Origin of the sequence: Ideonella margarita (assembly GCF_038066635.1) — a bacterium.
Lineage (GTDB): Bacteria > Pseudomonadota > Gammaproteobacteria > Burkholderiales > Burkholderiaceae_C > Ideonella > Ideonella margarita.
Genome location: NZ_JBBUTI010000010.1, coordinates 1 through 112,924, shown reverse-complemented (window position 1 = coordinate 112,924; position 112,924 = coordinate 1). Strand labels below are relative to the sequence as shown.

Sequence of the window (112,924 nt, the reverse complement as noted above, 5' to 3'; positions counted from 1 at the left end):
GGCGTATTTCACGTTGCAGCCGAAGTAGCTGGTACCCACGAACACCACGCTGCGGGTCTTTTGATGGAAGCGCGAGGTGGTGGCGAGATCCGTGCAGGCGGCCGCCAGGCGGCTCTGCTGCTCCAGCGCCGCCACGCGGGCGGTGAGTGCAGCCAGGCCGGCGGCGTCGGTTTCCTCTTCCGGGTTCACCTGGGTTTGCAGGCCCACCACGGCGTCCACCAGGCTTTCGATCGCCTGGCTCATCTGGCCGCCAAAGGCCTCCACCGCGTCCAGACGCTCGGAGAGCAGCGTCAGGTCGGTGGCGGTGTCCAGCACGGGAGCATCTTGGAGGTTCATGGCGGCGTCGGGCGCTGTGGGTACAGCAGGGCTTTTTTGCGTCTTGTCATGGTCGCAAAGCCGCCGCACACCCAAGCCCTGAAAAGCAGCCGGGCGGCCCGTCTGTTCGCACTGTCAGGCGCTGGGCGGCCCTGCTGACGCCCGGCAGATCGGCGCTGACACCGGCTTGCCTGACACGCCGTGTAGGAATTTGTCTGACACGGCTCACAGAAAACAAGGGACTCAAGCTTGAGAAGTAAACCGATGTTGCTGCCCAGTTCAGATCCTTAAAGTTCATCTCACGCCAACACCGAATCACACCCCAGGAGAAGCACCATGGAAACCACCCAAATCCTCGCCGAGATCCGCGAAGCCAACCTCTCCTACCTGATGCTGGCCCAGAGCCTCATCCGCGTTGACCGCGAACAAGCCCTGTTCCGCCTGGGCGTCTCGGAAGAGACCGCGAACCTGCTGAACACGCTGACCCCGGCGCAGATGATGAAGATCGCCACGGGCAACACCCTGCTCTGCCGCTTCCGCATGGACGACGACCTGGTCTGGGGCCTGCTGACCAGCCACGGCAAGTCCTCGGCCAACGACAGCGTCTCGCGACTGCACGCTTCCATCCTGATGGCCGGCCGCCATCAAGAAGCCGCCTGACCCCCGGTCAGACCGCTTCAGACACCAGCCAACACACATAGAAACAGGACGGAGAGAACACCATGGCCCGCACCAAGAGCATCCTGACCGAAGCCCGCCAGATCGAACGCGCCGTGACGCTGATTCAGCTGGGCGCCCGCTTGCAAGTGCTGGAATCGGAGACCGATCTGTCGTATGAGCGCCTGCTGCGCCTGTACAAGGAAGTCTCCGGCCGCAGCCCCTCCAAAGGCCAGCTGCCGTTCTCTACCGACTGGTTCATGACCTGGCAGCCGAACATCCATGCCAGCCTGTTCCTGAACATCCACGAGTACCTGAACAAGACGTCGGAGCTCGAGGAAATCGACACCGTCATCAAGGCCTACCAGCTCTACCTGGAGCAGACCGCTGCCCAGGGCCTGGAGCCGATGTTGTCGGTGACCCGCGCCTGGCGTCTGGTGAAGTTCGTGGACAACGGCATGCTGACCATGACCAAGTGCACCAAGTGCAGCGGCCACTACGTGACCCACCCGCATGAAATGGCCCGCCACTTCGTGTGCGGCCTGTGCAACCCGCCGGCACGTGCCGGCAAGGGCCGCCAGGCTGGTGCCCTGCAACTGCCGAATGCGGCTGAACGCCTGGTGGGCACCACCGGCCTGGCCGAAGCCCTGTGATTTTTTTGGCGGACCGTTGAACTTTGAGGTTTGGAGGGCATCTACCCTCTCAAGCCGGGGTTGAACGGGCCGACAACCTGTTGAGATCTCCGGATCCAGAGTTTTTGTTCATGCTTGTCTCCTCCTAGCACACCCCTGTGCTTTCAGGCGGGCTCTTGCGAGAGTCCGCCTTTTTTCTTTCTGGCGCTGCACTCCGCAGTCGCCGCCGTCCAGCAACGGCAAACCGGTGAGCGCCCCGCTTTTCCGGCGACCAAACCACTCAAGACCGCGTCAAAGTGCACCGATATGCCCAACAAGGGCTCGTGCAGTTCGGTTTTGCTTGTGCCGCACCCCAACCGTTAGCTGGAACTCCTCACCATGTTTGTCATCATCGGCTGGCTGCTTGCCATCGGTTGCATCTTCGGCGTGTACATCGCCCACGGCGGCAACATCGGCGTGATCCTGCACGCCTTGCCGTTCGAAATGCTCACCATCTTCGGTGGCGCCATCGGCGCCATGGTGGCCAACAACCAGCCCAAGGTGCTGAAGGCCACGATGAAGGGCCTGGGCGCCTGCTTCAAGGGCAGCAAGTACTCCAAGGCCCGCGCCATGGACCTGCTGGCCCTGCTGTATGAAATCCTGCAGAAGGCGCGCAAGGAAGGCCTGATGTCGATTGAAAAGGACGTCGAGGACCCGCACAGCTCGCCGCTGTTCCAGAAATTCCCGGTGGTGGGCAACGACCACCACGTCACCGAATTCGTCACCGACTACCTGCGCATGATGGTCTCGGGCAACCTGAATGCCCACGAGATCGAATCGCTGATGGACACCGAACTCGAAACCCACCACCACGAGGCCCACGGCGCCGCCGCCGCCATTGCCCGACTGGCCGGCGCCCTGCCCGCCTTCGGCATCGTGGCCGCCGTGCTGGGTGTGGTGAACACCATGGGCTCGGTGGGCCAGCCCCCGGCCGTGCTGGGCGGCATGATCGGCTCGGCCCTGGTGGGTACCTTCCTGGGCATTCTGCTGGCCTACGGCTTTGCGGAACCGCTGGCCGGCCTGCTGGAGCAGAAGATCGACGAGGACGGCAAGGAGCTGCAATGCATCAAGACCACGCTGCTGGCGTCGATGCAGGGCTATGCCCCGCAGGTCGCCATTGAGTTCGGCCGCAAGGTGCTTTATTCCACCGAGCGCCCGACCTTCGCCGAGCTCGAAGCCCACGTGAAGAAGAAGTAAGCAGGAGCGCAGACGTGGCTGGCGACGCAAAAAAGCTCCAACCGATCATCGTCAAGAAGGTCAAGAAGGGCGGCCATGGTGCCCATGGCGGCGCCTGGAAGATCGCGTATGCCGACTTCGTGACCGCCATGATGGCCTTCTTCCTGCTGATGTGGCTGCTGGGCTCGACGACCGAGGGCGACAAGAAGGGCATTGCCGACTATTTCGGCTCGCCGCTGAAGATCGCCATGCAGGGCGGCTCCGGTGCCGGTGATGCCTCCTCGGTCATCAAGGGCGGTGGTGAAGACCTCACCCGCAGCGGTGGCCAGGTCAAGCACGGCGATGTGGAGGCCCCGCCCCGCACCCTGAACCTCGCGGCCCTGAAGGCCGAGCAGCGACGAGCCGAGGCCTCGCGGCTGCAGGAGCTGAAAGGCTCGATCGAGGAGAAGCTCGGTGCGTCGGAAAAGCTCAAGGCGATGAGCTCGCAGCTGCGGCTCGACATGACCCGCGATGGCCTGCGCATCCAGATCGTCGATGACAAGAACCGACCGATGTTCGACTCGGGCAGCGCGGTGGTGAAACCCTACATGCGCGACCTGCTGCAGGCCATCGGCGAGGTGCTGGCCGAGGTGCCCAACCTGCTCACGCTGGAGGGCCACACCGACGCACAACCGTTTCCGGGGGGCGACCGCGGCTACAGCAACTGGGAGCTCTCGGCCGACCGGGCGAATGCCTCCAGGCGCGAGCTGATGCTGGGCGGCCTGGCCGAGAACCGCATGCTGCGGGTGCAGGGCCTGGCCTTCAGCCAGCCCTTCAACAAGGAAGACCCGACCCACCCCAGCAACCGGCGCATCAGCATCATCGTGATGAACCGTGAAGCCGAAGACCGTGTATTTCGCACGGCACCCGACACGATCGAGGACGTGACCGACACCCCGTCCCCCTCAACTTCCCCCACCAGCGTCCGATAACGCCTCAAGACCTTCCGAGGACAGCCATGAGCAACCCTAGTGACCTGAAATTTCTTGTCGTTGACGACTTCTCCACCATGCGACGCATCGTGCGTGGCCTGCTCAAGGAGATGGGCTGCAACAACTGCGAGGAGGCCGAAGACGGCCAAGTCGCGCTGAACATGTTGAAGGGCGCGAAGTTCGACTTCGTCGTCAGCGACATCAACATGCCCAACATGAACGGCTTCGATCTGCTCAAGGCCATCAAGGCCGACGACACGCTCAAGCACCTGCCGGTGCTGATGGTGACGGCCGAGGCCCGCAAGGAAGACATCGTGCTGGCCGCCCAGAGCGGTGCTGCCGGCTACATCGTCAAGCCGTTCACCAAGGCCACCCTGGAAGAAAAAGTCCAGAAGATTATGCAAAAGCTGTCCGCCACGGCGTGACGCGAACCAGGGAGCAATGGCCATGAAAATGGAAGACCTGTCGACCCTGACGCCGTCAGAACCGCTGATGGTGGCACCGGAAGTGTTCCAGCAACTGGGCAGCATCACGCGCCTGTTGCACGACACCATGCAGCAGCTCGGCGTGATGCCCAAGCTGCAGAACGCTGCCGACGGCCTGCCCGACGCACGCAGCCGCCTGAACTACATCGCCACCAAGACGGCCGACGCCGCCAACAAGGTGCTGAACTCTGTGGACTCGGCCAAGGCCGACCACCAGCACATCAGCAACGCCACCCGTGAGCTGGCCGCAGCCCTGGTGGCCGACCCGGTGCGCGCCGTGGCATCGGGCAAGGTGATGAACTTCGTGCAGGACGTGGAGCAGACCACCGCCCGCATCGACAACCACCTGACCGACATCATGATGGCCCAGGACTTCCACGACCTCACCGGCCAGGTGGTGGCCAAGGTGGTGACCCTGGCGAATGATCTGGAAGACAGCCTGGTGAAGCTGCTGGTGCAGGTGATTCCGCCGGAGCAGCGCGACAAGGTCGAGGCTTCCGTGCTGCAAGGCCCGGTGGTGAATGCCGAAGGTCGCACCGACGTGGTCAGCAACCAGGGCGAGGTCGACGACTTGTTGGCCAGCCTGGGTTTCTGAGGACCCCAAGGACACTGTCGCCATGCCGGTTGCAACAGACACCAACGCGGAGCTGGACTCCAGCCTGCAATGGCTGCTGCCCAACCAGCACGGTGACCCGGTGACCTGCCTGCAACGCATCCGCATGATCTGCCTGGGCAACCCCGACCTGTTCAGCACCCTGCTGACGGTGGTGGCCACCCACCAGGGCGTGCCCCGGGAGCGACTCGCTGCCGCGGTGCAACAGTTCAGGCCGGACTTGCGCAGCTTCAGTCAGGAGGACGTGGTCAGTTTGTTCAACGGTTTGTGGAATGGCGGCCGCTCAGGCTTCGATTCGGTACTGCGCACCCGCAAGAGCGGCGAACGCAAGGCCTCCGCCATGCCCTTCCTCCGTCCGGACTGACCCCGCCTTCAATGCCTTCAACCCGATCGAACCCACAGGCCCAGCATGTTTGCCGATCCGGAACCCTCCACCATTGAAGCCAAGGCTTTGCCCAGCAGTTGGGTGAAACCTGAGCTGCGTCATGTCGTGCGCGAAATGCCCGATGCCTGCGAACGGCTCGAGTACGTCGGCAAGATGACCGAAAAGGCAGCCAACCGTGTGCTGGCCCTGATCGACGATGCCAAGCCCGCCTGCGACGAAGTGCGCAGCCGTGGCCAGGAGATCGCCGAAGCCATGACGCGGCTGGCCGACTCCCCCGACTTCGACGCTGCCCGCGCCCGTGTGCTGATGCGCATGTGCGCCGAGTTCGCGACGCGCGCCGCCACCTTCGCCGACAAGCAGAACAGCGTGTTGACCGAAGTGATGATGGCCCAGGACTTCCAGGACTTGTCGGGCCAGGTCATCAACAAGGTGATGGCCATCCTGTGGCGCGCCGAGGAAGAGCTGCGTCACGTGCTGGATGACGGCGCCTTGCCCGAAGTCGCACCGGCCCAGGCCACCGGCCAGACCGAAGAGCTCAAGGGCGTGCAAGTGCCTGACCGCGCCATGCAGCAGGACGACGTCGACGACCTGCTGGCGTCGATGGGGTTCTAGCGCCGCGGTTGCGACTGCCGTCGCCAAAACCGGCAATCCGGCGTTCAGTCCGGCATCTGCCACGCTTATCAAGGCCCGCCGCGTGCGGGCCTTGTCACAATCTGCGCCATGACTTTGTTCTGGCCTCTCCCTGCCTTGCTCACCTGGGCCACCTCTTGGCTCGCCTTTCTGCTCTTGCTGGGCCTGGGGCTGCCGGGCTGGCTAGCGTTCGTGGCGGCACTGAGTTGTGCGGCCGCCGTGGCCCTGCGCGCCCGAAGCCGCGGCCAGAGCCGCTGGCGCAGCGGCGTGATCCTGGCGGGGTTTCCGCTGAGCGTGCTGCTGCTGGGCACCGCCCTGCCCGCCTGGGTGTGGCTGCTGCCACTGGCCGCGCTGCTGGCCCTGTACCCGCTGGGCAGCTGGCGCGACGCACCGCTGTTTCCCACCCCCTCCCGGGCGCTGCTGGGCCTGGCCAAGACCACGGGCCTGCCAGCAACAGCCCGCATCGCCGATGCCGGCTGCGGCCTGGGTGCCGGGCTGGTGGAATTGCATGGCGAGTTCCCCGACGGGCAACTCACGGGCTGGGAATGGAGCTGGCCCCTGACGCTGGCCTGCCGGCTGCGCTGCCGGTTTGCCCGGGTGCGGCGGGCCGACATCTGGGCGGCCGACTGGTCGACACAGGATCTGGTGTATCTGTTCCAGCGGCCGGAGAGCATGCCGCGCGCCGTGGCCAAGGCCGCCGTTGAACTTCCGCCCGGGGCCTGGCTGGTCAGTCTGGAATTTGAAGCGCCGGAGCTGCTGCCTCAGGCCACCTTGAACAACGTGGAAGGCAAGCCGGTGTGGTTGTACCGGGCACCTTTTTCGAGGCGGTGATTCAGGCAGTGATGCTGGACATCAAGCCCGCCCTGCAGCGCCTCACTCGCCCACCAGTCCGCTGCGGATGGCGTAGACGGTGAGCTCGGAGTTGTTGGCCAGGCTGAGCTTTTCCAGCACGCGGGCGCGGTAGACGCTCACCGTCTTCGGCGACAGCGTCAGCTCGGTGGCGATGTCCGACAGGCGCTTGCCCGACGCGATCATCACCAGCGTCTGCAACTCGCGGTCGGAGAGCTTCTCGTGCGGGTTCTCCACCTCGGGCGTGGTCAGGCTTTCGACCAGCATCTGCGCAATCTCGGGCGTGACGTACTTGCGGCCCTGGGCCACCGTGCGCACCGCCTGCACCAGCAGCTGCGGGTCACCGCCCTTGTTCACATAACCGAAGGCGCCGGCCCGCAAGGCGCGGATGGCGTACTGGTCTTCCGGGTACATGCTGACGACCAGCACCTTCACCGGCGAGCCTTCGTCCTTCAGCACATGCAGCACGTCCAGGCCACTGCGGCCGGGCATGTTGATGTCGAGCACCAGCACATCGGGCACCTGGGCGCGCAGCAGCGTGCGCAGCTCGCCGTAATCGGCAGCCTCGCCGATCACCTCGATGTCGGCGGCGTCGGACAGCGTGTCGCGGATGCCCCGACGGATCAGGGCGTGGTCGTCACAGATGATGACCCGAGTCATAGATTTCCCCAAGCAGAAGGATCGTGCGGCGCGTCGGCGTCATCGTCCATCGACAGGCCGGCAGCAGGATCCAAGGGAATGGAGAGTATCAGGGTCGTGCCGGTGGGCGCGCTGGAAAGGTCAACCCAGCCGCCCACGGTGGACGCGCGCTCATGCAGGCCGCGGATGCCGAAGCTGCGCGCCTTGGCCAGATCGGCATCACACAGGCCCACGCCGTTGTCACTCACCTCCAGCGAGAGCACCCCTTGCGCCAGCGAAAGATCAATGCCCACCCGCGTGGCCTGGGCGTGCTTGCTGATGTTGGTCAGCGCCTCCTGCGCGGCCCGGTAGGCCACCAGCGGCACACCGGCCGGCAGCTGCGGGCTGTCGTGGCTGGTGCGGAAGGAGCAGGCGATGCCGGTGCGGCGCTCGAAGCGGTTGGTCATCCACTGCAGCGCGGCCACCAGGCCTTGATCGAGGATGGCCGGGCGCAGGTTGTGCATGATGCGCTGGCTGGCTTCCAGGGCATGCGTCACGGTTTCGGCGGCACTTTCAATGCGCAAGCGCAGCTCGGGCGAGATGCCGGGCTGGCGGCCCATCCAGGCCAGGTCGAACTTGACGGCCGACAAGGAGCCGCCGACGTCGTCGTGAATTTCGCGGGCGATCGCCGTGCGCTCCATCTCGACGCTGGTCTGCAAGTGCTGGGCAAGCTCTGACAAGCGCTGGCGCGAGGCCGCCAGCTCGCGGTCGGCCTGTTGCCGGGCGCGCAGGCTGTCGTGGGCCTCGATGGCGTGCTGCACCGCCGGTGCCAGGCGCGCCAGGTTGCCCTTGAGCAGGTAGTCGCTGGCGCCGTCCCGCATGGCCTGCACGGCCACGTCTTCGCCAATTTCACCTGACACCAGCACGAAGGGCAGCTGCAGGCCGCCACCGCGCACGATGTCGAGGGCGCGCAGGCCAGAGAAGCCCGGCACATTGAAATCGGACACGATCAGGTCCCAGTCTTCGTCCAGCGCGGCGCGGAATTCACCTTCCGTGTCCACGCGCCGGGTGTCAATCTGCATGCCGCTGCGGCGCAGATGGGCCATCGCGAGCTCATGGTCCAGCTCCGAATCTTCAAGGTGGAGCACGCGCAGCACGCGATCGGCAGACAGGGCTTTCATGCGTTTGAGTATCGCCGAGCCGGATCCAGCCTCACAGCCCCCCTGAAACAGGAAATAGGCCCGAAATCCCGCCATGATCGGGTCAACTAAGGGCGCCTTCGTGCCGAAAAATCCCTGACAACTTCCCGCGGATCGTCCGCGATGGGTCGTATCAGGGCTGGCAGCAGTTCTGGTCGGGCCTCGGGAAGGGACAAACACTTGTGCCTTGGAGCAACGATGCCCACTACCGACGCGAATGTGCCGGACCCTGGCGGCCAGCTGCCACTGCTGATGGCGGCTGATCTGCAAGATCACCTCATGGTGGCCGGCCACGATCTGGAACGCCTCCAGCGTCTTCTGGATGACGCCAGCGAAACGCTGTCCGGCCACTTCTATGGTGCCAGCCACCAGCTCAACGAGGTGCTGAGGACAGCTGCCAGCGTGGCCGCCGCCGATGACGGCGCCATGCATGACGCCATGCAGAAACTCGCCGGGGCCATCACGGCCCTGCAGTTCCATGACATGGCGACCCAGCTGATCACCCACACCCAGAAGCGCCTTCGCAACTGCGTGGATCGCATCGCCCGTGACGCCATGGGTGACGAGGACGACGACGGCAGCGCCATCGTCGAGGAAGGCCCCGGCCGTCCGAACCCCGTTACCCAGGACGAAATGGACGCAGGGTCCATCGACCTGTTCTAAGTCCCGCCCAGTCTCAAACACCCCGCCCCCCAGATTTCCGGAGCAAAGCAATGCACTCGATCCTCGCCGTTGACGATTCGCCCTCGATGCGCCAAATGGTCGCCTTCACCCTCAAGAACGCCGGCTTCAACGTGGTTGAAGCCGTCGACGGGCAAGACGCCTGGGAGAAGGCCAACCAGCGCGACTTCAACCTGGTGCTGACCGACCAGAACATGCCCCGCATGGACGGCATCAGCCTGACCAAGAAGCTGCGCGAGAACCCCAAGTTCAAGGCCACGCCGATCCTGATCCTGACCACCGAGTCCAGCGACCAGATGAAGCAGGCCGGCCGCGCCGCAGGTGCCACCGGCTGGCTCGTCAAGCCGTTCGACCCGGCCAAGCTGATCGAAGTGATCGGCAAGGTCATCCGCTGATCCCGCTGGCGCACCGACTTTTCCGGCACCGACCGCAACGAATCAGGAGTTCACAGACATGGGCGAAACGACGCAAAACAACAGCAACGTCGGTGACGGCATCGATCTGAGCCAGTTCTACCAGGTCTTCTTTGAAGAAGCCGGCGAGAACCTTGAGCAGATGGAGCAGAAGCTCCTCGAGCTGGACATCGAAGCTGCCGACGACGAAGAGCTGAACGCCATCTTCCGTTGCGCGCACTCGGTCAAGGGCGGTGCTGCCACCTTCGGTTTCTCCGATGTGGCCGAGCTGACGCACCAGATGGAAACGCTGCTCGACAAGCTGCGCCGCCACGAACTGCAGCCCACCTCCGCGATGGTGGATGTGCTGCTGAGCGCCGGCGATGCACTGAAGAGCCTGCTGGCCCGCCACCAGGGCTCCGGCGGTGCGGCCCTCGACACCTCCGAGCTGGTGGCGCACATCCGTGCCCTGGCCGAAGGTGCACCGCCGCCCGTGCCTGCTGCGCCTGCCAGCGCCGCCGCGCCTGTGGCCAAGGCAGCTGCGCCCGCCCCGGCTCCGGCCGCGGCGCCGGCCCTGCCCGCCGGCACCCGCCTGCTGGAGCTGACGGTGGGCCCGCTGGAGCGCCCGGAGCAGGCCGACAGCCTGGCCGAGCTGTTCCAGGAAATCACCAACCTCGGCACGATCGAACCGCTGGACGCGGGCAAGTCGGCCGACGGCATGCGCCGCTTCAAGATCGTGACGGCGTCGAGCGACAACGACCTGCTCGATCTGTTCACCTTCCACGTGGCGCGCGAACAGATGAAGCTGGCGCCGCTCGGCCCGGGCTACGGCTTCCACAAGGATGCACCGGGTGCCCCGGTCGAATCAGTGGCCGAAGCCAAGGACCTGGGTTACGGCTTCTTTGAAGACGCCCCCGGCCTGCCGACCGAAGGCACCGCAGTGGCACCGGTCGTGATCGATGCGGCTCCCGAACCGGTGGCCGTCGTGGCTGCACCGGTGGCTCCGAAGGCCGCACCGAAGGTCGAGAAGGCTGCCACCCAGGGTCTGGATTCCAGCACCTTGCGCGTGTCGGTGGAAAAGGTCGACCAGCTGATCAACCTGGTCGGTGAGCTTGTCATTACCCAAGCCATGCTGGCGCAGAACAGCCGCAGCGTGGACGCCCAGATCAACCAGCAACTGCTGTCTGGCCTGGCCGATCTGGAACGCAACACCCGTGACCTGCAGGAAGCGGTCATGTCGATCCGGATGATTCCGATGTCGATGGTGTTCAACCGCTTCCCGCGGATGCTGCGCGACCTGGCTGCCAAGCTGGGCAAGCGCGTCGAGCTGGTGACCCAGGGCGAAGCGACCGAGCTGGACAAGGGCCTGGTGGAAAAGATCACCGACCCGCTGACCCACCTGGTGCGCAACTCCTGCGACCACGGCATCGAGCAGCCGTCCGATCGTCTGGCCAAGGGCAAGCCGGAACACGGCACTGTCACGCTGGTCGCATCGCACCAGGGCGGCTCCATCGTGATCGAGGTGCGTGACGACGGCCGCGGCCTGAACCGCGGCAAGCTGCTGTCGAAGGCCCGCGAACGCGGCATCGACGCGCCCGACACCATGACCGACCAGGAGGTCTACGGCCTGATCTTCGCGCCGGGCTTCTCCACCGCTGACGCCGTGACCGACGTGTCGGGCCGAGGCGTGGGCATGGACGTGGTGAAGAAGAACATCACGTCGCTGGGTGGCACGGTTGAAATCGATTCGGCCGAGGGTTACGGCATGAGCGTGCGGGTGCGCCTGCCGCTGACGCTGGCCATCATGGACGGCATGAGCATCGGCGTGGGCGACGAGGTCTACATCCTCCCGCTGTCGTCGGTGGTCGAGTCCTTCCAGATCTCGCCGGAGATGGTCAAGACCATCGGCGGCTCGGGCCGCGTGGTGGAAGTGCGCGACGAATTCATGCCGGTGATCGACCTGGAAAAGGTCTTCCAGGTGCCGCGATTCGACTTCGAGAAGTCCTCCAACATCATGGTGGTGGTCGAGGCCGAAGGTGGCCGCGTCGCCCTGCTGGTGGACGAGCTGCTCGGCCAGCAACAGGTGGTGGTGAAGAACCTCGAAGCCAACTACCGAAAGGTCAACGACGTGTCGGGCGCCACCATCATGGGCGACGGCCGCGTGGCCCTGATTCTCGACATCGGCACGCTGGTGCGCCGGTCGCGCCATTGATGCGCGCCCTCTCCCGCACGCATCGACCCACCTTTTCCTGAAGCAGTACTCCCCATGGCATTCAAAGACATTCCTGTAGGCAAGCGACTCGCCATCGGCTTCGGCTCCGTGCTGGGGCTGATGGGCCTGATGAGCGTGGCCGCCTTCATCCGGTTGCATGAGGTGGACAGCCTGAATGCAGAGGTGCAGGCGAGCGAGCATCAAGCCACGCTCGCCGACCAATGGAACGGACAGACCCAGGTCAATCTGGCCCGCGCACTGGCCATTGCCAAGTCGGGTGGCAATGCCGACCTGCAGGCCCATGTGGATCCGCTGATCAAGGAAACCAGCGCCCGCATTTCGGCCCTGCAGAAGGAGCTGGAAGCCACCCGCCTGAACGACAACGAGCGTGAACAACTGGCGGTCATCGCCACGGCTCGCAAGACTTACGTCGACATCCGCACGGTGATCTTCAAGGGCATCAAGGAACAGGACGCTACCGTGGCCGCCCGTGTGGACGCCGAGATGCTGCCTGCAGCCCAGGCCTATCTGAGCGCCATGGACAAGCTGTCAACGATCCTGGACGAGGAAGCCGCCACGCTGGCCGCCAAGGGACACGCCATGCTGGAGCTGACGCGCAAGCTGCTGGTGGCCAGTGCTGCCCTGGCCATCGCGCTGGGTGCCTTCATCGCCTGGTCACTGACCCGCTCGATCACGGTGCCGATGCGCCGCGTGATCGACACCGCCCAGCACATCGCCGAAGGTGATTTGTCGACCGAGGTGCGGGTGAGCCGCGATGACGAAATCGGCCAGCTGCAGCGCGCCATGCTGAAGATGCGCGACAACCTGCACGGCATGGTGTCGGGCATCCGCTCATCAACTGACGGCATCACCACCGCCAGCAGCGAGATCGCGATCGGCTCGCAGGACCTGAGCGCACGCACCGAACAGACCGCATCGAACCTGCAGGAGGCTGCCTCGTCGATGGAGCAGCTCACCGGCACGGTGCGCCAGACCGCCGACTCGGCCCGCACCGCCAACCAGCTCGCTGCCACCGCTGCCGAGGCTGCCCGCAAGGGTGGCGACGTGGTGGGTGAGGTGGTGAGCAACATGGAAGGCATCGCCACCGCCAGCCGCAAGATCGCCGACATCATCGGCGTGATCGACGGCATCGCCTTCCAGACGAACATCCTGGCGCTGAACGCCGCGGTGGAAGCCGCCCGCGCCGGCGAACAAGGTCGCGGCTTTGCCGTGGTGGCCGCCGAAGTGCGCAGCCTGGCCCAGCGCAGCGCCTCGGCTGCCCGTGAAATCAAGACCCTGATCGGCGCCAGCGTCGAGCAGGTGGAGTCGGGCTCGCGCCTGGTGGAAACAGCCGGTCAGTCGATGACCGACATCGTGGGCAGCGTGCAGCGCGTCTCCGACATCATCGGCGAGATCTCGGCCGCAGCCGCCGAGCAGAGCGACGGCATCGCGCAGGTGAATGGCGCTGTCACGCAGCTCGACCAGATGACGCAGCAGAACGCCGCGCTGGTGGAAGAAAGTGCAGCCGCCGCAGAAAGCCTGAAGGACCAGGCCCAGCGCCTGGCGCAGGTGGTGAGCCGCTTCGAGCTGGGCAGCGGCCCGGCCGGCAGCCCGGTCAGCCCATCGCCTGCACGGAGCACTCACACGCCCGGCAAGGTGTCGGCCCCCGCCTTGGCCAAGCCCGCAACGCCCAAGCCTGCCGCCAGCCCGCGCCCGGTTGCCGCCGCCAGGCCGGCCCCTGCCCCGGCACCTCGTCCGGCCGTGGCGGAAACCGCCGGCAGCGATGCCGACTGGGAAACCTTCTGATTCCAACAAGGGCGGACCCACCGTCACGCCGCAGGGAGCACCTTTCATGAGCTTCACGATGAAGTCGATGCGTCAATTCTCGATCAGGCTGCGCATGCAGGGCGCCATCCTGATGGTGCTCGGTCTGTTCGGCCTGGTGGGCCTGACCGCCGTATTCGGCGGCCGGCACATGCAGGAGCTGAACGAGAACTTCATGTCGCACTCGATCAAGGAGATCCACAACGTCGGGGCCATCCGTGAAGGTCTGGGCGAGGTACGACGCCACGAGAAGGACATGGTCATCAACTACGAGGACGGCGTGGCCGTGCTCAAGCACCGCGAAAGCTGGAACGCCGCGATCGGACGCACCGAGGCGGCGCTGAGCGGCCTGCTCGAAGGCGAGGAAGACGAAGACAACCCGATCGCCCGCGACTCGCTCAAGGCCCTGGCTGCCTACAAGACCGACACCGAGAAGGTGCTGGTCAGCATCCAGGACGGCGCCTATGACAACGCCCGCGGCGCCGACAAGATGCTGCAGCGCGCCAAGGAGCATGTGCACACGGTGGAAGCCAATGTCGGCAAGATCGCCGAGATCGTGGACAACGAAGCCGCCGAAACCCAGGCCGCGTTCAACGCCCAGATGAGGCAGACCGGCTTTGCCTTCGTGGCTGTGCTGGGTCTGGTGATGATGGTGGTGATTCCGCTGACGCTGCTGAACTCGCGCTCCATCACCGCGCCGATCGAGCAGGCCCGTGCCGTGGCCCTGGCGATCGCCGAGGGCGACCTGACCCACAAGATCACCGTCGAAGGCAAGGACGAAACCGCCGAGCTGCTCAATGCGCTGGCCAGCATGCAAGGCTCACTGGCTGGCCTGGTGGGCGAAGTGCGCCGCGCCTCCGAAAGCATCCATGTGGCCTCGAACGAAGTGGCCTCGGGCAACCAGGACCTGAGCAGCCGCACTGAGCAGGCCGCCAGCAGCCTGGAAGAAACCGCCAGCTCGATGGAAGAGTTGACCGGCACGGTGCGCGAAAGCGCCCATTCGGCCCAGCAGGCCTCAGGCCTGGCCACGTCCGCCTCCGATGTCGCTCGCCGTGGTGGCGAGGTGGTGGCGCAGGTGGTCACCACGATGGACCAGATCAACCATGCCTCGCGCAAGATCGGCGACATCATCAGCGTGATCGACGGCATCGCCTTCCAGACCAACATCCTGGCGCTGAACGCTGCCGTTGAAGCCGCCCGCGCCGGTGAGCAAGGCCGCGGCTTTGCCGTGGTGGCCGGCGAGGTGCGCAGCCTGGCAGGCCGGTCAGCCGAAGCTGCCCGCGAAATCAAGACCCTGATCAATGCCTCGGTCGAGCGCGTCGACAACGGCACGCGCCTGGTGCAGGACGCCGGCCAGACGATGAACGAGATCGTGGACTCGGTGCAGCGTGTGACCGACATCGTCGGCGCCATCACCGTGTCGGCCTCGGAGCAGAGCACCGGCATCGGCCAGGTCAACAGCGCCGTGAACCACCTCGACCAGATGACGCAGCAGAACGCCGCGCTGGTGGAGCAGAGCGCCGCTGCGGCAGAAAGCCTGAAGGACCAGGCACAGCGCCTGAACGCGCTGGTGGCTCGCTTCCGTCTGGATGACCGTGCACCGGTGGCCAGCGCCGCCCCCGCACACACCCCGGCAGCGGCAGGTTTTGCATCGACCGCGCCAGCAAGCAAGGCGCCCGCAACGGCGCCCGCGCCCGCCAAGACCGCCCCCTTGGCCTCTGCCAGCCCGAAGGCACCAGCGGCCTCCCCGGCTCCGCGCCCACCCGCCTCCGTGCCCACCCTGACCAACGTGGCCAGCGCCAAACCGGCGGTGGCTGCCCACAGTGACGACGACTGGGAAACCTTCTGATCGTCTGCCTGCCTCTGTTGACCGTCGACACCCCCTTTTCGACCAGGAGTTCCCCATGCGCTCAATGATCCGACTGACCCTCCTGACCAGCTGCCTGCTGGCCGCCAGCCCTGCCCTGATGGCTGCCGCCGGTGGTGCCACCGAAGCGGACGCCACGGGCATGGTGAAAAAGGGCGTGGCCTTCATCAAGGCCAATGGCAAGGACAAGGGCTACGCCGAAATCACCAGCAAGACGGGCCAGTTCCGCCACGAAGACCTGTACCTCGTGGTGTACGGCCTGGACGGCGTGGTGCATGCCCACGGTGCCAACGAGAAGATGGTGGGCAAGAACCTGATCGACCTGAAGGACGTGGACGGCAAGGCCTTCGTGCGCGAGCGCGTGGACATGGCCAAGACCAAGGCCTCGTTCTGGCAAGACTACAAGTTCACCAACCCGGAGAACAAGAAGGTCGAGCCCAAGGCCATGTACTGCGAGAAGCTGGACGACACGGTCGTCTGCGGCGGCATCTACAAGTAAGCCCCGCCGCACCGCGCACACCCACCAGATCTCCAGGAGTTCTCGATGAAGCTCTCGACCAAGTTGCTGCTGCCACCGGTGGCCATTGCCTTGGTGGCCCTCAGCGGCGGGGGCATCAACATGGCCTTCATGGACCGCGAAGCCAGCCAGACGGCGGAGACGCACGGTGCTGACATCGACCAGCTGCGCACCATCACCAGCGTGCAGGCCCAGATGGGCCAGATGCATGCCTTCGTCTACCGCACCATCACGCTGGTGGGCTCGATGGATGATGCGGCGATCAAGGCCGCTCGCGCCGACCTGGCCAAGCAAGGCGAAGGCATCCAGCGCGTGGTGGCGGGTGTCATCGACGGCGGTGAGCACGGCGATGCGATGAAGCAGAAGGCCGGCGAGCTCGGCCAGCACCTGAAGACCTACATCAAGAACGCGGACGAGGCGCTGGACCTGTCCTCGGTCGACCCGAATACCGGCGTGGCGGCCATGCAGGGCGCCAACGCCGCCTTCAACACCGCCGGCCTGACGCTGAACGGCCTGGTGGACAACATCGAGACGGCCTCGCGCGCCTCCAGCGCCGAGTCGGCCCGCCGCAATCACCAGACCGGCATCGTGCTGGGCCTGGTGAGCCTGCTGATGACCGCCGTGGCCGTGGCCGTGGCGGCCATGCTGCAGCGCAAGATGATGACCGACCTGCGAGCCGCCACCGATGTGGCCGCCGAAGTGGCGAAGGGCAATCTGGCGGTGACGGTGCAGCAGGACCGCGACGACGAGATCGGCGCGCTGCAACGCTCCATCGCCCACATGGTGACGCAGCTGGGCGACTCGCTCGGCACCGTGCGCCAGGTGGCCCGCACCATCGGTGACGCCGGCAATGAAATCGCCAGCGGCAACCAGGACCTGAGCAGCCGCACCGAGCAGGCCGCCAGCAGCCTGCAGCAAACCGCCAGCTCGATGGAAGAGCTGACCGCCACCGTGCGCCTCAGCGCCCAAGCCGCCACCGAAGCCAACACCCTGGCCCGCACGGCCTCGGAAGTGGCCCAGCGCGGCGGTGCCGCGGTCGGCCAGGTGGTGACGACGATGGACGAGATCAACCTCGCCTCGCGCCGCATCAGCGACATCATCAGCGTGATTGATGGCATCGCTTTCCAGACCAACATCCTCGCCCTGAACGCCGCGGTGGAAGCCGCGCGTGCGGGTGAGCAGGGCCGCGGTTTCGCCGTGGTGGCCGGTGAAGTGCGCAGCCTGGCAGGCCGCTCGGCCGCCGCTGCCCGCGAGATCAAGACCCTCATCAACGTGTCGGTTGAAAAGGTCGACAACGGCGCCCGCCAGGTGAGCGAAGCCGGCGCCACGATGAACGAGATCGTCAGCTCGGTCGAGCGTGTGACCCACATCATCAACGAGATCACCGTCTCGGCGAACGAGCAGAGCCAGGGCATCGGCCAGGTCAACAGCGCCGTCGGGCACCTCGACCAGATGACGCAGCAGAACGCCGCGCTGGTGGAACAGAGTGCCGCCGCAGCTGAAAGCCTGAAGGACCAGGCCCAGCGCCTGGGCGAGGTGGTAAGCCGTTTCCGTTTTGGCGATGACGCTGCCCCGGCCCCTTCGGCCAGCCCGCGCAAGGCGGCATCGGCTGCGGCCCACCGGCCGGTGTCATCCGCATCTGCGTCATCGTCCGGCAGCAGCGCACCGGTTGCACCGCCCAGGCCCGTGGCACTGCGCCAGCTCGCCAGCCAGCAATCTGCCAAGGCCGCGAGTGCACCCGCGTCCAGGCCCACCCCTTCACCCGCCCCCTCTCCCGTGACCTCTGCGGCCGCTGACGCCGACTGGGAAACGTTCTGATCGGCCCTTCTCAAAGCAGTATTCAGGCCTCACACCATGAACTCTTTCCTGCGCAATTTCAGTATCCGGCAGCGCCTGCTGGGCAGCATGCTGGTACTCAGCATCCTGGTCATCGCGCTCGGCGTGTGGGCGGCTGTCGCCTTCAAATCGAGCCAGGCCCGCAGTGAAGCCTTGCTGGCCAAGCAGACCGCCCTGTCGGCCGAAAGCAGCGAGCTGAGCAGCGCGCTGGAGCGCGTGCAGCGGCTGGAGCAGTCAGTGCTGCTGACCGCCAACAACGCGGTGGAAGCCGGCGACCACCTAACCGCCTGGACCAAGGAAACCACCAAGCTGCGCGCCCTGCTGCAAGCCAACCTGAGCGAAGAAGTGCGTCAGGGCGTGATGGCCGAAGGCATGGCCGGCTTCGACACCTACGCCAAGGAAGTGGCCCCCGTGCTGCAACAGGTGGTGGACGCCAAGATGGACGCCAGCGCCGGCTTTGCCTATGCCAGCCGCAACTGGCCCGAGATTGAGAAGACCCGTGCCGGCTTCGCCACCTGGCTGGGCAACACCCGCGAGACCATGGCCGCCGAGCAGGCCGAGGCCAAGAGCCAGGAAGCCGCCCAGTCGCTGTTCCGGCTGATCGCGGTGTCGACCATGCTGATCGCCTTTTCCGCGCTGAACTGGGCCATCGTCAAATCGATCGCCCGGCCGCTGGACGATGCCAGCGCCGCTGCCGGCCGCATCGCCAAGGGTGATCTGTCAGAAGCCGTGCCGAACACCGGGCGTGACGAGGTGTCGCGCTTCGTCGACCGGCTGAATGACATGCAGAACGCGCTGCGGGAAGTGGTGAGCCAGGTGCGCAACAGCGCCGACAGCATCCGCACCGCCAGCGACGAGGTGGCCACCGGCAACCTCGACCTGAGCCAGCGCACCGAACACACGGCCAGCAACCTGCAGCAAACCGCCGCCTCGATGGAAGAGCTGACGGGCACCGTGCGCCACAGCGCCGACTCGGCTGCCCAGGCCAGCCAGATGGCCGCCTCGGCCACGGCCGTGGCCCAGCGTGGTGGGCAGGCGGTGACGCAGGTGGTGCAGACGATGGACGCCATCAATTCCGCCTCACGCAAGATTGCCGACATCACCGGCGTGATTGACGGCATTGCCTTCCAGACCAACATCCTGGCCCTGAACGCCGCCGTTGAAGCCGCCCGCGCCGGCGAGCAAGGCCGCGGCTTTGCCGTGGTGGCCGGCGAGGTGCGCACCCTGGCGCAACGCTCGGCCGAAGCCGCCCGCGAAATCAAGAGCCTGATCGGCGCCAGCGTCGAGCAGGTGGAGAGCGGCACCCGGCAGGTGGCCGAAGCCGGCACCACGATGAGCGACATCGTCAGCTCGGTGCGCCGGGTGGACGACATCATCCAGGAAATCTCCACCGCCACCACCGAGCAGAGCAAGGGCATCAACGAAGTGGGCGTGGCCGTGAGCCAGCTCGACCAGATGACGCAGCAGAACGCCGCGCTGGTGGAGGAGTCCGCCGCGGCTGCCGAGAGCCTGAAGCTGCAGGCGCGCCAGCTGGCGGAGGTGGTGGCCACCTTCCGGCTGTCAGCCCATGACGCTCCGCTGCTGACCCACTGACGCGCCGACCCTGGCTGGCACTCGCCCCCCTGAAACCACGAAGACTGCACTGCAGCCGGAGACACACCCCATGAACCTCAGACTCGCCGGTCGGCTCTGGACGCCGACCCTGATCCTGATCACGATGATGGCCGTGATGGCCGGCGCTGCCGCCGTGCGCACCAAGGGCCTGATCGAGGTGGCCGGAGCTGCGCAGCGTGACCAGCAAACCCGCCTGGCCGTGGCCTACCAGTGGCAAGGCCAGCTGGAAGCCCAGGCTCTGCGCCTGGCCGCCAACCCGGACCATCCGGAGCTGGCCCAGGGCGCCGCCGGCATGAAGGAGCTGCATGAGCGCATGGGCAAGCTGGTGGATTCCAGCGAAGAGCGCCAGCTGCTGGCCCAGCTGGCCGATCCGCTGAAGACCGCCGCCGCCGTGGCCGCACAGCGCACCGCCGTGACCGCGCTGGTGAAGAATGAAGAAGCCAAGGCCGCCCAGCTGCATGAAAAGACCAGCGCCGAGCGCATGCGCACGGTGTGGGGCGTGTCGGGCGTGATGGGCATCGTGGCCATCGTGCTGGCCATCATCGCCTCGTTCCAGGTGCGCACCATCTGCCGCCCGCTGGGTGAATTGGCCGAAGCGGCGCGCCGTGTGGGCGAAGGCGACTTGACCGTGGCACTGGACACCAACCGCCCCGACGAGATCGGCGACGTGATGCGCTCGGTGGTCACCATGCGCGACGGCCTGCGACAGATCGTTGGCCAGGTGCAGGAATCGGTGGATTCGATCCATGTGGCCAGCCGTGAAGTCTCGGCCGGCAACCTCGACCTGAGCCAGCGCACCGAACGTGCCGCCAGCAATCTGCAGCGGACGGCTTCGGGCATGCAGGAGCTGTCGGGCACGATGCACCACAGCGCCAGCTCGGCCGTGCAGGCTGATCAGCTCGCCAGCAGCGCCTCCAGCGTGGCACAGCGCGGCGGTGATGCGATGTCGCAGGTGATGTCGACGATGGACGCCATCAACGCCAGCTCCCGAAAGATCAGCGACATCATCGGCGTCATCGACGGCATTGCTTTCCAGACCAACATCCTGGCCCTGAACGCCGCCGTGGAAGCGGCCCGCGCCGGTGAGCAAGGCCGCGGCTTTGCCGTGGTGGCGGGTGAGGTGCGCACGCTGGCCGGCCGCTCGGCCGAGGCCGCGCGCGAGATCAAGACCCTGATCAATGCCTCCGTCGAGAAGGTGGACAGCGGTGCCCGCCAGGTGGCGGATGCCAGCACCACGATGACGGAAATCGTGCAATCGGTGCAGCGCGTGTCGCAGATGATCCGCGAGATCACGGCCGACACGGCCAGCCAGAGCCAGGGCATCGGCGACCTGCATGACGCAGTGAACGAGCTCGACCAGATGACGCAGCAGAACGCCGCGCTGGTGGAGCAGAGCGCCGCCGCCGCCGAGAGCCTGAATGACCAGGCCGCGCGACTGAATGGCGTGGTGAGCACCTTCCGCTTGCACAGCAGCCATCGACAAACTGAAACCGACCGCTCAAGCCCCCTGGCTTTGAGCCGATAACCCGTTCAACCCGGCACGATATTGCCCACCTTCACCCTCAGGAAACCGCCATGGACATGATGACCGAAGCCAGCCAAGTGGCCCGCCACGAAGCCGAACGCGCCATGCAGGGCGCCAAGAAGCGCGCCGCTGCCGCTGCCACCAGCCACGGTGAATTTCTGACCTTCCGCCTCGGCGGCGAGGAATACGGCATCGACATCCTGCGCGTGCAGGAAATCCGCTCCTACGAGCAGCCGACCCGCATCGCAAATTCGCCCGACTTTCTCAAGGGCGTGGTGAATCTGCGCGGCGTGATCGTGCCGATCATCGACCTGCGGGTGAAGCTGAACTGCGACACCGCCGAATTCAACGACTTCACCGTCGTCATCGTGCTGAACATCAAGGGCCGGGTGGTGGGCGCCGTGGTGGACGCGGTGTCGGACGTGCTGGAGCTGAACAGCGACACCGTCAAGCCGGCCCCGGCGATGAACGCCCAGGTCGACATGTCGTTCATCACCGGCATTGCCAACGTGGGTGAGCGCATGCTGATCCTGATGGACATCCAGGCCCTGATGAGCGCCTCCGACATGGGCCTGATCGACAGCGCCCAAAGCTGATACCAGTCGCCCCCAAACAAAAAGCCGCAGGCGTGATGCCTGCGGCTTTTTGCTTTTGGGGTGTTGCCCCGGGCTGTCCGGCTTACTGCGACGCCTGCCGCAGCGTCACCATCACCGGGCGGCGCAGCACGTCACGCAGGCTCCACCAGCCCGCCCCCAGCGCCAGCAATGCGCCGGCCAGCGTGCCCGCCACGGGCACCCACCAGGCGGCGGTCCAGCTGAACTCAAACACGAAGCGCGCCAGCGCCCAGCCCACGGCCATCGCCGCGCTGGTGGCCAGAAAGCCGGCCAGTGCGCCCACGCCCAGCAACTCGGCCTGCTGCACGCGTGAGAGCAGGCGGCTGCCTGCACCGCAGGCGCGCATCACGGCGTAGTCACGCGCCCGGGTGTCGCGGGTGGCGCTGACGGCCGCAAACAGCACCGCCAGGCCCGCCGCCACCGTGAAGGCGAACAGCGTTTCAACCGCCTTCACCACCTGGTCGAGGATGCCCTGCACCTGCGCCAGCGAGGCCGACACATCCACGTTCGTGATGTTCGGGAATTTCGCGGTGAGCCGGTTGTCGAAGCCCGCATCACCCACCGGTGCGCGGTAGGCCGCGAGGAAGGTGGCGGGCAGCGTGGGCATCTCAGCCACCGGGTACAGCACGAAGAAGTTGGCCCGCATCGAGCCCCAGTCCACCTTGCGGATGCTGGTGATGCGCGTGGTGTGGATCTGCCCGCCGATGTCAAACGCCAGCTCGTCTCCCAGCGCCACGCCGAGGTTCGTGGCCAGGCCCTGCTCGATGCTCAGGCCCTGCGCATCACCGCTGCCCCACTCGCCCGCCACCAGCCTGTTGTGGGCCGGCATCTCGGCGCTGTGGCTGAGGTTGAGTTCGCGGTCGATGCTGCGGCGCGCGCCTTCGTTGTCGGCATAACGCGGCCCCACGGCCTCGCCGTTGATGGTGATGAGCCGGCCGCGGATCATCGGGAACCAGTCGTAGCCATCGGCCACCCCGGCCGATGCCAGCGTGGCGCGGAAGTCTGCTGCCTGGTCGGGCTGCACATTGATGACAAAGCGGTTCGGTGCGTCCGGCGGTGTGGCCTGGCGCCAGCTGCTGATGAGGTCGGTACGCAGCAGCACCAGCAGCGCGAGCGCCATCAGGCCCACCGCCAGCGACGACACCTGCAGCACCGCAAACGCCGGGCGGGCCGCCACCTGCCGCGTGGCCAGCACCAGCCAGTTCGGCACCCGGCTCTCGGGCATCCAGCGACCCAGGCCCATCACCACCAGCGCGGCCAGCGCGGCAAAAACGGCAATGGCCGCAGCAAAACCGCCGACCGAGATCAAGCCCATCGTCAGGTCTTGCGCCACCGTCAGCAGCAGCGCCGCGAAGGCCACGCCACCCATCAGCCACACGCCCAAGGAAGCCGCGCGCACCTGGCCCAAGTCACGGCGAATGACGCGCAGCGGTGGCACGCGGGCCAGCTGCAACACCGGCGGCAGGCCAAAGCCCAGCAGCAGCGTCAGGCCGGTGGCCAGGCCGTACAGCGCAGGCTTCAAGCCGGGGGCCGGCAGCGAGGCGGGCACAAACGCGCCCAGCAGCTCGATGAACACGGTGTGCAGCGCCAGGCCGCCCAGCACGCCGCCCACGCTGGCCAGCAGCCCGAGCAGCAGGAATTCCAGCAGGAAGACCGTGGCGATGCGGCGCTGTGACAGGCCCAGCACCCGCAACATGGCGCAGTCGTCCAGGTGGCGCTGGGCGAAATCGCGCGCGGCAATCGCCACGGCCACAGCCGCCAGCAAGGCCGCCAGCAGCGCCACCAGGTTCAGGAATTTCTGCGCGCGGTCCAGCGTCTGGCGCATTTCGGGGCGGCCGGCTTCCAGCGATTCCACGCGCATGCCGCGGTGGTCATCGGTGCGGATGGCGGCGCGGGCCCACTCGGTCAGCGGCTTGACGCCAGCCTCACGGCCGATCGGCGCGGCCACGGCCAGGCGGTAACTCACGCGGCTGGCCGGTTGCACCAGGCCGGTGGCGGCGAGGTCGGCCTCGTTCAGCATCACGCGGGGGGCGAAGCTGAGAAAGCCGGCGCCGCGGTCGGGCTCGATCACGATGAGGCGGGCCACGCGCAGGCGGGCATCGCCCAGCAGCAGCTCGTCGCCCATGCGCAGGCTCAGGGCGTCCAGCAGCGCCACGTCAACAAACACCTCGCCACGCGCCGGGCGCAGCGCCACGGCTTCGTCGGGGCCGGTGGGGGCCGAGCGCAGCGTCAGCTGCCCGCGCAAGGGGTAACTGGCACCCACTGATTTCACGGCCACCAGCTTGGCGGCGCCGCCGCGCTCATCGGGCGCCCGCGCCATGCTGGGGAAGGACGCCGTCAGGCTGGTCTGCATGCCGGCCGTCTGGGCCTGCTGGATGAACACCTCGGGCACCGGGTGGTCGCTCTGCACCACCAGGTCACCACCCAGCAGCTGGGCCGCGTCGCGCGTCAAGCCGCCTTGCAGCCGGTCGGCAAAAAAGCCCACCGCGGTCAGTGCGGTGACGGCCAGCACGATGGCCACCAGCACCAGGCGCAATTCGCCGGCCCGGAAATCGAGCCAGGTCTGGGAGGCCGCCAGCCGCCAAACCGACCAGGGTTGCAGGGGGGCGGCGGCAGGAACTGGGGGATGTGAAGCAGAAGCCATGTCTGCAACGCTACACGCTTTCGGATACACGGCGCAGACGGCGGTGAATGCTGCATGCAAGACATCCGAACGCCGCCGCCCTGCCCCGCTGCTGAAATACAGGTCATGAACACGCACCACACCGCTTTTCCACCGCTCTATGTCTCTCACGGCTCGCCCATGACGGCGCTGGAGCCGGGGGCAGCGGGCGCCTTCTGGCAACGCCTCGGCCCGGCCCTGCAGGCCCGCTTCGGCACGCCCAAGGCCATCCTGGCCGTCTCGGCCCACTCGCTCACCCGTGAGCCAGTGCTGCTGGGCGCCGCCCGCCACGAAGCCGTGTATGACTTCGGCGGCTTCCCGGACGCGCTCTACCAGCTGCGCTACGACGTGGACGGCGCCCCGGCGCTGGCCCAGCGCGTGGCCGGCCTGCTGCGCGACGCCGGCCTGCCCATCCACCTGAGCCCCGAAGGCGGCCTGGACCACGGCATCTGGACGCCGCTGCGCTCGATGTTCCCGGGCGCCAACGTGCCCGTGCTGCCTCTGGCCTGGCCGCCGGGCTGGGCGCCTGAGCGCCTGCAGGCGCTGGGCGCGGCCCTGGCGCCGCTGGCGGCTGAAGGCGTGCTGATTCTGGGCTCGGGCTCGATCACCCACAACCTGCGGCTGTTTGCCGCGGGCCGGGGCGAGATCGACCAGCCCGAATACCCGGAAAGCGCCGCCTTCCGCCAGTGGTTCCAGCAACACACCGAGGCGGGCGACCATGCCCAGCTCGCCACCTGGCGCACCCAGGCCCCGCACGCCGTGCACATGCACCCGACCGACGAGCACCTGCTGCCCTTCTTCGTGGCGGCCGGCGCCGGCGGGTTGAGCCACCCGGGCCTGCGCCTGCATGAGAGCGTGACCTACGGCCACCTCGGCATGGATGCGTATGCCTTCGGCCCTGGTGCTGCCGAGCTGCAGGCGGCATTGGCCTGACAGGCCCTGCGGCACCGGGCGGTTTTGGTAGGCTCAGCGCATGGACCTGAGCCCCGCCCGCAAGACCCTGCACACCCCGCACCTGCTGCTGCAGGCCGGCCATGACGGCCTCGCGGGCGCGCTGCTTGATTTCCAGCAACGCAACCAGGCGCACTTCGCCCGCTGGGACCCGCCCACCCCGCCCGGCTTCTACACGGAAGCCGTGCAGGCTGAGCGCCTGCGCACCGCGCTGAAAGCCTTTGGCGAAGGCCAGGGCTTTCGCTGGTGGATCAGCCCGGTGGAGGCCCCCGACCAGATCATCGGCACGGTGAACTTCAGTCAGGTCGCGCGAGGTGCCTTCCACAGCGCGGTGCTGGGCTACGCCATCGACCGCGACTGGCAGGGCCGGGGCCTGATGCACGAGGCCCTCGTGGCCGCCCTCGCTGAGGCCTTCAGCCCGCGCGTCAACCTGCACCGCGTTCAGGCCGCCTTCCGGCCGGAAAACCTGCGCAGCGGCGCCTTGCTGCAACGCCTGGGCTTTCGCCCCATCGGCCTCTCGCCTGACTACCTCTTCATCGACGGCGCCTGGCGTGACCACCAGCTCTGCGCGCTGCTGAACCCGGCGTTCCACACGCCGTCAGGCTGGTAAGCACCCCGGGCAAAACCCGCACGTCAGCACCGCCGCAACCCCGGCGGCACCGTTCTTGCTGAGCACTTTGGATGACCGCGCACCTGCTGGAAACCCGAGGTCGCCCTGCACCGGGACAGGGCGTTTTCGGACGTACGATGCGCGGCATTGCCGCACCCTGGCACCCGAACTCGACGGCACAACTGTCCTGGAGGAACCCGATGACTGCATCCTGGCCCAAAGCCACTCACCGCTCTGCACTGGCCCTGGCCGCCCTCGCCCTGTGCGCAGGCGCTGCCGGCGCAAAGACCCTCGTGTATTGCTCCGAGGGCTCACCCGAGAACTTCACCCCGGCCCTCAACACCACAGGCACCAGCTTCGATGCCGCCCGCCCGGTGTATGACCGCCTGACGCACTTCACCCGCGGCAGCACCCAGGTCGAACCCGGCCTGGCCGAGAGCTGGAGCATGTCGCCTGACGGCAAGGTCTACACCTTAAAGCTGCGCAAGGGCGTGAAGTTCCACACCATCAAAGACTTCACCCCGACGCGCGACTTCAACGCCGACGACGTGGTGTTCAGCTTCGAGCGCCAGTGGAAGGCCGATCACCCCTACGCCAAGGTCTCGGGCGGCAAGTACGACTATTTCGCCGACATGGGCCTGAAGGACGACCTCGAAGCCGTCGAGAAGGTCGACCCCTACACCGTGCGCATCGTGCTGAAGAAGCCGAACGTGACCATGCTGCCGAACCTGGCCATGGACTTCGCCGCCATCCACTCGGCTGAATACGCCGACGCACTGACCAAGGCCGGCAAGCAGGGCCAGTTCGACCAGGCCCCGGTGGGCACCGGCCCGTTCAGCTTTGTCACCTACCAGAAGGACGCCGTCATCCGCTACAAGGCCAACAAGGCCTACTGGGGTGAAAAGGCGATGGTGGATGACCTGGTCTTCGCCATCACGCCGGACGCCACCGCGCGTTACGCCAAGCTCAAGGCCGGCGAATGCCACCTGACCGGCTACCCGCGCCCGGCCGATCTGCCCGAGATGCAGAAGGACAAGTCGCTGCGCGTGACCAGCCTGCCCGGCCTGAACATCGCCTACTGGGCCTTCAACACCCAGAAGGCCCCGATGGACAAGAAGGAAGTCCGCCAGGCCTTCACCATGGCCATCGACAAGGCGGCCATCCTGAAGGACGTGTACCTGGGCGCCGGCACCGCCGCCAAGAACCTGATTCCGCCGACCCTGTGGGGCTACAACGACAAGGTCGCCGAGTGGCCGCATGACCCGGAAAAGGCCAAGGCCCTGCTGGTCAAGGCCGGCGTGAAGACGCCGATCGAGGTGGACCTCTGGTACATGCCGGTGCAGCGTCCGTACAACCCGAATGCCAAGCGCATCGCCGAGATGATGCAGGCCGACCTGGCCAAGATCGGCGTCACCGCCAAGCTGGTCACCTTCGAGTGGGGCGAGTACCGCAAGCGCCTGCAGCAAGGTGAACACCAGACCGGCATGCTGGGCTGGAACGGCGACAACGGCGACCCCGACAACTTCTTCTTCCTGCACGGCTGCGACGCGGCCCGTGCCGGTGGCCAGAACCTCTCGAAGTGGTGCAACAAGCCCTATGACGAGAAGCTCGAGAAGGCCCGCACGCTCACCGACAACAAGGCCCGCGCCAAGTTGTACGAGGAGATGCAGCTGATCGAACGTGACGAAGCGCCGGACTTCAAGATCGCCCACTCGGTGGTTTACGAAGTGATGCGCCAGGAAGTCACCGGCTACAAGCAAAGCCCCTTCAACTCGCACCAGTTCAACGGCGTGTCCTTGAAGTGATCGCGAGCGGCCGGCCCACCCGGGCTGGCCGGTGCCCGCCGCTGCGGCTTGCTGCCGCCGGCGGCGCTGTTCCTTTTCTCCACCTCACCTGCAGTTCCCCATGATCCACCCTTTGCGCTCTCTGGTGCGCTGCTGCCTGCTTGGCGGCGTTGCGCTGTTGTCTGCCTGCCAGCCGTCGGTGCCTGAAGTCATCAAGATCGGTGTGGCGCAGCCGCTGTCCGGTCCGCTGAAGGCGCTGGGGCAGGACATGCTGGACGGCGCGCAGATGGCGGTCAACGACATCAATCGCGAGGGCCTGCGGATCGACGGCAAGACGGTCAAGTTCGAGATCGTGGCGGAAGACGACAAGGCCGATGCCGAAGCCGGCAAGGCCGCGGCCCAGAAGCTGTTGGATGCCGGCGTGGTGGCGGTCATCGGCCACCTGAACTCGGGCGTCAGCATGGCGGCCGCACCGATCTACGCCAGCAAGATGATTCCGCAGCTGGCCATCTCCACCAAGCCCGAATACACCCGCCTGGGCCTGCCCACCACCTTCCGCCTGGTGGCCAGCGATGCGCTGCAATCGAAGGCCGTGGGCTCGTTCGCCGCGCAGCTGCCGGGCGAGCAGGTGTATGCCGTGGTCGACGACAACACGCCTTACGGCAAGGGCCTGGCTGAATCGGCTGCCGAGCAGCTCAAGGCCAAGGGCCGCAGCGTGAAGCTGCGCGCTTCGCTCGATGACAAGACCACCCAGTTCGCCAAGCTCGTGGCCGACATGAAGGCCGCGCAGGCCACCGTGCTCGTCACCACGCTGGCTGACTTCCAGGTGATTGCCCTGACCGACCAGCTGCTGGCCGCCGGTGTGCACAACCTCAGCATCGTGGGTGGCGACACCATCAAGACCGAAGGCCTGCTGAAGATCAACCCGGCCATCGGCCAGATCTACGCCACTTCGCCCATCGTGGCGGCCAGCGAATTCAACGGCGGCAAGAACTTCCTCGGCGCTTTCCGCACCGCCCACAAGCATGAGCCGATCTACGCGGCCCACTATGCCTACGACGCGGTCTATGTGCTGGCTGCGGCAGTGCGCCAGGCCCGCAGCGTGGAAGGTGCCAAGCTGGTGACGGCGCTCAAGTCGGTTGACCCGCTGGCGCCGGTGACGAGCAGCATGCGCTTTGCCGACGACGGCGAGCAGCGCTACGGCGTGGTCAGCGTCTACCAGGTCACCAAGGGTGAATGGTTCCTGCTCAACCGCAGCGACGTCTGGTAATCACACGGACCACTTGCCATGTTCCTGTTCCTGTTGCGCCGGCTGGCGCTGACCATTCCCACCTTCATCGCCCTGATGTTCGTCACCTTCGTGGCGATCCGCATGGTGCCGGGCGACCCGGTGGAGGTGCGCGTCGGTGAGCGCGGCATTTCGCCCGAACGGCTGGCGCAGTTCCGCCACGAGCTGGGCCTGGACCAGCCTGTGTGGAAGCAGTTCCTCGACTACGCGGGCCAGCTGGTGCAGGGCGATTTCGGCACCTCGCTGGCCACCAACCAGAAGGTGCTGACCGAGTTCGCGACGCTCTTCCCGGCCACGCTGGAGCTGAGCTTCTTCGCGATGCTGTTTGCTGCCCTGGTGGGCCTCCCCGCAGGTGCGATTGCAGCCGCCCGGCGCGGCACGCTGTTCGACCAGACGCTGATGGGCCTGAGCGTGACCGGCTACTCCATGCCGATCTTCTGGTGGGGCCTGCTGCTCATCATGTTCGTCGGTGAGCGCTGGGGGCTGACGCCGGTGTCTGGCCGCATCGACCTGATCAATTTCTACTTCGAGCCGGTCACCGGTTTCATGGTGATCGACGCGTGGCTGAGTGAGCAGCCCGGCGCCGTGCTCGACGCGCTGCACCACCTGGTGCTGCCGGCCGTGGTGCTGGGCACCGTGCCGCTGGCGGTGATTGCCCGCATGACGCGCTCGGCGATGCTCGAAGTGCTGAGCGAAGACTATGTGCGCACCGCCCGCGCCAAGGGCCTGTCGACCTGGCGGGTGGTGGGCCTGCATGCGCTGCGCAACGCCATGATTCCGGTGGCCACCGTCATCGGCCTGCAGGTGGGCGCCCTGATGGCGGGCGCCGTGCTGACCGAAACCATCTTCTCCTGGCCGGGCATCGGCAAGTGGCTGATCGAATCCATCTCCCGCCGTGATTACCCCGCCCTGCAAGGCGGCGTGATGCTGGTGTCGCTGGTGGTGATGTTCGTGAACCTGCTGGTCGATGTCACCTACGGCCTGATCAACCCGCGGATCCGTCATGGGTGAAATGCATCCCCTGCGCGCCTTCTGGGCCGCCTTCAAGGAAAACAAGGGTGCCGTCGCAGGCTTGGCCCTGCTGGTGATCGTTGCCTTGCTGGCGATCTTCGCCGACGTGGTCGCGCCGTATTCGCCGAACGAGCAGTTCCGTGACGCCGTGCGTGCCGCGCCGGCCTGGGCCGAAGGTGGCTCCAGCCGCTTCCTGCTCGGCACCGACAGCCTGGGCCGCGACATGCTTTCGCGCCTGATCCACGGCGCCCGCATCTCGCTGTTCATCGGCACCGCCGTGATGAGCGTGTCGTTTGTCATCGGCGTGGCGCTGGGCCTGGCCTGTGCCTCGCTCGGCACCGCCGTTGACGTGGCCATCACCCGCGTGATGGATCTGATCATGGCCGTGCCCAGCCTGGTGCTGGCCATCCTGGTGGTGGCGGTGCTTGGCCCGAGCCTGGCCAACACCATCATCGCGGTGACCATCGTGTACCTGCCGCGTTACGTGCGGCTGCTGCGGGCCTCGGCCCTGACCGAGCTGCAGAAGGACTATGTGACGGCCGCGCGCGTGGCCGGTGTCGGCAAGTTCCGCCTGATGATGTTCACCGTGCTGCCGAACTGCCTGGCCCCGCTGATCGTGCAAGCCGCGCTAGGTGTGTCAGACGCCATTCTGGAAGCCGCCGCGCTGGGCTTCCTCGGCCTGGGCGCGCAGCCGCCCACCGCCGAGTGGGGCACGATGCTGGCCGACGCCCGCGAATTCATCCGCTCCGACCCCTGGCTGGTGACGATGCCCGGCCTGGCGATCCTGATCACCGTGGTGGCCATCAACCTGGCGGGTGACGGCCTGCGTGATGCCCTTGACCCGAAGATGCGGAGGTCCTGAGCATGAGCACGACTCCCTTGCTTGACATCGAAGGCCTGTGCGTGAGCTTCGCCACCCGGGGTGGCAGCTTCAAGGCCGTGGACGGCGTGAACCTGAAGGTCGCGCCGAATGAAGTGCTGGCCATCGTCGGCGAATCGGGCTCCGGCAAATCGGTGGCCATGCTGGCCATCATGGGCCTGCTGCCCTGGACGGCCACCATCACTGCCAAGCGCATGATGTTCGACGGCCAGGACCTGCTGACCATGCCGGCCAAGCAACGCCGCACGCTCATCGGCAAAGACGTGGCGATGGTGTTCCAGGAGCCGATGAGCTCACTGAACCCCTGCTTCACCGTGGGCTGGCAGATCAACGAGGCGCTGGCCGCCCACACCACGCTCGACCGCGCGCAGCGCAAGGCGCGCGTGGTCGAGTTGCTGGAGCTGGTCGGCATTCCAGACCCGGTGCGGCGCGTCTCGGCCTTCCCGCACCAGCTTTCCGGCGGCATGAGCCAGCGCGTGATGATCGCGATGGCGCTGGCCTGCAAGCCGCGCCTGCTGATTGCCGACGAGCCCACCACTGCGCTGGATGTGACCATCCAGGCGCAGATCATGGACCTGCTGCAGACGCTGCGCCGCGACACCGGCATGGCCCTGGTGCTCATCACCCATGACCTGGGTGTGGTGGCCGAATGCGCTGACCGCGTGGTGGTGCAATACGCCGGCCGCGCGGTGGAACAGCAAGCCGCGGCAACGCTGTTCAGTCAGCCGCATCACCCTTACACCGCCTCGCTGCTGTCGGCCCTGCCAGAGCGCGCCGTGGGCGGCCGCCTGACGGCCATCGACGGTCTGGTGCCCGGCCAGTTTGACCGCCCCGCCGGCTGCCTGTTTGCACCGCGCTGCCACCTGGCCACGGCCAGGTGCCACAACGAGGTGCCGGTGGCTGCCGGCCCCGCGCTGGGCGAGGCCCTGTGCCACACGCCGATCATCAACGCGGCCCCCTTGATGGAGATGCCGGCATGAGCGCCGTGGTGACCGACCCCAACACCCACCCGATCACGCCCGATGCCGGCGAGCCCGTGCTGCGGGCCGTGAACCTGCAGCGGCGCTACGCCGTGGCGCGCAGCCTGTTCAAGGCCGGCGCCACCGTGAAGGCGCTCGACGGCGTGTCGTTCAACGTGTCCGCCGGCCGCACGCTGGCGGTGGTGGGTGAATCCGGCTGTGGCAAGTCCACGCTGGCGCGCCTGCTCACGATGATCGAGACGCCCAGCGACGGCCAGTTGCTGATCGACGGCGTCGACGTGGCCACGGCCGATGAAGCCGCCCGCCGCACGCTGCGCCGGCAGATCCAGATCGTCTTCCAGAACCCGTATGGCTCGCTGAACCCGCGGCAGACCGTGGGCAAGGCCTTGATGGAGCCGCTGCTGGTGAATGGCATCGGCGCTGACCACGCGGAGCGCGAGGCCATGGCCCGCGCCATGCTGGCCCGCGTCGGCCTGCGGCCGGAGCACTTCGAGCGTTACCCGCACATGTTTTCGGGCGGGCAGCGCCAGCGCATCGCCATCGCACGGGCCTTGATGCTCAAGCCGCGCGTGCTGGTGCTCGACGAGCCGGTGTCAGCGCTGGATGTGTCGATCCGCGCACAGGTGCTGAACCTGCTGGCGGATCTGCAGGCCGAGCTGAACGTGGCCTATGTGTTCATCTCGCACGACCTCGGCGTGGTGCGCCATGTGGCCGACGACGTGATGGTGATGTACCTGGGCCGTTGCGTGGAACAGGGCCCGCGTGACGCGGTGTTCGACCAGCCGCGCCACCCCTACACGCAGGCGCTGCTCTCGGCCACGCCGACGGTGGACCCGGCCCTGCGCCGCCCGCGCATCCTGCTGAAGGGTGAGCTGCCCTCGCCCATCAACCGGCCGACCGGCTGCGCCTTCCGCACCCGTTGCCCGCAGGCCATGCCGGCATGTGCAGAGCAGTCGCCCGAGCTGGTGCAGCGCGGGCCGCAGGCGGTGGCCTGCATCGCGGTGACCAGCTGAACGACAGCGCCCGGCGCTTCAGCCGCCGGCGCGCTTGATCGTCCAGCCGCGACCGGCGAGTTTCTGCAGCAGCAGGGCGACGTGATCGCCTTGCACCTCGATCACGCCGTCTTTCACGGTACCGCCGCTGCCGCAGGCGGTTTTCAGCTCTTTGGCCAGGGCGGCCAGGGCGGCGTCGTCCAGCGGCAAGCCGCGCACCACGCTCACGGCCTTGCCGCCGCGGCCCTTGGTCTCGCGTGATACGCGCACCACGCCGTCACCGGCCGCGCGTGCGGCGGCGGCCTGCAGCGCCTTGCATTGGCAATCGGCAATCGGCGCCCGGCAATCGGGGCAGGTGCGGCCAATGTCGGTGGAATAAACCAGGCTTGAGAGGCCCGCCAGGCCGGACAAACCAGTGTTTCGTTGTGAGGGCATGTTCAAGTGTGCCGGGACTGCGGCTAAGCTTGCGGCCCATGATTGCCGCTCTCTGGATTGTCACTGCGATTGCCCTGCTGCTCTGGTCTGCCCTGGCAGCGGGTTTGTGGGCCCTGCTCAGCGTCGACCCCGCCTGGGTGGCCGAACTGCACACCCGCATGGCCGACACCAGGCTGGGCGATTTGCTGGACGTGTGGCTGGGCGGCTGGGACGAGTGGCTGGCCTGGGCGATCGAGCTGTCGCAGGGGCTGCTGCGCAGCCTGCAGGGCTGGCTGGTGTGGATCCTCGGCGCGGTGTGGGGCCTGGGCACGCTGGTGGTGCTGGGCATCACCGGCCTGCTGCACCTGGCCATCCGCGAGAGCCAGCCCAAGCCTTTGTCATCATGATCGGGCATCGGCCTTGCTAGCCTTGGCCGCATGCAATCTGATTCCACCTCCCATTCACGGCGCCGCCCCTCGCGCGCCCCGGCCCCGTCGCGCTGGCCGGGTTATGTGACGGCCGCCTTGATCGCTGCCAGTGCGGTGCTGGTGCTGGCTGCCGCCCCTGCGGAAGCGGGCAGCGCCGCAAAGGCCAACACCAACACTGCCGCCACGACCGTCAACAAGCGCTGCCTCAGCGAATGCACGCCCCGCATCGGCATCGTCTCGGCCTTCGGCGCCGAGGCCGACCTGCTGCTGGCCCGGCTGAAGCAGCGCAAGGACTGGCGCATTCAAGGCAAGCTCGTCAGCACCGGCGTGCTGGAAGGCCACCGCGTGGCGGTGACGCTCTCCGGCGTGAGCATGGTGAACGCCACGCTGGCCACGCAGCAGCTGCTTGACCACTTCCACATCCGCCGCCTCGTGATGAGCGGCATTGCCGGTGGCGTGAACCCCGCGCACCACGTGGGCGACGTGACCGTGCCCGATCGCTGGGCCATGCCGATGGAGGTGTACTGGAGCCACGACAACCAGCTGCCCGCGCCCTGCGGCAAGCCGGGCGACGGCAGCTGCCTGGGCCTGCACTTCGCCAAGCCCGACGGCCGCGACGTGCCCGCCTTCAGCCTGAAGGGCGACGCCGGCAGCAGCGTGCCCACGGGCCTGTTCATGCGTGAGAACCATGTGCTGAACGCCGCCAATGCACCGGCCGGTGAATTCCGCTTCGACTACCCGGTGGACGCCGCCATGCTGGCCACCGCCCGCACCCTGCAGCCCACCTTGCAGCGCTGCGGCCCGAAGGCCCGCCAGACGGACGGCACGCTGGACGAGCGCCAGTGCGTGCGCCAGACGCCCAAGCTGCATGTGGGCGGCCGCGGCGTTTCGGCCACGGTGTTTCTGGCCAATCCGCAGTACCGCCAGTACCTGTTCGAGCACCTGCAGGCGCAGACCTTCGAGATGGAAACCGCGGCGCTCGCCCATGTGGCCTATGCCAACCAGGTGCCCTACATCGCCTTCCGCAGCTTGAGCGACCTGGCCGGCGCCGAAGCCTTTGATGCCGACGTGGGCGCGCTGTTCACCAGCGGCCTGGCCGAGCACAACGAAGCCGAGGTATGCCTGAGCTTTCTGCGCGCCTGGCGCGACACGGCCACGGCGGTGCGGCGCTGATGCGGTGCCGACACGTAGCCGAGCCAAGCCCATCAGCCCGTTGCGCCCTGCCCCCACCTTCCTCCATCTCGTTCATGCCCAACCCAACAACCCCCACCACCCACCGCACCGCCCTGGCCCTGGCCACCTGCCTGCTGGCCGCTGGCACTGCCCATGCGGCCACTGAAGCGCCCCGCCCTGTCAAGGTGCTGATCGTCAGCATGTTCGGCCCCGAAGCCGAACCGTGGATCAAGCCCTTCGCGCTGAACGAAAACATCACCGTGCCCGGCCTGTCGCCCGACTACCCGGCCCTGCGCTGCAACACCGACGACGTGTGCCTGCTGACCACCGGCATGGGCCACGCCAATGCGGCGGCCAGCACGCTGGCCACGCTGCTGGATGCGCGCTTCGACTTCCGCCAGAGCTATGTGCTGATCGCCGGCATTGCCGGCATCGACCCCCAACGCGGCACGCTGGGCAGCGCCACCTGGGCCCGCTGGCTGGTGGACAGCGGCATTGCCCACGAGCTGGACGCCCGCGAAATGCCCGCCGGCTGGCGCACCGGCTACTACGGCATCCTCACCAAAGGCCCGGGTGAAAAGCCCAAGCTGGAATACCGCACCGAAGTGGCTCGGGTGGACGAAGCCCTGCTGCAGAAGGCACTGGCCGTCACGCGCGGCGTCAGCCTGAACGACAGCCCCGAAGCCAAGGCCTACCGCGCCCGCTACAAGGAAGCCGCTGCCCGCGCTGCGCCCAGCGTGACGCAGTGCGACACCCTCGGCGGCGACACCTGGTGGCACGGCCACAAGCTGGGCCAGCACGCCCGCGACTGGACCCGCCTGATGACCGACAACCAGGGCACCTACTGCACCACCCAGCAAGAAGACAACGCCACGCGCAATGCGCTGGAGCGTGCCGCCGCGGCCGGCAAGGCCGACCTGAAGCGCCTGGCCGTGCTGCGCACCGCGTCGAACTTCGACCGACCGTATCCGGGGCAGACGGCGCATGCGTCATTGACGGCTTCCACCACCGGCGCCACCGGCGGCTTCATGCCCGCCACGCAGAACCTCGCGCTCGTTGGTGGTGCACTGGTGCGTGACATCGTTGCCAACTGGGGGCAGTGGCGCAACGGCGTGCCCGCTCCCTGAGCATGAAACGCACCGCAGCGCGGCGATAGCCGGGCATGCGGGTTGCACTGTCAGTGCATTCATTCACTGACAGGGAAGACCCACATGTCTCGACCACTTCGCCGCGCCCAGCGCGACCTCGCTCACCCCATCGTCCGCGCTCTGCCACTCGCCGTGGCACTGGCCTGGGTGCCGGCACTCAGCCAGGCCCAGGAAGCAGCACCGGCTGAAGCCGGCAAGCTCAGCACCGTGACGGTGACCGCCGAGCGCCGCACTGAAAACATCAAGGACGTGCCCATCAGCGTGTCCAGCCTGAAGGGCGAAGCACTGGACGTGCTGAACGCCAGCGGCGAAGACCTGCGCATGCTGGCCGGCCGCGTGCCGAGCCTGAACATCGAATCGTCGTTCGGCCGCGCCTTTCCGCGCTTCTACATCCGCGGCTACGGCAACACCGACTTCCACCTGAACGCCTCGCAGCCCGTCTCGCTCATCCTCGACGACGTGGTGCAGGAGAACCCCGTCCTCAAGGGCTTCCCGATCTTCGACACGGCCGCCGTGGAAGTGCTGGCCGGCCCGCAAGGCACGCTGTTCGGCCGCAACACGCCGGCAGGCCTGGTGAAGTTTGAATCGGTGAAGCCGGGCAAGACCTTCGGCGGCTACGCCAGCGTCAGCGCCGGCACCTACGGCACCATCAACCTGGAAGGCGCCGTCAACCTGCCGATCAACACCGACTGGCAAGCCCGCGTGTCGGCCCAGGCCCAGCACCGCGACAACTGGGTGACCAATGCATCACCCGCCGGCCTGCAGACCAAGTTCCTTGAAGGCTATGACGACAACGCCGTGCGCGCCCAGCTGCTGTATGGCGCCGGCACCGCCTTCAGCGCGCTGTTCAATGTGCATGCCCGTGACCTGGACGGCAGCGCCCGCCTGTTCCGCGCCAACATCCTGAAAGCCGGCACGAACGACTTCATCGACGGCTTCGACCCGAAGGTGGTGCAGTTCGATGGCAAGAACGAACAGCAGATCCGCACCAAGGGCGCCAACGCGCACCTGACCTGGAAGTTCGACGGCGTGACGCTGCACAGCATCACCGGTCTGGAAACCGTGCGCTCCTTCAGCCGCGGTGACGTGGACGGCGGTTACGGCGCGGCCTTCCTGCCCACCGGCGGCGGCCCGGGCCTGATCCCCTTCCCGTCTGAAACCGCTGACGGCATGAGCGGCCACAGCCAGTGGACGCAAGAGCTGCGCGCGGAGTCGGCCATCACCGGCCCGCTGAGCTGGCAAGCCGGCGTCTACCTGTTCCGCGAGAAGTACACCATCGACAGCAGCAGCTATGACTCGCTCGGTGGTGGTGCCCTGACCGGCGTGACCCACACCCACCAGCGCAACAACGCCTGGGCCGTGTTCGGCTCGGTGAACTACGCGCTGCGCCCGGACCTGACCCTGCGCGGCGGCCTGCGCTACACCCACGACGCCAAGCGCCTGAGTACCGACCCCGATGCCTCGCTCAACACCACCAACGGCTTGAGCGCCGACACCAGCGACGGCAAGGTGACCGGCGACGTGGCCGCCACCTGGAAGCTCGACAAGGACGTGAACCTGTATGCCCGCGTGGCCACCGGTGTGCGCGGCTCCAGCATCCAGCCGGCCTCGGCCTTCGGCCCGCAATCGAGCGCCGGCCCGGAAACCAGCACCTCGTACGAAGTGGGCGTGAAGGCCGATCTGTTCGAGCGCCGCGCGCGCATGACGGCCAACCTCTTCCACTACGACGTGAAGAACCAGCAGCTGTCGGCCGTGGGTGGCAACAGCAACGTCACCACCCTGGTCAGCGCCAAGAAGGCCAGCGGTGAAGGCGCCGAGTTCACGCTCGAGGCCTACCTGACGCCCAACCTGTTGCTGGGCCTGAACGGCAGCCTGAACTTCACGAAGATCAAGGACCCCGACCTGACTGTCTTCGGCTGCGCGCAGTGCACCGTGACCGACCCGGCCGGCACCACCGCAGGCACCTTCCACATCGACGGCAACAGCCTGCCGCAGGCGCCGCGCCAGGTGGCCAACGTGAACCTGCGCTACGGCATGCCCACGGCCGACGGCGAGCTGTACGTCTACACGGACTGGACCTACCGCAGCAAGATCAACTTCTTCCTGTATGACTCGGTGGAATTCACCGGCAAGTCGCTCACCACGGGCGGCCTGCGCGTCGGCTACATCTGGGGCAATGGCAAGTACGAAGTGGCTGCCTATGGCCGCAACATCACCAACCAGGTTCGTGCCACGGGTGGCATCGACTTCAACAATCTGACCGCCTTCATCAACGAACCGCGCATGTGGGGCGCGCAGTTCAAGGCGACGTTCTGAGGTTGAAACGGCGGGCGGCCTTCACAGGCAGCCCGCCGCATTTTGCTGGTTGAACCCGCTCAGGCCGTGATGGCCTGCGCAAAGGCCTGGTCGAGCGATGCCGTCCAGGCCTTTTTCATGGCGTCATCCACGAAGCTGGCTTCGAAGCTGTTGGCGGCCAGGGTGTAGGCCTCGGCAGCGCCCAGTTGCGGCAGTGCATTGAAGGTGGCCAGGAAGTTGGCGTTCATGTAGCCGCCGAAGTAGGCCGGGTCGTCGGAGTTGACCGTGGCGCACAGGCCGGCAGCCAACAGCGCGGGCAGCTGGTGCTCGGCCATGTCGCCGTACACGCACAGCTTCACGTTCGACAGCGGGCACACGGTGAGCGGCATGCGGCTGGCGGCCAGGCGATGCATCAGCTCGGCGCTTTCAATGCTGCGCACGCCGTGGTCAATGCGTTGCACGTGCAGCACGTCGAGCGCGCTTTCGATGTAGGCCGGCGGGCCTTCTTCGCCGGCATGGGCCACCAGCTTCAGGCCCAGCTCGCGGCACTTGGCAAACACGCGGGCGAACTTCTCGGGCGGGTGGCCGCGCTCGGAGCTGTCCAGACCCACGCCGATGAAGTGTTCACGGAAGGGCAAGGCGGCTTCGAGGGTGTCAAAGGCTTCGGCTTCGCTCAGGTGGCGCAGGAAGCACAGGATGAGCGCGCTGCTCACGCCCAGCTTGGCTTGTGCATCGGCACAGGCCCGTGCAAGGCCGTGGATGACGGTGGCCATCGGCACGTTGCGCGCGGTGTGGGTTTGCGGATCGAAGAACAGCTCGGCGTGCACCACGTTGTCGGCCTTGGCGCGCTCGAAGTAGGCCCAGGCCATGTCGTAGAAATCCTGCTCGTGCAGCAGCACGCTGGCGCCCGCGTAGTAGATGTCGAGGAAGCTCTGCAGGTCAGTGAAGGCGTAGGCCGCGCGCAGCGCCTCGACACTGGCGTAGGGCAGCGCCACGCCATTGCGCTGGGCCAGCGCGAAGATCAACTCAGGCTCCAGCGAGCCTTCGATGTGGATGTGCAGCTCGGCCTTGGGCATGGCGCACAGCAGGGCCGGCAGCGCGGCGCGCGGAATGCGGCTGAAATCAGGGGTGTGGGCAGAGGTGGTCATCAGCAGGTTCCGAATTGAAGAGAGATCAGGCGCAGGTAACGCCGGTAGGCGGCCGAGCTGCGGTCGGCCGACGAGTGCACTTCGCGTGCCACGGTGTCTGTCAAAGGCAGGCGGCGGGGTTGTTGAGACTCCAGCACCGGCTGGTCTTGCGTGAAGATGGTGTGCTGGAAGGCCCGCAGCTCGTCGTCAGCCGCCGCACCGGGCGGCACGGCGAGGCGGAACCACACGCGCGAGCGCTCTTCATCGACCGGGCAGATGAACAAGGCGATGGACTCGCGCCAGTCTTGCTGGCCCTGCGGCTGCTTCGAAAGCACCGCCGCACCGGGCGCAGGCACTGCGTAGTCATAAGCCACCCAGGCGCCGCCGCTGGCCGCGACATTGCTTTGCGGCTGCCAGGCCTGGCAGCCCGTGGCGTGCACGCCGTGCTGGGCGCTCACCTGCACGTCATAGGCGGGCACCTCGGTGTGCTGCGCATCCCCCAGCCAGCCTTCGTGCACGAAGCTGAAGTGGGCCATGTCGAGGAAGTTCTCGATGATGCGCGGCGCGCTGGTGGCCACGTCATAGGCCACGGTGTTGAGCTTGTGCAGGCGGTGGTCAGCCTCGGCCGGAAAGGCCGGCAGGTGCGGCTCACCACCATCGGGCCGCAGCCACAGCAGGCCGTGGGCAGGCGTGAGCGCCACCGTGTTCAGGCCATGCGTGGCCGGGGGCACAAAGCCGGGCACGGCCGGCACCTGGGTGCAGCGGCCGTCCGCCGCAAAACGCCAGCCGTGGTACGGGCACTGCAGCTCACCCTGGCACACGCGGCCGAGCGACAGGCGCGTGCCGCGGTGCGGGCAGCGGTCAGGTGCTGCGTGCGGGGTGCCGTGGGCATCTCGCCAGAGCACCCAGTCTTCGCTCAGCAGGCGCACGGCCAGAGGCTGCTCACGCAGGTCTTCCACGGCAGCCACGGGGTGGCTGAAAGAGGCGGCAACGGCGCAGGCAGGCATGGCCGTATTTTGCCTGCTGCGGGGCGCAAGGCTGTGTTGTGGCGCCTGTGTTGCGGTGCGGGCGGTTTACTTCGACCAGCCCCGGCATTTGTCAGTGGCCAGGGCGATGGGGATGGTGAAGATCGCGATCAACGAGCCCCCCGCGGCCATGCAGCCCGGCTTGACGGCCTGGGCGACACCCGCCTCCAGCTTTTCGCGCTCGGTGACGGGCGCATCGCCCGCGTAGGCGCCGCTGGCCTCGGCCATCTGCTGGAAGCGGCTCTTGCTGGCCTGGTTGGCGGCGCGGATCACGCTGGCATCTAGCCGCAGTGCTGGCGCGCTGGCGGATGAGGCGGCCGGCATGGCGGCGGCTGTGGTGATGGGGGCGGTGTTGGCACCGGGCGTTTGAGGCCCATCGGGCACGGGGGCTGCGGTGATGGCTTGCGGTGCTGTGGGCGTGGTGCTGCTTGCACGCTTTGGTTTGGCGCTGGCAGGTGCGGCCGCGGCTGTTGGCGGTGCCGGCGCGGGCTTGTTGTCAGCGTCAGCTGGCGAAGTAGGCGCCACAGGCAAAGCCGCTGCCAATTGCAGCCACACCATCACGGCGGGTTCTGCTTCACCCACCAGCACCACCTGCGTCAGCGTGCCCAGCCAGAACGGCGACAGCAGCAGCAAGGTCACCAACACAGCAGCAAGACGCGCCAGCCAGCGGGTGGTGTGGGTGCTGGCGTTTGCAGCGGGCCAGGCAGGGCGAGGTGCGGCAGCCACCTGTGGCATCAAAGGCATGGGCAAATGCGCACGGTGCGCCGAAGCGGAGACTGTGCGTGGAGCCCCCAAGGCCGATGAAGGTTCCCACCGACAGCGCCCAGCAAGGGCATCACCTTAGGGGCAAGGCGCTTCAGGCGCTGCTTGAGGGCCAGCGGTGGCCCAGCACGGTACTCAGCGGGTAGGCCCACTCGCGCACGGTGCCTTGCTGGTTGCCGCCCAGCAGCCAGACGTGTTCATCGTCATGGCGCACATAAAAGCCCACATGGCCTTGCCAGCTGTTCGGGTCTTCACGCCACAGCACCGTGATGCAGCCGGGCCGTGGCGCCTCCAGCGGCTCACCCCAGGCCAGCCATGAACGGGCCAGCGCACTGGCCGTGCCCTGCACGCCGGCCTGGCCCAGACACCAGTGCACGAAGGTGGAGCACCAGTTGCACTTGTCGTCATAGCCGTGGATGGAGGTGCCGTGGTGGTACGCGGTGATGCGCGGGTTGCAGCTGCCCGGCCCGTGGGGCACCACCCCCAGCTCAGCCCGCGCCGCATGCAGCCAGGGCGTGTGGCGATCAGCCGGGTGCAGCACGCCGTCGTTGGTGGGCACATCACCCAGCTCGAACGGGTTCACGCCCTCCAGGCAGCCCACGTTGTAGCCATATTGCTGCGGGTTGGAGCGGCGCTGGTGGTGGGTGTAGATGCCGCACACGCCGCAGAAAAAGTGACGCGCCGTGTGGGTGTTGAAGCGGTACTCACGCAGCACGTCAGCGCCCTGCTCCACCGTGATGCCGTCAAGCGGCACCGAGGCCACGATGGCCCCACGGCGGCGGCACATCGAGCAATCGCAGCGCCGCGCATCCTGAATGCCCTCAGGCAAGCTCAAGCGCAGCACCACCGCGCCGCAATGGCAGCTCAGGCGGTGGCTGGGATGAATGGGCGTGGCGCCCACCAGGCGCACTGAACGTGGCGCATGTACGTTGCTCATCAAGCCTCCGGTGAATCGGTGTCGATCCGGCCCAGAACCAACTCTGAGCGGGCAGCAGCCGCCAGGGCGGCGTAGCGGGCGCGGAAAGCGTCCAGTGCGTCCTGCTCCATCTCTTCCAGGTCCATCAGCGCGTTGTGCGCGCCGTGGGTGGCGCGAATGAGCTCATCGAGCTTCACCTGAATGGCTTCGGTGTCGCGGTTCTGGGTGTTCTGGATCAGGAACACCATCAGGAACGTGACGATGGTGGTGCCGGTGTTGATGACCAGCTGCCAGGTATCACTGAAGTGGAACAACGGGCCGGTGATGAGCCACAACGCGATGACCGCCACCGCCAAGGTGAAGGCCGGTGGGCGACCGCACAACTGCGCCGTGACCTTGGCGAAGCGGGAGTAGGCATTGGAGGGGCGCATGGGGTGGCCACGCGCGCGGGCGGCGGGGCTGGGGTGGTGGGCAGGATGTGAGTGTGCACCGGGAGTGCAGCAGCTGACTGACCCGCCGGAGCTCACCCGTGGGGTGGCGCGCTGCAACTTCACCCCTCGCGCTGCACCACATGCCGGAAATGGGGCAACGGCTGCAGCAGCGAGGTGCGCAGGAACGATGGGCGCACGTCCAGGTTGGCGAGGCTGGCGTCGAGCGGAAACCACTTGAACTCAAGCGCGCGGGCTCCCTCCACACCGGCGTGGGTGCGGGCAGTGTCGAGCATGGGCGAATCCTCAAGGAAGCTGGCCTGGAAGTAGAAGCCAATCTCGTGATGCGGCTGGCCGCGCGCGGTGAAGAAGTTCTCTACGACGTAGGTGAGCGGCCCGCACACCACCTCTTGCCCAAGCTCCTCGCGCATCTCGCGCACCACCGTGGTGGCGGCGTCTTCGCCGGGCTCAACACGACCGCCCGGCAAAGACCAGAAGTCATCGCCTTCGAGGCGGTGCAGCAGCACGGCGCCTTGGGAGATAAAGATGGCTGCGGCCCGGACTTGGAAGAAGTGGGTGCCGAGTTGGGTAGCGATCATGGGTCAGCGATGGGTGATGGGTGCGAGGGCTCTACCTGGCCAGCTGGATCAATCAGCTCACGCTGCGACTTCGACGAACCAAGCGACAGCGAATCGCCCGGGCAACCGATCTGAGCGCCAAACTCCTCTATGGCATATGCATGCGACTGAATCACCACCACTTGCTCGGCATGAACAAGCCAATGATGTACAGGCCCCAAAAGGCGTACTTGGTGCGTGTATTGAACAGTTCATATACCCGCTCATTGTCTCGACGGTCGTAATGGTCAAGTATGTGCGCTACCAAGTTGGCAACACCAACCAGAATGGCGACGACCAGAACCCACGCGCCAGGGCCTTGAATGTGGGAACCACCCCCGCGTTTCGCTGGAATGTAGACCTGCCCAGCGTACACGCCATAGGCCGCGTCCGCGATGCCAAAAACAATGAAGACGAGGTACCCAATTCGTTCATTTAGAGGAACTTCATTCGGCGCGAATGGTTTTGGCGGATCCTGGTATACAGGCACCCAGGAGCTGCCGGCACCGAAGTCCGCTTTGCAACTCGGACAAAGCTTCGCTTTTTCAGCCAGCTGAAAATCACAATTCGGGCAGACAAACATCTCAGGCGCCAGATAGAAATTTGATGAGTCGGAAAATAGTCGCCATGCCCGCGAGGCTTGAAACTTTGGCGTTGAGGCGCGGCATTTGACTCAAACAACACGTTGCGGTCAACGTCCAGCTCAAACTGGGTCGCACATATCCCCCGCACACCCGAGCAATAAAAAAAGCCACCGCGCCCTTACGGCCGGTGGCTTTTTCGCATATCAGCCTATTCAGCTGATATCAGCACCCATCACTTGTCGCCAGGCACCTTGCCTTCAACGCCCTTGACGTAGAACTTCACGCCGCCCAGGAAGGCGTCGTCAGCAACCACGTCCTTGGCCAGCACTTCCTTGCCGGCGTTGTCGACGATCGGGCCCTTCCAGATGGAGAAGCTGCCGTCCTTCAGGCCGGCCTTGATGGCTTCAACCTTGGCCTTGGTTTCTGCGGGCACGTCGTCGGCCATCGAAACCAGGTCGATGGCGCCTTCCTTCACGCCCCACCAGCTTTGGCCGGTGGCCCACTTGCCTTCCAGGGCGTCCTTGGTGGCCTTGATGTAGTACGGGCCCCAGTTGATGACGGCGGAAGCCAGGTGGGCCTTCGGGCCGTAGGCGGTCATGTCGCTGTCCCAGCCGAAGGCGCGCTTGCCCTTTTCCTGGGCGGTCTTCAGCACGGCCGGCGAGTCGGTGTTCTGCATCAGCACGTCAGCGCCGCCGTTGATCAGGGCGGTAGCGGCTTCGGTTTCCTTGGGCGGGTTGAACCATTCGTTGACCCAGACCACCTTGGTCTTGATCTTCGGGTTCACGCTTTGCGCGCCCAGGGTGAAGCTGTTGATGTTGCGGATGACTTCAGGAATTGGGATCGAGCCGACCACGCCCAGCGTGTTGGACTTGGTCATTGCGCCTGCGATCACGCCAGCCATGTAGGCACCTTCGTAGGTGCGGCTGTCGTAGGTGCGCATGTTCTCGGCCGTCTTGTAGCCGGTGGCATGTTCGAACTTGATGTCCTTGGAGTCAGCGGCCACCTTCAGCATCGGCTCCATGTAGCCGAACGTGGTGCCGAAGATCAGCTTGTTGCCCTGGCCGATCATGTCGCGGAACACGCGCTCGGCGTCAGCGGCTTCAGGCACCTTCTCCACGAAGGTGGTGACGATCTTGTCGCCGAATTCCTTTTCCAGCGCCTTGCGGGCGTTGTCGTGCGCGAAGGTCCAGCCGCCGTCGCCCACCGGGCCGACGTAGGCAAAAGCGATCTTCAGCGGCTCGGTCTTGGCCACGGCAGCAGATGCGGGCTCGGAGGCAGCGGCCGGGGCGGCAGCAGCTTCTTCCTTCTTGCCGCAGCCCACCAGGGCGGCGGTGGCGGCCAGGGTGGTCCAGCCGGCCAGTTTCAGCAGGCGACGTTTTTGGAACAGCGATTTGTCGTTCATGAGCTCTCCGGTGGGTAAAAAGGGGGAAGGTCAGTCATTGAGGCGGGGCACCCCAGCGCGCACGATTATGGTGCGAACACGGCACCCCTGGGGAGACGGGAATCAACTGCCGGGGAAGAAGGGCTTGCCCAACGACGCCGGCATATTGACGCGGATCCAGGTGGGGTTGCGTGAAATCAGCACCAGCACCACGATGGTGGCCACGTACGGCAACATCGTCAGCCACTGGCTTGCAATTTCCACGCCCTCACCTTGCAGGTGGAACTGGAGCATCGTCACGCCCCCGAACAGGTAAGCACCCAGCAATACACGTGCCGGGCGCCAGGTGGCAAACGTGGTGAGCGCCAAGGCGATCCAGCCCTTGCCGGCCACCATGCCCTCCACCCACAGCGGCGTGTACACCACAGACAGGTAGGCGCCCGCCACGCCGCACAGCGCGCCGCCCGCCACCACGGCAGCCAGGCGAATGCGCCGCACCGGGTAGCCCAGCGCATGGGCCGATTCGGGCGATTCGCCCACCGCGCGCAGCACCAGGCCCGCACGTGAGCGGTACAGGAACCAGGCCAGCGCCAGCGCCATCAGCATCGCGCCGTAAACCAGCGGGTGCTGCTTGAACAGCGCCGGGCCGACGAGCGGAATGTCCGCCAGGCCGGGGATCTCGAACTTCATGCGGTCGCCCAGGCGCTCTTGCGTGTAGCGAATACCGACGAAGGCCGAGAAGCCGGTGCCGAACAAGCTCAGCGCCAGGCCGGTGGCGTACTGGTTGGTGTTCAGCCAGATCACCAGCACGCCGAACACGGCAGCCAGCGCGGCGCCAGCGGCAGCGCCCGCGGCAAAGGCCAGCACGTCGCTGCCCGTGCCCACGGCGGTGGCAAAGCCGGCGATCGCGGCCACCAGCATCAGGCCCTCGGCACCGAGGTTGATGATGCCGGCGCGTTCGTTGATGAGCAGCCCCAGGCCCGCAATGGCCAGCACGGTGCCGGCGTTCAGGGTGGCTGCCAGCAGCAAGGCAAGTTGGTCCATCAGCGGGCTCCCTTCGCGCTGCCCGAGCTCAGGCGGATTCGGTAGTGGATGAGGGTGTCGCAGGCCAGCAGCGCAAACAGCAGCAGGCCCTGGAACACGCCGGTCAAGGCCTTGGGCAGGCCGAGGCGCGATTGCGCCAGTTCACCGCCGATGTAGAACATGCTCATCAGCACCGCCGAGAACACGATGCCCACAGGATGCAGGCGGCCCACGAACGCCACGATGATGGCCGCGAAGCCATAGCCCACCGGCACATACGGCGTGAGCTGGCCCAGCGGACCGGCAGCTTCCAGCGCACCAGCCAGGCCGGCCATGCCACCCGACACCAGCAGCGCCGTCCACAGCGAAGCGCGCGACGAGAAGCCCGCATAGCGCGCAGCCGCCGGGGCCAGCCCGCCCACCTGCAGTGCAAAGCCCTTGTAGGTGCGGAACATGAAGGCCCACAGGCCCGCCACACCCAGCAGCGCCACGAACACGCCGGCATTCATGCGCAGGCCATCAATCAGGCGCGGAATCTTCGTCACCGCATCGAACGTGATGGTCTGCGGAAAGTTGTAGCCCTTCGGGTCTTTCCAGGGGCCGTAAACCAGATAGCCCAGCAACTGATCAGCCACGTAAACCATCATCAGGCTGACCAGAATTTCGCTGGCACTGAAGCGGTCTCGCAGCAGCGCCACGATGCCCGCCCACACCATGCCGCCCAGCACACCGGCCACCAGCACGGCCAGCACAATCCAGCGGCCGGTGCCCGGCCCGGCCTGCATGGCCACCCAGCCTGCCGCCAGCGCGCCGACCACGAACTGGCCTTCGGCCCCGATGTTCCACACGTTCGAGCGGAAGCACACCGCCAGGCCCAGCGCAATCAGCACCAGCGGCACGGCCTTCACGCTCAGCTCAGACAGCGCGTAGGCGTTCTTCACCGGCTCATAGAAGAACACCTGCAGGCCCTTGACGGGGTCTTTGCCCAGCGCCACGAACAGCACCACGCCAATCAGCACGGTGATCAACAAGGCCAGCAGCGGCGAGGCGATGGACATCACCTGCGAGGGCTGCGGACGGGTTTCAAGCTTCAGCACGCGGGGCTCCCTCGGTGACAGCATTCGGGGTCGGCACGGAGGTGGCCGGCGTTTCCCACAGGCCCGACATCCACGCGCCGATCTTCTCGACGGTGGCCTCGGCCGTGGGCAGGCTCGGCGAGAGCCGGCCCTGGGCAATCACGAGCAGGCGGTCGCTCAGCTCGAACAGCTCATCCAGCTCTTCGCTGACCACCAGCACCGCGCAGCCCGCGTCGCGCAGCTTCAGCAGCTCGCCACGGATTTGCGCCGCAGCGCCCACGTCCACACCCCAGGTGGGCTGGGAAATGATGAGCAGCTTCGGTTTGGCGTCGATCTCGCGGCCGACGATGAACTTCTGCAGATTGCCGCCCGACAGGCTGCGCGCAGCCGCATCCGGCCCGCCCGCCTTGACCTTGAAGCGGTCAATCAGATCAGCCGCCAGCGCACGCGTGCCGGCCAGGTTCAGCCAGCCGCCCGCGCCCACATTGCCGGTACGGGTGAGCAAGGTGTTCTGCGCCAGTGACAAGGTGGGCACGGCACCGCGGCCCAGGCGTTCTTCAGGCACGAAGTGCAGGCCCAGGGCGCGGCGCTTGCGCGGGCTGGCCTGGGCGATGTCAGAGCCGAACAGCGTGACGCTGCCGGCCTTGGCGCGCGGGTCTTCGCCCGACAGCGCCGCCATCAGCTCTTGCTGACCGTTGCCCGACACACCAGCCACGCCAACAATCTCACCGGCGCGCACCTGCAGGCTCATGCCCTTCAGCGTCACGCCGAACGGGTCTTGCTGGGGCAGATCAAGCTGCTTCACGTCCAGCACCACGGCACCGGTGGTGGCGGCGCGCTGCGCCAGGGCCGGCGGCTCGGCGCCGATCATCAGGCGAGACAGGCTCGCGTTGCTTTCCTTGGACGGATCCACCTCGCCCGTCACCTTGCCGCCGCGCAACACGGTGCAGTGGTGGCACAGCGCCCGGATCTCGTCGAGCTTGTGGCTGATGTAGAGGATGGCGCAGCCTTCGGCGCTGAGCTGGCGCAGCGTGACAAACAGCTTGTCGACGGCCTGCGGCGTGAGCACCGAGGTGGGCTCATCCAGGATGAGCAGCTGCGGCTTGGTCAGCAGCGCGCGAACAATTTCCACCCGCTGGCGCTCACCCACGCTCAGCGTGTGCACCGGGCGGAGCGGGTCCACCGGCAGGCCGTAGCCTTCGGCCACTTCGGTGATGCGGCGCGTCACCTCGGCCAGCGGCAATGATTTGTCCAGGCCCAGCCACACGTTCTCAGCGGCGGTGAGCGTGTCGAACAGCGAGAAGTGCTGGTAGACCATGCTGATGCCCAGCTGGCGCGCCTGCGCCGGGCTGGCCACCTGCACCCGTTCGCCGTTCCAGAGCATCTCGCCGGCGTCAGGCTTGGTGGCGCCGTAGATGATCTTCATCAGCGTGGATTTGCCGGCGCCGTTTTCGCCCAGCACGGCATGGATCTGCCCCGGCGCCACGGTGAGGTTCACGGCGTCGTTGGCGCGCACGGCCGGGTACTGCTTGGTGATGCCGGTCAGGGCCAGGCGAGGCGGTGCGGTCATGGCGTGTGGGCGGGTTGGTGTTCTCAGGCTGTGAAAGGGGTGGCAGGTCGCTGGTAACGCAGCTCGCCAGCCACCACGGTGGCCACCACATGGCGCTCGTCGCCCAGCGTGAGCCACGCGAAGATCGCATCATGCAAGTCGCGGGCCACGGCCTGGCGACGTTGCTGCACGGGGTCGGCGGCCAAGTCCCAAATCACGAGGTCGGCGAGTGTACCGGCGTTGAAGCTGCCAATTTCGTGAGCCAACCCCAGTGCGTTGGCGCCGCCGAGCGTGGCAGCATGCAGCAAGGCCCACGCGGTGATGCGGCGCCCGGCCATGGCCTGCACCTTGTAGCCGTCGGCCAGGGTGCGCAGCATCGACAGGCTGGTGCCGCCGCCCACGTCGCAACCCATGCTCACGGCGGTGCCGGCCGCCTGCGCCGCCGGCCAGTCAAACAGGCCGCTGCCGAGGAACAGGTTCGACGATGGGCAGTGCGACAGGGCCGCGCCGCTGTCAGCCAGCAGCTGGCGGTCGGCATCATCGAGCCAGATGCCGTGGGCCAGCATGGCGCGTGGCCCCAGCAGGCCGAAGTGGCGGTACACATCCAGGTAGCTGCGGGCCTGCGGGAAGAGCTGCGCCACCCAGGCCACCTCGTCGGTGTTCTCGGCCACGTGGGTCTGCATGTAGAGGCCCTCGTGGCGGGCCATCAGCTCACCGGCCATGGCCAGCTGGGCGTCCGTCGAGGTGGGTGCAAAGCGCGGCGTCACGGCATAGGCCAGCCGGCCCCGGCCGTGCCACTGGGCGATCAGCGCTTCGCAGTCGGCGCGGGCGCCGGTCACGTCGTCGCGCAGGTAATCGGGCGCGTGGCGGTCCATCAGCACCTTGCCGGTGATCAGCCGCATGCCGCGCGCCTGGGCGGCCGTGAACAGCGCGTCCACCGACACCTTGTGCACCGTCGGGAACACCATCGCCGTGGTGGTGCCGCTGGCCAGCAGGCCGTCGAGGAACAGGTTGGAGATCATGGCCGCATGCGCGGCATCAGCCATGCGCGATTCAGCCGGGAAGGTGTGGGTTTCCAGCCAATCGAGCAGCGCCGTGCCCCAGGCGCCCAGTACGTCAATCTGGGCGCTGTGCACGTGGGTATCCACAAAGCCGGGCAGGATGAGCCGGCCGGGGTGGCGCTGCTTCTGCCAGTCGTCACCGGGCTCATCGGCTTGCACAGCCACCACGCGGCCGTCGCGGGCCAGCAGCCAGTGATCAGGGCGCCAGCGCACGGCGGCGTCGGCCGGGTCACCCAGGGCGGGCAGCCCGGTGAAATCAAGGAAGTTGCCGTAGATGGCGATCTGGCTCATGCGGACACCTCGGGGCCGTCCACCAGTTCACGGGCGGTGCTGCGCACCTGCTCGCGCAGCCAGCGCTGGGCGGGCGAATCATGGGCGCGGTCGTGCCAGAGCTGGTAGTAGGCCATCGCAGGGAAGCTGACCGGGCAGCGCACGATGCGCACCGGCAGCTTGCCCACCTGCCGCAGGCAGAACTGGCGGCCGGTGGTGAGCACCAGCCGGCTGCCCGCCACCATCATCGGCGCCAGGCTGAAGTGGGCGGTGCGCACGGCGATGCGGCGCTTCAGGCCCTGCAGCGCCAGGAAATCATCGATCACGCCCTGCGCGCCTGGGTGCAGCGGCGTGGGGGCGAGGTGGTCGCTGTCGAGGTAGCGCTCGGCCGTCCAGCTGCGCGGGCGCAGCACGGCGGGGTGGTCTTCGGCCACCAGGCACACCACGTCGTCGGTGATGAGCCGCCCGAGGTGCAGCTCTTCCGGCGGTTGCAGCCAGTTGCCGATGACGAGGTCGAGCTCGCCCTGGGCCAGCTTGGCGCGGTAATCGGAATCAGCGCTGAGCGGGTGCAGCGACACCTTCACGCGCGGCGCCAGGCGCTGCAGGCGCGACACCAGTGCAGGCAGGAACAGCGGGTCGAGGTAATCGCTGGCGGCCAGGTTCAGGGTGAGGCTGGCGGTGGCGGCATCAAACCCGCGGCCACTGCGGGCGGCGCCAAACAGCACGTCGGCTTCACGCATCAGCCGCTCGGCCGGGGCCAGCAGGGCCAGCGCGGCGTCGGTGGGTGCCATGCCGGCGCCGGCGCGCACCAGCAGCGCATCGCCCGTCAAGCCACGCAGGCGCTTGAGCTGGGCGCTCACCAGCGGCTGGGTGCTGCCCAGCTTCAGGGCGGCGCGGGACACACTGCGTTCAGCAATCACGGTATGCAGGACCTTCACGAGATGGAGGTCGATGTTCGCGAAATCCGGGGCCCGCGTCATACGGCATGGAATATGCTGGTCATTGCCTATATCGTATACACAATTTCACGCCACGGAGTACCGTTGCGCCCATGCACGAAGACCTGCCCACGCGCCCGGTGCGCTTCATCTTCCGCGGACAAACCACGGCGGTGGCCACGCCTGACCCCACCCGCAGCGTGCTGCAGTGGCTGCGCGAAGACGCCCGCGCCTGCGGCACCAAAGAGGGTTGTGCCGAGGGCGATTGCGGTGCGTGCACCGTCATCGTGGCCGAGCTGGCTGACACCCTGCCCGAAGGCCACAGCGCGGTGGTGAGAGACGGCGTGGCTCTGCGGCCGGTGAACAGCTGCATCCGCTTCCTGCCCACGCTGCACGGCAAGGCGCTGCTGACCGTGGAAGACCTGGCCCAGCCCGATGGCACGCTGCACCCGGCACAGCAGGCGCTGGTGAACTGCCACGGCTCGCAGTGCGGCTTCTGCACCCCCGGTTTCGTGATGAGCCTGGCCGTGAGCCATGAGCGCCAGCAGGTGCAGGGCCGCTGCGCCAGCCGCACCGAGCTGGCCGATGACCTGGCCGGCAACCTGTGCCGCTGCACCGGCTACCGCCCGATTCTGGATGCCGCCGAACAGATGCACACCCTGCCCGGCCCGGGCTTGCCACTGACGGGCCTGCGTGAGCAGTTGCTGGCCTTGCGGGCATCGATGCTCGCAGGAGCAACCGCCACCACATCGGCCCCCGTTCATCGCTATCACGCCCCCACCCAGCTCGCAGAGCTCGCGCAACTGCGACAAGCCTTGCCCGACGCCCGCCTGCTGGCTGGCGGCACCGACATCGGCCTGTGGGTGACCAAACAGTTCCGTGACCTGGGTACCGTGATCTGGCTGGGCGACGTGGCCGAGCTGCGGCGCATCACCCACACGCCTGACCGGCGCCTGCACATCGGCGCAGCGGTGACGCTGGAAGATGCCTGGCAAGTGCTGGTGCGCCACTGGCCCACCTTGAGCGAAATGGCCCGCCGCTTTGCCGGCCCGCCCGTGCGCCACGCCGGCACGCTGGTGGGCAACCTGGCCAATGGCTCACCGATCGGCGACAGCGCCCCGGTGCTGATGGCCCTGGGCGCCACGCTGCACCTGCAATGCGGCAGCACCGAGCGCAGCTTGCCGCTAGAGAGTTTCTACCTCGGCTACATGAAAAACGCGCTGCAGCCGGGCGAGTTCGTCAGCGGTGTCAGCGTGGCCCTGCCCGCCCATGCGCAGCAGCAAGGCTGGGTGCACCGCGCCTGGAAGATCAGCAAGCGCTTTGACTGCGACATCTCCGCCCTCAGCGCGGGCTTGGGCCTGAAACTCGACGGCGAGACCATCGTGGACGCGCGTCTGGCCTTCGGCGGCATGGACGCCGTCGTGCGCCGCGCCGCCGGTGCCGAAGCCGCCCTGCGTGGCCAACCCTGGCACGAGGCCACGATGCGCGCCGCCAGCCAGGCGCTGCTGACCGACTTCACGCCCTTGAGCGATCTGCGCGCCACCGCCGCCTACCGCCAGCGCGCCGCCGCCGGCCTGCTGCACCGGCTGTGGCTGGAAACCCGGCTGCACGATCCCCTGCCCGCCAGCGCCACCCGCGCCGCGCCGGTGCTTTGACGAGGCCCGCCATGTTCTCCTCCGCAACAGCCTCCACAACCCCGTCGGCCCCCACCGTCGGCGCCTCGCTGCCGCATGAATCCGCCCTGCTGCATGTGGCCGGCCGCGCCCACTACACCGACGACATCCCCGAGCCCGTGGGCACGCTGCATGCCGCACTCGGCCTGTCGCCCGTGGCCCATGGCCGCCTGACCGGCATCGACCTCGACTTGCTGCGCGCCCAACCCGGCGTGGTGGCGGTGTTCACCGCGGCCGACATCCCGGGCCCCAACGACTGCGGCCCGATCATTCACGACGACCCCATCCTGGCGGACGGCGTGCTGCGCTACCTGGGCCAGCCGGTGTTCGTGGTGGTGGCGCGTGAGCGTGAGCAGGCCCGCCGCGCTGCGGCCCTGGCCAAGTCGGCCATTCAATTTGAAGCCTTGAAGCCCGTGCTTTGCCTGCGCGACGCGCACAAGGCCGGCGACTGGGTGCTGCCGCCCATGCACCTGGCGCGCAGCCAGCAGCCCGGTGATGCCGCCTTGGGCGTAGCGCAAGCCATGGCCACGGCACCGCACCGGCTGCAAGGCAGCTTCAGCGTGGGCGGGCAGGAGCAGTTCTATTTGGAAGGCCAGATCTCGTTCGCGCTGCCGCAAGACGACGGCGGCCTGCACATCCATTGCTCCACCCAGCACCCGAGCGAAATGCAGGCCCTGGTGGCACATGCCCTGAAGCTGGCCAACCACCAGGTGCAGGTGAGCTGCCGGCGCATGGGCGGCGGCTTTGGCGGCAAGGAATCGCAATCGGCCCTGTTTGCCTGCGCGGCGGCATTGGCCGCCCGGCGCCTGGGTGTGCCGGTGAAGCTGCGCCTGGACCGCGACGACGACTTCCTCATCACCGGTCGGCGCCACGGCTTCGAGTTCGACTGGGCCGTGGGATTTGACGACGCCGGCCACCTGCTGGCGCTTGAGGTAAGCCTGCTGGGCGACGCCGGCCACAGCGCTGATTTGTCCGCGCCCGTGCTGACCCGCGCCATCTGCCACGTCGACAACGCCTACTGGCTGCCCGAGGTGTCGATGCACGGCTACCTGCCGCGCACCAACCGCCAGAGCAACACCGCCTTCCGCGGCTTCGGCGGCCCGCAAGGCGCGCTGATCACCGAGATCGTGATCGACCACGTCGCCCGCGCGCTGCAACTCGACACTCTCGCGGTTCGCCGCGCCAACTGGTACGGCACCCAAAGCCACAACACCACGCCCTATGGCCAGGTGGTGACCGACAACGTCATCGAGCCCCTGACGTATGAGCTGGCCAGCAGCAGCGACTACGCCCGGCGCCGCAGCGCCATCGCGCAGTTCAATGCCACCAGCCCGGTGCTGAAGAAGGGCCTGGCGCTGACGCCGGTGAAGTTCGGCATCTCGTTCAACGTGAACCACTTCAACCAGGCCGGCGCACTGGTGCATGTGTACCTCGACGGCTCGGTGCTGGTGAACCACGGCGGCACCGAAATGGGCCAGGGCCTGAACACCAAGGTGGCGCAGGTGGTGGCCCACGAGCTGGGTTTGCCCATGGCCCGGGTGCGCTGCAGCGCCACCGACACCAGCAAGGTGGCCAACACCTCGGCCACCGCCGCCTCCACCGGGGCCGACCTGAACGGCAAGGCCGCGCAGAACGCCGCCCGGCAGATCAAGGACCGGCTGGCGGCGCACCTGGCGGCGCAGTGGCAAGTGCCCGCGCAAGACCTGCGTTTTGAAGGCGGCCAGGTAGTGGCCCCAGACGGCCGGCAGATCGGCTTTGAGGCGTTGGTGTCGCAGGCCTATGTGGCCCGGGTGCAGCTGTGGAGCGACGGCTTTTACGCCACGCCCGGCCTGCACTGGGACCGCCAGACCCTCACCGGCCGGCCGTTTTATTACTTCGCCTACGGCGCGGCCTGCGCCGAGGTGTTGCTCGACACCCTGACCGGCGAATGGCAGCTGGCCCGGGCAGATTTGCTGCACGACGTGGGCCGGTCGCTCAACCCGGCCATCGACATCGGACAGATCGAAGGCGGCTTCGTGCAGGGCATGGGCTGGCTGACCACCGAAGAGCTGGTGTGGCACCCAACCAGCGGCAAGCTGCTGAGCCACGCGCCATCAACCTACAAGATCCCGACAGCGAACGACGTGCCGGCAGCCCTGCACACCCGGCTGTTCAACAACGCCAATGTGGAAGACAGCATCCACCGCAGCAAGGCCGTGGGCGAGCCCCCGCTGCTGCTGGGCTTTGCCGTGCTGCTGGCCCTGCGCGATGCGGTGGCCGCCTGCGGCCCGGCCGGCGCCCAGCCACCATTGAGCGCCCCCGCCACGCCCGAAGCGCTGCTGCGCGCCGTGGACGCCGTGCGCGCACCGTGATGCACAGCCTCATCGGCCATCGCAACGCCGACCGGGCCGGGCACCTGCAGGCGGCTGAGGCCACGCTGGCCGTGGCCCGCCACTGGGTGGCCACCGGTGAGCCGGCGATGCTGGTGCGGGTCGGCCAGACCAAGGGCTCGGTGCCGCGCGAAACCGGCACCTGCATGCTGGTGAGTGCGCAGCATGTGGCCGGCACCATCGGCGGTGGCCACCTGGAGCAGCAGGCCATCGCCCGTGCCCGAGAGCAGCTGGCGCGCGGGCACGACACCCACCCTTCCGCCTGGCCCGTGGCGCTCGGCCCGTCGCTGGGCCAGTGCTGTGGTGGCGCCCTGACACTGCACTTCGAGCCGCTGGACGACACCCGCCTGCGCAGCTGGACGGCACCGGCCCCGCGCTTCACGCTGCAGCTGCACGGTGCTGGCCATGTGGGCCGCGCGGTGGTGCAACTGCTCGGCCAGGTGCCCTGCCAGGTGGAATGGATCGATGAGCGCGAGAGCGAATTCCCCGCCGGCCCGCTGCCCGAACACATCCGTCGGGTGTGCGTGGAACCGGTTGAGGCCGAGGTGCCGCTGGCAGCGCCGGGCACCTTCTATCTGGTGCTGACCCACAACCACGACCTCGACCTGCGCCTGGCCCACGCCATCCTCAAGCGCCAGGACGCGGGTTGGTTCGGCCTGATCGGCTCAGCCACCAAGCGCGCCCGGTTTGAACACCGCCTGCAGGAGCGCGGCATCCCGGCCGATGCCCTGGCGCGCATGCATTGCCCGATCGGTTTGCCGGGCATCGACGGGAAGGAGCCGGGGGTGATCGCGGTGTCCGTCGTCGCCCAAATGCTGCAAGCGCATAAGTTAAGTCAAAAAATGTTTTAGGGGTGCAAATAGCGGGTCGCTTATGCGATTCTCGTTGCAGCGACAATGTTTCAGCCGCCCACTTCGGGCGGTTTTTGCTGTTTCCCCGGGAGTTACCTGATGCAGATGGATGGCCTGACCGCCCTCGCCGGCTTGATCGTCGGCGTGTTGGTGGGTGTGACCGGCGTTGGCGGTGGCTCCCTGATGACCCCGATCCTGGTGCTGATGTTCGGCTGGGCCCCCCAAACCGCGGTGGGCACCGACTTGCTGTATGCGGCCATCACCAAGGTGTTCGGCACCGCCGTGCACCACAACCACGGCACCGTGGACTGGCAAGTGGTGCGCCGGCTGGCGCTGGGCAGCCTGCCCGCCGCGGCCTTGACGCTGGCGTGGATGCACTACTCGGAAGCCGCCCGCGTGAAGGACGGTTTCATCATCAGCGCCGTGGGCGTGATGCTGCTGATCACCGCGCTGGGCATCTTCCTGAAGGACTGGCTGCACGGCCTGGGCAAGCACCTGCGCGTCACCAACACCGAGAAGTTCAAGCACCTGCAACCCCCGCTGACGGTGGTGACCGGCATGGTGTTGGGCGTGCTGGTCACGCTCACCTCCATCGGCGCCGGCGCCCTGGGCACCGTGCTGCTGCTGTACCTCTACCCGCTGCGGCTGAATGCCAGCAAGCTGGTCGGCACCGACCTGGCCCACGCCATTCCGCTGACGCTGATCGCAGGCCTGGGCCACCTGACGCTGGGCAACGTGAACTTCACGCTGCTGCTCAACCTGCTGATCGGCTCGGTGCCGGGCGTGTTGGTGGGCGCCGTCATCAGCACCCGCGCGCCGCTGGCCCTGATCCGCTACGCCATCGGCGCCGTGCTGGCGGCCGTGGCGCTGAAGATGCTCACCCTGTGAAGGCCTGAGGATTCAACCGTTCGCCAGGCGTTCCAGCGCCGGCACGTCCAGCACGTGCACGGTGTAGCCCGCCACCTGGATCACGCCCTGGCTGGTGAAGCTGCGCATCAGACGTGACAGCGTTTCCGGCGTGATCGCCAGCTGCGACGCGATGTCGCGCTTGCGCAGCGGCAACTGCACCATGGCCTGCGCCGCGCTGGGGCCGTCGGGCACACAGTGTTCACGCAGCCAGGCGGCCAGCCGGGCTGGTGCGTCCTTGTGCATCAGATCCTGGGTGCTGCCCGCCAGCAGGCGCACCTCGCGGGCCAGCGTCAGAATCAAGCGCCGGGCCAGGCCGTGCTGGCGCTCCAGCAGCACCTGCAGCACGTCACGCGGCAACTCCAGCACCGTGGCCGTACTCAGTGCGCGCGCATCCTGCGGCGGCGCTTCGCCCAGCCAGGCAGCAGCCACATCCAGCCAGGCCGGGCCGTGCAGGTGGCGCTCGGTTCTGAACGTACCCACGGATTGCCGAACGCCCAGCGCCACGTCGCCTTCGAGCACCGCCACCAGCGCGGTGGCGCGCTCACTGCGGCTGAACAAGGCGGTGCCGGGGCTGACGCGGCGGGCGCGGGCCAGCTCGTTCAGCGTGGCGCATTCGGCCGCCGTCACGGCGGGGCCGCCAAACAGGCCGCCCCAGCCCACGGCATCGGGCAGCAGCGGCGCCATCACCGCGTCGCCGGGCAGCGCGGTGATCAGCACCGCCCGCGACGATGCACGCAAGCGCGTCAGCGGGGCGCGTTCGGGCGGGGTTCCGGTGGCGGTGTGGAGGTGGGCAACTGGGTCCATGGTCGGCGGTCGGTCTCGTTGTGGGGGCACTGTTGCCCAGCACCGGCGCCGGTGTGTTGCGCCAGATCAAGACCGGCCGCAGGCTGGGCACCCGGCAGCGCCACAATCAGACATGGCTCAACTTCCGCTCCCTCGCAGCGCCTCGGCCCCAGCGCTGCACGCCGGCCCCGCCGCGGGCACCGAGGCCCCGTTCGAGTTGCTGGCCGCCTGCCACGAGCGCCTGCAGCGCAGCCTGGGGCTGCTGCAGCGGCTGCTCAACCATGTCGCCCAACTGCCGGGGCAGATGCCTGATGAGCAAGCCACCCGCGCCGCGGTGGATGTGATGCGCTACTTCGACGTGGCTGCGCCGCTGCACCATGAAGACGAAGAGCGCCACATCATTCCGGCCCTGCAGGCCAGCGATGACCCACAGCTGATGGCAGCGGCGCAGCAGATGCTGGCCGATCACGCGCAGTTCCGGGCGGTGTGGCTCACGCTGCGAGCCGGGCTGGCCGACTTGGCTGCGAGCCGTTCACCGGCCGGGATGGCGGCATTGATGGCAACGAGCGACGCGTTCATCACGCTGCACCACAGCCACCTGGGCCTGGAAGACGGGCTGGTGTTTCCAGCCGCTCAAACCCGGCTGACGGCCGCAGAGCTGGCGGTGATGAGCACCGACATGGGCCGGCGCCGCGGCCTGGGCTGAGCACCGGCCGTCAGCGCGGCCTCAAGCCTCTCCGTCAGCGCCGCCGTTGTTCAGGCCGTGCTTGCGGATCTTGTCGTTCAGCGTGGTCTTGGGAATGCGCAGGGCCTGGGCGCTGCGGGCGATGTTGCCGCCCTGACGCCGCAACTCTTCGCGGATCAGGCTGCGCTCGAAGTCGTCCACCGTTTCGGCCAATGACAAGCCAGCCGGCGCGGGGGCTGCGGCCACCGCATCACCCAGCACATCGTTGCGCACGCCCAGCACCAGGCAGTCGGCCACGTTGCGCAGCTCGCGCACATTGCCGGGCCAGTGGTGGGTCATCAAGGCGCGCAGCTGCATGGTGGACACGGTGGGTTGCGGCAGGCCGTAGCGGCTGGCGGCCAGCAGCAGGAAGTGCTCGAGCAGCATCGGAATGTCTTCGCGGCGCTCACGCAGCGGCGGCAAGTCAATCGTCACCACGTTGAGGCGGTAATACAGGTCGCTGCGGAAGGTGTTCTGGTGTGCGCGCTGCAGCAGGTCGTCCTTGGTGGCGGCCACCACGCGGCAATCCACCGGCACACGCTGGTTCGAGCCCAGGCGCTCGATGACCCGGTCCTGCAGCACCCGCAGCAGCTTCACCTGCACGCCCATCGGCATGCTTTCCACTTCATCCAGGAACAGCGTGCCACCGTGGGCGTGTTCAATCTTGCCGATGCGGCGCTTCTGCGCGCCGGTGAAGGCGCCGGCCTCGTGGCCGAAAAGTTCGCTGTCGAGCAGGTTGTCGGGCAGGCCGCCGCAGTTCAGCGCCACCAGCGGCGCCTGGCGCCGGCCCGACAGCTCATGCAGCGCCTGCGCCACCACTTCCTTGCCAGTGCCGGTTTCACCGCGAATCAACACGTCGACCGACGACGACGCCACCCGGCTCACCAGCTGCCGCACCGCTTCCATCTGCGGCGAGCGCCCGACCAGCTTGCCGGCCACGCCTTCCTTCAGCGCCAGGGCCTGGCGCAGGCTGGCCACTTCCAGCGTCAGGCCGCGCTTTTCCATGGCCCGGCGCACCACTTCCACCAGCACCTCTGGCGAAAACGGCTTGGGGATGAAGTCATAGGCGCCGCTGCGCATGGCTTCCACGGCCAGCGTCACGTCGCCGTGGCCGGTGATCATGATGACCGGCAGGTCGGGGTCGAGCTCCTGGCAGCGGCGCACCAGCGACAGGCCGTCCGCCTTGGGCAGGCGCATGTCGGTCACCACCACACCGGCAAAGCCCGGCGTGATGAGCTTCAGGGCGGCCTCGGCCGATTCAACGGCATCCACCCGCAGGCCAGACAGCTGCAGCGCCTGCACGCAACCCAGCTGCATGTGCAGGTCGTCTTCCACCAGCAGCACGGACAACTCGAGACTCATGATGGGGTGTGTTCCTGTGGGTCTTGCGATCGAGGCGCGGCGGGCAGGCGCAGCACGAAGCAGGCGCCGCCTTCCGGTGCATTGCGGGCGTCCAGCTCACCGCCGGCTTCGCGGGCGATGTCGCGTGAAATGGCCAGGCCCAGGCCCAGGCCAACACCCGCTTCCTTGGTGCTGAAGAAGGGCTCGAACAAGCGCTCGAGCACGTCGGTGGCGAGGCCGGGGCCGGTGTCGCGCACGGTGATCACCACGCGCGGGGCAGCGGTTTCATCGGCGGTTTCATCGCCGGGTTCGGGCAGGTCGGGTCCGGCGTTCAAATGCAGCTCGCGCGGATGGCCTTCAGGCAGGGCGGCCATGGCATCGGCGGCATTGCCAATGAGGTTGATCAACACCTGCTCCAACCGGTTCGGGTCACACCAGGCCAGCGTCTGGCCGGGCTGCAGGTGGTTGTGCACCTGCACGCCGCCCTTGCGCAGGCGCTGGTCATACAGGAACAGCGCATTGCCCATGGCCACGGCGGTGTCGGTGCTGGCCGGTTGCGCGGCCGACTTGCGGGCGAAACCCTTGAGCGGCTGGATGATGCCGCCCATCTGGTCAGCCAGCCGGGTCAGGATGTTCAGGTTGCCCTGCACGGCGTTCATGTCGCCGCGGCGCATGAACTCCAGCGCATTGCCCGAGAGCGTGCGGATGGCGCCCAGCGGCTGCGTCAACTCATGCGTGATGCCGGTGGCCAGCTGGCCCAGCGCGGCCATCTTGCCGGCATGCACCAGCTCGTCCTGCGCGCGGCGCAGCGTGAGCTCGGCCTGCTCGCGCTCGGCCACTTCCTTGCGCAGCCGGTTGTTGGCTTCGCTCAGGGCACCGGTGCGCCGGGTCACCTTGTTTTCAAGTTCGGTATTAGCCTGCTCCAGCCAGCGCTTGGCCTGCAGCTTCTGGCTGAGGATGCGGCGCCGCTGGTTCACGAAGAGCGCCAGCAGCAGCAGGAAGCCGGTGGTCACGGCCGCCAGCAGGCTGTGCAGCACCGCCTGCTGACGCACGCGCTGCAGGTCGGTGAACATCATCAATCGCCAGTCCATGCCGTTCAGCGTGCGGCCCAGCACCAGCATGCCGCGGCTGGCCGGTCGTGGCCGCGCGCTGTTGGCATTCAAGCCATTGGGCAAGACGCCCTCGACGATCTGGCTGTCTTCATCGATGCGCAAATCCACCTGCAGCGGAAAGCGCCCCAGCCGCTGCTGGTTGTACATGCGGGTCAGCTGCAAATCGACGCGGCGCTCCAGCGGCAAATCGGCCAGCGTGGTGTAGCGCCATTCGGGCTGCGAAGACAGGATGACCACCTGGTTCGAATCGGCCAGCAGCGCCGGTGCGCCCAGCATGGCCCAAGCCTGGTTGATGGGCTCCAGGCTGATCTTGATGGTGGCCACGCCCGCCACCCGCGCGCCATCATGGATGGGGTGCGAGACGTAATAACCGGGCTGGCTGTCTTGCGTGCCGATGGCGAAATGCCGCCCTACCCGGCCCGACAACGCTTCAAGAAAAAACGGCCGGTAGGCCAGGTCTTCACCGACCATCGACGCGTCACTGGCCGCCAACACCGTGCCGCGCTCGTTCATCACGAACACCGACAGGCTGCCCAGGTGGGCATTCAGACGCCGCAGGTACAGGCTGGCGGCAGCCACGCGCTCGGCCTGCCCCGGCTGGCGCAGCAGGGCCACCACGTCCTGGTTGAGCTGCACCGTGGCCGGCACATGCTCCAGGCGCTTGATCATGCCCTCGACGGCCGAGGCAAACAGGTCCAGCTGGTGGTTGGATTCCGCCCGCAGCGCGTCGGTGCCCTGGCGCTCGCTGGCGCCGAAGCCGGCCCAGCCCGCGGCGAGCACCAAAGACAAAGCGGCCGCAGCCAGAAGCAGCGGCCGCAGCATCAGCCGCCATGGCCTTCGAGGCCATGACATGCTGGGCGGGTCTTGCGGTCCGAACAACGGCAGGTTCAGTGCTGCAGGATCTTCGAGAGGAATTCCTTGGCGCGCGGTGCACGGGCATCCGGGTTGCCGAAGAATTCGTCCTTCTTGCAGTCTTCAACGATCTTGCCGGCGTCCATGAAGATCACGCGGTTGCTGACCTTCTTGGCGAAGCCCATTTCGTGCGTCACGCACATCATGGTCATGCCTTCGTTGGCCAGCTGCACCATCACGTCCAGCACTTCGCCCACCATTTCGGGGTCGAGGGCCGAGGTGGGTTCGTCGAACAGCATCACGATGGGGTCCATCGACAGCGCACGGGCGATCGCCACGCGCTGCTGCTGACCACCGGAGAGCTGGCCGGGGAACTTGTCCTTGTGCGCGCTCAGGCCGACGCGGTCCAGCATCTTCAGGCCGCGGGTCTTGGCTTCGTCGGCATTGCGGCCGAGCACCTTGATCTGGGCCAGCGTCAGGTTCTCGGTCACCGACAGGTGCGGGAACAGCTCGAAATGCTGGAACACCATGCCCACGCGGCTGCGCAGCTTGGGCAGGTCCGTCTTGGGGTCGGAGATGCTGATGCCGTCGACCACGATGTCGCCCTTCTGGAAGGGCTCGAGCGCGTTGACGGTCTTGATCAGGGTCGACTTGCCCGAGCCCGACGGGCCGCACACCACCACCACTTCACCCTTCTGGATGTTGGTGGTGCAGTCGGTCAGCACCTGGAAATTGCCGTACCACTTGGAAACGTTCTTGATGTCGATCATGGCGTTTTTGTCCTGCTGCTCTCAGCGGATGATGGCGATTTTCTTCTGCAGACGACGCACCAGCATCGACAGCGAGAAGCAGATGATGAAGTACACCACAGCGGCGACCAGGGTGGTCTCGACCGGGCGGTTGAAGTTCTTGCCTGCGACCTCGAAGCCCTTGAGCAGGTCATAGGCGCCGATGGCGTAGACCAGCGAGGTGTCCTGGAACAGGATGATGGTCTGGGTCAGCAGCACCGGCAGCATGTTGCGGAAGGCCTGCGGCAGCACGATCAGCTGCATGGTCTGGCCGTAGGTCATGCCCACGGCGTAACCGGCATGCACCTGGCCACGCGGCACGCTCTGGATGCCGGCCCGCATGATCTCCGAGTAGTAGGCCGCCTCGAACACCGTGAAGGTGATCATGGCCGACAGCTCGGCGCCCATCGGACGGCCGATGAGCAACGGGATCAGCAGGAAGAACCACAGGATCACCATCACCAGCGGGATGGAGCGCAGCGTGTTCACGTACGCCGAGGCCGGCAGCACCAGCCACTTCTTGCCCGACAGACGCATCAGCGCCAGCACGGTGCCCAGCGCGATGCCGCCCACCATGGCCACCAGCGTCAGCTGGATCGAGAAGAGAAAGCCCTTGACGACGAAGCTGGAGATGACACCCCAGTTCAGGAAGGAAAAATCGAGTTCCATCAGCGTGCTCCCCCGATCATGCCGGGCACCTGCACGCGCTGCTCGATGAACAGGGCGATGCGGTTGATGGCAAAGGCGGAGATGAAGTAGAGGCCGGTCACGGCCAGGTACACCTCGATGCCGCGCGAGGTTTCTTCCTGTGCCTGCATGGCGAACATGGTCAGCTCGGCGATGCTCACGGCGAAGGCGACCGACGAGTTCTTGATGATGTTCATGCTCTCGCTGGTCAGCGGCGGGATCACCATCCGGAAGGCCATCGGCAGCAGCACGTAGCGGTAGGTCTGCGGCAGGGTCAGGCCCATCGCCAGGCCGGCATAACGCTGGCCCTTGGGCAGGCTCTGGATGCCGGCACGCACCTGCTCAGCCACCCGCGCAGAGGTGAAGAAGCCCAGGCCGAACACCACCAGCACGAAGCTGGGAATGGCGCGCAGCGACGGGAAGATCGAGGGCAGCACGTGGTACCAGAGGAAGATCTGCACCAGCAGCGGGATGTTGCGGAACAACTCCACCCACGCATTGCCGATGCCCACCAGCCACTTGTTCGGCGTGGTGCGGAAGATGCCCATCAGCGAGCCCACGCTCAGCGCCACGACCAGCGCCAGCAGCGCCACGCTCAATGTCCAGCCCCAGGCGGACAACATCCAGTCGAGGTAGGTGATGTCACCGCCGCTGCCAAAACAGCGCGGCACCACTTCACCGTCGATGGTGTTCTTGCAAAAAACTTCCCAGTCCCAGCTCGCCACGCGCGCCTCCCGAGTTCTCGAATCTCATGTGTGGCTGACGTGTTGCCACGCCAGCCCCCGAGCGGCAGCAGCCGGCAGGCCACCGCCGCATCGGCGTCTTACTTCTTGGCGTAGTCTTCCATCGGCTTGTCGTTGGGGTTGGCCCACGCAGCCTTGGTGTTGTCGTTCGGGGGCATGCCCACCTTCACGTTCGCCGGCGGGATCGGCTGCTGGAACCACTTGTCCCACAGCTTGGCGATTTCGCCCGACTTCATCATGCCCTTGATGGAATCGTCCACAGCCTTCTTGAAGGCCGGGTCGTCCTTGCGCATCATGATGGCGATCGGCTCGACCGACAGCACTTCGCCGACGATCTTGAATTCAGCCGGGTTCTTGGCCTTGGCGATGTTGCCGGCCAGGATGGCGCCGTCCATCACGAACGCGTCAGCGCGGCCGCTTTCCAGCAGCAGGAAGCTGTCGGCGTGGTCCTTGCCGAAGACTTCCTTGAAGTCGACGCTGGCAGCGCGCTCATGCTTGCGCAGGGTCTGCACCGAGGTCGTGCCCGTGGTGGTGGCCACGTTCTTGCCATTCAGCTGGTTGATCGAGGTGATGCCGGAGTTGGCCTTCACGGCGATGCGCACTTCTTCCACGAAGGTGGTGACGGCGAAGGCCACGTCCTTCTGGCGGGTGGCGTTGTTGGTGGTCGAGCCGCACTCGATGTCCACGGTGCCGTTGGTCACCAGCGGGATGCGGTTCTGCGAGGTCACCGGCTGGTACTTCACCGACATGCTGGACAGGCCCAGCTGCTTGCGCACGTCGCTCAGCACGCGTTCGCAGATCTCAACGTGGTAGCCGACGTACTTGCCGTCGCCCAGGGTGTACGACAGCGAGCCCGAGGACTCACGCACGCCCATGGTGACGCTGCCGCTTTCCTTGATCTTGGACAGGGTGTCGGCCTGGGCCACACCGGTGGCCAGCAGGGCAGCCAGAGCCAGCGCAGCGCGCGGCGACGGGGAGAAACGGGTCTTGGACATCAGAGCTCCTGGAAGGTCAAGAAATGCCGCTGTTGATTCGCGGCGGTGGAAAACGTGGTGATCATCAACTGCCTTCATGGCAATGGCTGGTCACCCGGGTGACGGTACAACGAGAGCAGAGCCTCCGAAGGGGCCCAGTTGAGATTCAGGCCCCGCGGCGGGATCGGACGCTGAAACCAGCGGCTGTAGATCTTCATCGCTTCGCCCGAAGTGAGCAATCGGGTCAGGCACCGGTCAACCAGTGCCTTCAGCGCCGGCTCGTTGCGGCGCATCATGCAACCGTAGGCCTCGGACGACATCGGCGTGCCGGTGACGATCCAGTCGTCCGGGTTGCGGGCCTTGGCGCGCTCGCCGTAAAGCAGCGCGTCATCAAGCATCATCGCGTCGACCTTGCCGTCTTCGAGCAGCACGAAGGCCTCGCCGTGGTCGCGAGCGGTGACCACCTGGATCTTGCCGCCGCGGCTCTCGTTGTAGGTGCGCAGCAGGCGCTCGGAGGTGGTGCTGGCCGTGACCACCACGCGGCGGCCGCCCAGATCCGGGAAGTCCTTGATGCCGGCGTCGCGGCGCACCAGCATGCGGGTGCTGACCACGAAGAACGAGGTCGAGAACGACACCTGGCGTGCACGCTCGGTGGTGTTCGAGGTGGAGCCGCACTCGATGTCGACGGTGCCGTTCTGCACCAGCGGGATGCGGTTCTGCGAGGTGACAGGCACCAGACGCAGCGTCAGCGCAGGCAGCTTGAGCTCGGCCTTGACGGCATCGGCCACCTTCAGCATCAGCTCGTGCGAGTAGCCCACCACCTGGCGGCGCTGGTCGTAAAACGAGAACGGCACCGACGATTCGCGGTGGCCGAGGTTGATGGTGCCGGTTTCGGCGATGCGCCGCAGGGTGTCACTGCCCAGGTCGGGCTGCGATGCGGGCACGGCGGGCGGCGCGGCCACGGCCGCTTGTGGCGCCACCAGGCACAGGCACAGGCTCATGCCCAACACCGAAGCGGTGGTGCGGAGGATGGCGGCTGGAACGCGGTGCATGCCCTGAGCAATGCAGACAACGTGCCAGATCGGGTTATCCCTGATCAAGTGGCCCCAAGTGCTTGATTCAGGGCCTCGGCGCGACGGAATACCGGACGGATTTCCGACGCACCCACCGGGCAGGTGTCGGAAATCCGTTCACGCCATGTTTCACCCGGAGGCGGGTGAAGACGACGCTCAGTCCGGCTTGATCTGCGCGCGGGCGATCACCGGCTGCCAGCGCTTCTGCTCGGCAGCGATGAACTTGGCGAACTCGGCCGGCGTGCTGCCCACGGCAATCGCGGCGTCCTTCGCCAGCATCTCCAGCGCGGCAGGCTCACGCATGGCGCGGGCGGCTGCGGCGGCCAGCTTGTCGGCGGCCGGCTGCGGCAAGCTGGCCGGGGCCATCAGGCCATACCACTGGGTCATCTCGAAACCGGGGTAGCCCTGCTCGGCCACGGTGGGCACGTCCGGCAGTTGCGCCAGGCGCTGCGGCGAGCCGGTGGCGATGCAACGCAGCTTGCCCGCCTTGATGAACTGCATCACCGCCGGTGCGCCCACGCAGGCGGCGTCAAGGCGCCCGGCCAGCAGGTCAGTCAGTTGCGGGCCGGTGCCGCGGTAAGGCACGTGCAGGATGAAGGTCTCGGTGGCCATCTTCAGCACTTCCATGCCGAGGTGGCCGGCGCTGCCGTTGCCCGCCGAGCCGTAATTCAGCTTGCCCGGCTTCGACTTGGCCAGCGCCACGAATTCCTTCAGGTTCTTCACCGGCAACTCAGCCGGCACCACATACAGGCTGGGCACCTTGGCCAGCAGGCTGATGGGGCGGAAATCCTTGTTCGGCTGGTAGGGCAGCTTGTCGAAGATGTAGGGGTTCACGGCCAGCGTGCCGATGTGGCCCAGCACCAGCGTGTGCTGGTCTTCGGCCCGCGCCACTTCGGCCATCGCCACATTGCCGGCGCCGCCCGGCTTGTTGTCGACGAACACGCTCTGGCCCAGCAGCTTGCCCAGTTCCACCGCGGTGGCGCGGGCGACGATCTCGGAGCTGCCACCCGGCGCAAACGGCACCACGAAGCGCACCGCCTTGCTCGGCCAGGTGGCCTGCGCACGGCTGGTGCCATGCAGCATCGGCGTGAGGCCGGCCGCCGCCAGGGCGAGGGTTTGACGACGGGTGAGGGGTGCGTTCATCGGTGTTGTCTCCGGAGGCCGGTTGTAGGTGTGCTGGCATGATGCCCGGCTGCCCTGTCCATCACCTGTCATGTCCCTGCACAACGCCCCCGTTCCGACTCAGGAAGAACCCTCGCATTCGCCGAACACGGCCTGGCGCCGCGGCCTGGTGGCCATCTTCGCCGCCACCTTCTTCGAGCTCACGGGGCTGTTCCTGTTCAACCCGCTGCTGCTGTTCACGCTCAAGGGCGCGGGATGGTCAGACGCCGCGGTGGGGCTGGTGGCGGCGTCGAGCTGGCTGGGCCTGGCCCTGGCCACCCCCTTCACCGCAGGCTGGGTGGCGCGGCTGGGCTTGCGCGGCGCGCTGATTGCCAGCGGCATCGTGCCCTTCTTTGCCCTGCTGCTGATGGCCCTGACGCCGTGGCCGCTGGGCTGGGCCGCGCTGTCGATGGCGGCTGGTGCGGCAGGTGCGCTGCGCTGGATCGTGGCCGAGGCCACCGTGGCCGAGTTGGCCCCTGATCACCGGCGCGGCCGCATCGTCGGCCTGTTCGAAACCATGGTGGGCGTGACCTTCATCGCCGGCCCGGCCCTGCTGGCCTGGCTGGGCACCGACGGCACGGCCGCCAACACCGCGCGCTGGCTGGCGGTGGGCCTGAGCGGCACCGGCTTGCTGCTGAGCCTGGCCGTGCCGCACCTGAGCAGCCACCATCCAACCGATGGCACCGCCCCGCGCCTGGGCCTGCGCGGCATTGCCGATGCGATGCGCGCGCAGCCGGTGCTGATGGTGGCGGGCGCGGTGGGCGGCTTCTTCGAGGCCGGCACCTCGGGCGTGCTGCCTTTGTACGGCCTGTCGGTGGGCTTTGCTGCGGCCGCGGCGGCGCTGCTGGTGTCGGCCAGCGGGCTGGGCAGCGCGCTGGCGATGGTGCCGATCGGCGAGCTGAGTGACCGCTGGTCGCACCGCAAGGTGTTTCTCGCCTGCGCCAGCCTGAACCTGCTGGCCACGCTGGCCCTGCCGCTGGTGCCGCTCTGGTCGCCGGCCGCAGCACTGATTGCCTTTGTCTGGGGCGGTGCCGGTGGCGCGCTCTACACGCTGGCCATGATCGACATCGGCCACCGGCAGCAAGGCGTTCAACTGGTGACCACCACCGCCGTGCTGGTGCTCAGCTACACGGTGGGCGGCATGTGCGCGCCGGTGCTGGGTGGCCTGGCACTGACATGGGCGCCGGGTTGGGGCCTGCCCCTGCTGATGAGCACCACCGCGGCAGCCGGGCTGCTGACGCTGCACCACCATCTCAGGCGGGCGGCATCTCTGCACTGATGTGCTGCAACAGGCGCTGCAGCGCTTGCTGCAGCTGCGCCTGACCGGCAGCCAGTGCCTCAGCATCGGGGTGGGCCACCTCCAGCACCTGCTCCAGGCTCTCTGCCGCGGCATGCACCTCCATCGCGCCGATGGCCGAGGCCGCACCGCGCAGCGAATGCAGCGCCAGATCCAGCCGATCGGCCTGAGGGTCACACAGGCTCAGCCAGGCGTCACCACCTTCGCGGTAGTGCTCGGCAAACCGGGCCAGCACGCGGCCGTACAAGCTGGCCTCGCCGTGCAGGCGGGCGATGCCGGTGTCGCGGTCGAGCACGGCAGCCACTTGACGGCGCTGCGCCAGATCCGGCTCAGCCGCCGCTGGCGCAGCGTGGTCGGCTGGCTGGGCAGATGCGCCGCCCAGCCAGCGCAGCAAGGTGGCGTACAGCACGTCCGGCTCCACCGGCTTGGCAATGTGGTCGTTCATGCCGGCAGCCAGGCACACCTCGCGCACATCGCTGAAGGCATTGGCGGTCATCGCCAGGATGGGCACGTCGCGGCGGTCAGGCAACTGGCGAATGGCCTGCGCGGCTGACACGCCGTCGAGCCGCGGCATCTGCATGTCGAGCAGGATCAGGTCGTAGTCACGCGTGGCGGCCATGGCCACCGCTTGCTCGCCATCTACGGCCAGCTCGGGCTCCAGGCCCACCAGCTGCAACAGCTCCAGCGCCACTTCCTGGTTGATCGGATTGTCTTCAGCCACCAGCACATGCCGGCCACGGTGCTGGCGAATCAGCTCGGCCTGGGCGTCAACCTGCAGCAGCGGCATGCTGCCGGGCGCCGGGTTCACGGCCAGCACGCGCAGCATGGCGTCGAGCAGCGACGACGGCGTGACCGGCTTCGGCAGCGTGCCCTCGAAGCCGGCTTGCCGCGCCTGGTTGGCGAGATCACCAACATCGCCTGGCAACAGCGCGATCGCGGGCACCGGCAGGCAGCGGGCCGACTGGCGCACGGCCGACAGGGTCTGGGCGCCGCTCAGGCCGGGCATGTCCACATCCAGCAGCAGCAGGTCGGGGCATTCATCGGGCGCGCCATCGGCACCCAGCCAGTCAACCACGGCTTCACCACTGGCCAGCGCCGTGACACGCGCACCGAGCTGGCCGAGCATGCCTTGCAGCGCCTGGCGCACCTCAGGCCGGTCATCGGCCAGCAGCACATGGCGCCCACGCACCAGCGACACCCGCTCCTGCGTCAGGCGCTCAGCGCGTTGCAGGCGGGCAGTGAACCAGAAGCGGCTGCCCTGCCCCGGCGTGCTGTGCACACCCACCTCGCCGCCCATCAGTTCGGCCAGGCGGCGGGTGATGGCCAAGCCCAGGCCGGTGCCGCCGAAGCGGCGGGTGGTCGAGCTGTCGGCCTGCTCGAAGGCCTGGAACAGGCGGGCCTGTTGATCCAGCGGAATGCCGATGCCGGTGTCCTGCACCTCGAAGCGGGCCAGCAAGCCTTGCTCATCACGCTGCAGCATCTCGCAGCGCAGCACGATGACGCCGCGCTCGGTGAACTTCACCGCGTTGTTCAGCAGGTTGAGCACCGCCTGCGCCAGCCGGGTGGCGTCACCACGCAGGAAGTTGGGCAGGTGGTCGGTGTCGATCACCAGTTCCACGCCCTTGGCCCGCACCCGGTCACTGACCATCGCCACGATGCGCGACAACACGGCGTCGAGCGAAAAATCAACCTGCTCCAGCCCCAGCTTGCCGGCCTCGATCTTGGACAGATCTAGCACGTCGTTCAGGATGGCCAGCAGGTGGTCGGCTGCGTCGTCGACCTTCGCCAGCCGCCGCGCCAGCGGCCCGGCCGGCACCTCGCGCCGCATCAGGTGGGTCAGGCCGATGATGGCGTTCATCGGCGTGCGGATCTCATGGCTCATGTTGGCCAGGAACACCGACTTGGCCTGGTTCGCCTGGTCGGCCTTGTCGCGTTCGGCCTGCAGCTCGGCATTCAGCTGGCGCAGCTCGGTCGTCCGCTCGGCCACCGTGGCTTCCAGCTGCTCGCGGACACGCTCCTGCGCCAGCGCCGCACGCTTGCGCTCGGTGATGTCGATGCAGATGCCGGCGAACAGCAACCGGCCGTCCACATCGATGCTGCGGACCTTCACTTCCGTGTCCACGGTGCTGCCGTCGGCGCGGGTCAGCGCGGTTTCGAACACATGGTCGCCGTGCACGAAGCGCGACAGCACGGTCATGGCCGAGGCCTCGTTGAACCGCGTGTCCCAGGTCCACACCGGCCAGTTCGCAATGGTCTCCAGCGGGTAGCCCAGCAGGTCGGCGAAGGCCTGGTTGGCCTCGACGATCCAGCCGGTGTGGTCAAGCACCACCATGGCGTCGATGGCCTGCTGCATCAGGGCGCTGCGCAGCTGGTCGCCCCGGTCGATCTCGGCGCGCAGACGCCGGTCTTCCGAGATGTCGCGCATCACGCCGAACAGGCCCACCAGCTGCCCCTGCGCGTTGCGCAACGGCCCCTTGGTGACCTGGTAGATCGGGCTGTCGGGCCGCAGGCTCCAGCGCTCGTCGTATTTCAGCGTGTGGCCGCCTTGCAGGATGTGGCGGTCCTCGGCCATGATTTCTTCAGCCCGCCGGTATTGCGGCAGCACCCGGTCGTCCTTGCCGATCAGGGCCTCGGCGGTCATCCCGTAGGCCTGCAGGCCGCGGGGCGACATCAGCAGGTAGCGGCCGGCCAGGTCCTTCGCGAAGACGATGTCGGCACTGCCGTCGGCGATGGCGGCGTAGAGCGCCATGGTCTGCAGGCGCTGCTGCTCGGTGGCCAGTTCATGGGCCAGCGAGCTTTCCCGCAGGCTCTGCAGAGTGCGCGAGCGCAACCAGACCGCGCACCAGCCGATCAGCAAGGCGAGCAGCACCGGGCCGAGCGAATCGCGCAGCACGGCCGACAGCAGCTCGTCCTCCTCCATCGTCAGCACCAGCACCCAGTCGGTGTCGCGCAGCACGCGCGCCACGCTCAGCGTGCGCTGGCCCCGGGCGTTTTCTGCCCAGCCAGCGAGGCCCGCAGGCTGACCACCGGCAGACGCCGGCTGCACCGGCTCAGGGCCTTCCGTGGTGGGGCCGAGTGGCTGCCAGCCGGACGGGCCATAGCGCCAGAGACGCGCCGTGGTGGTGTCGGACGACCACGGCCCCTCGCTCAGGCGGCTGTAAAGCACGTCCTGCGCATCCATGCGCAGGACCACCAGCGCGTTCGACGGCTCGGCCAGGCTGTTGTTGGGCACCACCAGGTCGACCTGTTCGCGGGCACCGGCGCCCTGACCCTCGGTGCGCAAGGTGAACTGCGGCAAACCGGTGCGCAAGGCCGCATGCACGGCCGCCTGGGTGCCGGGGCCGATCAAGCCGGGCACCAGCGGGGCGTTGGTCACCAGCACCCGGCCGTCGGGCTCGACCACCAGCACGGCCATCGGGCTGGCTTCGTGGCGCACATCGATCAGGCGTTGCAGCAGACGATCAGCGGAGGCCGCGTCTCCGCGGCGGATGGCCAGCACCTGCTCGGCCATGAAACTGCTGCTCAGGATGAAACGGCTTTCGGCCACCACCTGGGACAGCGTCATCTCGATCTGCCCGGCCTGCCAGCGCGCCATCAACTCGATGCGCGACACCATCTCGCTGCTGCGGGCCTGGTAGCGCCAGAGCGTCCAGGCCCCGGTGGCCAGGGTCAGCACCAGCGCCAGGGCCATCAGGCCACGCCGGCGCAGCCACCACGGCAAGGCCAGGTCAGCCGCGCTCACGGACGCGCCCCTGCGCCGGGCGCGCAGGCATGCTCGATGGATTGGGGGCGGGAACGACGGGAGGGCAACAACACGGCACGCAAGTTAGCGGATGACTGTCTGGCGGTCAACGCGCCGATTATCGACAGGCGGGGCTGGTGTGCGCTTGAGGGTAAATCCGCTTCAAACAGCGGTGTGGCGCCGAGGAGCGCTCATCCCGGTGCGAGAGGCATCGCAGCAACACAGCTCCGAGAGCCGTTGCAGACAAGAAAGCGATCGCACAAAAGCAAAGGGCCACCGAAGTGGCCCGTGGCTACCGTGCTGCGTTCAGCTGCGCGGGGTTCTGCAACGCCGGTGACGGGTTCCGGTACTCTGCCCATTGGTGCAGTCGGTTGGTGTGTCGCAGTGGTTCCCATTGTGGCGAGCCCGCGTGACAGCGATATGACAAAGAACAAGGTTTTTGCACGCCAATTCGCCGGCGCGCCAGAATTGGCCCATGCACATCTTCTACAGCGATGCCCACCGCGCCCATGCCGGGCAGTTCGAATTCTTCCGCGGCGAAAAAGTGCCCTGCTTCGAAAAGCCGGAGCGGGCCGACTTCGTGCTGAAGGCCGTCCAGGCTGCCGGCATCGGGCCGGTGCTGCCCGCCAGCGAGGTGTCAATGGCGCCGCTTTCGCGCGTGCACGCTCCCCGCTACCTGGCTTTTCTGGAGCGCGCCTGGGAGCGCTGGACGGCCCTGGGCAACCGAACCGACGCCATCCCCTCCGTCTGGCCCATCCGCGGCTTTCGCAGCGATGTGGAGCCCGACAACTTCCAGGCCCAGCTCGGCATGTATTCGTTCGACAGCGGCACGCCGTTCACGGCCGGTAGCTGGCAAGCGGCGCTGAGTGGTGCGCAGCTGGCCCTGAGCGCGCAGGCCCACGTGGCTGCAGGCGCACGCGCCGCGTTTTCGCTGGCCCGCCCGCCCGGCCACCACGCCGGGCCTGACTTCTTCGGCGGCTATTGCTTCATCAACAACGCCGCGGTGGCCGCGCAGGCCGCCATCGACCAGGGCGCGCAGCGCGTGTCCATCCTCGATGTCGACTACCACCACGGCAACGGCACGCAGAGCATCTTCTATGACCGCGCCGACGTGCAGTTCCTCAGCCTGCACGGCGATCCGCGCACCGAGTACCCCTTCTACCTCGGCCACGCCGATGAGCTGGGCGCAGGCGCCGGGCTGGGTTTCAACCACAACTACCCGCTGCCCGCCGGCTGCACGAATGAGCGCTGGTTCGACGCCCTCTCGCAAGCCTGCAGCCAGGTGCAGGCCTACGCGCCTGAGCTGCTGATCATCTCGCTCGGCGTGGACACCTACGTGGGCGATCCGATCTCCAAGTTCAGGCTCGACAAGCCCGAATACCGGCGTCTGGGCGCCGCCATCGCCGCCCTGCGGCGCCCCACCTTGTTCATCCTGGAAGGCGGCTACGCCGTCGCAGAGATTGGCGAGAACGTGGCGGCCGTGCTGACCGGCTTCGAGCATGGCTGACAGCGCCTTGCGCTGGTTGCCGGAAGACAGCGAACTGGCGCTGGCCGTGATCAACGCCGAGGGTGACACCCTGACGCTGACCTTCAGCGCCGCGGCCGTCACCCGGGCGAGCGGCGTGCATGAAGAAACCGGCTGGGTGCGGCCGTTGGTGGTCGATCTGGCCCTGGCAACCGCTGGCGGCGCCAGCACCCCGATCGACTGGGCGCTGCTGCGCGGGCGACTGCGCAGCAGCGACCTCCGCACAGCCGACGGGCAACAGCTGCACCGCCTGATGCTGCCGTTGCAGCTGGAAGGCCCGCTGCAGTGGCAGCTGCACATCGGACAGGCCGAGCCGGTGGTTCTGCAGGCAGGCAGCCTCCGCACGCGGCCTCTCGCGGCAGATGCGTTCACCGACAGCTGGGCCTGCTGAACTGCAGATCGCCCGGGCGCATCACACCGCTGGTGCCACCACCGATGCACGCCGCTGCAGGCGCAAGGGCAATGGCGCTGCCGGACGCAACGTGACATACATCCGCGGCTGCGGCGCCGGTGCACCCGCCGGCGTGTGCAGGGTGTAGCGCTGCAGCAGCAAGGCCGCCACCAAGGTCATCTCCAGCTGCGCGAAGTGCTGCCCGATGCATACCCGCGGCCCGACACCGAAGGGCAGCCATGCGCTGCGCGGCGTCTCAGGTGCATCCGCCAGGAAGCGCTCAGGCCGGAAGGCCTCGGGCTCGGCGAACCAGCGTGCATCGCGCTGGATCACCCACGGCGTGACGCGCAGCAGCGTGCCGGCGGGCACCGTGCGGCCAGCCAGCTGGAAGGGCGTGCGCACCCGGCGGGTCATCAGCGCCGCCACCGGCGGATACAGGCGCATCGCCTCCTTCAGCGTGGCGCCCAGCCAGGGCAGCGCCGGCAAATCGGCAGGCGACGGGTCACGGCCGCCCAGCACCGCGTCCACCTCGGCCTGTGCACGTTGTGCGGCCTGTGGGTGAGTGGCCATCAGCCAGCTCCACCACAGCAGCGCCGTGGCGCTGGTTTCGTGGCCGGCCTGGAACATCACCATGCACTGGTCATGCAGCTCATCGCTGCCAAGCGCACTGCCATCCTCGTCGCGCACGGCCAGCAGCATGGCCAGCAGGTCGTCGCCGGGCTGCTGCTCGGGCGGCAGCGCCTGGCGGGCAGCAATCTGGCCGTCGATCAGGCCGGTCAGCACCGCCATCGCCCGGCGCTTGGCGCGCTTGTGCGGCAGCGGCAACCAGTCGGGCAGCGAGAACGGCCAGAACATCTCCTGCATCGCGCTGCGCGACAGCACCTGCGTGGCCTCGGCGGCAGCGCTGGCCTGCGCCGGGGCGCGGCTGCTGAATAGCGTGCGCATGATGACGTCCATCGTCAGCGCATTGAACAGCGCCTCGACCGGCTGCTCGGCGCTGCCTTGCCCAGCGGGCACAGCCGCGTCCAGCGCGGCGCGGGCGGCATCCACCATCAGCGCCGCGTAGCCCTGTACCCGGCGGGGCAAGAAGCCCGGCGCCAGCATGCGGCGCTGGCGTCGCCAGTGCTCGCCTTCCGCCACCAGCAGGCCCTGGCCGAAGGCCTGCGAAAAAACCTCCACGCCACGTTCCCAGCGCACCAGATGGTCGGCATGCTCGACCATCGCGCAGCGCACGTCGTCGGGGTGAAACAGATCCCAGCTGGGATCGTTGCCCAGGCGCATCAGCACGACATCGCCATGGTCGCGCTGCAGGCCGGCGGTGAAGCCGAGGTAGTCGCGGTACATCGCGCGCAACAGGGGCAGGCCCCACCACGTGCTGGGTGGGCCGGGGGGATGTGTTTCGGTCGGGTGCATGGGAGCCAGATTAGGCGATAGACAGCGCACTGTATTGAACGATCACGACACCAGCGGGGCTTCGTCCCATACACCGTGGCCCCAACCTACACTGGTTCGATGGCCTACCTCGCCACCCCTCCCAGCCCGCTGCTCGCCCAGCGCAACCGCGCGCCGGCATGCCTGTGGCTGCCGCACTGGTCGCTCAGCCACTGCGTGCGCGCCGTCGTCACGCGCAGCACGGTGGGCCTCGGCCACCACTGGCCCGAGGCCTGGCACTACAACCATTTCCCGGCCTCGCCGCTGTGCTCGATCAGCTGGTTCTTCAGCGGCCATTCGGCACTGCTGGAGCCAGGCTGGCCAGCCGCGCCGGAGAGCCCGGCACAGCCGGTGCCGGATGTCTACTTCGCGGGGCCGGTGACGCGGCCCACCATCTCGCGCAACTCGCCCGAAGGGCACGGCATGATGTTGATGCTGCTGCCCGATGCGGTGCATGCCCTGACCGGACTGGAGCCAGCACAGTGGATCAACCGCTTCGTGCCGCTGCACGAAGCCCTCGGCCCCGACTGGCAGGCGCTCAGCGCCTCGGTGGTGGCCGCGTCCGACGACGCCACACGCGTGCATCTCATCGAGGCCTTCCTCGCGCCGCGCTGGGCCGCGGCCCGGCCGCAAGCCGGGTCGGCGTGGGTATCGATGAGCGACTGGACACAAGGCCTGGCGATGCGCGCCGCCGCGTCCGGCATGGGCCGCAGCCTGCGCCAGGCCGAACGCCGCATCAAGGGCTGGACAGGGCTGCCAATGCGCGAGCTGCGCGGCCTGGGCCGCGCCGAACAAGCCTTCTTCCGCACCGTCGCCGAGGGCGAAGGCCCGGTGCGCTGGACGGACGTGGCCGCCGACACCGGCTACGCCGACCAATCCCACCTGTGCCGCGAAACCCGCCGGGTGACCGGCTTCCCGCCCGAAGAGCTGCGCCAGCGCATCAACGAGGACGAGAGCTTCTGGATTTACCGCTTGTGGGCGTGACCCACACCGCGCCCATCCAGGCGACACACCGCTCAAGCAGCGCCGGCATCAACATCGCCCGGTGTCTGCGGGATGCAGGGTGTTGATTTCAGCGCTGCCACGGCAAACGCTTGATGGAGCCGAACTGCGTCCTGGAAGTCTCGGATCACCGGTAATTCCTCGCCCACGAAATCATTCTTCTCACGCGTGACGCCAACGAACAGGCACCCGGCTGCGCGGGCCGCGAGCCAATCAGCGCGTGAATCACCAAAGAACAGCACGCGATCCACTGCGTGACGAGAAATCGATGCGATGGCATCGAGCGCCATCTGCTTGGTGCTGGCACTGCCGTAAATGCCGGCGAAGAGACTGGCGAGGCCCCGCCGGGACAGCACCTCACGTGCTTCAGCCTCCGGCGCCGCGGTGCACACATAACAGGGCCGCCCGCAGGACTCGATGAAGGCCTGCACGCCTTCGACCTGTGGCACGCTCAACAAGCGATGCTCGAGGGCCTGCGCATAAGCGTCAGACAGCGTCGCCTCCACAGCAGGGCTGTACGACCGGCCAAGGATCTGGCGCCAGATATGCTCGAACTTCTGCCGGCGCGGTATGCCCCCTGCGCCCAGGTTGTAGCGCTCCACCTCCAGCCGTTGTGCCGTGTTCATGTGGAACAACCCGAGCATGGCGTCGTGCTTCAGCCGGTTGGACTGCAGCAGCACGCCATCCATGTCGAAAACCAGAATGTCTGCGGGAATTTGCACAGCGCAACCAGTGGAGTTGTCGGGGGATCTGTCGCCAAGACAGGGTGCCAGCGTTGTCATTGCGCCGGAGGTCGCCCGGGGCTTCGCGCTAAACCTTCTCGATCAGCTCAAGAAGTCGAATCACTTCGTCGTACAACTCAGGCCAGTCTTCGCAGATGTTGCCCTCGCGAATGAGAATCTCGACCAAGATGCCGTCTCTCCAGAGAAAGCCACCGCCACCCCCTGCCTGCTCGGGGTCCGCGAGATTGGTTTTGCACCTGAGCACAGGTGGCTGTCCTTGCGGATCTTTGCGCGTTGTCGCAACGTACTCGGTGAAAACGAATGACGACGGCTTGCCGGTGTCCCAATCAAGATCTCGGTACTGAAGCCGATCCAACCCGGGCCGCAGCGTGACCCTATCGGTAATACGCCCTTCGCGCTCAGCGGCCTCAATCCTCAGGTATCCGTGAGGCTCAGGCGGTATGTCGTATGAGCGGATGTACAGGAAGATGTTCACATCGCTGTTCGGCCGGGGTAGTGGCGCGCCAGGCGGTCGTTTGCTGGGCCACCGAAAATTCATGCCACCGGCACCGTGATACTCCGCTGGAACCTTGAACCAGAGGTTGTTCCACTTCTGCATTGTGAAAACACCAGGCACAGACTTGATCGGAGGCGGCCCCACATCCGGACATGAATCCATGTCGTTGTCTCGACACAACTCGATACGCCGAGCTGCTTCAGCCTTCTTCATGGCCTCAAGCTTTGCCGCCTCCTCATAGCTGGGTTGGCAGCCGCTCAGCGTGAACACCGCAAGAAGCGTCAGCGCGAGGAGGTTTTGCATGGCCGCGAAGATGGGCCATTTGAGACGTTGTTTGCCGCGGGGGTCAGGTTGCAACTGTTGAGCTCCAGATTCCTGGGGCTGCGCGCGCACGACGTCACCGCCATCGCAACGCCGTGACCGGAGCCCCGCTGGCGGACTATAGGTGAGTCGCCTCAACCAGCACCCGCCCGTCGCACACCAGTGGCGCCAGTCACAATTGCTCTGGCGCCATTGGCTGACCAGCCCTCGCCCCTCACAACACCAGCACCACCCGAAAGTCGTTGACGTTGGTGTAGGTGGGCCCTGGCACTACCAGATCGCCGAGGGCCTCGAAGAAGGCGAAGGCATTGTTGGCGTCGAGCATCTCCACCGCGCTCACACCGGCTGCCGCCGCGCGGGTCAGCGTGTCTGGCGTTACCAGTGCGCCAGCGTTGTGTTCCACGCCGTCGATGCCGTCGGTGTCTGCCGCCAGCACCCACACGCCGGCCTGGCCCTGCAGGGCCAGCGCGCAGCCCAGCAGGAATTCGGTGGCGCGCCCGCCGCGACCGCGTGGCTGCCCGGGCGCGCGAGGCCGCACCGTCACCGTCGTTTCGCCGCCGGACAGCAACACGCAGGGGCGGCTGAAGGGCTGGCCTGATCGGGCCACGGCGCGCGCCAGCGCAGCGTGCACGCCGCCCACGGTGCGCGACTCCCCTTCCATTTCGTCAGACAGGATGTGCGCCGGCAAGCCCGCTGCACGGGCCGCATCGGCCGCCGCCTGCAGGCTCATCTGCGGCGTGGCCAGCATGCGCCACTGGTGACCGGTGAACACGGCATCGCCAGGCTTCGGGGTTTCGAACGCGCCGCTCTCCAGCCCCCGCAGCGCAGCCTCGGGCACCTCGATCTTGTAGCGCCGAAGGATGGCCAGCGCGTCAGCGCAGGTGGTGGCATCGGGCAAGGTGGGGCCACTGGCGATGACGGCCGGGTCGTCGCCGGGCACGTCCGAGATCAGCAGCGTCAGCACCTGCGCGGGGGCGCACATCGCCGCCAGCCGGCCGCCCTTCAGGGCCGACAGGTGCTTGCGCACGCAGTTCATCTCGTCGATCGCGGCGCCCGAATGCAGCAGCGCGCGGTTGATGGCCTGCTTGTCTTCCAGCGTCAGGCCGGGTGCCGGCGCGCTGAGCAACGATGACCCGCCGCCCGAGATCAGGCACAGCACCAGGTCATCGGCCGTCAGGCCCTGGGTCAGCTGCGCGATGCGCTGGGCAGCGGCCAGGCCCGCGGCATCGGGCACCGGGTGGGCAGCTTCCACCACCTCGATGCGGCCCGGGCGGGCGCGGTAGGCGGGGGGCACATGGTCGTAGCGCGTCACCACCAGGCCGGTCAGCGGCGCATCAGACGGCCACAGGGCATCCACCGCTTCGGCCATCGCGCCGCCGGCCTTGCCGGCCCCCAGCACCACGGTGCGGCCACGCGGCGGCGGGGGCAGCTGGCCTGCGGTGATGTGGCCGGGCAGCGCGCGGGCCACGGCCACGTCATACAGGTGCCGCAGGAACGCGGCCGGGGCGGCCTGCCAATCGGGGGCAGCAACGGGGATGACAGGCATGTTGGCGTCTCTCTGGGCAGGGTCATTTCAGCGTTGCACGGCAGCGCCCAAGGCTGGCATGGGCCGTGCAACACTGTCCAAGTCTGACGATAACAGCGCGCCTGCAGCCACCACCATGCCCTCCACGCTCACCTCGACCGCACCGCCCACACCGCCCAAGACCCTGCTGATCCACGATGCCGACGTGATCGCGGCCATGGACGACCAACGCACCGAGTGGCCAAGGGCCAGCGTGTTCGTGCGGGGCGGCGTGATCGAGGCCATCGGGCCGGCCAGCGAACTGCCCACCACCGCAGACGAGGTGATCGACGCGCGCGGCCTGGTGGTGGTGCCAGGCCTGGTGAACACGCACCACCACATGTACCAGTCGCTGACCCGGGCGATTCCGGCGGCGCAGAACGCCGAGCTGTTCGGCTGGCTGAAAACGCTTTACCCGATCTGGGCCGGGCTGACGCCCGAGATGGTGCATGTGTCTACCCAAGTGGCCATGGCCGAGTTGCTACTCTCGGGCTGCACCACCAGCTCCGACCATCTCTACATCTATCCGAACGGCGTGCGGCTTGATCACAGCATCGAGGCGGCGCAGCAGATCGGCATGCGCTTTCATGCGGCGCGCGGCAGCATGAGCGTGGGCGAAAGCGCCGGCGGCCTGCCGCCAGACGCGCTGGTGGAACGCGAAGACCACATCCTGGCCGACACCCAGCGCTTGATCGAAACCCACCACGACGAGGGCCGCTACGCGATGCTGCGGGTGGTGGCCGCGCCGTGCTCGCCGTTCAGTGTCAGCCGTGACCTGATGCGCGAATCGGCGAACCTGGCCCGGGCGCTGCGCACCCGCATGCACACCCACCTGGCCGAGAACGACCACGACGTGGCCTACAGCCGCGAGAAGTTCGGCATGACCCCCGCCGAATACGCCGAAAGCCTGGGCTGGGTGGGCAACGATGTGTGGCACGCCCACTGCGTCAAGCTCGACCCCGCCGGCATTGCCCGCTTTGCCGCCACCGGCACCGGCGTGGCCCATTGCCCGTGCAGCAACATGCGGCTGGCCTCGGGCATTGCACCTGTGCGCCGCATGCTGGATGCCGGCGTGCCCGTGGGCCTGGGCGTAGACGGCAGCGCCAGCAACGACGCCGCGCACCTGCTGGGCGAAGCCCGCCAGGCCATGCTGCTGGCCCGCGTGGGCCGCTCGCTGGAGCCCTTCGGCTGCGACCACGGCCCTGCCGAGATGACCGCCCGCCATGCGCTGGACGTGGCCACCCGTGGCGGCGCCCGGGTGCTTGGCCGCGACGACATCGGCCACCTGGCGCCGGGCATGGCGGCCGACATGGCCCTGTTCGACACCCGCACCCTGGGCATGGCCGGTGGCGCGGTGCATGACCCGGTCGGCGCGCTGCTGCTGTGTGCCCCGGCACAAACCCGTCACACCATCGTCAACGGGCGCGTGGTGGTGCGGGACGGGCAACTCACCACGGTCGATCTGGGCCCGCTGCTGGAGCGGCACAACGCGCTGGCGGTGCAACTGGCGAACCACCGCCACTGATCAGGCACTGCGCCGGCTCACGCGGCGCCAGCAGCAACCACTGCCCTGAAGCGCTCAAGCCCGCGCCAGCAGCAGCTCGAAGGTCACGCCATCACCGGTGTTGCGCGCGGCGATGGTGCCGCCCATCTTGGCCATCCAGGTGCGGGCCACGAACAGGCCCTGCCCGCGCTGGCCGGGGGACACCGCATCGGCCTCGCCCGACACGCCGTACTCGAAGATCCGCTCCAGCATGTCCGGTGCGATCTGCGGGCCGGGATTGTGGATGTCCAGGCGCACGTGGTCATGGCCGTCATGCCCTTCGAGCGTGATGGCGAGCGTGATGGGCGCACCCGCAGGCCGGAAGCGCGCGGCGTTGCGCAGCACATGCGTCACCACGTCTTCCAGCGCATGTTCATCAGCCTGCACCAGCACCGGCTGGGGCTTCGGCGCATACACCACGCCGTCGATGTCGACGTGGTGCGCGTTGGCGGCCACATGCTGCAGGAACTGGTTCAGATCCAGCGTGGCCAGGCCCAGCGTGGTGGCGGCAAAGGCCTCGGCCGGTGAAGCCTGCCCGTACAGCACCTTGATCGCCTGCTGCATGCGCTGGATATAGCGGCGGCTCGGGTCATCCGGGCTGCCGTGCAGCACCATCAATGACTGCAGCGGCGACATGATTTCATGGCCCACCGCATGCCATTGGTCCTTCTCTTGCGCGGCACGAATCTGCTCACGCCGGGCGTCGTCATTCACCCGCTGCAACAAATCAGCCAGCGTACCCGCCAGCACGCCCAGCTCGTCGCTGCTGCGCAGGTCGGCCACGTCCAGCGCCACCGGCTGGCCGCCGGCAGCGCCCGGCGCCTTCACGCTGCGCGAGAGCGCCGCGGCGCGCTTGGTGAGCACGGTGATGCGCCGGATCACCCGCAGCTCGATGGCCGCCCAGGTCAGTGCGATGGCGGCCAGCAAGGCGCCCACGAAGCCCAGCATGCGGGTGGCCACGCGGCCCAGTGCCCGCTGCACACCGTGCACATCACCGGCCAGCGTCAGCTCATAGCGGCCGAGCGGGGTGTCGATGGTGTCGACCGAGCGCAGCGCGTCTTCGCCGCCCTCCACCGGCAACTGGCGAATCAGACGATCGAGCAAGGGCGAGAGCGGCTCGCTGCGGTCTTCCTCACCGGCCAGCAGAGCCACCTCGGTAGCGCCGCGGCGGATGCGCAGCGTTTCACCCGGCAGCAGCAAGGCATTCAGGGCCGAGAGGCTGAACAGCGGCATGGCGCCGGGCTGGGCGCTGTCAAACACCGGCGGTGCGCTCAGGCCCGGCGCCAGCAGTTGCAGGCGCACCTGGATGCGGTCGAGGTCAGCGGGTGGCCATACCAGCTGGCCGCGCGCGGTCTGCAACTCGTCGCGGAACAGCTCCACCGGCAGGCGCACCGAGAAGAAAGTCTGGCGCTCGCAGTCGTCGCGGCGGCTGCCGTCCACGCAGCGGTCGTCCTGCCACAGCCAGCCTCGAAAATCACGCACCGGTTTGTCGGCGGTGCGGCCGTCTTCCGCCTGCGCAAAACCGGTGAGGCGGCCGCGCGTGGCGCCAGTGGCTTCACTTGGCGTGCCGGCTTCAAACGGCGCCAGCCATTGCCAGTGCTGGCCGCGCATGGTGACGCTGATGTGCAGGCGGTGCGCCGCGCTCAGGTCACGCTCACCCAGCCGGCGCGGCAGCAAATCGCCCATGGCCACCTGGCCGATGGTGTAGATGAAACCACCAGCGCGCGGGTTGTTGCCCACCGCCACACACAGCCGCGCACGGTCTTCGCCCTGCCGCACATACGGCACCAGACAGCCGGCCATTTCCACGGCCTGCTGGGCCTTGGCCTTGTCGTCAAAGTCGATCGCCGAAAACGGCAGCACCACAGGCGACACGGTAGCTGCGCCGTCCACCTGCCGCACGCCCGGGTTCAGCAGCGCCAGCTGGCCGGTGGGGTGGCGCAGCCGCGCCGCGATCTGCGCCTGGGTCTTCGCGAAGCTGTCGCGGTAGGCGTTCCAGCTGCGCTGTTTTTCTTCCTGCAGCACCGACAAGGCCAGCGCCAGCACGGCCAGGGCCAGCAGCAGGAAGGCGCCGCGGAAGAACACCCGCAGGCGCAGCGGAATGCGGCTGCGCAAGGGGATCAAGGGCCGCATCACGGCGTCCACTGAAAGCCCCGCATGGGGATGTTGGCGATGCCGTCAAAGGCGGGGTCGATGTCGCGGAAGGCTTCGCGGATGGTGCTGACGTGCTTGCGGATGTTGTCGCGGTTGCGCCCGCTCTTCACCACCTGGTAGAGCTCTTCGTAGCTCACCACCTCACCAGAGCGGGCCACCAGCGCCGCCAGGATGCGCTGCGCCGTGAGCGGCAGGTTGATGCGCTGGCCGCGCCAGATGGCCGCACCCTGGCGCAGGGGGTCGAGCAGCAGCTCGGACGCAGGCGCGGCGGGGCTGGCCGCCGCTGCTGGCGCAGCCTCACGCGCGGCACGCGGCTCACGCGTCGTGGTGCGCAGGATGTCGAGGAAGGTGTCGACGAAGTCGGCTTCCTCGAAGGTGGTTTTCTGCAGGTAATCCCAGGCGTCCAGCGCCTTCATGATGCTGCGGTAGATGGCCGCCGGCATCGCAGACACCACCAGCACCGGCGTGCCCGCCCGCTGCTTGTTGATGGCATTGATGATGGCCACGCCGGCATTGCGCTCACGGCCCAGCTCGATGTCGAGCACCACCAGGTCGTAGTGCTCGCGGAGCACTGCCGCTTCGGCGCTATCGCGGTCGGTCCATTGATCGACCTGGATGCCCGGCCGGGCCGCCTCGATCCAGCCACGCAACTGGGCGCTGGTGGGCGGGTCGTCCTCGATCACGGCAACGCGGTGCATGGGCGGCTTTCTTCGCTGGGTTCTGGTTCAGGGGGCTGCTGGCGATTATCTGGCGGCCAATGGCTGCGGCCCCGCCGCCCGGTGTGAAGGTTTCTTCCGGGGGGGCGGAGCAAAGTCGCCCGCCGCCGCCGGCGCAAGCGCCCCGCGGCGCCCTGTTGCCTTCCCGGCGCTCTCGGAAGAATTCATTTCAGGCCAACACAGCGTCCGCTGAAGGCCCGAAGAAACAACACCGCCCACCCTGCAGCCCAACACCCCGCTGCCCACCGGAAAAGGAAAGACCATGACCCCGCGCCTCAACCAGATCACCGCCGCCCTTCGTGAACGCCTGGGCCATCGCCTGGGCCAGGGTGGCCGGCAGCTCGGCGGCCTGGCCCGCAGCCTGGGCAGCCAGGCCTGGGGCGTTCGCCGCACCGCGCTGTGGCTGGCCGGCCTCGGCGCCGTGGCCTGGGGCCTGACGCAAGCGCCGCCGGTGCACACCGTAGGCCGCGGCGAAATGGCTATCCGCACCAATGTGCTGACGGGCGGCACCAGCGCCTTCACCGAGGGCAGCGTGTGGCTGGTGCCGGGCGTGCAGCAACTGCGTCGCTACACGCTGCGTGACCAGGTCTGGCGCCCGGCCGACAGCGCGCAGGCCGATGGCCCGTCGCCGTTCCAGTCGATCGAGGGCTTGTCGCTGGGCGTGAATCTGTCGGTGCGTTATGCCCTCGACCCCACCCACCTCGCCAGCCATGCCAGCCAGTTGCCCGACGACTTGGCCCGCGACGTGGTGCAGCCCGCCGTGCAGGGCGTGGTCTACAAGGCATTTGCCCGCTACACGGTGCGCGAAATCTTTTCGACCAAGCGCGCCCAGATCCAGAGCGACATCGACGCCGAGCTGAAAACCCGCCTGGCCAGCGACGGCGTGCTGCTGCGTGGCGTGCAGATCGGCAAGGTGGATTTGCCGGCCGACTACCGCCGCGGCATGGACCGCCTGCTGTCGGAAGAACTCGAAGCCGAGAAGATGCGCTACACGCTGGTGCTGAAGGAAAAGCAGGTCGAGCAGACCGCGCTCGAAGCCGAAGCCGACAAGGTGCGCCGCGAGAAGGACGCCGAAGCCGCGGCCCGCGAACAGATCATCGCGGCCAAGGCGCAGGAAGAAGCAATGAAGCACGTGCTGCCGTTCAAGCAGAAGCAGATCGAGCAGCGCCAGCTGGAAGCCGAGGCCGAGAAGGTGGCCCGCATCCGCGGTGCCGAAGGCTCGGCCCAGGCGCGCCGCATTGAAAGCCAGGGCGAGGCCGACTCTCGCCAGAAGCTGGCGGACGCCGAGGTGTACCGCCTGCAGAAGGTGGGCCAGGTGAATGCCGAACAGATGGCGCGTGAAGGCGCGCTCATCACCCGCCACCCCTTGCTGATCCAGAAGACCATGGCCGACAAGCTCAGCGACAAGATCCAGGTCATCATCGCCCCGCCCCCGGCCAACGGTGATTTCATCGGCGCCGCCCTGATCGGCGGCATGCAGAAGACGGCCGCGAACAACGCCGCCGCCGCCACTGACGCCAACACCGGCGAGGTGCAGTGATGGTGATCGCCCTCAGCCTCTCGGCCCTGGCCTCGCTGGCCATCGTCACCCAGGACGCCAGCCCGCTGCGCGCCGCCCCGCGCGACAGCGCCACCAGCCAGGCCCAGCTCACCGCGGGCGATGCGCTGGAGGTGCGCGGCCAGCGGCTGGACTACCTGCAGGTGTGGGACCACCGGCGTGAGCGCGGCGGCTTCATCCGGGCCAGCCAGGTGAAGCTGACCGGCACCACCGCCGCCGATGCGCCCGAGTTGCTGGCCTGGTTGCGCTTTGTGCGCGACACGCCGGGCCAGGAAGCGCTGGGCGCCGGTCTGGCCGCCGCCTGGCTGAAGGCCGCGCCGGCACAGACCCCGGCCGCAGACACCGTTGAAGCGCTGGACGCGCTGGGCAGCATGGCGGACCGGGTGGCGCGCCGGGCTTCTTCCAGCAATGCCGCGGGCAATGCGCAGCCCACGGCCGGCACGAACACACGCCTGACCGCACAACTCGACGGCATGGCTACTTACGGCGTGCGCTGGCTCAGCCTGGAAGTGGCCGGGCAGATGCGGATCTGTTACGACGGCGAGGCGTTTCGCCGCGTGCTGGCACAACCCGCCGCCACGCCTGAGCAACGCGCCCGCGCCGCGCTGGGCCTGACGCGACACGACTGCGTCGACCCGGCCACACCGGTCAGCCAGCGCGACGCGCTCGACCGCTGGCGCGCCGACGTGCTCGACCGAGTGACGGATGCCGACATGGCGACGCTGCCTGAGCTGTGGCGCCAGCGCGTCTTCATGCGCCGGGCCGGTGTGTGGGCCAGCGTGGCCTTCGGGCAGGCAAGGCGCCAGGAAGCTGCTGCGCTCACCGCCAGCGCACAAGCCGGCCAACGCGCACTCACCGCACTTGCGGCAGTCAACAAGAACGAGCTGACCGACGACGACCTGATCGAACTCAACGACGCGGCGATGCGCGTAGGCGCTTCACGCTGGGCAGCAGAGCCGGCTGTGGCCGTGACCACCGCAGGCAACCAGCGACTGCGTGTGCTGACCATTCCCGGCAGCCAGCCCGGCGAAACCTGCGTGCTGCTGACTGACGCCAGCCATGGCCCGCAGCAGCCGCTGCTGCGCCACTGCACCTTCAGCGTGGTGTGGCCCGCTTCGGCCAGCGTGAATACCGCCGGCACCGCCGTGAGCCTGGCCGTGCAGCCGCTGGCCACCTGGCGTGAGCTCTGGCTGATGAAGCGCACGCCCGACGGCTGGGTGCTGGACGTGCTGCCGCCCGCCACCGGCAATCCGCTGGGCACCGACATTGGCGTGGTCGAGTTTGCAGGCTGGGTGGGCGACGGTGAGCCGCGCGTGCTGGTGAGCCGCGAAGCGCGGGTGGACGGCCGCTACAACCGGCGCTTTGAAGTGAGCCGCATCGCCACCGGCGAAATCGACAAACAGGCCAGCACGCCGCAACTGCTCAGTGCCTTCCAGCGCTGGCAAGATGCCGGCTGGAAACGGCAGACCGTGATGCTGCGCTGAGCCGCAACGGCTTGCCCGCCAAACTCGACGAGCCACCATCGCCAAGTTCTTCACTACCCCCACAGGAGCCACGCATGACCGCGCCCACCCCGCACCGCTCAACGGACGACAGCCTGCACACCGTGCATCGCATCACCGCGCAGGCGGCGGCGGCCGATGACGGCACCCTGGCCCATTCGTTGGCGAGCGGACTGGCGGAAGTCCTGTGCGACTGCGTGGCCGGTGGTGCCTCGGTGGGCTTCATGGCCGACCTGACCGCCGCGCAGGCCCGGGCCTTCTGGCAAGGCGTGCTGCAAGGCGTGGCCCGGGGCGAGCGGGCTTTGCTGGTGGCGCAAACCGCTGACGGCCGCATCGACGGCACCGTGCAGCTGGTGCTGGCCCAGCCGCCGAACCAGCCGCACCGGGCGGATGTGGCCAAGATGCTGGTGCACCGCCGGGCGCGCCGCGCCGGCCTGGGCCAACGACTGCTGGACGCACTGGATGCCCAGGCCCGGGCGGAGGGCAAAACCGTGCTGGTGCTGGATACCGTGACCGGTGGCGATGCGGAGCGGCTCTACCAGCGTGCCGGCTGGACGCCTGCCGGCGTGGTGCCGCGCTACGCCCTCTTCCCTGACGGCACCTTCTGCGGCACCACCTTCTTCTACAAGCACCTCTGAGCCACGGCCTCGGGCTTGAACCACTGCACGAGGAACTCCACCGCCGCGCGCAACTTGGCAGAGCGCTCCAGCCGTACCGGATAAACCGCCCAGATATTGGCCGGCTGCTCCCAGCCCGGCAGCACCGGCACCAGCGCACCAGACGCCAGCAGCGGCGCCAGCTGCCACATCGAACGCAACAAGATGCCGCGGCCGTCCAGCGCCCAGCGCAGCGCCACCTCGCCGTCATTGCTCGACAGCGGCCCCTGCACCTTGACCATCTGCTCGCGGCCTTCGCTCTGCAAACGCCACACGCCAAACGGATGATCGCGCTCCTTGATGGCCAGGCAGGCGTGGGCCTTGAGCTCATCGAGTGAGCGCGGGGTGCCGTGCTGCGCGAGGTAGGCCGGCGCAGCACACAGGATGCGGTGGTTGTGGGCCAGCCGCCGGGCGATCAGGTGCGGGGCGATGTCATCACCCACCCGCACGTCCAGATCAAAGCCTTCGGCGGCCACGTCCACCAGGCGGTCAAACAGATCGAGCCGCACCTGCAGCTTCGGGTAGCGGGCCGTCAGCTCCCCCAGCGCCGGCGCCACCTGCTGGCGGCCGAAGCCGAAGCTGCTGCACACCCGCAGCACGCCGCGCGGCTGGGCCCGGGTGCCGCCCACTTCCTGCAGCAGCTGGTCAAGGTCGTCGAGGATGCGCTGCGCCCAGCGGTACACCCGCTCGCCGTCCTCGGTCAGCGCCACCTGGCGCGTCGTGCGGTGCAGCAGCTGGGTGCCCAGCTGGTCTTCGAGCACCTTGATGCGCTTGCTGATGTAGGCCGGCGAGGCGCCGAGGTCTTTCGCGGCAGCGCTGAAACTTGATTTCAGCACCACCGCGGTGAACACCCGGAGGTCGTCATTGGACGGGGCTGGATTGCTCACGATCCGTGAACTGAGGCTTCACACATCGGGCCATTGTGCATGCAGAGGCAGCTCTCTACGATGCTGTTCATGCCCGGCAAGGCACCCATTCACCCCGGAGACCACCCATGAGCCCCACCCCGTTCCGCATTGCAGTCATCCCCGGCGACGGCATCGGCAAGGAAGTCATGCCCGAAGGCCTGCGCGTGCTGCAGGCCGCGGCACAGCGCTTCGGCCTGCCGCTGGAGCTCACCCACATCGACTGGGCCAGCTGCGAGTACTACCAGCAGCACGGGGCCATGATGCCGGCCGACTGGAAGGACCAGCTCAGCGGCATGGACGCCATCTTCTTCGGCGCCGTGGGCTGGCCGGCCACCGTGCCCGACCACATCTCGCTGTGGGGCAGCCTGCTGAAATTCCGCCGCGAGTTTGACCAGTACGTGAACCTGCGTCCGGTGCGCCTGTTTGAAGGTGTGCCCTGCCCGCTGGCCAACCGGCGCCCCGGCGAGATCGACTTCCTCATCGTGCGCGAGAACACCGAGGGCGAATACACCAACCTGGGCGGCGTGATGTTCGCCGGCACCGAGCGCGAGGTGGTGATCCAGGAATCGGTGTTCAGCCGCCACGGCACCGACCGCGTGCTGAACTACGCCTACGCCCTGGCCGATTCGCGCCCGCGCAAGCACCTGACGGTGGCGACCAAGAGCAACGGCGTGGCCATCAGCATGCCGTGGTGGGACAGCCGGGCCGACGAGGTGGGCCGCGGCTATCCGGCGGTCACCAGCGACAAGCAGCACATCGACATCCTGACCGCGCGCTTCGTGCTGCAGCCGCAGCGCTTCGACGTGGTGGTGGCCAGCAACCTGTTCGGCGACATCCTGTCGGACCTCGGGCCGGCCTGCACCGGCACCATCGGCCTGGCGCCTTCGGCCAACCTGAACCCGGAGCGCACCTTCCCGTCGCTGTTCGAGCCGGTGCATGGCTCTGCGCCCGACATCTACGGCCGCAACATCGCGAACCCCATCGCGATGATCTGGTCAGCGGCCCTGATGCTGGATTTTCTCGGCCAGGGCACAGGCGCCGGCCGAGCCGCGCACGACGCCATCGTCAAGGCGATCGAGACGGTGCTGCGCGACGGCCCGCGCACGCCCGACCTGGGCGGTCAGGCCAACACCACCGAGCTGGGACAGGCGATTGCGGCGTTGATCTGAGCGGGCTCAGTGCCCCGCATACCGGCCCGGCTTGTGGTTGATGGCCAGGAACAGGCCCATCACCACCGCGCCGAGCACCGAGTAGGCGGCGCGCTCCAGCGGCAGCACGGTGGCGGCCACGGCCAGCACGCTGATGTCGATCATCAGCTGCACCTTGCCGGCCCGCCAGCCCCGCGCATGTTGCAGCCAGAACGTGATGACGGTGGCGCCGCCGAGGCTGGCCCGGTGGCGCGCCAGGAAGAGGCAGCCCGCACCCAGCAGCAGCCCGCCGAGCACGGCGGCATAGGCCGGGTGCAGGCGGTCAATCGCGAACAAGCGGGGCGACCATTCCGTGAAGGCCGTGAGCAGGCTGACCGCGATGAAGGTCTTGAGCGTGAACTCCCGTCCCATCATTCGCCACGCGAAGAAATAGAACGGCAGGTTGATGACGAAGAACCATTTGCCGAAGCTGATGCCCGTCAGGTAGTGCAGCACGAAGGCAACGCCCGCCGTGCCGCCCGTGATCATGCCGACCTGGTTGAACAGGATCAGCGCGAGCGACACGAACAGCGTGCCGGCGAAGATCGCCTGCGCGTCTTCGAAGGGCGTGTGGGCAATCGGCAGGTCGGATTCAAGAGGTTCAGGCATGGGCAGGCAGCGAGCAATAAACAGGCCCGATGCCGGATGGTCACACCGGGCTCACATCCCTCACTCAGGTCCAAGCGATGGTGCACCAGCCTGCTATCCTGAGTTGCATGAAAAACATGTCCCGTTCAGTGCTGTTGCTGTCCTGTGTTGCGGCCCCTTTTCTGTTGGTCGGGTGCGCATCGTCTGAGCCATCGGCCGCCGGCCGCATCGGGGACGCCGCCACGGCGCCGCTGAAAGACCTGAACCTCGTCAACGCCCCGATCCCGGAGGTGTTGCAGGTGGCCCGCCAGGCGCCTTACGCACCGCCGGCCACCAACACCTGCGAGGCCTTGAAGGCCGAGATCAAGGGCCTCGACGAGGTGCTGGGCCCTGACCTGGACGCACCCGCCAACCCTGAACATCCGGGCCTGGTGGAGCGCGGCGGCCAAGCCGCCGGCAATGCCGCGGTGAATGCACTGCAAGGCGCTGCCGAAGGCGTGGTGCCGTTCCGCGGCTGGGTGCGCAAGTTGACCGGCGCCGAGCGCTATTCGCGCCAGGTGGCCGCGGCCATCGCCGCCGGCACCGTGCGCCGCGCCTGGCTCAAGGGCATCGGGCACCAGCAAGGCTGTCGCCCATGAGCGGCCAGCAAGCCTGGCTGCTGGTGGGCAGCGCCAACACCCGCAAGTCCACCCTGGCGCGCTGCCTGACGGGTTGCTTCAACCGCAATGTGCGCGACATCGACCTGAGCAGCGGTGGCGCGCTGAAGCTGTATGCCCGCGTGTCGGCGCTGCAGGAAAGCCGCACCTCACCGCAAGACTTCCTGACCGAAGTGGCGCGCAGCCGGTGCGAGCATGTGCTGTTCAGCCTGTGGCCACAGCACAACCCGACCGATCCGCAGCGCTGGCCCGATGCGCAGCAGTACGTTGATCAGCTGCGGCAGGCCGGCTGGCAATTCCCGAAGGTGGTGGTGCTGGGCGCTGACCCGATCCGCCTGCAAGGCACCGGTGAGGTGCTGCGCATTCCGGTGGTGAAACAGCAGGGCGTGAACACCACGGCCCAGCAGGTGCGCCAGCACTTCGGCTGGCGTTGAGCCCACCGCGAACTCAGCGGGCGCCGCGGCCTTCCAGCACGTTCTGGATGCGCTGCTCACGCAGGTCAGGCTCTTCCACCGGGGCCTTCTTGGCGCCGGCCGGCACACCGCCGCCCACCACATTGACGTTGCCGCCGATGTCCATTTCCTGCGTGCCCGGCGGGCAGATGCGGTCGGTGTAGACCACCGTGCTGCCCTTCTTGCACTTGCGCATGCCGCCAGGGCCGGTGGGCCGGGACTGCGCCACGGCCGAGGCAGCTGAAGCCGGATCAGGCTGCTGGCGCACGGTGCCGTTGTCGAACTTGATGGCGGGTGCGGCGGCAGCCGGCTGCCCGGCACTGCCCATGAAGATCGGGGCGTTGCGATAACGCCAACCCAGGGCGACGACAAAAACCAGGCCGATGGCCAGCAACAAGCGTTGAAAGGTCATGTGATGTCACGGTGCGCCTCCCAGCTACACCGCCTCCGTGCGGGGCTGAAGCCCCCTGTTCTTGATGCACGGATTTTGACTCAAGCGCCGTGAAGGCGGCGTGACCACCCGACACGAAATCCGGAGGATCCCCCGAGGGGTGGAGGGCCTGGGCCTTGCGTGAGAGCGACGTGGCTCAAATGGGTGGCTGAATGGGTCGCTCAGGGCGTGGCCTGGCGCGCCTGGAACCAGCGCCCGATCAGGGCTCGTTCCTCATCGGTGATGCCCGTGGCATTGCCCATCGGCATGGCCTTGAGCACCACGGCCTGCTGGTGCACCTGCGCCGCGTGTTGCAGCAGCAACTCCGGCGTGTGCAGCGCCACACCCTTGTTCTGCACCTGGGCGTTGTGGCACATCACGCAGCGTTGCTGCACCACGGCCTCGACCGAGGCTTGCAGCTGCGCCAGGTTGGCAGCCGGCACCGCCGCAGCCGACGAGCCCGCTGCGCCCCACGGCGCCGCCAGCGCAATGGCCGCCACCAAGGGCACCAGTCCGGCCACCACCCAGCCCCAGGGCGAAGGCTCGTGGTTGACCTGGGTCTTGTGGCGGGCTACGAAGAACTGGCGGATCAAGGCGCCGCACAGCATCAGCAGGATCAGCAGCACCCAGTTCCAGCGGTGGGTGTAGAGCTGGCCGTAGTGGTTGCTCAACATCGCCACCAGCACCGGCAGCGTGAAGTAGGTGTTGTGCTGGCTGCGCTGCTTGCCGCGCTGGCCGTGCACCGGGTCCACCGGCGCGCCGGCCTGGATGGCCGCCACCACCTTGCGCTGGCCCGGAATGATCCACATCGCCACGTTGGCGCTCATGGTCGTGGCCATCATGGCGCCGACCAGTAAGAACGCGGCGCGACCCGCAAACAGCTGGCACACGCCCCAGGCCGACACACCCACCACCAGCGCCACCAGCACACCGACGATGCGGTCGCCGCCCGGCCGCTGGCCGAACACGCGGCAGATCAGGTCATACACCAGCCAGAAGGCCACCAGCAGGCCGAGCGAGGCACCGATGGCCGCCGCCGGCCCCCACGCATAGACGCTCTTGTCGATCAGGAACGTGCCGGCGTTGAACAGGTACAGCACCGTGAACAGCGCAAAGCCCGACAGCCAGGTGGAATAGCTTTCCCAGTAGAACCAGTGCAGCTCGGAATCGATGCGCGGGGGGGCGCCCAGGTACTTCTGCGGGTGATAGAAGCCGCCGCCATGCACGGCCCAGAGTGCACCGCCCACGCCCTTGTCGCGCAGGGCCGGATCAGCCGGCGGGACAAGGTGGTTGTCGAGCCAGACGAAGTAGAACGAAGAGCCGATCCAGGCGATGGCGGTGATGACGTGCAGCCAGCGCAGCAGGAGGTTGGCCCAGTCGAGCAGATAGGTTTCCATGGCGGGGTGTGGCCTCAGCTGCCGCGGTAGGTGGAGTAGGCCCAGGGGCTGACGAGCAGGGGCACGTGATAGTGAGGCGCCTGCTCGGCATTCGCTGATCCTGCGGCCAGGCCGAATTCCAGCGGCACCTCATCAAGGAACGGCGGCTCTTGCAGCGTCACGCCCAGGCCCCGGAAGTAAGCCGCCACGCCAAACACCAGCCGATATTTGCCGGGCACATAGGCATCACCCTGCAGCAGCGGCGCATCGGCCCGGCCATCGGCATTCAGCTGCAGGCTGCACACCGCCTCGGGCGGCTGGCCCGGCAGCAGGCGCCACAGGCTCACGGACATGCCCGCAGCCGGGCAGCCGTTCATGGTGTCAAGCACGTGGGTGGTGAGGCGTCCCATGGCGGCGATCTTTCAAAAAATGGGCTGCTGCCGGCGCAGGCATTCAGACATGGTGGATTGGCTCTGAAGTGTATACACTTTGGCATACACCGCAAGCAGCGGCCTCGTGCAGCCACCGCCCTTGATGCTCCCACCGCCCCCTCGACCCGTCGCCCACACCATGCCGCCCCCCGTCGCCCCTGCCCCACGCCCTGCACGCAAGCGCCGTGCCGGGGGCTCCGCTGAATCGGCCCCGGCCACCACACCACCTGACGAAGCCCTGGCCGCCGCCGGTACCGAGCCCCACGGCGAATCGACCACCACCCAGCGCATCGTTGATGCCATCACCACGGCCATCGTCGAGCGGCGACTGATGCCCGGCACCAAGCTGGCAGAGCAGCAGATCGCCGACATCTTCCAGGTCTCGCGCACCGTCGTGCGGCAGGCCCTGAACCAGCTCTCGCGCGACCGGCTGGTCACCCTCGCCCCGGCCCGCGGCGCCTTCGTGAGCGAGCCCAGCGTCGACGAAGCGCGGCAGGTGTTCGAGGTGCGCAGCATGCTGGAGGCCGCGATGGTGCGTGAGCTCTGCGCCCGCATCACCCGCGCCCAGGTGGCCCAGCTGCGTCGCCACCTGAAGGACGAGGCCGCGGCCGTGGCCCGCACCGACGTGTCAGGCCGCACCCGGCTGCTGGCTGACTTCCACACCCTGCTGGCCGGCATGCTGGGCAACCAGGTGCTGGCCGAGTTGCTGGGCGACCTGCTCTCGCGCTCGTCGCTGATTTCGCTGATGTACCAGAGCGCCCACTCGGCCGAGCACTCGCAGGCCGAACACGTGGCCATCGTCGATGCCCTGGCCCGCCGCGATGCCGACGCCGCCGTCGCCTTGATGGCCGACCACCTCGGCAACGTGGAACGCAACCTGCGTCTGCACCCGCGTGTGAGCAGCCTGGCCAATGCGCTGCAGCCGCCCTCGCCCGCCTGAAGGAGCCACCCGTGACCTACCCCCGTGACCTGCGCGGCCATGGCCGCCACCCCCCCCACGCGCAATGGCCGGGCCAGGCGCGCATCGCCGTGCAGTTCGTGCTGAACTACGAGGAAGGCGGCGAGAACAGCGTGCTGCACGGTGACGCCGGCAGCGAGCAGTTCCTCTCAGAGATGTTCAACCCGGCCAGCTACCCGGCCCGGCATCTGTCGATGGAAGGCATCTACGAATACGGCGCCCGCGTGGGGGTGTGGCGCCTGCTGCGTGAGTTCGAGCAGCGCGGCCTGCCGCTCACCGTGTTCGGCGTGGCCACCGCCCTTGAGCGCTGCCCCGACGTGACGGCCGCCTTCGTCGAGCTGGGCCACGAGATCGCCTGCCACGGCTGGAAATGGATCCACTACCAGCAGATGCCCGAAAGCGAAGAGCGCGAGCACCTGCAACTGGCGATGGACAGCTTCGCCCGCCTGCTGCAATTGCCGGCCGATGGCAGCCGCCCGCTGCACGGCGCCGGCTGGTACACCGGACGCGACAGCCCCAACACCCGGCGCCTGCTGGCTGACCACGGCGGCTTCACCTATGACAGCGATTACTACGGCGACGACCTGCCCTTCTGGCTGCAGGTGCGCAAGACCAGCGGTGAGCTGGCCCCGCACCTGATCGTGCCCTACACCCTCGACACCAACGACATGCGCTTCGCCCTGCCCCAGGGCTTCAGCCACGGCGACGAGTTTTTCCAATACCTGCGCGACAGCTTCGACGTCCTGTACGCCGAGGGCGACGAACGGCCCTCCATGCTGAGCATCGGCATGCACTGCCGTCTGCTGGGCCGGCCCGGCCGCATGCGTGCGCTGCAGCGCTTTCTCGACCATGTGCAGGCCCATGAGCGCGTCTGGGTGACGAGGCGCATCGACATCGCCCAGCACTGGCGCACCACGCACCCCTTTGATGCCACCACCGCCTTTGTCTGGGAATGACGCCATGAGCGCAGCAAGCCACTCCGCCTCACCGTCAGCATTGACACTTGAGCAGCTGAACCAAGGCACCGCCGATGAGCTGGCCGTGCTGCTCGACGGCATTTATGAACACTCGCCCTGGATTGCCCGCCGCGCCGCAGCCGCCCGCCCGTTCACCAGCCTGGCCGGCCTGAAGCTGGCCCTGGCCAATGTGGTGCGTGAGGCCTCGGAGGACGAGCAGCTCGGCCTGATCCGTGCGCACCCGGAGCTGGCCGGCAAGGCCATGGTGGCGCGCACGCTGACCGCCGAATCGACCGGCGAGCAGCAACGCGCCGGCCTGACCGATTGCAGCCCGGCCGAATTCGAGCAACTGCAGGCCCTGAACGCCGCCTACAACGCCCGTTTCGGCTTCCCGTTCATTCTGGCGGTGCGCGGGCCGCGTGGCACCGGGCTGGGGCGCAGCGAGATCATCCGCACCTTTGCCCGGCGCCTGCGCAACGCGCCCGATCTGGAGCGGGCCGAATGCCTGCGCAACATCCACCGCATCGCTGAAATTCGCCTCGACGACAAGCTGGGCCACACGCCCCAGGCCGGCGCACAGGTCTGGGACTGGGCCGCAGCGCTGGCCGTGCACAGCGAGCCGGGCTACCTGGAACGTGGCGAGCTGACAGTCACCTACCTGACCGACGCGCACCGGGCGTGCGCCGCGCAGCTGCAAGGCTGGATGCAAACCGCCGGCTTTGACGAAGTGACCCTGGACGCCGTGGGCAATGTGGTGGGCGTGTACCACGGGGCCGAGCCCACCGCCCGCCGGCTGCTCACAGGCAGCCACTACGACACCGTGCGCAACGGCGGCGCCTACGACGGGCGCCTCGGTGTGCTGGCGCCGATGGCCGTGGTGCAGGCCCTGCACGCCGAAGGCCGGCGGTTGCCCTTCGGCATCGAGGTGGTGGCCTTCGCCGAGGAGGAGGGCCAACGCTACAAGGCCACCTTCCTGGCATCCGCCGCGCTGGTGGGGCAGTTCAACCCCGACTGGCTGAGCCAGGCCGATGCGGACGGCATCACCATGGCCGCCGCCATGCAGGCCGCCGGCCTGCCCGCCACGATGGACGCGATCAAGGCCCTGCAGCGCGACGCCCAGCGCTACCTCGGCTTTGTCGAAATCCACATCGAACAAGGCCCGGTGCTGACCGAGCTGGATTTGCCGCTGGGCGTGGTTACCTCGATCAATGGCAGCGTGCGCTTGCTGGGCGAAATCATCGGCGTGGCCAGCCATGCCGGCACCACGCCGATGGACCGCCGCCGCGACGCCGCACCGGCGGTGGCCGAGCTGGCGCTTTATCTGGAACAACGCGCTGCCGCCGTGCCCGACCTGGTGGGTACCATCGGCCAGCTGCAGGTGCCGAACGGCAGCATCAACGTGGTGCCCGGCCGCTGCCAGTTCAGCCTGGACATTCGCGCCACCACCAACGAGGCGCGCGACGCCTGCCTGGCCGATGTGCAGGCAGAGCTGGCGCGCATCTGCACCCGCCGCGGCCTGCAGTGGCAGCTGGAAGAAATCATGCGCGCCGCCGCTGCGCCGAGTGATGCCGCCTGGCAGCAACGCTGGGCCAGGGCCGTGAACGCCCTCGGCCTGCCGGCCTTCACGCTGCCCAGCGGCGCCGGCCACGACGCGATGAAGCTGCACGACCTGATGCCCCAGGCCATGCTCTTCGTGCGCGGCCAGAACGGCGGCATCAGCCACAACCCGCTGGAATCGGTCACCCACCACGACGCTGATCTGGCGGTGGCCGCTTTCACCCGACTCATCGAACAACTTGCCCAGGAGCTCACCCCATGAGCCAACACACCGACATCGACCGCTGGATCGACGCGCACTTCGACGAGGAAGTGGCTTTTCTCCAGGCCCTGGTGCAGGTGCCCACCGACACCCCGCCCGGCAACAACGCGCCCCACGCCGACCGCACGGCTGAGCTGCTGGCCGACATGGGCCTGCCTGCCGTGAAGCACCCGGTGCCCGCCGCGATGGTGCAACAACAGGGCATGCAGAGCATCACCAACCTGATCGTGCGCCGCGACTACGGCACGGCTGATGGCAACAAGCCGGGCCCGACCGTCGCCTTGAACGCCCACGGCGACGTGGTGCCGCCGGGTGAAGGCTGGCTGCATGACCCCTACGGTGGCGAGGTGGTGGACGGCCAGCTGTATGGCCGCGCCTCGGCGGTGAGCAAGAGCGACTTCGCGACCTACACCTTCGCCCTGCGCGCCCTGGAGGCCGTGGCCCGGCCCCGGCATGGTGCGCTGGAGCTGCACTTCACCTACGACGAGGAATTTGGCGGCGAGCTCGGCCCGGGCTGGCTGCTGAAACAAGGCCTGACCAAGCCCGACCTGCTGATCGCCGCCGGCTTCAGCTACCAGGTGGTCACCGCCCACAACGGCTGCCTGCAGTTCGAGATCACGCTGCATGGCCTGGCCTCGCACGCGGCCTATCCGCACACGGGTGTCGACGCGCTGCAGGCTGCCAACCAGTTGCTCACCGCGCTCTACGCCCACAACGACGTGCTGCGCCAGCGCCTCTCGGCGGTGTCGGGCATCACCCACCCCTACCTGAACGTGGGTCGCATCGAGGGCGGCAGCAACACCAATGTGGTGCCCGGCAAGGTGCTGCTGAAGATCGACCGGCGCATGATTCCGGAAGAGAACAGTGCCGCGGTGGAAGCCGAGGTGCGCGCGCTCATCGAGCAGGCCGTGGCCGCCTGCCCGGGCATCCGGGTGGAAATCAAGCGCATCCTGCTGGCCGAATCGCTCAAGCCGCTGGCCGGCCACGAGGTGCTGGCCAGCCGCCTGCAGGCACACGCGCAAGCCGTGTTCGGCGAGGCCATTCCCACCTCTGGCACGCCGCTCTACACCGACGTGCGCCTGTACGGCGAAGCCGGTGTGCCGGCCGTCATTTACGGCGCCGGCCCGCGCACGGTACTGGAGTCCAACGCCAAGCGCGCCGATGAGCACCTGAACCTGGACGACCTGCGCGGCGCCACCAAGGTGGTGGCCCGCGCACTGGCCGACTTGCTGGCCTGAACGGCAGCCAGGCGCGTGGCCATCCGCGCACGGTTCTTGCAAAGGTTTGTGCAACCCTTTCCCCACGCTGAACTTGCCCTTTTCCCGGAGACCGCCATGCCCCAGTTTTCGCTGACGCGCCGCACCCTGATCTGTGTCGCCACCGCCCTCGCCACGCTCGGCGTTGCCGGCACCGCATCGGCCCAGGAAACCGCCATCAAGTTCCAGCTCGACTGGCGCTTCGAGGGCCCCAGCGCCTTCTTCCTGCTGCCTGCCGCCAAGGGCCAGTTCAAGGCCCAGAAGCTGAACGTCACCATCGACGCGGGCAATGGCTCGGGCAATGCGGTCAACCGCGTGGCCTCGGGCAGCTACGACATGGGCTTTGCCGACCTGGCTGCGCTGATGGAATTCCACGCCAACAACCCCACCGCCCCGAACAAGCCGGTGGCGGTGATGATGGTCTACAACAACACGCCGTCGGCCGTGTTCTCGCTGAAGAAGACGGGCATCAAGGCCCCGGCGGACCTGGCCGGCAAGAAGCTGGGCGCGCCGGTGTTCGACGCCGGTCGCCGCGCCTTCCCGATCTTCCAGAAGGCCAATGGCGTGGGCAAGGTGGAATGGGTCAGCATGGACCCGCCGCTGCGTGAAACCATGCTCGCCAAGGGCGACGTGGACGCCATCACCGGTTTCTACTTCACCAGCCTGCTGAACCTGGAAGCCCGAGGCGTGAAGGCCGAAGACATCAACGTGATGCTCTACCCGTCCTACGGCGTGAAGCTGTACGGCAACGCCATCATCGCCAGCGAGGAGTTCATCAAGAAGAACCCGGAAGCCGTGAAGGCGTTCCTGGTGGCGTTCACCGAAGGTGCCAAGGCCGTGCTGGCCGATCCGACCGCCGCCACCGCCGTGGTGAAGGAGCGCGACGGCATCATCAATGCAGCGATGGAGGAAAAGCGCCTGCGCCTGGCCATCGACTCGGCCGTGAACACCGCCGATGCCCGCGCCGAAACCTTCGGCGACATCAGCAAGCCGCGCCTGGCCCTGATGGCCAGCCAGGTGGCCGACGCCTTCCAGACCAAGAGCCGCGTCAACCCGGACGCTGTCTGGAACGGCAGCTTCCTGCCGCCGGCCGCCAGCCGCAACATCCTGGCCGTCAAGAAGTAAGCCCAGCGCCACCGGAGCACACCCATGGCGTTTGTCGATTTCCACGAGGTCTGGCTGGCCTACAACGACGAGCTGATGGCCCAGGGCCAGTACGCCGTCGAAGACATCAACCTGCAGGTCGAGGAAGGCGAGTTCATCGCCATCGTTGGCCCGTCAGGATGCGGCAAGTCCACCTTCATGAAGCTGGCCACGGGCCTGAAGCGCCCGAGCAAGGGCACGGTCATCATCGGCGGGCAGGAAGTGACCGGCCCGCTGAAGATCACCGGCATGGCCTTCCAGGCGCCCAGCCTGCTGCCCTGGCGCACCACGGTGCAGAACGTGATGCTGCCGCTCGAGATCGTCGAGCCCTACCGCAGCCAGTTCAAGCAGAAGAAGGCCGAGTTCGAAGCCCGCGCCCGCAAGCTGCTGCAAAGCGTGGGCCTGGGCGGCTATGAAGACAAGTTCCCGTGGCAACTCTCGGGCGGCATGCAGCAGCGGGCCAGCATCTGCCGGGCGCTGATCCATGAGCCGAAGATGCTGCTGCTCGACGAACCCTTCGGCGCGCTCGACGCCTTCACCCGCGAGGAGCTATGGTGCATCCTGCGTGACCTGCAGGCGGCGCAGAAATTCAACGTCATCCTCGTGACACACGACCTGCGTGAAAGCGTGTTCCTCGCCGACACGGTGTACGTGATGAGCAAGAGCCCGGGCCGCTTCGTGGTCAAGCGCGACATCGACCTGCCCCGCCCGCGCAACCTGGAGCTGACCTACACGCCCGAGTTCACGGCCATCGTGCACGAGCTGCGCGGCCACATCGGCGCCATGCGCAAGCAAGGCGCGGAGGTGGCGCAATGAACAGCAGCAAACGGCTTGAAACCTGGGCCCCGTGGGCGCTGCTGGTGCTGACGCTGGTGATCTGGCAGGTGCTGTGCACGGCCTTTTCCGTCAGCGAATTTGTCTTCCCCAGCCCGCTGCGCATCTGGGAGCAGCTGGTGGAGTTCAAGGGCGAGATCGCCAAGCACGCCTGGCGCACCTGGTGGGTGACGATGGTGGGCTTTGCGCTGGCCATCGTGGTGGGTGTGCTGCTGGGCTTTCTGATCGGCAGTTCGCGCCTGGCCTATGCCGCCATCTACCCGTTGATGACCGGCTTCAATGCCCTGCCCAAGGCGGCCTTCGTGCCCATCCTGGTGGTGTGGTTCGGCATCGGCGTGGGCCCGGCGATATTGACCGGCTTCCTGATCTCGTTCTTCCCGATCACGGTGAACATCGCCACCGGCCTGGCCACGCTGGAGCCCGAGCTGGAAGACGTGCTGCGGGTGCTGGGCGCGCGGCGCTGGGACGTGCTGGTGAAGGTCGGCCTGCCACGATCCATGCCCTACTTCTTCGGCTCGCTGAAGGTGGCCATCACGCTGGCGTTCGTGGGCACCACGGTGTCGGAGATGACCGCCTCGAACGAAGGCATCGGCTACCTGCTGGTGTCGGCGGGCTCGGCCATGCAGATGGGCCTGGCGTTTGCCGGCCTGGTGGTGGTTGGCGCGATGGCGATGGCGATGTACGAGTTCTTCTCGATCCTGGAGCGCCGGCTGACCGGCTGGGCGCACCGGGGCTCGCAGGGGCACTGACCTCAGCCCTTGAGCTCATCGCCGCAACACCTGCCCGAGGCTGCGATCAGCGGGGGTTTCCAGTCGTGTCCGCGGCTGGAAACCCTTGTCTGAATTCGCTGCAAAGCGCGTGGCCGCGGGGCACAATCCCGGGCATGGCGGCCCAGGGGGGCTGCCCTGAGCTTGAGCCTGCAGTTCCATGAGCCCACTCGATCCCGAACTTCTTTTCCCCGCCTGGCGCCAGCACTGCCTGGAAGTGGCCGTGGACCTCGTCGACCGGGTGCTGTTTGCCAGCGGCCAGGCCACCCAGCCCGGCCTGCGTCTGGCCTGGCAAGACCGGCTCGGCGGCGCGATCGAGAACCCGCAGCGCCCGAAGCCGCCACCGTCGAACTTCGCGCAACTCGACATCTCCACCCTCAGCGGCCTGACGCTGATGTCGGACGACGAGGTCAGCGAGAACATCGTCGCCAACCGCATGGTGCTGACGCTGGAAGGCACCTGCGAATGGCTGCTGCGCGAGATGAAGGCGCGCACCTTCGTGTGGCGCATGCAGGCCGAGCAGGCCTACTTCGAATCGCCGCAACTGCTCAGCCCGAACACCCTGGTGCAGTGCCTGAGCGAGGCCCTGCATGACTGCGTGCCCGTGGGCCACCGCCGCCTGGAGCTGCTGCGCGAGCTGAACCGCCCCTTGAGCGATGAAGCGCGCCGCCTCTACGAAGGCCTCGTCGACTGGCTCGACCGCCACGGCATCGACCCCCAGCATGTGACGGTGCGCACCGGCCCGGTGCTGGGCCTGCCGGTGGGCGACCCCGCACGGCCGATGCAGACCTCGCTGCGCGAAGCCGGCCGGCCGGTGAACGTGACGCCGGACCAGATCCCCGCGCTGCTGGCCCAGATCTCCAGCGAAGCCGGGCTGAGCCTGGGCATGGCCACACTGATGCAGCGCCTGGCCGCGCCCGTGCAGCGCAGCGTGCGTGCCGACGGCCGCCTGCTGGCCTCGGGCGACAACCCGCTGTGGAAGCTGATTGACCGCATGGCCTCGCTCGCCCAGCTGGACCCCGGCCGCAACGAGCCCGGCCGCCCGTCACTCGACCAGCGCCTGAAGCCCCTGGTGGACGCGCTGGTGAATGTGAATGTGCCCCTGACGGCCGACAACTACGAGAAGGCGCTGGCACATGCCGAACGCCTGGCGATGGCCTCGCTGCCGGAGTCGGTGGTGAGCTCGGTGCGCGACCAGGAAATGCTGGACGCGGCGGCCCGCCGCTCGGAGCTGGAGCCGCTGATCCACAGCCAGATGATCGAGCGGCTGCGCAAGCAGGAACTGCTGCCGGGCATCCGGCAATTCCTGCTCGGCCCGTGGGTGCAGGTGCTGGCCCTGTTCAGCGCCACCGACGGCGTGGATGCCGAGAGCACCCGCCGCTGGTCGCTGCTCATCGACCAGATGATCGACGCCGGCGACCGCCTGCGCGAGAAGCCGCTGACCCCGGCCGAAGTCGACTGTCTGGTGCTGGAAGCCCGTGACGGCCTGGTCGAGGCCGGCCAGCTGCCGGACCGCGTGCGCCAGCACGAGGAAGACCTGCAGCTGGAGCTGTCGCACTGGCCGCGCCTGGCTTACACCGGCGCGATGCCGCTGGATGAAGCGCCGACAGACGCCGAGGCCCGCAGCGGCACCGGCCGAGAGGCAATGGAGACCCTGCCCCAGGCGCTCGACCTGCCCGCCTTGCCCCCCGTGCACCGGGAAGGCTCGCTGGACGCCGACGACTCCGACTGGGCCCACCACGGCGAGCTCAACACCGTGCCCATCAGCCTGCACGATGACGACCACGACGGCGTGGCCAGGAAGGCCCGCGAGGACTGGCTGAACCAGCTCAAGCCCGGCGACATCTGCCGCATCTTCCTGCAGAGCCGCTGGACAAGCGTGCGGCTGGACTGGGTCAGCGACCGCAACCAGTTCTTCGCCTTCAGCCGCAACCGCGACGCCCCCTTGTCCACCACCCGCCGGGTGCTCGAGCGCATGCGCGCCGAGGGCCTGGTGACCACCATCACCCCGGGCCAGTGGGTGCAACGTGCGGCAGACAGCCTGCCGATGCCCCTGTGACGCTGCCGCCCTGACATTCCCTTCATGAGCCTTCACCCGAGCGGCGGCTGGCATGGCCACCTGCAACTGAACTACCAGCGAGATGGCCAGCGCACCGTGGCCCATGACCGCCACCACGGTCCGCTGCGCGTGTTGCAGCGCCTCTACCCCGAAGGCGATGCGGTCTGCCACCACGTGCTGGTGCACCCGCCGGGCGGCATCGTCGGCGGTGATGTGCTGGAGATCGACATCGACCTCGCCGCAGACAGCCACGCGCTGATCACCACGCCCAGCGCCACCCGCTTCTACCGCAGCGCGGGTGCCACCGCGGTGCAGCAGGTGCACGCCCGCCTGGCCCCCGGCGCCCGGCTGGAATGGTTGCCGCTGGAAGCCATCGCCTACGACGGCTGCCTGGCCCAGAACCGCCAGCGCTTCGAGCTGGCACCAGGCGCGCAGATGATGGGCTGGGACATGCTGGCCCTGGGCCTGCCGGCCGCCGGCCACGGCTTCAACCGGGGCAGCGTGCTGCAGGAGCTGAACCTGCCCGGCGTGTGGCTGGAACGTGGCCTGATCGACGCCGCTGACCACGCCCTGCTGCAATCGCCGCTCGGGTTTGCCGGCCACGGCGTGATGGGCACGCTGTGGGCCGCCACGGGCAGCGCCTACAGCCGCCCAGAGCGCGAAGCCCTGCTGGACAGCGCCCGCGCGGTGATGGACGCCTCGCCGCTGGTGGCCACCGCCGGCGCCACCGCGCCCGACGGGCAGGTGGTGGTCTGCCGGGTGCTGGCCCACCGGGTAGAGCCGGTATTCACCTTGCTGAGGGAGATTCGGGCCGCCTGGCGCGAGGTGCTGTGGCAGATGCCGCCAGCCGCCCCGCGCATCTGGGCGATGTAAGCATCTGGTTATCTAGTGGTACTAATTCTGGACTTGGTACTTACCCCGTAAATTTCACGGCTCCCGTTGACCCCTGTGCTCATCTGGTACTACACTGGTATCAGACCAATCAAGAGACCAGAGGCTATTCGCGTGAGCATGCGCTTCATCATCGGCGTAGATGGCGGCGGCACCGGCACCCGGGCCCGCCTGTGCAACCTGCAAGGGCAGGTGCTCGGCTTCGGCGAAGCGGGGCCGTCCGGCCTGTCGCAGGGCCTGGAGCAAGCCTGGCGGCATGTGCTGCAGGCGGTGCGCGCAGCCCTGGCCCAAGCCGGGCTGGCCGATGTGCCCTTCAGCGATTGCGCCCTGGGTGCTGGCCTGGCCGGTGCGCATGAGGCCGGTCTGAAAGCCACCTTCCTCGCCCGGCAGCCCACACAACCCGCCTTCGCCCGCCTGGTGGTCGACACCGACGGTTTCACCGCCTTGCTGGGCGCCCACGGCGGGCAAGCCGGCATGGTGCTGGTGGCCGGCACCGGCAGCGTGGCCGAGGCCTGCTGGCCGGACGGCCACCGCCACACCGTGGGCGGCTGGGGCTTTGGCGTGGGTGACGAAGGCAGCGGCGCCTGGCTGGGCCTGCAGGCCGTGCGCCATGTGCACCACGTGCTCGACGGCCAGACCGCCAGCGGCCCGCTGGACCGCGCCGTGCTGGCCGCCACCGGCCGCGACACCGACGGCATGCGCAGCTGGTGCGCCCAGGCCGGCCAGCGCGCCTACGCCACGCTGGCCCCGCTGGTGTTTGACCACGAGGCCACCGACCCGCACGCCGCTGCACTCATCAACATCGCGGTGGTCTCGCTGACCGAGCTGGCCCGCGCGCTCGACCCCGCCGGTGAGCTGCCCATCGTCTGCGCCGGCAGCATTGCCCAGCGCCTGCAGCCCCGCCTGCCGCCCTTCCTGCAACACCGGTGCGTGCCCAGCCAGGGCGACGCCACCGACGGTGCCCTGCACCTGATCCGCCAGCACCTGGCGTCGGAGACTGCATGAGCACGCCAGACACCCCCACGCGCCACCGCGGCGCCATCCTCACGCCGCACGGCTTCGTGCTCGGTGAGTTGCACCAGCAAGGCGGCCGCATCAGCGCCATCCAGGGCGACCCGATCAGCGAGGCCCAGGCCCGTGACAGCGGGCAGCCGCTGATCCTGCCGGGCTTCATCGACCTGCATGTGCACGGCGGTGGCGGCCACGACACCATGGACGCCGGCGATGCCGTGGGCCATATCGCCCGCACCCATGCCCGCCACGGCACCACGTCGCTGCTGGCCACCACCATGACCGCGCCGGCGGCTGAAATCGAAGCCGCCTTTGCCGCGATGGGCGCCTGCTGCCGTGAACGGCCGGCCGGCACCGCCCGCGTGCTGGGCGTGCACCTGGAAGGCCCGTACATCAACCCCGGCAAGCTCGGCGCCCAGCCTGACTTCGCCCGCGAAGCCTCGATCGACGAAGTGCGCCGCCTGCATGCGCTGGCGCCCATCCGCCTGATCACGGTGGCGCCGGAGCTGCCGGGCCACCTCGCGCTGATCGCCCAGATGGTGGCCGAAGGCTGGCGCGTGCAGATCGGCCACTCGGCCGGCTGTTATGAAGACGGCGTGGCCGCACTGCAAGCCGGTGCGGCCGGTTTCACCCACCTGTTCAATGCGATGACCGGCCTGCACCACCGTGCGCCCGGCATGGTGGGTGCGGCACTGGCGCATGCCGAATATGCCGAAGTCATCCCCGACCTGCTGCATGTGCACCCGGGCGCCCTGAAGGTGGCGCTGCGCACCATTCCGCGCCTGTTCAGCGTCACCGATTCCACCGCCGCGGCCGGCATGCCCGATGGCGATTACCGCCTGGGCCGCCACACGGTGCACAAGTGCCTGGGCGGCGTGCGCCTGGCCGACGGCACCCTTGCCGGCAGCGCGCTGACGATGGACCAGGCCCTGCGCAACTGGGTGGGCCTGGGGCTGTCGCTGGCCGAAGCCTCGGCCCGCACCGCCACCCATGCCGCCGATTACCTGGCCCTGCCTGACCGGGGCCGTCTGGTGCCCGGCGCCATGGCCGACCTCGTGATGTTCGACCCCGCGCTGCAGCTGCAGGCGGTGGTCATTGAAGGAGAAGCCATTGAGCTCCAGGATGCTTGAAGAAACCCGCGAAGCCGCCGATGCGGTGACGCGCCAGCTGAGCCGCGACGAAGCGGTGTACAGCGCCCTCGGCGCCGACCTGCGCCGCGAACCCTTTGGCGGCATGCTGACCGTGGCCCGCGGCAGCTCGGACCACGCCGCGCACTACATGGCCTACCTGGCGATGGCGCGCATGGGCCGGCTCGTCACCTCGCTGCCGATGTCGCTGCTGACGCTGCACCAGTCCAGCCTGCGCTGCGAAGGCATCACCTCGGTGGCCTTCTCGCAATCGGGCCAGAGCCCGGACCTGATCACGCCCACCGCGTTTTTCCGTGCCGGCGGTGCCCGCACCCTGGCCGTGGTGAACGACGAAGCCTCGCCGCTGGCCCGCGCCGCCGAATGGGTGCTGCCGCTGCATGCCGGCCCCGAGCGCAGCGTGGCCGCCACCAAGAGCTACATCGCCCAGCTGGTGGCCGGTGCCCGGCTGGTGGCCCATTGGCAAGGTGACGAGACGTTGCTGACTGCCCTGAACGCGCTGCCCACCGCGCTGCGCCAGGCCGCCGCGCTGGACTGGCAGCCCGCCGTGGACACGCTGGTGAACGCCGACAAGCTGTTCGTGATCAGCCGTGGCACCGGCCTGGCCGTGGCCATGGAAGCCGCGCTGAAGTTCAAGGAAACCTGCGGCATCCAGGCCGAGGCGTTTTCGGGCGCCGAGGTGAAACACGGCCCGATGGCCCTGGTGGGCGCCGGCTACCCGCTGCTGGTGTTTGCACCGCGCGGCCCGGCCCAGGAAGGCCTGGTGGCCCTGGCCGCCGAAATGCGCCAGCGCGGCGGCACCGTGCTGCTGGCCGCGCCGCAAGGCACGCCCGGCGCTGACCTGCCACTGGCCACCACCGAGGCGGTGGACCTCGACCCGGTGGCGGCCATCCAGAGCTTTTACCCGATGGTCGAAGCCCTGGCCCGCGCACGCGGAAACAACCCCGACGAGCCGCGCCACCTGAGCAAGGTGACCCGCACCCACTGACCCCGCGGGGCGGCCCGCGCCGCCCTCGCCGCGAGACGCCGCATGAGCATTCCGTTCCACCCCGGCCACCTGGTGATGGTCGACATCGAAGGCACGCGCCTGACGCCCGAGACCGCGGCGTTCCTGCGGGAGCATCACATCCGCGCCGTCTGCCTGTTCCGCAAGAACCTCGGCAGCGAGGTCGAGGTGCGCCAGCTGCTGGGCGATCTGCGCGAGGTGCTCGGGCCCCGCGCGCTGATCGGCATCGACCAGGAAGGCGGCTCGGTGGTGCGCGCCACCTTCCTGCCGCAAGCCCCCGCCGCCATGGCCCTGGGCGCGATCGAGGACACCGAGGCGGCTGAGCATGCCGCTGAACAGGTGGGCGCCGCCGTGGCGCGCGGCCTGCGCAGCCTGGGCATCAACTGGAACTTCGCGCCCGTGCTGGACGTGAACAACAACCCCGCCAACCCGGTGATCGCCGAGCGCAGCTTCGGCGCTGACCCGCACCGCGTGGCACGCCTGGCCGGTGCCTGGATGCGCGGCTCGCTGAGCGAGGGCGTGGCCTGCTGCGTCAAGCACTTCCCCGGCCATGGCGACACGCACGTCGACAGCCACCACGCCCTGCCCAGCGTCGACAAATCACTGGCCGAGCTGGAAGCGCTGGAGCTGGTGCCCTTCCGCGCGCTGGCGGCCCAAGCCCCGGCCGTGATGACGGCGCACATCGTCTATCCGCAGCTGGACGCAGAGCACCCGGCGACGCTGTCACGGCGCATCCTCGGCGGCATCCTGCGTGAGTCGATCGGCTACCGCGGCGTGGTCATCAGCGACGCGCTGATGATGAAGGCCATCCATGAGCGTTACGGCCATGCCCGCGCGGCCGTGATGACGCTGCAGGCCGGCGCAGACATGCCGCTGGCCCAAGGCAGCCGCGAGGAACAGGCGGCCGCCATCCGCGCCATCCAAGATGCCATCTTTGAAGGCGACCTGCTGCCCGAGCAGGTGCAGGCCAGCGCGGCGCGGCTCGATGAGCTGGCGCGCCGCTACCCGGCCGCCCCTGCGGCCTACGACGACGCGCAGCGCCGCACTGATGACATCCTGATGCGCGCCACCTGGCGCCAGGGCCTGTGCGTGCTGGGCGCCACCGACGCACTGCCGGGCGGCTTGCCGCTGCGGGTCGTCACGCAAAGCCGTGTCGATTGCGACGGTGTGTCCGAGGCCGGCCTGGCCGGTGCGGATGTGCGCGCGCTGTTCCCGGAGGCGGCCGACATCGAGATGCAGCTGGTGCCCGACCTGCTGGTGTTCGAGCCCGCCAGCCTGCCGGACGACGGCCGCGCGCTGGTCATCGTCTCGAACCACCGCCGCCGCTACGGCGCCAATGCCGGGCAGTGGCGGCCGGCCCTGCATGTGGCCATCTGGAACCCGTTCCAGGTGCTCGACATCCCGGCCCCGTCCGTGATCACATGGGGTTATGCCGACGGTGCGCTGCGCGCCCTGCAAGGCTGGCTCACCGGGCGCGGTGCGGCCACCGGGGTGCCACCGGTGCCCCTGCCAACCCGCACGCCCTGACGCCCTGCTCCCCGCTTCAACTGCCCGATGCCCATGACCACTTCCGCCCCGACCAGCAGCTCGCCGATCCGCTGGGTGCCCAGCCTGTACTTCGTGCAGGGCATGCAGTTCTTCGTGGTCATGCTGATCGCCGGCCTGATGTTCAAGAACATGGGCGTGTCGAACGAGGAGATCACCCGGGCCACCGGGGCGCTGGGCCTGGCCTGGGCCATCAAGCCGCTGTGGAGCCCGTTCCTCGAGTTGTTCCCGAGCAAGAAGCGCATCGTCGTGACGATGCAGGCCTGCGGTGCGCTGTGCCTGGGCGCCGTGGCCTTGACCCTGCAATCGCCGTCCTTCTTCGCGCTGACCATCGCCGTGCTGTTCCTGCTGGCCTATGCCTCGGCCACCCACGACATCGCCTGCGACGGGCTCTACATGGCCTCGCTGAACAACAAGCAGCAGGCGGCCTACGCGGGCTGGCAAGGGGCGTTTTTCAATGCGTCCAAGTTCCTCACGCTGGGCGCCTTGATCGTCTGGGCGGGCCACCTTGAGAAGTCGGTCGGCGTGTTCAACGCCTGGTCCACCATCTTCATCGGCATGGCGGTGCTGCTGGCCTGCCTGGCCACCTACAACGCCTGGGCCCTGCCCTCACCCGCCAACACCGCCGGCGGCCCGCTGAACAAGGCCGACGTGGCCCGCACGCTGCGCGAGGTCATCGCGGCCTTCCTGCGCAAGCCGGGCATCGTCGGCGCCATCGCCTTCATCGTGCTGTTCCGCTTTGCCGAAGGCCAGGTGCAGACCATCGGCCCGCTCTTCATGCTGGAGGCCCGCGAGAAGGGCGGCCTGGGCCTGGGCACCGAGCAGCTCGGTGCCATCTACGGCGGCATCGGCACGCTCACCTTCTTGATCGGAAGCATCCTGGGCGGCCTGTTCGCCTCGAAGCTGGGGCTGAAGCGCGCCATGCCGGTGCTCATCCTCGCGATGGCTGTGCCGAACCTGGTATTCGCCTGGCTGTCGCATGCGCGCCCACTGATCGATGCCGGCATCGCCCTGCCGTTTGCCGTGCCGGGCCTGGGCCACACCCTCAGCGACATCGCCGTGGCCGTGGCCATCGAGATGTTCGGCTATGGCTTCGGCTTCGTCGGCATGATCCTCTACATCATGCAGGCCGTGGCCCCGGGCCCGTTCCAGACGGCGCACTACGCGCTGGGCTCGGGCGTGATGCAGCTCGGCTTCATCCTCTCCAAGACCATCAGCGGCGACATCCAGGCCGCCCTCGGCTACGAGCGGTTTTTCCTCTGGACCGTCGCCTGTGGTGTGCCGGTGTTCGTGCTGCTGTGGTTCGTGCGCTTGCCGGGCGCGCAGGCAACGGCCGATGAGACGCAGCCGCACGAAGGCGCACCGGCATGACGCCGTGGATGGGGCGATGGCTGGCAGCCCTGCTGGCCTTTGGCGGTGCGGTGGCTGCTGGTGCTGGTGCTGCGGCTGCGGCTGCGGCTGCTGTTGCGCCTGCTGTTGCGCCTGCTCCGGCTGGCGCCCCCGGTGCCCCCCTGCCAGCCGGCCTGTGGTTCGATGACTTCAGCGACGCCGATGTGGCTGGCCTGGCGCTCGGCGGCTGGCGCCAGCGCAGCGCGGCAGGCCACCCGGGGGTGCCGGGCGCCAGTTGGGGCGCCGAGCCCCTGACGCTGATTCGTGATCCACAGCATCCAACGCGCCAATGGCTGCGCCTGCAGGCCAGCACTGACGGCACGCCGCAAGGCACCCGGCAAACCCAGCTCTGCCATGAGCGCAAGCTGCTGCGCGGCACCACCGCCGCGCGCGTGCGGTTTGCCGATGCGCCAGTGCAAGGCGCTGACGGCGATCCGGTGATCCAGACGTTCTACAGCGTGGCCCCGCTGCGCCACGACTTCGCACCCGACTTCAGCGAAGTCGACTTTGAATACCTGCCGAATGGCGGCTGGGGCAGCCCGGCCACCCGCCTCTATGCCATCTCCTGGCAAACCGTGCAGGTGGAGCCCTGGCAGGCCTGGAACAGCAGCCATGAAGCGACGGGCAGCCTGGATGGCTGGCATGTGCTGATGACCCAGGTGACGGACACCGCCGTGCACATGTACCTGGACGGCCGCCTGCTGGCCACGCACACCGGCCGCAATGTGCCGAGCGTGCCCATGTCGGCCAACCTGAACCTGTGGTTCTCACCCGGCGGCCTGCTGCCACCCAGCCCGGGCCAGCCCCGCGTGTGGCAACAAGACGTGGACTGGGTGATGCACTGGCAAAACAAGCAACTCAGCCCGGCCGAGGTGCTCGCCACGGTCGAGCAACTGCGCAGCGCCGGTGTGGCGCGCCATGACAGCGTGCCCACCGCCGTGCCCCCGCTGCCCAGCCCCTGCGATTTCTGACGCGTCCGCGAGGACGCCACGCCCCCATGACGCCCTCTCTGCCCACCTCCCCCCGCCCGCCACGCCTGGCCTCGGTCGATGCCGTGCGCGGCATCGCCGTGGCCGCGATGATTCTGGTCAACAGCCCCGGCGACTGGGGCCATGTCTGGTGGCCGCTGGAGCATGCCGAGTGGCACGGCTGCACGCCCACCGACCTGATCTTTCCGCTGTTCCTGTTCATCGTCGGCGTGTCGCTGGCGATGGCGACCGGGCCACTGCGTGACACCCATGCCTCAGCCCGCGCGCCGTTGCGCCCCTGGTTGGCCCGTGCCGCCCGTCTGGTGGTGTTGGGCCTGGTGCTGCACCTGGTGGCCCACCTCGCGCTGGGCACGGCCCACTTCCGGCCGATGGGCGTGCTGCAACGCATCGGCCTGTGCTTCGGCGTGGCGGCGGTGTGCCTGCTGCGCTGGCCATTGACCAGCCCGGCACGGTGGCTGGCGCCACTGCTGGCGGTGCTGGCCGTGTGGGGCACGCTGCTGCTGACCGGCGGCACGCTGGCGCCACTGCACAACCTGGCCGCCCGTGTCGATGTGGCGGTGCTGGGGCCGCTGGTGTGGCAATACGACGCAGCCACCGGCCTGGGCCATGAGCCCGAAGGCCTGCTCAGCACGCTCGGCGCCTTGGGCACCTGCTGGCTCGGAGTAATGGCGGGCGAGTTGCTGCGCCGCGGACACGCCAGTGGCGCCGCCAGCCGGCAATTGGCCGTGATGACCGCGGTGCTGCTGATCGCCGGCGCATTGACCAAAGCGCTCTGGCCCTGGAACAAGGCCTTGTGGACGCCGTCGTTCGTGCTGTGGACGGGCGGCTGTGCCACGGCGGTGCTGCTGCTGGCCCACCGGCTCATTGACCTGCGTGGCGCCCCTGCGGTGGGCCGCGCATTCGGCATCAACGCCATCACGGCCTATGCCGGCAGCTGGCTGCTCACCTGCCTGCTGGACGGTACCGGCTGGGGCCCCGCCGCCTATGCCCGTCTGGCCGCCGCGCTGCCCGGCCACTGGCCGCTGGAGCTGCCCTCGCATGCCTGGGCGCTGGCCCAGGTGCTGGTGTGGTGGCTGGTCGTGCGCTACATGCAGCGCCGCGGCTGGATCATCTCGGTCTGAAGCCGGACCAGCCCATGAAAAAAGCCGTGCCCCGCAAGGGGAACACGGCTTCTTGATCGGGGCCTAGAGGCTCAGACCGTGAGCCCGCCAGCGCAAGCGCCGGCAGACAAACGGCTTGATCAGTTCATGAACTGCTCATTGCCCACGATGCCGATCTTGGTGACGCCCAGGCGCTGCGCCTCAGCCATCACCATCGCAACGTACTTGTACGTCACCAGCTTGTTCGGCCGCAGGTGCACTTCAGGCTGATCCGGCAGCTGCGCCGTGCGGTACAGCTTGGCTTGCAGCTCGGCGCGCGTCGG

103 protein-coding genes (1 of these 103 cut by a window edge) are annotated in these 112,924 nt (G+C 67.9%); 63 read left to right on the top strand and 40 right to left on the bottom strand.

From position 1 onward, the window contains the following. Window positions 1-336: the 5' portion of a CDP-glycerol glycerophosphotransferase family protein gene (locus AACH00_RS14995; protein WP_341399974.1), read on the bottom strand. It extends 1,104 nt beyond the left edge of the window; 336 of the gene's 1,440 nt are visible here — the first part of the coding sequence; it begins with the start codon at window positions 334-336; the stop codon falls past the left edge of the window. A 315-nt stretch (window positions 337-651) separates the two neighbouring features. On the opposite strand from AACH00_RS14995, the gene flhD reads away from it, so the two are divergent. From flhD to AACH00_RS14950, 9 genes are all read left to right on the top strand, one after another. After that, window positions 652-975, top strand: coding sequence for a flagellar transcriptional regulator FlhD (gene flhD, locus AACH00_RS14990; protein WP_341399973.1), 324 nt, complete (start codon window positions 652-654; stop codon window positions 973-975). Window positions 976-1,037: 62 nt separating this feature from the next. Further along, on the top strand, window positions 1,038-1,625 hold the full coding sequence (flhC, locus tag AACH00_RS14985) for a flagellar transcriptional regulator FlhC (RefSeq protein WP_341399972.1): 588 nt from the start codon (window positions 1,038-1,040) through the stop codon (window positions 1,623-1,625). 357 nt (window positions 1,626-1,982) lie between these two features. Continuing rightward, on the top strand, window positions 1,983-2,840 hold the full coding sequence (gene motA / locus AACH00_RS14980) for a flagellar motor stator protein MotA (protein ID WP_341399971.1): 858 nt from the start codon (window positions 1,983-1,985) through the stop codon (window positions 2,838-2,840). A 14-nt stretch (window positions 2,841-2,854) separates the two neighbouring features. Next, window positions 2,855-3,790: a flagellar motor protein MotB gene (gene motB, locus AACH00_RS14975; RefSeq protein ID WP_341399970.1), complete on the top strand. Its 936-nt coding sequence runs from the start codon at window positions 2,855-2,857 to the stop codon at window positions 3,788-3,790. A gap of 26 nt (window positions 3,791-3,816) precedes the next feature. Further along, window positions 3,817-4,215 (top strand): chemotaxis response regulator CheY, encoded by a 399-nt coding sequence (gene cheY / locus AACH00_RS14970; RefSeq protein ID WP_341399969.1) that lies wholly within the window; start codon window positions 3,817-3,819, stop codon window positions 4,213-4,215. Window positions 4,216-4,237: 22 nt separating this feature from the next. Next, window positions 4,238-4,870 (top strand): protein phosphatase CheZ, encoded by a 633-nt coding sequence (locus AACH00_RS14965; protein ID WP_341399968.1) that lies wholly within the window; start codon window positions 4,238-4,240, stop codon window positions 4,868-4,870. A 22-nt stretch (window positions 4,871-4,892) separates the two neighbouring features. Then, window positions 4,893-5,252, top strand: coding sequence for a hypothetical protein (locus AACH00_RS14960; protein WP_341399967.1), 360 nt, complete (start codon window positions 4,893-4,895; stop codon window positions 5,250-5,252). Window positions 5,253-5,297: 45 nt separating this feature from the next. Then, entirely contained in the window at window positions 5,298-5,885 is a 588-nt protein-coding gene (locus AACH00_RS14955; protein WP_341399966.1) for a protein phosphatase CheZ, read from the top strand. A gap of 108 nt (window positions 5,886-5,993) precedes the next feature. Then, entirely contained in the window at window positions 5,994-6,734 is a 741-nt protein-coding gene (locus tag AACH00_RS14950; protein WP_341399965.1) for a class I SAM-dependent methyltransferase, read from the top strand. A 42-nt stretch (window positions 6,735-6,776) separates the two neighbouring features. On the opposite strand, the gene AACH00_RS14945 is transcribed toward AACH00_RS14950, so the two are convergent. Together AACH00_RS14945 and AACH00_RS14940 are read right to left on the bottom strand one after the other, a co-directional pair. Further along, entirely contained in the window at window positions 6,777-7,412 is a 636-nt protein-coding gene (locus AACH00_RS14945) for a response regulator (RefSeq protein WP_341399963.1), read from the bottom strand. After that, window positions 7,409-8,551 carry a hybrid sensor histidine kinase/response regulator gene (locus AACH00_RS14940; RefSeq protein ID WP_341399962.1) on the bottom strand — a complete coding sequence of 381 codons (1,143 nt, stop codon included), beginning with the start codon at window positions 8,549-8,551 and terminating at the stop codon, window positions 7,409-7,411. The genes AACH00_RS14945 and AACH00_RS14940 overlap by 4 nt, the downstream gene beginning before the upstream one ends. Before the next feature lie 216 nt (window positions 8,552-8,767). On the opposite strand from AACH00_RS14940, the gene AACH00_RS14935 reads away from it, so the two are divergent. The 10 genes from AACH00_RS14935 (at window position 8,768) to AACH00_RS14890 (ending at window position 21,633) form a co-directional block, all read left to right on the top strand. Beyond that, complete coding sequence (locus AACH00_RS14935; protein WP_341399961.1) at window positions 8,768-9,232, top strand: hypothetical protein; 465 nt, start codon at window positions 8,768-8,770, stop codon at window positions 9,230-9,232. Window positions 9,233-9,282: 50 nt separating this feature from the next. Next, complete coding sequence (locus AACH00_RS14930) at window positions 9,283-9,645, top strand: response regulator (RefSeq protein ID WP_225864091.1); 363 nt, start codon at window positions 9,283-9,285, stop codon at window positions 9,643-9,645. Between the two features lie 58 nt (window positions 9,646-9,703). Beyond that, window positions 9,704-11,854 carry a chemotaxis protein CheA gene (locus tag AACH00_RS14925; protein WP_341399960.1) on the top strand — a complete coding sequence of 717 codons (2,151 nt, stop codon included), beginning with the start codon at window positions 9,704-9,706 and terminating at the stop codon, window positions 11,852-11,854. Between the two features lie 54 nt (window positions 11,855-11,908). After that, complete coding sequence (locus AACH00_RS14920; protein WP_341399959.1) at window positions 11,909-13,660, top strand: methyl-accepting chemotaxis protein; 1,752 nt, start codon at window positions 11,909-11,911, stop codon at window positions 13,658-13,660. 46 nt (window positions 13,661-13,706) lie between these two features. Beyond that, the gene (locus AACH00_RS14915; protein ID WP_341399958.1) at window positions 13,707-15,527 is read left to right on the top strand and encodes a methyl-accepting chemotaxis protein; all 1,821 of its coding nucleotides are present in this window, start codon (window positions 13,707-13,709) and stop codon (window positions 15,525-15,527) included. Window positions 15,528-15,582: 55 nt separating this feature from the next. Further along, the gene (locus AACH00_RS14910) at window positions 15,583-16,044 is read left to right on the top strand and encodes a cache domain-containing protein (RefSeq protein ID WP_341399957.1); all 462 of its coding nucleotides are present in this window, start codon (window positions 15,583-15,585) and stop codon (window positions 16,042-16,044) included. Window positions 16,045-16,089: 45 nt separating this feature from the next. Then, complete coding sequence (locus tag AACH00_RS14905; RefSeq protein WP_341399956.1) at window positions 16,090-17,880, top strand: methyl-accepting chemotaxis protein; 1,791 nt, start codon at window positions 16,090-16,092, stop codon at window positions 17,878-17,880. A gap of 36 nt (window positions 17,881-17,916) precedes the next feature. Continuing rightward, complete coding sequence (locus AACH00_RS14900; RefSeq protein ID WP_341399955.1) at window positions 17,917-19,491, top strand: methyl-accepting chemotaxis protein; 1,575 nt, start codon at window positions 17,917-17,919, stop codon at window positions 19,489-19,491. Between the two features lie 70 nt (window positions 19,492-19,561). After that, on the top strand, window positions 19,562-21,037 hold the full coding sequence (locus AACH00_RS14895) for a methyl-accepting chemotaxis protein (RefSeq protein WP_341399954.1): 1,476 nt from the start codon (window positions 19,562-19,564) through the stop codon (window positions 21,035-21,037). A gap of 50 nt (window positions 21,038-21,087) precedes the next feature. After that, entirely contained in the window at window positions 21,088-21,633 is a 546-nt protein-coding gene (locus AACH00_RS14890; RefSeq protein WP_341399953.1) for a chemotaxis protein CheW, read from the top strand. 82 nt (window positions 21,634-21,715) lie between these two features. On the opposite strand, the gene AACH00_RS14885 is transcribed toward AACH00_RS14890, so the two are convergent. Then, window positions 21,716-24,295, bottom strand: coding sequence for an ABC transporter permease (locus AACH00_RS14885; protein ID WP_341399952.1), 2,580 nt, complete (start codon window positions 24,293-24,295; stop codon window positions 21,716-21,718). Window positions 24,296-24,400: 105 nt separating this feature from the next. Here AACH00_RS14885 and AACH00_RS14880 point away from each other — a divergent pair, with 105 nt between their 5' ends. The 8 genes from AACH00_RS14880 to AACH00_RS14845 all read left to right on the top strand — a co-directional run bounded on the left by AACH00_RS14880 (window position 24,401) and on the right by AACH00_RS14845 (window position 32,830). Further along, a complete protein-coding gene (locus tag AACH00_RS14880; RefSeq protein ID WP_341399951.1) occupies window positions 24,401-25,246 on the top strand; it encodes a dioxygenase family protein in 846 nt (281 codons plus the stop codon). Window positions 25,247-25,286: 40 nt separating this feature from the next. Next, window positions 25,287-25,874, top strand: a complete 588-nt coding sequence (locus AACH00_RS14875; protein ID WP_341399950.1) for a GNAT family N-acetyltransferase — start codon at window positions 25,287-25,289, stop codon at window positions 25,872-25,874. A gap of 200 nt (window positions 25,875-26,074) precedes the next feature. Further along, window positions 26,075-27,679: an ABC transporter substrate-binding protein gene (locus AACH00_RS14870; protein ID WP_341399949.1), complete on the top strand. Its 1,605-nt coding sequence runs from the start codon at window positions 26,075-26,077 to the stop codon at window positions 27,677-27,679. Window positions 27,680-27,779: 100 nt separating this feature from the next. Then, entirely contained in the window at window positions 27,780-28,928 is a 1,149-nt protein-coding gene (locus AACH00_RS14865) for a branched-chain amino acid ABC transporter substrate-binding protein (protein WP_341399948.1), read from the top strand. An 18-nt stretch (window positions 28,929-28,946) separates the two neighbouring features. Further along, window positions 28,947-29,957: an ABC transporter permease subunit gene (locus AACH00_RS14860; protein ID WP_341399947.1), complete on the top strand. Its 1,011-nt coding sequence runs from the start codon at window positions 28,947-28,949 to the stop codon at window positions 29,955-29,957. Continuing rightward, the gene (locus AACH00_RS14855; RefSeq protein WP_341399946.1) at window positions 29,950-30,819 is read left to right on the top strand and encodes an ABC transporter permease subunit; all 870 of its coding nucleotides are present in this window, start codon (window positions 29,950-29,952) and stop codon (window positions 30,817-30,819) included. The genes AACH00_RS14860 and AACH00_RS14855 overlap by 8 nt, the downstream gene beginning before the upstream one ends. Window positions 30,820-30,821: 2 nt before the next feature. Beyond that, entirely contained in the window at window positions 30,822-31,817 is a 996-nt protein-coding gene (locus tag AACH00_RS14850) for an ABC transporter ATP-binding protein (RefSeq protein ID WP_341399945.1), read from the top strand. Continuing rightward, window positions 31,814-32,830, top strand: coding sequence for a dipeptide ABC transporter ATP-binding protein (locus AACH00_RS14845; RefSeq protein WP_341399944.1), 1,017 nt, complete (start codon window positions 31,814-31,816; stop codon window positions 32,828-32,830). The genes AACH00_RS14850 and AACH00_RS14845 overlap by 4 nt, the downstream gene beginning before the upstream one ends. An 18-nt stretch (window positions 32,831-32,848) precedes the next feature. On the opposite strand, the gene AACH00_RS14840 is transcribed toward AACH00_RS14845, so the two are convergent. Further along, the gene (locus tag AACH00_RS14840; RefSeq protein ID WP_341399943.1) at window positions 32,849-33,244 is read right to left on the bottom strand and encodes a translation initiation factor Sui1; all 396 of its coding nucleotides are present in this window, start codon (window positions 33,242-33,244) and stop codon (window positions 32,849-32,851) included. Between the two features lie 38 nt (window positions 33,245-33,282). On the opposite strand from AACH00_RS14840, the gene AACH00_RS14835 reads away from it, so the two are divergent. From AACH00_RS14835 to AACH00_RS14820, 4 genes are all read left to right on the top strand, one after another. Beyond that, a complete protein-coding gene (locus tag AACH00_RS14835; RefSeq protein ID WP_341399942.1) occupies window positions 33,283-33,630 on the top strand; it encodes a hypothetical protein in 348 nt (115 codons plus the stop codon). 30 nt (window positions 33,631-33,660) lie between these two features. Further along, the gene (locus AACH00_RS14830; RefSeq protein WP_341399941.1) at window positions 33,661-34,824 is read left to right on the top strand and encodes a 5'-methylthioadenosine/S-adenosylhomocysteine nucleosidase; all 1,164 of its coding nucleotides are present in this window, start codon (window positions 33,661-33,663) and stop codon (window positions 34,822-34,824) included. Window positions 34,825-34,898: 74 nt separating this feature from the next. Next, entirely contained in the window at window positions 34,899-35,951 is a 1,053-nt protein-coding gene (locus AACH00_RS14825; protein WP_341399940.1) for a purine-nucleoside phosphorylase, read from the top strand. Between the two features lie 84 nt (window positions 35,952-36,035). Continuing rightward, window positions 36,036-38,288: a TonB-dependent receptor gene (locus AACH00_RS14820; RefSeq protein WP_341399939.1), complete on the top strand. Its 2,253-nt coding sequence runs from the start codon at window positions 36,036-36,038 to the stop codon at window positions 38,286-38,288. Window positions 38,289-38,347: 59 nt separating this feature from the next. Here the strand turns inward: AACH00_RS14820 and AACH00_RS14815 are convergent, their stop codons facing one another. The 13 genes from AACH00_RS14815 to AACH00_RS14755 form a co-directional block, all read right to left on the bottom strand. Continuing rightward, window positions 38,348-39,415, bottom strand: coding sequence for an adenosine deaminase (locus AACH00_RS14815; RefSeq protein WP_341399938.1), 1,068 nt, complete (start codon window positions 39,413-39,415; stop codon window positions 38,348-38,350). Beyond that, window positions 39,415-40,401, bottom strand: coding sequence for a Rieske 2Fe-2S domain-containing protein (locus AACH00_RS14810; RefSeq protein ID WP_341399937.1), 987 nt, complete (start codon window positions 40,399-40,401; stop codon window positions 39,415-39,417). The genes AACH00_RS14815 and AACH00_RS14810 overlap by 1 nt, the downstream gene beginning before the upstream one ends. Window positions 40,402-40,467: 66 nt before the next feature. Further along, entirely contained in the window at window positions 40,468-41,163 is a 696-nt protein-coding gene (locus AACH00_RS14805; protein ID WP_341399936.1) for a hypothetical protein, read from the bottom strand. A 112-nt stretch (window positions 41,164-41,275) separates the two neighbouring features. Next, complete coding sequence (locus tag AACH00_RS14800; protein WP_341399935.1) at window positions 41,276-42,118, bottom strand: TIGR02594 family protein; 843 nt, start codon at window positions 42,116-42,118, stop codon at window positions 41,276-41,278. Further along, window positions 42,118-42,528 carry a low affinity iron permease family protein gene (locus AACH00_RS14795; protein WP_341399934.1) on the bottom strand — a complete coding sequence of 137 codons (411 nt, stop codon included), beginning with the start codon at window positions 42,526-42,528 and terminating at the stop codon, window positions 42,118-42,120. Before AACH00_RS14795 ends, AACH00_RS14800 begins: the two co-directional genes overlap by 1 nt. Before the next feature lie 119 nt (window positions 42,529-42,647). Next, window positions 42,648-43,124 carry an NUDIX hydrolase gene (locus AACH00_RS14790; RefSeq protein WP_341399933.1) on the bottom strand — a complete coding sequence of 159 codons (477 nt, stop codon included), beginning with the start codon at window positions 43,122-43,124 and terminating at the stop codon, window positions 42,648-42,650. A 151-nt stretch (window positions 43,125-43,275) separates the two neighbouring features. Next, on the bottom strand, window positions 43,276-43,725 hold the full coding sequence (locus AACH00_RS14785) for a hypothetical protein (protein ID WP_341399932.1): 450 nt from the start codon (window positions 43,723-43,725) through the stop codon (window positions 43,276-43,278). Window positions 43,726-43,958: 233 nt separating this feature from the next. After that, entirely contained in the window at window positions 43,959-45,128 is a 1,170-nt protein-coding gene (locus AACH00_RS14780; protein WP_341399931.1) for a BMP family ABC transporter substrate-binding protein, read from the bottom strand. Window positions 45,129-45,230: 102 nt separating this feature from the next. Then, on the bottom strand, window positions 45,231-46,151 hold the full coding sequence (locus AACH00_RS14775; protein ID WP_341399930.1) for an ABC transporter permease: 921 nt from the start codon (window positions 46,149-46,151) through the stop codon (window positions 45,231-45,233). Further along, window positions 46,151-47,227, bottom strand: a complete 1,077-nt coding sequence (locus AACH00_RS14770) for an ABC transporter permease (RefSeq protein WP_341399929.1) — start codon at window positions 47,225-47,227, stop codon at window positions 46,151-46,153. The genes AACH00_RS14775 and AACH00_RS14770 overlap by 1 nt, the downstream gene beginning before the upstream one ends. Continuing rightward, window positions 47,214-48,776: an ABC transporter ATP-binding protein gene (locus AACH00_RS14765; protein WP_341399928.1), complete on the bottom strand. Its 1,563-nt coding sequence runs from the start codon at window positions 48,774-48,776 to the stop codon at window positions 47,214-47,216. The genes AACH00_RS14770 and AACH00_RS14765 overlap by 14 nt, the downstream gene beginning before the upstream one ends. Window positions 48,777-48,799: 23 nt before the next feature. Next, on the bottom strand, window positions 48,800-50,107 hold the full coding sequence (gene guaD, locus AACH00_RS14760) for a guanine deaminase (RefSeq protein WP_341399927.1): 1,308 nt from the start codon (window positions 50,105-50,107) through the stop codon (window positions 48,800-48,802). Beyond that, complete coding sequence (locus AACH00_RS14755; protein WP_341399926.1) at window positions 50,104-51,024, bottom strand: LysR family transcriptional regulator; 921 nt, start codon at window positions 51,022-51,024, stop codon at window positions 50,104-50,106. The genes guaD and AACH00_RS14755 overlap by 4 nt, the downstream gene beginning before the upstream one ends. A gap of 113 nt (window positions 51,025-51,137) precedes the next feature. Between AACH00_RS14755 and xdhA the strand changes: the two genes are divergently transcribed. From xdhA to AACH00_RS14735, 4 genes are all read left to right on the top strand, one after another. Beyond that, a complete protein-coding gene (xdhA, locus tag AACH00_RS14750) occupies window positions 51,138-52,679 on the top strand; it encodes a xanthine dehydrogenase small subunit (RefSeq protein WP_341399925.1) in 1,542 nt (513 codons plus the stop codon). A gap of 11 nt (window positions 52,680-52,690) precedes the next feature. Then, on the top strand, window positions 52,691-55,048 hold the full coding sequence (gene xdhB, locus AACH00_RS14745; protein WP_341399924.1) for a xanthine dehydrogenase molybdopterin binding subunit: 2,358 nt from the start codon (window positions 52,691-52,693) through the stop codon (window positions 55,046-55,048). Then, window positions 55,048-55,917 (top strand): xanthine dehydrogenase accessory protein XdhC, encoded by an 870-nt coding sequence (gene xdhC, locus AACH00_RS14740; RefSeq protein WP_341399923.1) that lies wholly within the window; start codon window positions 55,048-55,050, stop codon window positions 55,915-55,917. The genes xdhB and xdhC overlap by 1 nt, the downstream gene beginning before the upstream one ends. 99 nt (window positions 55,918-56,016) lie before the next feature. Further along, complete coding sequence (locus AACH00_RS14735; RefSeq protein WP_341399922.1) at window positions 56,017-56,805, top strand: sulfite exporter TauE/SafE family protein; 789 nt, start codon at window positions 56,017-56,019, stop codon at window positions 56,803-56,805. A 12-nt stretch (window positions 56,806-56,817) separates the two neighbouring features. On the opposite strand, the gene AACH00_RS14730 is transcribed toward AACH00_RS14735, so the two are convergent. Further along, complete coding sequence (locus AACH00_RS14730; RefSeq protein ID WP_341399921.1) at window positions 56,818-57,630, bottom strand: Crp/Fnr family transcriptional regulator; 813 nt, start codon at window positions 57,628-57,630, stop codon at window positions 56,818-56,820. Window positions 57,631-57,742: 112 nt separating this feature from the next. Between AACH00_RS14730 and AACH00_RS14725 the strand changes: the two genes are divergently transcribed. Continuing rightward, the gene (locus AACH00_RS14725) at window positions 57,743-58,315 is read left to right on the top strand and encodes a hemerythrin domain-containing protein (RefSeq protein WP_341399920.1); all 573 of its coding nucleotides are present in this window, start codon (window positions 57,743-57,745) and stop codon (window positions 58,313-58,315) included. A gap of 21 nt (window positions 58,316-58,336) precedes the next feature. On the opposite strand, the gene AACH00_RS14720 is transcribed toward AACH00_RS14725, so the two are convergent. The 8 genes from AACH00_RS14720 to AACH00_RS14685 form a co-directional block, all read right to left on the bottom strand. Continuing rightward, a complete protein-coding gene (locus tag AACH00_RS14720) occupies window positions 58,337-59,695 on the bottom strand; it encodes a sigma-54-dependent transcriptional regulator (protein ID WP_341399919.1) in 1,359 nt (452 codons plus the stop codon). After that, window positions 59,692-61,638: an ATP-binding protein gene (locus tag AACH00_RS14715; RefSeq protein WP_341399918.1), complete on the bottom strand. Its 1,947-nt coding sequence runs from the start codon at window positions 61,636-61,638 to the stop codon at window positions 59,692-59,694. The genes AACH00_RS14720 and AACH00_RS14715 overlap by 4 nt, the downstream gene beginning before the upstream one ends. A gap of 35 nt (window positions 61,639-61,673) precedes the next feature. Next, window positions 61,674-62,408, bottom strand: coding sequence for an amino acid ABC transporter ATP-binding protein (locus AACH00_RS14710; RefSeq protein ID WP_341399917.1), 735 nt, complete (start codon window positions 62,406-62,408; stop codon window positions 61,674-61,676). A 21-nt stretch (window positions 62,409-62,429) separates the two neighbouring features. Then, entirely contained in the window at window positions 62,430-63,095 is a 666-nt protein-coding gene (locus AACH00_RS14705) for an amino acid ABC transporter permease (protein WP_341399916.1), read from the bottom strand. Next, a complete protein-coding gene (locus AACH00_RS14700; RefSeq protein WP_341399915.1) occupies window positions 63,095-63,838 on the bottom strand; it encodes an amino acid ABC transporter permease in 744 nt (247 codons plus the stop codon). The genes AACH00_RS14705 and AACH00_RS14700 overlap by 1 nt, the downstream gene beginning before the upstream one ends. 98 nt (window positions 63,839-63,936) lie before the next feature. Continuing rightward, the gene (locus AACH00_RS14695) at window positions 63,937-64,851 is read right to left on the bottom strand and encodes an amino acid ABC transporter substrate-binding protein (RefSeq protein WP_341399914.1); all 915 of its coding nucleotides are present in this window, start codon (window positions 64,849-64,851) and stop codon (window positions 63,937-63,939) included. A 74-nt stretch (window positions 64,852-64,925) separates the two neighbouring features. Further along, window positions 64,926-65,882, bottom strand: coding sequence for a transporter substrate-binding domain-containing protein (locus AACH00_RS14690; RefSeq protein ID WP_341399913.1), 957 nt, complete (start codon window positions 65,880-65,882; stop codon window positions 64,926-64,928). 177 nt (window positions 65,883-66,059) lie between these two features. Then, on the bottom strand, window positions 66,060-67,046 hold the full coding sequence (locus tag AACH00_RS14685) for a Bug family tripartite tricarboxylate transporter substrate binding protein (RefSeq protein ID WP_423221943.1): 987 nt from the start codon (window positions 67,044-67,046) through the stop codon (window positions 66,060-66,062). Between the two features lie 70 nt (window positions 67,047-67,116). Between AACH00_RS14685 and AACH00_RS14680 the strand changes: the two genes are divergently transcribed. Next, a complete protein-coding gene (locus tag AACH00_RS14680) occupies window positions 67,117-68,343 on the top strand; it encodes an MFS transporter (RefSeq protein ID WP_341399912.1) in 1,227 nt (408 codons plus the stop codon). Here the strand turns inward: AACH00_RS14680 and AACH00_RS14675 are convergent. Beyond that, a complete protein-coding gene (locus tag AACH00_RS14675) occupies window positions 68,318-72,103 on the bottom strand; it encodes a hybrid sensor histidine kinase/response regulator (RefSeq protein WP_341399911.1) in 3,786 nt (1,261 codons plus the stop codon). The two genes, AACH00_RS14680 and AACH00_RS14675, sit on opposite strands and share 26 nt — an antisense overlap. A 475-nt stretch (window positions 72,104-72,578) precedes the next feature. Here AACH00_RS14675 and AACH00_RS14670 point away from each other — a divergent pair, with 475 nt between their 5' ends. Continuing rightward, window positions 72,579-73,610: a histone deacetylase family protein gene (locus AACH00_RS14670; RefSeq protein WP_341399910.1), complete on the top strand. Its 1,032-nt coding sequence runs from the start codon at window positions 72,579-72,581 to the stop codon at window positions 73,608-73,610. Continuing rightward, complete coding sequence (locus tag AACH00_RS14665; RefSeq protein ID WP_341399909.1) at window positions 73,603-74,019, top strand: hypothetical protein; 417 nt, start codon at window positions 73,603-73,605, stop codon at window positions 74,017-74,019. The genes AACH00_RS14670 and AACH00_RS14665 overlap by 8 nt, the downstream gene beginning before the upstream one ends. A gap of 21 nt (window positions 74,020-74,040) precedes the next feature. Here AACH00_RS14665 and AACH00_RS14660 read toward each other — a convergent pair whose 3' ends face one another. Next, window positions 74,041-75,432 (bottom strand): cytochrome P450, encoded by a 1,392-nt coding sequence (locus tag AACH00_RS14660; protein ID WP_341399908.1) that lies wholly within the window; start codon window positions 75,430-75,432, stop codon window positions 74,041-74,043. A gap of 99 nt (window positions 75,433-75,531) precedes the next feature. Here AACH00_RS14660 and AACH00_RS14655 point away from each other — a divergent pair, with 99 nt between their 5' ends. Next, the gene (locus AACH00_RS14655) at window positions 75,532-76,434 is read left to right on the top strand and encodes an AraC family transcriptional regulator (protein ID WP_341399907.1); all 903 of its coding nucleotides are present in this window, start codon (window positions 75,532-75,534) and stop codon (window positions 76,432-76,434) included. Between the two features lie 32 nt (window positions 76,435-76,466). Here the strand turns inward: AACH00_RS14655 and AACH00_RS14650 are convergent, their stop codons facing one another. The 3 genes from AACH00_RS14650 to AACH00_RS14640 all read right to left on the bottom strand — a co-directional run bounded on the left by AACH00_RS14650 (window position 76,467) and on the right by AACH00_RS14640 (window position 79,558). Continuing rightward, complete coding sequence (locus tag AACH00_RS14650; RefSeq protein ID WP_341399906.1) at window positions 76,467-77,174, bottom strand: HAD family hydrolase; 708 nt, start codon at window positions 77,172-77,174, stop codon at window positions 76,467-76,469. A gap of 88 nt (window positions 77,175-77,262) precedes the next feature. Next, entirely contained in the window at window positions 77,263-77,994 is a 732-nt protein-coding gene (locus AACH00_RS14645) for a hypothetical protein (protein ID WP_341399905.1), read from the bottom strand. Between the two features lie 232 nt (window positions 77,995-78,226). Then, window positions 78,227-79,558, bottom strand: a complete 1,332-nt coding sequence (locus tag AACH00_RS14640) for a glycerate kinase type-2 family protein (protein WP_341399904.1) — start codon at window positions 79,556-79,558, stop codon at window positions 78,227-78,229. 115 nt (window positions 79,559-79,673) lie between these two features. Between AACH00_RS14640 and AACH00_RS14635 the strand changes: the two genes are divergently transcribed. Continuing rightward, on the top strand, window positions 79,674-81,101 hold the full coding sequence (locus AACH00_RS14635; protein ID WP_341399903.1) for an 8-oxoguanine deaminase: 1,428 nt from the start codon (window positions 79,674-79,676) through the stop codon (window positions 81,099-81,101). A gap of 54 nt (window positions 81,102-81,155) precedes the next feature. Here AACH00_RS14635 and AACH00_RS14630 read toward each other — a convergent pair whose 3' ends face one another. Both AACH00_RS14630 and AACH00_RS14625 read right to left on the bottom strand, forming a co-directional pair. Further along, the gene (locus AACH00_RS14630; protein WP_341399902.1) at window positions 81,156-83,252 is read right to left on the bottom strand and encodes a sensor histidine kinase; all 2,097 of its coding nucleotides are present in this window, start codon (window positions 83,250-83,252) and stop codon (window positions 81,156-81,158) included. Further along, window positions 83,252-83,971 carry a response regulator transcription factor gene (locus AACH00_RS14625; RefSeq protein ID WP_341399901.1) on the bottom strand — a complete coding sequence of 240 codons (720 nt, stop codon included), beginning with the start codon at window positions 83,969-83,971 and terminating at the stop codon, window positions 83,252-83,254. Before AACH00_RS14625 ends, AACH00_RS14630 begins: the two co-directional genes overlap by 1 nt. Window positions 83,972-84,251: 280 nt before the next feature. Between AACH00_RS14625 and AACH00_RS14620 the strand changes: the two genes are divergently transcribed. From AACH00_RS14620 to AACH00_RS14610, 3 genes are all read left to right on the top strand, one after another. Continuing rightward, window positions 84,252-85,529 carry an SPFH domain-containing protein gene (locus AACH00_RS14620; protein ID WP_341399900.1) on the top strand — a complete coding sequence of 426 codons (1,278 nt, stop codon included), beginning with the start codon at window positions 84,252-84,254 and terminating at the stop codon, window positions 85,527-85,529. After that, window positions 85,529-87,031: an SH3 domain-containing protein gene (locus tag AACH00_RS14615; protein WP_341399899.1), complete on the top strand. Its 1,503-nt coding sequence runs from the start codon at window positions 85,529-85,531 to the stop codon at window positions 87,029-87,031. Before AACH00_RS14620 ends, AACH00_RS14615 begins: the two co-directional genes overlap by 1 nt. Before the next feature lie 74 nt (window positions 87,032-87,105). Then, window positions 87,106-87,687: a GNAT family N-acetyltransferase gene (locus AACH00_RS14610; RefSeq protein ID WP_341399898.1), complete on the top strand. Its 582-nt coding sequence runs from the start codon at window positions 87,106-87,108 to the stop codon at window positions 87,685-87,687. Here AACH00_RS14610 and AACH00_RS14605 read toward each other — a convergent pair. Next, on the bottom strand, window positions 87,672-88,592 hold the full coding sequence (locus tag AACH00_RS14605; protein ID WP_341399897.1) for a LysR substrate-binding domain-containing protein: 921 nt from the start codon (window positions 88,590-88,592) through the stop codon (window positions 87,672-87,674). The two genes, AACH00_RS14610 and AACH00_RS14605, sit on opposite strands and share 16 nt — an antisense overlap. Window positions 88,593-88,699: 107 nt before the next feature. On the opposite strand from AACH00_RS14605, the gene AACH00_RS14600 reads away from it, so the two are divergent. Continuing rightward, window positions 88,700-89,782: a tartrate dehydrogenase gene (locus AACH00_RS14600; RefSeq protein ID WP_341399896.1), complete on the top strand. Its 1,083-nt coding sequence runs from the start codon at window positions 88,700-88,702 to the stop codon at window positions 89,780-89,782. A 6-nt stretch (window positions 89,783-89,788) separates the two neighbouring features. Here AACH00_RS14600 and AACH00_RS14595 read toward each other — a convergent pair whose 3' ends face one another. Further along, window positions 89,789-90,409, bottom strand: coding sequence for a YitT family protein (locus tag AACH00_RS14595; protein ID WP_341399895.1), 621 nt, complete (start codon window positions 90,407-90,409; stop codon window positions 89,789-89,791). 116 nt (window positions 90,410-90,525) lie between these two features. Here AACH00_RS14595 and AACH00_RS14590 point away from each other — a divergent pair, with 116 nt between their 5' ends. Both AACH00_RS14590 and AACH00_RS14585 read left to right on the top strand, forming a co-directional pair. Continuing rightward, entirely contained in the window at window positions 90,526-91,026 is a 501-nt protein-coding gene (locus AACH00_RS14590) for a hypothetical protein (RefSeq protein ID WP_341399894.1), read from the top strand. After that, entirely contained in the window at window positions 91,023-91,478 is a 456-nt protein-coding gene (locus AACH00_RS14585) for a hypothetical protein (RefSeq protein ID WP_341399893.1), read from the top strand. The genes AACH00_RS14590 and AACH00_RS14585 overlap by 4 nt, the downstream gene beginning before the upstream one ends. 13 nt (window positions 91,479-91,491) lie before the next feature. Here the strand turns inward: AACH00_RS14585 and AACH00_RS14580 are convergent, their stop codons facing one another. The 3 genes from AACH00_RS14580 to uraH all read right to left on the bottom strand — a co-directional run bounded on the left by AACH00_RS14580 (window position 91,492) and on the right by uraH (window position 93,712). Then, on the bottom strand, window positions 91,492-91,908 hold the full coding sequence (locus AACH00_RS14580) for a hypothetical protein (protein ID WP_341399892.1): 417 nt from the start codon (window positions 91,906-91,908) through the stop codon (window positions 91,492-91,494). Between the two features lie 200 nt (window positions 91,909-92,108). Then, window positions 92,109-93,323, bottom strand: coding sequence for a urate hydroxylase PuuD (locus AACH00_RS14575; protein WP_341399891.1), 1,215 nt, complete (start codon window positions 93,321-93,323; stop codon window positions 92,109-92,111). Window positions 93,324-93,337: 14 nt separating this feature from the next. Beyond that, the gene (uraH, locus tag AACH00_RS14570; RefSeq protein WP_341399890.1) at window positions 93,338-93,712 is read right to left on the bottom strand and encodes a hydroxyisourate hydrolase; all 375 of its coding nucleotides are present in this window, start codon (window positions 93,710-93,712) and stop codon (window positions 93,338-93,340) included. Window positions 93,713-93,872: 160 nt separating this feature from the next. On the opposite strand from uraH, the gene AACH00_RS14565 reads away from it, so the two are divergent. The 16 genes from AACH00_RS14565 (at window position 93,873) to AACH00_RS14490 (ending at window position 112,622) form a co-directional block, all read left to right on the top strand. Further along, window positions 93,873-94,673 (top strand): GntR family transcriptional regulator, encoded by an 801-nt coding sequence (locus AACH00_RS14565; RefSeq protein ID WP_341399889.1) that lies wholly within the window; start codon window positions 93,873-93,875, stop codon window positions 94,671-94,673. A gap of 11 nt (window positions 94,674-94,684) precedes the next feature. Continuing rightward, window positions 94,685-95,647: an allantoinase PuuE gene (gene puuE, locus AACH00_RS14560; protein ID WP_341399888.1), complete on the top strand. Its 963-nt coding sequence runs from the start codon at window positions 94,685-94,687 to the stop codon at window positions 95,645-95,647. A 4-nt stretch (window positions 95,648-95,651) separates the two neighbouring features. Next, entirely contained in the window at window positions 95,652-97,466 is a 1,815-nt protein-coding gene (gene uraD / locus AACH00_RS14555; RefSeq protein ID WP_341399887.1) for a 2-oxo-4-hydroxy-4-carboxy-5-ureidoimidazoline decarboxylase, read from the top strand. Continuing rightward, entirely contained in the window at window positions 97,463-98,704 is a 1,242-nt protein-coding gene (locus AACH00_RS14550; RefSeq protein WP_341399886.1) for a M20/M25/M40 family metallo-hydrolase, read from the top strand. The genes uraD and AACH00_RS14550 overlap by 4 nt, the downstream gene beginning before the upstream one ends. 96 nt (window positions 98,705-98,800) lie before the next feature. Further along, the gene (locus AACH00_RS14545) at window positions 98,801-99,847 is read left to right on the top strand and encodes an ABC transporter substrate-binding protein (RefSeq protein ID WP_341399885.1); all 1,047 of its coding nucleotides are present in this window, start codon (window positions 98,801-98,803) and stop codon (window positions 99,845-99,847) included. Between the two features lie 24 nt (window positions 99,848-99,871). Continuing rightward, window positions 99,872-100,681, top strand: coding sequence for an ABC transporter ATP-binding protein (locus AACH00_RS14540; protein WP_341399884.1), 810 nt, complete (start codon window positions 99,872-99,874; stop codon window positions 100,679-100,681). Beyond that, entirely contained in the window at window positions 100,678-101,448 is a 771-nt protein-coding gene (locus AACH00_RS14535; protein ID WP_341399883.1) for an ABC transporter permease, read from the top strand. Before AACH00_RS14540 ends, AACH00_RS14535 begins: the two co-directional genes overlap by 4 nt. A 178-nt stretch (window positions 101,449-101,626) precedes the next feature. After that, a complete protein-coding gene (locus AACH00_RS14530; protein ID WP_341399882.1) occupies window positions 101,627-103,525 on the top strand; it encodes a DUF1631 family protein in 1,899 nt (632 codons plus the stop codon). A gap of 24 nt (window positions 103,526-103,549) precedes the next feature. Then, the gene (locus tag AACH00_RS14525) at window positions 103,550-104,398 is read left to right on the top strand and encodes an urease accessory protein UreD (RefSeq protein WP_341399881.1); all 849 of its coding nucleotides are present in this window, start codon (window positions 103,550-103,552) and stop codon (window positions 104,396-104,398) included. Window positions 104,399-104,536: 138 nt separating this feature from the next. Then, entirely contained in the window at window positions 104,537-105,421 is an 885-nt protein-coding gene (locus AACH00_RS14520; RefSeq protein WP_341400034.1) for a glucosamine kinase nucleotide-binding domain-containing protein, read from the top strand. Beyond that, window positions 105,418-106,557 (top strand): N-acetylglucosamine-6-phosphate deacetylase, encoded by a 1,140-nt coding sequence (nagA, locus tag AACH00_RS14515; protein WP_341399880.1) that lies wholly within the window; start codon window positions 105,418-105,420, stop codon window positions 106,555-106,557. Before AACH00_RS14520 ends, nagA begins: the two co-directional genes overlap by 4 nt. Beyond that, window positions 106,550-107,560, top strand: coding sequence for an SIS domain-containing protein (locus AACH00_RS14510; protein ID WP_341399879.1), 1,011 nt, complete (start codon window positions 106,550-106,552; stop codon window positions 107,558-107,560). The genes nagA and AACH00_RS14510 overlap by 8 nt, the downstream gene beginning before the upstream one ends. 42 nt (window positions 107,561-107,602) lie before the next feature. Continuing rightward, entirely contained in the window at window positions 107,603-109,105 is a 1,503-nt protein-coding gene (gene nagZ, locus AACH00_RS14505) for a beta-N-acetylhexosaminidase (protein WP_341399878.1), read from the top strand. 33 nt (window positions 109,106-109,138) lie between these two features. After that, window positions 109,139-110,494 (top strand): MFS transporter, encoded by a 1,356-nt coding sequence (locus AACH00_RS14500; RefSeq protein WP_341399877.1) that lies wholly within the window; start codon window positions 109,139-109,141, stop codon window positions 110,492-110,494. Next, window positions 110,491-111,483, top strand: a complete 993-nt coding sequence (locus tag AACH00_RS14495; protein WP_341399876.1) for a glycoside hydrolase family 16 protein — start codon at window positions 110,491-110,493, stop codon at window positions 111,481-111,483. The genes AACH00_RS14500 and AACH00_RS14495 overlap by 4 nt, the downstream gene beginning before the upstream one ends. Before the next feature lie 26 nt (window positions 111,484-111,509). Beyond that, window positions 111,510-112,622, top strand: coding sequence for an acyltransferase family protein (locus AACH00_RS14490; RefSeq protein ID WP_341399875.1), 1,113 nt, complete (start codon window positions 111,510-111,512; stop codon window positions 112,620-112,622). 119 nt (window positions 112,623-112,741) lie between these two features. Here AACH00_RS14490 and AACH00_RS14485 read toward each other — a convergent pair. Further along, window positions 112,742-112,924: ExbD/TolR family protein (locus AACH00_RS14485; protein ID WP_341399874.1), on the bottom strand; the 183-nt coding region annotated here is incomplete at its 5' end.

What these genes read in the sequence shown, in the direction of transcription:
- AACH00_RS14930 (WP_225864091.1), top strand. Translation starts at nt 9,283, where the DNA reads ATGCACTCGATCCTCGCCGTTGACGATTCGCCCTCGATGCGCCAAATG.
- motA (WP_341399971.1), top strand. Translation starts at nt 1,983, where the DNA reads ATGTTTGTCATCATCGGCTGGCTGCTTGCCATCGGTTGCATCTTCGGC.
- AACH00_RS14490 (WP_341399875.1), top strand. Translation starts at nt 111,510, where the DNA reads ATGACGCCCTCTCTGCCCACCTCCCCCCGCCCGCCACGCCTGGCCTCG.
- AACH00_RS14540 (WP_341399884.1), top strand. Translation starts at nt 99,872, where the DNA reads ATGGCGTTTGTCGATTTCCACGAGGTCTGGCTGGCCTACAACGACGAG.
- AACH00_RS14855 (WP_341399946.1), top strand. Translation starts at nt 29,950, where the DNA reads ATGGGTGAAATGCATCCCCTGCGCGCCTTCTGGGCCGCCTTCAAGGAA.
- AACH00_RS14960 (WP_341399967.1), top strand. Translation starts at nt 4,893, where the DNA reads ATGCCGGTTGCAACAGACACCAACGCGGAGCTGGACTCCAGCCTGCAA.
- AACH00_RS14850 (WP_341399945.1), top strand. Translation starts at nt 30,822, where the DNA reads ATGAGCACGACTCCCTTGCTTGACATCGAAGGCCTGTGCGTGAGCTTC.
- AACH00_RS14790 (WP_341399933.1), bottom strand. Translation starts at nt 43,124, where the DNA reads ATGATCGCTACCCAACTCGGCACCCACTTCTTCCAAGTCCGGGCCGCA.
- AACH00_RS14565 (WP_341399889.1), top strand. Translation starts at nt 93,873, where the DNA reads ATGCCGCCCCCCGTCGCCCCTGCCCCACGCCCTGCACGCAAGCGCCGT.
- AACH00_RS14900 (WP_341399955.1), top strand. Translation starts at nt 17,917, where the DNA reads ATGAACTCTTTCCTGCGCAATTTCAGTATCCGGCAGCGCCTGCTGGGC.
- AACH00_RS14950 (WP_341399965.1), top strand. Translation starts at nt 5,994, where the DNA reads ATGACTTTGTTCTGGCCTCTCCCTGCCTTGCTCACCTGGGCCACCTCT.
- AACH00_RS14670 (WP_341399910.1), top strand. Translation starts at nt 72,579, where the DNA reads ATGCACATCTTCTACAGCGATGCCCACCGCGCCCATGCCGGGCAGTTC.
- AACH00_RS14495 (WP_341399876.1), top strand. Translation starts at nt 110,491, where the DNA reads ATGACGCCGTGGATGGGGCGATGGCTGGCAGCCCTGCTGGCCTTTGGC.
- AACH00_RS14875 (WP_341399950.1), top strand. Translation starts at nt 25,287, where the DNA reads ATGGACCTGAGCCCCGCCCGCAAGACCCTGCACACCCCGCACCTGCTG.
- AACH00_RS14525 (WP_341399881.1), top strand. Translation starts at nt 103,550, where the DNA reads ATGAGCCTTCACCCGAGCGGCGGCTGGCATGGCCACCTGCAACTGAAC.
- AACH00_RS14600 (WP_341399896.1), top strand. Translation starts at nt 88,700, where the DNA reads ATGAGCCCCACCCCGTTCCGCATTGCAGTCATCCCCGGCGACGGCATC.
- cheY (WP_341399969.1), top strand. Translation starts at nt 3,817, where the DNA reads ATGAGCAACCCTAGTGACCTGAAATTTCTTGTCGTTGACGACTTCTCC.
- AACH00_RS14840 (WP_341399943.1), bottom strand. Translation starts at nt 33,244, where the DNA reads ATGCCCTCACAACGAAACACTGGTTTGTCCGGCCTGGCGGGCCTCTCA.
- AACH00_RS14590 (WP_341399894.1), top strand. Translation starts at nt 90,526, where the DNA reads ATGTCCCGTTCAGTGCTGTTGCTGTCCTGTGTTGCGGCCCCTTTTCTG.
- AACH00_RS14575 (WP_341399891.1), bottom strand. Translation starts at nt 93,323, where the DNA reads ATGGAAACCTATCTGCTCGACTGGGCCAACCTCCTGCTGCGCTGGCTG.
- AACH00_RS14940 (WP_341399962.1), bottom strand. Translation starts at nt 8,551, where the DNA reads ATGAAAGCCCTGTCTGCCGATCGCGTGCTGCGCGTGCTCCACCTTGAA.
- AACH00_RS14945 (WP_341399963.1), bottom strand. Translation starts at nt 7,412, where the DNA reads ATGACTCGGGTCATCATCTGTGACGACCACGCCCTGATCCGTCGGGGC.
- flhC (WP_341399972.1), top strand. Translation starts at nt 1,038, where the DNA reads ATGGCCCGCACCAAGAGCATCCTGACCGAAGCCCGCCAGATCGAACGC.
- AACH00_RS14870 (WP_341399949.1), top strand. Translation starts at nt 26,075, where the DNA reads ATGACTGCATCCTGGCCCAAAGCCACTCACCGCTCTGCACTGGCCCTG.
- AACH00_RS14915 (WP_341399958.1), top strand. Translation starts at nt 13,707, where the DNA reads ATGAGCTTCACGATGAAGTCGATGCGTCAATTCTCGATCAGGCTGCGC.
- AACH00_RS14895 (WP_341399954.1), top strand. Translation starts at nt 19,562, where the DNA reads ATGAACCTCAGACTCGCCGGTCGGCTCTGGACGCCGACCCTGATCCTG.
- AACH00_RS14795 (WP_341399934.1), bottom strand. Translation starts at nt 42,528, where the DNA reads ATGCGCCCCTCCAATGCCTACTCCCGCTTCGCCAAGGTCACGGCGCAG.
- AACH00_RS14595 (WP_341399895.1), bottom strand. Translation starts at nt 90,409, where the DNA reads ATGCCTGAACCTCTTGAATCCGACCTGCCGATTGCCCACACGCCCTTC.
- AACH00_RS14835 (WP_341399942.1), top strand. Translation starts at nt 33,283, where the DNA reads ATGATTGCCGCTCTCTGGATTGTCACTGCGATTGCCCTGCTGCTCTGG.
- AACH00_RS14925 (WP_341399960.1), top strand. Translation starts at nt 9,704, where the DNA reads ATGGGCGAAACGACGCAAAACAACAGCAACGTCGGTGACGGCATCGAT.
- AACH00_RS14780 (WP_341399931.1), bottom strand. Translation starts at nt 45,128, where the DNA reads ATGAACGACAAATCGCTGTTCCAAAAACGTCGCCTGCTGAAACTGGCC.
- AACH00_RS14690 (WP_341399913.1), bottom strand. Translation starts at nt 65,882, where the DNA reads ATGCACCGCGTTCCAGCCGCCATCCTCCGCACCACCGCTTCGGTGTTG.
- AACH00_RS14630 (WP_341399902.1), bottom strand. Translation starts at nt 83,252, where the DNA reads ATGCGGCCCTTGATCCCCTTGCGCAGCCGCATTCCGCTGCGCCTGCGG.
- AACH00_RS14920 (WP_341399959.1), top strand. Translation starts at nt 11,909, where the DNA reads ATGGCATTCAAAGACATTCCTGTAGGCAAGCGACTCGCCATCGGCTTC.
- AACH00_RS14765 (WP_341399928.1), bottom strand. Translation starts at nt 48,776, where the DNA reads ATGACCGCACCGCCTCGCCTGGCCCTGACCGGCATCACCAAGCAGTAC.
- xdhB (WP_341399924.1), top strand. Translation starts at nt 52,691, where the DNA reads ATGTTCTCCTCCGCAACAGCCTCCACAACCCCGTCGGCCCCCACCGTC.
- AACH00_RS14730 (WP_341399921.1), bottom strand. Translation starts at nt 57,630, where the DNA reads ATGGACCCAGTTGCCCACCTCCACACCGCCACCGGAACCCCGCCCGAA.
- AACH00_RS14715 (WP_341399918.1), bottom strand. Translation starts at nt 61,638, where the DNA reads ATGTCATGGCCTCGAAGGCCATGGCGGCTGATGCTGCGGCCGCTGCTT.
- AACH00_RS14720 (WP_341399919.1), bottom strand. Translation starts at nt 59,695, where the DNA reads ATGAGTCTCGAGTTGTCCGTGCTGCTGGTGGAAGACGACCTGCACATG.
- AACH00_RS14585 (WP_341399893.1), top strand. Translation starts at nt 91,023, where the DNA reads ATGAGCGGCCAGCAAGCCTGGCTGCTGGTGGGCAGCGCCAACACCCGC.
- AACH00_RS14635 (WP_341399903.1), top strand. Translation starts at nt 79,674, where the DNA reads ATGCCCTCCACGCTCACCTCGACCGCACCGCCCACACCGCCCAAGACC.
- AACH00_RS14830 (WP_341399941.1), top strand. Translation starts at nt 33,661, where the DNA reads ATGCAATCTGATTCCACCTCCCATTCACGGCGCCGCCCCTCGCGCGCC.
- AACH00_RS14965 (WP_341399968.1), top strand. Translation starts at nt 4,238, where the DNA reads ATGAAAATGGAAGACCTGTCGACCCTGACGCCGTCAGAACCGCTGATG.
- AACH00_RS14530 (WP_341399882.1), top strand. Translation starts at nt 101,627, where the DNA reads ATGAGCCCACTCGATCCCGAACTTCTTTTCCCCGCCTGGCGCCAGCAC.
- AACH00_RS14815 (WP_341399938.1), bottom strand. Translation starts at nt 39,415, where the DNA reads ATGACCACCTCTGCCCACACCCCTGATTTCAGCCGCATTCCGCGCGCC.
- AACH00_RS14550 (WP_341399886.1), top strand. Translation starts at nt 97,463, where the DNA reads ATGAGCCAACACACCGACATCGACCGCTGGATCGACGCGCACTTCGAC.
- uraH (WP_341399890.1), bottom strand. Translation starts at nt 93,712, where the DNA reads ATGGGACGCCTCACCACCCACGTGCTTGACACCATGAACGGCTGCCCG.
- xdhA (WP_341399925.1), top strand. Translation starts at nt 51,138, where the DNA reads ATGCACGAAGACCTGCCCACGCGCCCGGTGCGCTTCATCTTCCGCGGA.
- AACH00_RS14520 (WP_341400034.1), top strand. Translation starts at nt 104,537, where the DNA reads ATGCGCTTCATCATCGGCGTAGATGGCGGCGGCACCGGCACCCGGGCC.
- AACH00_RS14775 (WP_341399930.1), bottom strand. Translation starts at nt 46,151, where the DNA reads ATGGACCAACTTGCCTTGCTGCTGGCAGCCACCCTGAACGCCGGCACC.
- AACH00_RS14905 (WP_341399956.1), top strand. Translation starts at nt 16,090, where the DNA reads ATGAAGCTCTCGACCAAGTTGCTGCTGCCACCGGTGGCCATTGCCTTG.
- AACH00_RS14860 (WP_341399947.1), top strand. Translation starts at nt 28,947, where the DNA reads ATGTTCCTGTTCCTGTTGCGCCGGCTGGCGCTGACCATTCCCACCTTC.
- AACH00_RS14580 (WP_341399892.1), bottom strand. Translation starts at nt 91,908, where the DNA reads ATGACCTTTCAACGCTTGTTGCTGGCCATCGGCCTGGTTTTTGTCGTC.
- AACH00_RS14880 (WP_341399951.1), top strand. Translation starts at nt 24,401, where the DNA reads ATGAACACGCACCACACCGCTTTTCCACCGCTCTATGTCTCTCACGGC.
- AACH00_RS14660 (WP_341399908.1), bottom strand. Translation starts at nt 75,432, where the DNA reads ATGCACCCGACCGAAACACATCCCCCCGGCCCACCCAGCACGTGGTGG.
- AACH00_RS14610 (WP_341399898.1), top strand. Translation starts at nt 87,106, where the DNA reads ATGACCGCGCCCACCCCGCACCGCTCAACGGACGACAGCCTGCACACC.
- AACH00_RS14535 (WP_341399883.1), top strand. Translation starts at nt 100,678, where the DNA reads ATGAACAGCAGCAAACGGCTTGAAACCTGGGCCCCGTGGGCGCTGCTG.
- AACH00_RS14785 (WP_341399932.1), bottom strand. Translation starts at nt 43,725, where the DNA reads ATGTTTGTCTGCCCGAATTGTGATTTTCAGCTGGCTGAAAAAGCGAAG.
- AACH00_RS14655 (WP_341399907.1), top strand. Translation starts at nt 75,532, where the DNA reads ATGGCCTACCTCGCCACCCCTCCCAGCCCGCTGCTCGCCCAGCGCAAC.
- guaD (WP_341399927.1), bottom strand. Translation starts at nt 50,107, where the DNA reads ATGAGCCAGATCGCCATCTACGGCAACTTCCTTGATTTCACCGGGCTG.
- AACH00_RS14685 (WP_423221943.1), bottom strand. Translation starts at nt 67,046, where the DNA reads ATGAACGCACCCCTCACCCGTCGTCAAACCCTCGCCCTGGCGGCGGCC.
- AACH00_RS14695 (WP_341399914.1), bottom strand. Translation starts at nt 64,851, where the DNA reads ATGTCCAAGACCCGTTTCTCCCCGTCGCCGCGCGCTGCGCTGGCTCTG.
- AACH00_RS14890 (WP_341399953.1), top strand. Translation starts at nt 21,088, where the DNA reads ATGGACATGATGACCGAAGCCAGCCAAGTGGCCCGCCACGAAGCCGAA.
- AACH00_RS14725 (WP_341399920.1), top strand. Translation starts at nt 57,743, where the DNA reads ATGGCTCAACTTCCGCTCCCTCGCAGCGCCTCGGCCCCAGCGCTGCAC.
- AACH00_RS14645 (WP_341399905.1), bottom strand. Translation starts at nt 77,994, where the DNA reads ATGCAAAACCTCCTCGCGCTGACGCTTCTTGCGGTGTTCACGCTGAGC.
- AACH00_RS14955 (WP_341399966.1), top strand. Translation starts at nt 5,298, where the DNA reads ATGTTTGCCGATCCGGAACCCTCCACCATTGAAGCCAAGGCTTTGCCC.
- nagA (WP_341399880.1), top strand. Translation starts at nt 105,418, where the DNA reads ATGAGCACGCCAGACACCCCCACGCGCCACCGCGGCGCCATCCTCACG.
- AACH00_RS14845 (WP_341399944.1), top strand. Translation starts at nt 31,814, where the DNA reads ATGAGCGCCGTGGTGACCGACCCCAACACCCACCCGATCACGCCCGAT.
- AACH00_RS14640 (WP_341399904.1), bottom strand. Translation starts at nt 79,558, where the DNA reads ATGCCTGTCATCCCCGTTGCTGCCCCCGATTGGCAGGCCGCCCCGGCC.
- AACH00_RS14805 (WP_341399936.1), bottom strand. Translation starts at nt 41,163, where the DNA reads ATGCCTTTGATGCCACAGGTGGCTGCCGCACCTCGCCCTGCCTGGCCC.
- AACH00_RS14825 (WP_341399940.1), top strand. Translation starts at nt 34,899, where the DNA reads ATGCCCAACCCAACAACCCCCACCACCCACCGCACCGCCCTGGCCCTG.
- uraD (WP_341399887.1), top strand. Translation starts at nt 95,652, where the DNA reads ATGAGCGCAGCAAGCCACTCCGCCTCACCGTCAGCATTGACACTTGAG.
- AACH00_RS14735 (WP_341399922.1), top strand. Translation starts at nt 56,017, where the DNA reads ATGCAGATGGATGGCCTGACCGCCCTCGCCGGCTTGATCGTCGGCGTG.
- AACH00_RS14910 (WP_341399957.1), top strand. Translation starts at nt 15,583, where the DNA reads ATGCGCTCAATGATCCGACTGACCCTCCTGACCAGCTGCCTGCTGGCC.
- AACH00_RS14865 (WP_341399948.1), top strand. Translation starts at nt 27,780, where the DNA reads ATGATCCACCCTTTGCGCTCTCTGGTGCGCTGCTGCCTGCTTGGCGGC.
- AACH00_RS14820 (WP_341399939.1), top strand. Translation starts at nt 36,036, where the DNA reads ATGTCTCGACCACTTCGCCGCGCCCAGCGCGACCTCGCTCACCCCATC.
- AACH00_RS14615 (WP_341399899.1), top strand. Translation starts at nt 85,529, where the DNA reads ATGGTGATCGCCCTCAGCCTCTCGGCCCTGGCCTCGCTGGCCATCGTC.
- xdhC (WP_341399923.1), top strand. Translation starts at nt 55,048, where the DNA reads ATGCACAGCCTCATCGGCCATCGCAACGCCGACCGGGCCGGGCACCTG.
- AACH00_RS14510 (WP_341399879.1), top strand. Translation starts at nt 106,550, where the DNA reads ATGCTTGAAGAAACCCGCGAAGCCGCCGATGCGGTGACGCGCCAGCTG.
- flhD (WP_341399973.1), top strand. Translation starts at nt 652, where the DNA reads ATGGAAACCACCCAAATCCTCGCCGAGATCCGCGAAGCCAACCTCTCC.
- nagZ (WP_341399878.1), top strand. Translation starts at nt 107,603, where the DNA reads ATGAGCATTCCGTTCCACCCCGGCCACCTGGTGATGGTCGACATCGAA.
- AACH00_RS14885 (WP_341399952.1), bottom strand. Translation starts at nt 24,295, where the DNA reads ATGGCTTCTGCTTCACATCCCCCAGTTCCTGCCGCCGCCCCCCTGCAA.
- AACH00_RS14800 (WP_341399935.1), bottom strand. Translation starts at nt 42,118, where the DNA reads ATGAGCAACGTACATGCGCCACGTTCAGTGCGCCTGGTGGGCGCCACG.
- AACH00_RS14665 (WP_341399909.1), top strand. Translation starts at nt 73,603, where the DNA reads ATGGCTGACAGCGCCTTGCGCTGGTTGCCGGAAGACAGCGAACTGGCG.
- AACH00_RS14625 (WP_341399901.1), bottom strand. Translation starts at nt 83,971, where the DNA reads ATGCACCGCGTTGCCGTGATCGAGGACGACCCGCCCACCAGCGCCCAG.
- AACH00_RS14620 (WP_341399900.1), top strand. Translation starts at nt 84,252, where the DNA reads ATGACCCCGCGCCTCAACCAGATCACCGCCGCCCTTCGTGAACGCCTG.
- AACH00_RS14500 (WP_341399877.1), top strand. Translation starts at nt 109,139, where the DNA reads ATGACCACTTCCGCCCCGACCAGCAGCTCGCCGATCCGCTGGGTGCCC.
- AACH00_RS14935 (WP_341399961.1), top strand. Translation starts at nt 8,768, where the DNA reads ATGCCCACTACCGACGCGAATGTGCCGGACCCTGGCGGCCAGCTGCCA.
- AACH00_RS14705 (WP_341399916.1), bottom strand. Translation starts at nt 63,095, where the DNA reads ATGGAACTCGATTTTTCCTTCCTGAACTGGGGTGTCATCTCCAGCTTC.
- AACH00_RS14810 (WP_341399937.1), bottom strand. Translation starts at nt 40,401, where the DNA reads ATGCCTGCCTGCGCCGTTGCCGCCTCTTTCAGCCACCCCGTGGCTGCC.
- AACH00_RS14545 (WP_341399885.1), top strand. Translation starts at nt 98,801, where the DNA reads ATGCCCCAGTTTTCGCTGACGCGCCGCACCCTGATCTGTGTCGCCACC.
- AACH00_RS14680 (WP_341399912.1), top strand. Translation starts at nt 67,117, where the DNA reads ATGTCCCTGCACAACGCCCCCGTTCCGACTCAGGAAGAACCCTCGCAT.
- AACH00_RS14710 (WP_341399917.1), bottom strand. Translation starts at nt 62,408, where the DNA reads ATGATCGACATCAAGAACGTTTCCAAGTGGTACGGCAATTTCCAGGTG.